We start from the raw sequence: 115,030 nt of genomic DNA, 5'->3' as shown, positions 1-115,030 counted from the left end.
CATCAGTCGATCCCCCCATCATAGAATGTGACGATATTCATGGGTATGCTCCTATTGGTCTCTTGGTCTTTTCTACTGAGATAATGATCTTGCCCCGGTTTTTCTATACCACTATCAATCCTATAGATCCACTGACCTGTTTCTGCAGACTTTACTCCTAATGTCGCAGTGTGGGAAAGCAGGTCATTGATTTCGAAGTGTACCTCTAAAGATTTCATAGGGGTTACAGAAAAACCTGTAAATTCTATTTTTTCGATGTTGAAATATTGCCTAGCATTTTTTAAACTCTCTAAGTATTCGTCATCTGTTATTGTTCCATTACCACCATTGTATTTCTTATCTGCTTCATCGATTTTGTCCTTATCTTTTGTATAAATCTCATAATGATTATACAAATAATTTGCCAGATCGGTTTGGATGGTACGCAGTTCTTCGTTGTCTTTTTCTCTTCTATCCATCAATATTTTCCCTCCTATACTCAGTGCAATGACAACTATGAGTCCTCTGAAAATGATTTTTTTCATACTTGCTCCTTCTTACTTCTCTTCGTGAAGAAAACGCTTTAAACGGATTTTACCATAGGCTTATCAGTGAAAAAAGAAGCCTTGTTCTTACTTTTCCTTGTTTGATAACGAAATGAATATTTTTTCATTTTTTCTGTTATGTAATTCGAAACATATATACAAAAGAATGAGCGGGACGCAAGCAATCGTCGTTTTTTAGAGATTGTTAACTGTTATGTTTTTAGATTTGTTTAAATTTTTATTCTGATTTGACTGATGGAAAAACCAAACAGACACCTGCAAAAAAATGATTTTTCGCAGGTGTCTGTTTATATTGCATCATGAGAGCAGTGGATTCGATGATGTGCCATCTATTTAGTACGCAACGCAAATCAGCTTTTTCATAACTTCTTTTTTATCGCGTGATACAATGGCGCTAGTTCTTTGAGTGCCTTAGCAGCTTTCTCTTCGATGTTTGTGTATTCATTTGGAGAAAAAAACAGTTTGCCAAGTTGGAAGGTTCGATCGCCCATTGTTTCTCGCAGCTCTTCTTGCTTGCTCTTATCTGATAAATAAACGGATAAAGGCAAATGATCTTCCAGCTCATTTTCAGGCTGGGGCCAGATATAATAATCTTCAATCGCTACCTGGGTACTCCATTCCTGCAGTAAAGATAGCAATTGATTGTGTCCTTCAACGCTTCCTTCTCTCGTGTCACTTTTATAGTGCTGATACATCAAATAGATTTGGTATTGTTTTTGATTCAACAAAACTGCTAGACAGGCATTCTCGTTTTGCCGATCTTCACTTCGATAAGCACTCCAAAAATGACTGCGTAAATTCCAGCCATTCGTCCAGCTTTCGATTTTAGGTTTGCTCATGCCATACGTATCAGGCAAAAGTGCAGCTGTCTGGAGCTGGATCTCTTTCCATTTTTGCCAGTGTGCTTTGTATTCTTGTTTGATTAGTTCGACTTCATCTGGTGTATGTATTTCTTTGAGTTGTTTGAATGCATAATTGTCTCTGTCAAATAACTGATAGTCTTCTTTCATTAAATCCATTTTGTTCCCTCTTTTCTTTTTTATTTTAACTATGTTATTTAAAAGAAACAACTGTAAAAAAGCTGAATCGAAAAAGCAACTGCTTGCTTTTCGAGTTCAGCCTCTGTTTCCATTTACAGGAATGGTCATGAAGTTTTGATCACATCGAGTAGTGACGTAAATAAAATGGCACTGGAAGCAGCTCCCGGGTCGATATGTCCGATTGCACGCTCTCCTAGATAGGAAGCTCGTCCTTTTTTAGCTACCAAGTCTTTGGTGTGTTCTTTTGCCTGGTCAATAATTTCTTTTGTTAGATTCCCTGCTTTCAACGCCTCTGTAACTGGTAGCCAAACATCTAACATCGTTTTATCGTCAGCTTCTGCCTTTCCTCGGCTTTGAATACCCGCTGTTCCCTGCTCGATCACTTCTCCTAATTTTTCTTGAGAATCAATAGAATCGACCCCTTTTGTCGCTTTCATCATGTTCATGAATGCAGATCCGTATAACGGACCAGAAGCCCCACCAACTTTCGATATCATCGCCATAGAGAATACTTTGAATGTATCACTAATTGTTCCAGGATGATCGGTTTGAAAAGCTTCTTCATAAGCTGAAACCCCTCTTCCCATATTATTTCCGTGGTCTCCATCGCCAATCGGGGTATCTAGATCACTGAGATATTGTTTGTTCTGATTGATTGCCTCTGCAAATTGTGAGAGCCATTCTTGGATTTCTTGAACGGTTAGTTTCATATTATCACCCTTTTATCTTGAGATTGTCTTACCATGAAATCGTCTGTACATTGCTTTCTAAAGAATCTTTCCATTGTGTCTCCGTCAAGTCGATCAGCGTAAGAGAAAGGCCTTGCATATCTAGTGAGGTCATAAAATTACCGACTTTTCGGAAAACTACATTGACGCCTCTTTCTTCCAGCAGAGCTAAAACATCATTCATGAATACGAACTGTTCCATCAAAGGCGTCCCGCCCATTCCGTTGACGAATACACCTGCTTCTTTTGGCAAATTCGAGTAATCATCTAAAATCTTAGTAACAAGTTCCTTTGCCAGTACTTTAGAAGGCTGCATCTTTTCTCGACGATAGCCTGGCTCACCGTGGATACCAACACCGTACTCGATTTCATCTTCTCCTAGTTCGAATCCTGGTTTCCCTACTTCTGGTACAGTTGCTGCTCGAAGCGCTACACCGATTGTTTTAGTTGCCTGTACGACCTTTTCTCCCAATTCTTTCAACTCTGCTAGGGAAGCACCGTTTCTTGCTGCATCGCCCACGATTTTGTGTACAAGGACAGTACCTGCGACTCCGCGTTTTCCAGCAGTATACGTACTATTTTCAACGGCGATATCATCATCTACGATTACACTTTCTACTTCAATATCGTCCATAGCAGCTAGTTCCTTTGCCATATCGAAGTTCAATGCATCCCCTGTATAATTCTTAACGATTAGTAAAACTCCTTTGCCACTATCCGCTTCCTTGATAGCCGTTTGAATCTGATCTGGAGTTGGAGAAGTAAATACATCACCGAGCACCGCTGCACTTAACATTCCTTCCCCTACAAACCCGGCATGGGATGGTTCATGTCCGCTTCCTCCACCAGAAACCAAACCAACTTGTTCCGATTTCTGATTCTTGGCTACAACACGGGAAGATTCTACACGATGAACAAGTTCTGGATAGCTTTTTACTAATCCTTCCAGCATTTCTTCGACAATATTGCTTGGATCATTCATGATTTTTTTCAATTTATTCCCATCCTTTCTTTCCGGCATTTTGTGCTTCTGTTAAGATTTGCTGAGTATCATCCGTTATACCGGCAGTGATGGCTGCTGCAAAAGCTCCTTCCACTAAAGGCGCATCCACCAGATGATAACGTTGCTGCTGTTCTTCTTCCAACATGTCTTTTGCCAGTTCCGAATTCAATACCGCGCTGCCGATATCCGCAAAAACAAAATAACTAGCTGCATCACTTGATTCATTGACAGCTTCTACGATTTTCATCGGGTCTGATCCGATCTCGCCATTTATTCCGCCGAGAGAAAAGATCTGCACCTCTTGGGATTTTTGCATCTGCTCAATCATTTCTTTAATACCATCTGTTACTTTTTGACTATGAGAAATAAGCAAAATACTCTTTTTCACAAGAATCTTCCTTTCTTTTACATAGTTGCTAACGATTGGTTTCGCTTTCATTAATGAACAATTCAAGTATATAATAAATTCCTAATTTTGGGAAAATATGTGTTGCGCATCTTGAACTTTGTTATACTTTCGTTAAAGAGAGGAGTGATCGAATGATTACAACAACCACGAATAGTGTGGAAGGAAAAACCGTAGTAGCTTATAAAGGAATCGTTTTTGGTGAAGTTATTACTGGGATCAATGTATTGAAAGATTTTGGGGCTGGTTTGCGAAACGTCTTTGGCGGCCGTTCAAAAAGTTATGAAAATGAACTAATGGGCGCAAGAGAAGAAGCACTTGCGGAAATGGCCGAACGTGCAAAAGCATTAGGAGCTGATGCAATCATTGGCGTAAAAATGGACTACGAAGTATTAGGTAGCGACAATGGTATGCTGATGGTCACATGTAGTGGAACAGCTGTCTCCACAAGATAAGTAGGAATAGCTGTCTTAATAAATAAAAAGAGATGGGACATGTAGTGGGACCCAAGAGTTAGATTTTTCAGTCTAACTTCGAGGTTCACTACCTTCCCATTCTCTCTTTTTTATTTCTTTTTGCGAATGATTCCGTAAGCTGCTGCAACTAGCACACCTGTGCCTACGAAGGAGTAATTGACAGAAGCTGTTTTTTCATTTGTTTTTGGTAAAGTCTGACTTGTTGATTCGGATGGCTCTGTCGTTTGATGAACTGTTTCTGTCGTGGTTCCAGAGGCCACTGATTTTTCTCCTGCCGAATGCAAAATATCTTTTATTCGTTGGAAACTAGCTGCTAAGTCTGCTTTTTTTGCTTCAAAATCATTAGCAACTGTTTGTGCTTCGCTGATCTTTCCATGGATCGCTTGACTGGCCGCTGTGATATCCGCTTGAGTTTGACTTAGCTTTCCAGAAGCTGTTTGAGCAACCTGATCTAATTGTTGATTGAATTCTTTTGCTTGTTGGATCTTCCCGTCAAGATCTGTTTGGACAGCTTCCGCTTTTGCTTTCGCTTCAGCAAGCTTTTTCTCAAGTTGTGTACGGTCATTTCCCGCTTTATTTTTAAGATCAGCTAAATCTTGATCGATTGCTGCTTGGTCTTCTTTCAATTTGTTTTTTGCAGCTTCTAATGCTTCTTCGAGTTCTTTTCTTTTATTTTCCAAGTCTTGCAAATGATCGATTTGGTCAGAAGAGGTAGAACTATTCGTTGATGTATCTTCTGAAGACGAAATCGTTTCTCCTGAGTTATCTGTCGGTACATTGGAAGTCATTTCTGTTTCTGAGGTTCCTTTTTCAGCATCAGAAGAGCTTATAGTTGTTGAAGGCTCTGTTTGAGCAGGTTCAGAAGTTTCTGCAAAAGCTGTTTGTCCGAAGAAGAAAATACCGAAAACAGCAATCGGCCAGATCAACGGCTTCATTCTTTTTTTCATCACTTTCCCATCCTTACTACTTTTTAACTAATTTCTTATTATAAGCAAAAATGTCTGGAAGAACCATAAACACAACAGGCTGTTTGTCTAAAAAACGGTGCATCTTTTATTTTTTTGTACGTTCCGGACTTTTCCATGTCCCGCTTCCATAACCTAAAATCGTTTTGACCGCTGGAATGAAAGTCGTCACGATCGTTATCGCGTTCACTATCCAGAACAAAAGCATATATAGGGGTGCGAAAAGAAGGTATTTCAATTTTCTTCGTCGATCATCTACAATCAGCGAAGCTAACAACTGGAAAAATCCTGCGACCATTTCAAAGCAGATGAACACAAAACTGAATGTAAAAGTGACATAGATCTGTTCATAGTTTCCTTGGTACACATAATGCCCAATCAATCCAATAAAAAGAATCACGGAAATACAAAAGAATATTGACCAGACAATGCTCAATGTTTGATCAATGAAGATGATCGTTCTTCCGATATGTTCAAAAGGATGGAGCATCACTTTTTTGAAATTCGTCAGCCAGACTTCTGTTCCACCTTTTGCCCAACGTTTTCTTTGTCGATATAGCATCTTCAACGTCACAGGTACTTCCATGAAAAAGATGATCCCAGGAGCAAAAACAGATACCCAATCATTCAACTGATGATCCCAAGCAATACTGATGTCTTCTGTCGCTCGATCTTGTCTGAATCCGCCCACATCGATCAAGGCTTCTTTTCGATACATCGTATTTGCCCCACTGTACGCATAAAGGCCACCGAAAACAGCTGACTGTGTTCGTTTGATAATACCAACGATACTTGAGAATTCAACCGTTTGCGATTTTGCAATCAACTTTGTACGATTTTGGACATCCATATTTGCAGTGACCGCAGCAATATGTCTTGCACCAGGGCGAATAAAATAATTCACATACCTCTTCAGTGCATCTGGCTCCGGTACCGTATCTGCATCATTGCTTAAAATCAATTTCCCTTTTGCAAAGGCAAGTCCGATATTAAACGCATGGGCTTTTCCTTTATTTTTTTCGATCCGAACCACACGAAGATTAGCGTATTTTTTCATCAGTCTGGCTAATATTTCTGGTGTTTGGTCCGTTGAACCATCATCTGTCACTAATACTTCATAGTTGTGATAATTCAATTTCGTCATCAAATACTCGATCGTATCTTCGATCACAATCTCTTCATTATGGGCTGGTACCATGATCGTAATGAACGGTTCGACACCTGATGGAACATCTACCCATTCTTTTTGTTTGTGTTTGTATAAAAAAACATAACACCAGACACCAATAAACCATGCAAATCCGCCTAAAATCGGGTAAGAAACGAGAAAAAAATACATGATAGACAAACAAGTATCTAGGAATTGATTACCTGTATGAGTGATTGAGGTCATTTCAGTTCCACCCCATTTTCTTTATACAAATCTGCAATGAGTGTCGTATCTAGATTTTTCTCTTCGGAGACAGAATAAAAACGGACCGTTTCTCTCTCTTCCTTTGTTCCAAAACGTTCCGTATACATTTCTTCAAGTAATTCTTGTCTTTTTTTCAATTCTTCATCTTCATATTCAAAAGACTTATTTACTTTTCTATACAAATTTCGATTGTTCCATCTAGTCAACACAAATGAGATAATCAGGAAGCTGAAAAAGATCAATGCAAAAAAGCCGATGAAGAAATACAGCATTTTCTTTTCCAATAAAAAAGCGTACAAGTAAAAATCTTTGGCTCTTTCTGGTCTCGTCAATGGAAAAAACACCCATATAAAAGGAAGAACAACGATCATCCAACCGAAAAGAGCCACTAGCGTTTGCCAAATTTTCAACCAATAATTACCTTTCGAAAAATACTTATCTTTCACCAAAATCGATGCAACTTCTTCTCTTGTTACTTTTTTCATATCCTCACCTCACATTTTTTGTTACGACGTAGGAGTTTACCATACTTTTCATTTCTTTTCACATAAAGCGTTCCTAAATTTTTCCTAAGAAAAAGAACAAAACATTTCTCATCGGCAAATGAAAAATATTTTGTTCTTTTTATCAGTTGTTCTTTTTATTTTTTTATCTCTTAATTATGTTTCTCTTTCCAATACGACAATGCTTTTCATTCCTCTAGATATCGCCGTGTACATTTGTCTGCGTCTTCTTTGCTCATCTCTATTGTTTTCAAATGGATACAAGATTACATGATCAAATTCTAGTCCTTTTGCTAGACTCAAAGGAATGATCTGGCAGTTTTCTAATCCATATGAACTTTTTTTAATCGATTCTTGTAGCGTTTGGGTCTCCTCTTCTGTTTGGGTGATAATTGCCGCTTTTTCTCCTTTTAGAGAAGCCAAAATCTCAGCTAGTATTTCCAACAATTCTTCAGAGGATTGAAAAGAGCGGTATTCGGGTTCTTTTCCTTGCGGTCGGATCGATACGATGTCGATCTTCTCTTGATCCACAGCATAGGTTTTGAAAAGCTCTGTGATTGCTCCGCTAGAACGGTAACTATTTCTAAGATCATATCGATGGATCGGCAGATGGAAGTCATCGAAACAACGCATAATATCAGCAAAAGTAGTGGAAGAATTAAAGATTGCTTGATTCTCGTCACCTACTAAAGTAAAGTGAGTTTTTGGAAATAATTCAATCAATAGACCTAATTGTGCCAGGGTATAATCTTGTACTTCATCAATCAATAAATAGCGAAACACTGGTACATTTACCTTTTCAACAAGCAAATGATGAATAGCTAATAAAATGACTGCTTCATCAACAGTACGTGTGTGTTGCCAAACATAAGCTGAGCCATATCGTTTTTCATAAATTCTTTCAAACAATCGATGCTCATCCACCCACGCCATTTCTTCGATTTGTCTGGTTATTTTTCGATAGTTTTTTTGTAAAAGTTTCCTTGCATAAGTTGCGATACTTTGTTCCGAATCATCAGAAATCAATTCACCGAATAATTTCAACTGCCTATCTTCTGTCAACGAGAGTACCTGATTCTGCACTGCAGGACTTTTTGCTTGTTTCAAAAGATGGTTCTTCCATTCGCTCATCAGTGCCTTTTTCGTTGCTTGAAGCCTATCGATCAATTTAGGATGAGCAGGAACTTTCTCATATATTTTTTCGATCGTTTTTTTAGAAAGAACTGTTTTTCCATTTTTAGTAAGTCCACGGATAAAATCAGGATGATCTAGAAACAAAGGATCTGATCGTTTTAGATCATCGATATACTCTTTACTACGCAAATGTTCTGCTTGCTCTGATACATTTTCTTTCGTGATACGTTTGAAATAAGCTTCTTCACCTTCTATTTCCTCTGCTGAAAGCTGTGAAACCAGCTGCAAGATGGTTAGATTCAGTGGATTTCTTTCGCCTAATGATGGTAGGACATTCGAGATATAGTCGATGAACCGATGATTAGGCGATAGAATCAGCAAGTCATCAGATGTCATCGTATCTCGATATAAATAGAGCAGATACGCAATACGCTGCATGATAGCAGAGGTTTTACCACTTCCTGCTACGCCATTTACCAAGATATTTTGACTTTTCACATCCCGAATGATTGTGTTTTGTTCCGATTGGATCGTAGCAGTGATAGCCTTCATTTTATTGGTTTCATCTTGACCTAACACTTCTAATAACACATCGTCTTGGATAGCTACAGACGTATCAAAAAACTTGACCAAACGATCTCTTTCCAAAATAAATTGTCGTCTTTCTTTGATAACCGTATCGATTTTATTTTGACGAACCGTATAAGAAGACGGACCAATCACGTTATTGTAAAAAAGTTCGGCAATTGGTGAACGCCAATCATAAACAAGATTTTCATCTACATCATCTGTGAAATTTGCTGTACCGATATAAAAGGATTCTTTTGGCTCATTATCCAGAAAGTCTACAATGACTTTTCCAAAATAGGGACTTTTCAATAAACGTTCGATCTTTGCCAGCTGATTTTCTGCGTTTTTCTGTTTGATATTCATCTGATCGATTTCTCTATTTTTCATTTCAATCATCGAAAAAGTATCCAGGTTATCTAAGTAACTGTCAAAATTCAATCGAAGCTCGCCAGCCATTTCTTTCAGCGACTGGTTTCCTTCTATTTTTGCCGTATCCATCGATTCACGCAGTTCGTTTCTTTTATCGATTAGCTTTTGATACAGATTCTTCAGATATGCTTCTTCTAACTGCTTTTGTGTGTTGACCATACACATTCTCCTCTTTTTTTAAAGTGGTGGAACCGATTAGTTTACCTCTTTTAAGAGTCGAATGCAAGCTTTTTAACGAGTATCATTTGTTAGGATATATCAGTTCTTCAGGTCGGACAGTTTGATATAAAGAAAATGCTCCATCAAGGTTTTTTACGTGGTAGCCAGACTGCTTCAAGATTCTTTCTGCTAGATAGCTACGTAAGCCGCTATGACAGCTGACGATATATTCTTGTTGACTGTCTAATTCATTTAATCGGTCCCGAAGTTCATTCAAAGGGATATGTTTGGCTTCCTTGAATTTGCCTTTTTCCAATTCTTCTGCTGTTCGCACATCTAATAAAATTTTTCCTTTGGCTAATTCTGTTGGCAATTCATGCCATTGTACGGTTTCACTAAGCCCTTCTGCAATGTTCATTGCTGCATATCCTAGCATGTTTACTGGATCTTTGGCTGAGCCAAATGGCGGTGCATACGTCAATTCTAACTCCGGCAAATCGAAGATCGTCAAATGCCCTTTGATTGCTGTTGCTAAAATATCGATCCGTTTATCCACACCTTTTGCCCCAACACCTTGTGCACCATAAATCTCGCCAGTCTCTGGATGGAAGATCAACTTCAGTAAAATATCTGTTGCTTCTGGATAATAGCTTGCATGATCTTTTCCTGACACATGAACGACTTCAAAAGACAGCTCGTTTTCTTTGGCTGTTCTTTCACTTAATCCGGTGGATGCGGCGGTCATTCCAAATGTTCGTATAATTGCTGTTCCAATACTGCCTTGATTTCTTCGAGAAATTCCGGAAATCGTGTCTGCAACTTGTCTACCTTGACGATTGGCTGGTGAAGCAAGAGAAATAAGTGCATCTTTTCCAGTGATTAGCTGTTTTACAACGATAGCATCCCCCACCGCATAAATATCAGGAATATTCGTTTGATATCGTTCGTCTACTAGGATACCCCCGCGTATACCTAATTCGATTCCAGCGGTCACTGCTAACTGGTTATCAGGACGAACACCAATGGATAAAATAACTAAATCAGCAGGGATGGTACGCCCGTCATCCAGTCGCAATCGTTTCCCGTGGTCTTCAAATCTAGCGACAGCATGAGAAGTAATCACTTCTACTCCTTGATGAGACAATTCTTTTTCTATAAAAGCTGCCATTTCTTCATCCAGTGTCGGAAGAATATGCGGCGCTTGTTCGATCACCATGACTTCTAAACCTCTTTTTTTTAGGTTTTCTGCCATTTCCAATCCGATGAATCCTGCACCAACGATCACGGCACGGTTTGGCTGTTTTTCTAACGCATGCATCACTTTATCGATGTCTGGTACATTTCTAATAGAAAAAACATTGTCGGCTTCTGTTATCCCTGGAATTGACGGAACAACTGGTTTTGCGCCAGGAGATAAAACCAATACATCGTACTGTTCCAGGTGTTTTTGACCTCCATGTACGACTTCTACTGTTTTGTTTTCAGGAAAGATAGCTGTCACTTCATGATTTGGACGTACATCTAAACAAAAACGAGCAGCTAATGATTCTGGCGTTTGGACCAGAAGATTTTCCCGGTCACTGATTTCACCCGAAAGATAATAAGGCAAGCCGCAATTTGCAAAAGAAACATACGGTCCTTTTTCAAAAACAACGATTTCTGCATCTTCCATTAAACGGCGAAGCCGTGTAGCAGCAGACATCCCACCCGCTACACCTCCGACAATAACGATTTTCATCTTATTTCCCTCCTACTGTTCGATCAAACCATTGATTCATACCGCCACGTACATTCACCACATCATAACCAGATTTCTTTAATTCTTTTGCTGCTTGTTTACTCCTCATCCCTGATTGACAAATCACATAAACGGTCTTTTCTTTGTCTCCATCATATCTGTTTATGCCTTGTAATGGAATATTTTTAGCTCCTTTTATATGCCCACCCCGGTATTCTACAGGTGTTCTAACATCAAGTAATACTGGCTTTTCTAAAAGCTTTTCCTTTAATTCTGGGACTGTTATCGATTTTATTGGTTGAAATAACAAACTCATTTTCTGCACCTCATTTATATTTTATAAATACCTTATGGGGTATATTAAACAAGAGCTTTCTTATTCTGTCAACCAGAATGACTCTTCATTTTTTTATTGCTTTTTATATTTGCATAAAATACCGATTAGGGGTATTATCGAGTTATAAAAATGGAGGAGAATGTGCTATGGAGATTGAGAATAAAAATATCCTGAACCGTTTGAAACGTACAGAGGGACAAATTCGTGGTATCCAAAAAATGATCGAAGATGAAAAAGAATGTATGGATGTCATCACTCAATTAAGCGCTGTTCGTTCTAGCATTGATCGCGTAATGGGAATGATCGTTGCAGATAATCTGAAAAATTGCTTTGAAAATCCTGATAGTAATCCAGAAGAACAAGCAGCTAAATTAGAGCAAGCAATCAAGATGATTATTAAAAAGTAAAGGAATGATTTCAATGAAAGTCGTTTTCCATATTGATGAATTAGAAAAATGGTCAGAAACAGGGAAAAACGTAAAAAACCTGATAAAAGCTTCTCCTGAAACGACGATCGTCGTTTCCGTCAACGGCATCGCGATTATCGGTTATCTAGACTCTGCCAATGCAGAATTTTTAAATTTGAAAGAAGTCGTTTTTCACGCTTGTGCGAATGCTATGCGTGCTAATCATGTTTCAGAAAGTTCTTTACCTGAACAAGTAATCGTTGTACCAGCAGGTGTACTTGATTTAGTTGAACTGCAATCCCAAGGTTATGCTTATATCAAGCCCTAGTCAGTAGAGGTTGTGAGCCTACCATTTAACTCCGAGTTACAAGAAATAATATTAAAAACAACTTTTCATGTTTTTGGTTTGGTTGGCTTATTATCGAGAAGTAGCTATTGGAAGTCTATTTATCAAAAAAAGGAGTGCGACATAGGTCACACCCCTTCTTTATTTTCTTTGAAACATCTTTCGGTACTCGACAGCATACAAGATAAAAGATTGTAAAAGACCGTAAGTGATGACGGCAAAAATGACTCTCACCCACAGCGTTGGTAATTCTGGGAAAAGCAACAAAAGGATCATGCCAACATAGATGACAGCAGTCGCTACTTTGCCATACCACTTCGCACCACTTAATTTGATATTTTTAGATAGACCGATTAATCCAGCTACAAACATAAAGCCTTCTTTTATCAAGAATAGACCAAACAATAGCCAAAGCCACGGTCGATACCATGCCATAGACAAAATCAGGAAAAGTTGTGTCAATTTATCTGCAAACGGATCAAGTACCTTCCCTAAGTCTGTTACCTGATTATATCTCCGAGCAATGACCCCATCTAAATAATCAGACAATCCTGAGACAACAATTATCGTGCCTGCTACATAAAACGACTGTCTCAGCACAAAATAAAGATAAATCGGCAGCAAGAGAATACGGAATATCGATAAAAGATTCGGAATCGTTTGGATTTCTTTACGCCAGTTTGTGCTTATTTTCATTTGACCGACCCACCTCCTCAGCACTCTTTTTTATTTTAGCTTACATAGAGAATAAAACCAATGATTTTACTGCTGTTATTTTTTTGCAATCACTGATCATATGAGTTGGTCTGAAATAATCACTTGCTTTTTTCATCTTTTGCTCTTCTTTCTTCCTGTCGTTTACGCATTTCTTTTACTAACGCTTTATGGGCTTTTTTTGATCCTCGCTCTAGGTCACGCTGCTGTTTCCGTGTTTTAAAATCGATAAACAGACTGTCTAAATCGTAACCTGTCGGGTACAGATTTTCTGCTGAACGCACCAGACGAACACGCTGACGAGGCACACGGATCATTTCTTTTTCTAAATATACGGCAATCGTATCTTCACCTATATCCTCATAAACTAATGCTTCTTTTTGGTATTCATTCACAAATATTCGATCGCCTTTTGCAAAGAGCTGGCGTTCTTTTTTATTGTCCTTCCTAGTTATAACTGCTGTCTTAGGAGGAAATTCTTTTTTCTGTGTCCGGTAGGCTTTTTCCTCCAGGTAACGCTCTGCTTGCTGGATCAATTTCATAGACATAGCCATTTTATGTGCAATCCATAAAGCTTGGCTTTCTCCTGTTTCTCCAACACGCAATTGATATTTAGGACGAAGTGCTTCCCGATCGAAAGCCATAGCAGCCGGCACAAAATCTTCATGATCCCTGGCAAATTTCTTAATTTCTCCATAATGGGTCGTGGCAATGATCAATGCCCCCTGCTCATACATAGATTCCATGATTGCAATCGCTAATGCAGCCCCTTCATTTGGCTCTGTTCCACTGCCAATCTCATCCAGAAGTACCAATGTATTCCTTTTTATCTTTTTCAAAATAGCAGCGATGTTTTGCATATGACCAGAAAATGTGCTCAACGCATTTTCTAAATTTTGGTGGTCACCGACATCGACGAAAACCTCATCAAAGACAGCAAGCTCTGTCCCTTCTTTTGCCGGAACTTGCATGCCGAACATCGCCATCAAAGTCAATAAACCGACCGTCTTCAACACGACTGTTTTACCGCCGGCATTTGCTCCAGTGATAATCAAGCCTCGATAGTCTTTACCGATTTCAATATCCAATGGTACCGCATGATCAGGTAAAAATGGATGTCTGCCTTGTTTGATGACGATATGTTCTGATTTATTGATTTTAGGCGTGATCCCATTGATTTCTCGACTGAGTTTTGCCCGAGCAAAAATGATATCTAATACCGTCATCGTTTCGATCAATAAATCGATTGCTTCTTCATTTTCTGCAATAGCACCAGTCAATGCAGCCAGAACTTGATATTCTTCACTGATTTCTTCAGCTTTTAACAATTGATAGTGTTCATTCAGTTTAGAAACCACAGTCGGTTCAATAAAAACCGTCGTTCCTTTGTTCGATTCATCGATGATTGTCCCATCTACTTTATTTTTATAGCTGACTTTGATAGGAATCGTATAATATTCACCTTTTTGAACGATCATTGCTTCTTGGATCATTTCTTTGTTTTTCGGATGACGTAAGAATTTCAGCAATTTTGACTGGATTTCTTTTTCGATTATTTGTAATTGTTTGCGTACTTTACGCAGATTACGTGAAGCATCGTCACTGACTTTATTATTTTTTATTTTTTGGTCAATCAACTCTTCTACATTTATCAAATCAGGAAGATGCTTGCTATAAGCAAACAACAAAGGTGCCTGGTATTGATTCTTATCAAAAAACTTTGTGATCATCCGACTGCTTCTTAGAAAATCCGCATATTCGATCAAATCAGCGGGCGACAGAACCAACCCTTTTTTGACTTGTTCTGTCAGTGTATCGATCCTCGGCAATCCCATAAATGGAACATGCTGACTACTTTCTAAGATCAAGCGTGCTTCTCTTGTTTCTTCTTGACGATCTAAGACGGTTTGTAGGTTTGTCGAGGCCGTCATATTGCTGATTCGTTTTTTGCTATAGTTTCCGATTGCTCTTGCTTGGATTTCCTTTTTGATCCGATCAAATTGTAATTGACTAATCATTTCGTTGTTCATACTCTCTCCTTTTCTTGAAGAGATACCTGTCCCAAAATAAATAAGGGCCTAGAGATAAATAAAAGGATAGAACACAGCTTAAAAAAGTCATGTCCTATCCTCATTAGAATACAAAGATATTGTTTTCCTGACAGGTACCGTTTCATAAGCACACCAAATAAACCTTGTTTATTGGCTATTCGACTTACTGATTAGATACCAGCTACACTCACAAAACATTCCCCATTCTTCTAGGTCTTATTTATTTTCCACTTAACTATAGCAAGACGCCTTTTGATTGTCAAACCTTAGTATGTTTTATAGACTTACACCATTAACGAATAGACACCTACCGCGATAATTGCTCCAATCATTGGGCCTGCAATTGGTACCCATGAATATGCCCAATCTGAAGTTCCTTTATTAGCTATTGGCAATACCGCATGTGCTAATCGAGGACCAAAGTCCCGAGCAGGGTTGATTGCGTATCCTGTTGGTCCTCCTAATGAAAGACCGATAGCTAAGATCAATCCACCTACAGCGAATACGTTCGTTCCAGGTGCAAATTCGTTTTGTCCAAAAGCTAGCAACCCAAGAACTAATACAAATGTACCAATTAATTCTGTGATTACATTTGCTGGATAATTCCGTATAGCAGGACCTGTTGCAAACGTACCTAAAATCGCACTCTCATCTTTCGTTGCATTCCAATGTGGCAAATAAGAAAGCCAAACAAGAATGGCCCCTGCAAAAGCTCCTAAAACTTGCGCAATGATGAAAGGAACGACAAGATTCCAACTAATTGCCCCTGTCATCGCCATAGCTAGAGAGACTGCAGGATTCAAATGAGCTGGGCCCATGAATCCAGAAATATAGACAGCCATTGTTACAGCGAGTCCCCAACCAAATGCGATGACAATCCAGCCAGAAGCTTGTGCTTTACTTTTGTTTAGATTCACAGCTGCACACACACCATCTCCAAGCAAGACTAGGATCAATGTCCCAATAAACTCCCCCATGATTTGAGTCATATCACTGTTCATTTATTTCTCCCCCTTTAGTTCCCGCAGATCTGATTCTGCGATCAATGCTTCTAAACGTTTAGTCTGTTGCGCTTTCTCTTCTTCTGTCCACCCAAAATACCCAGCAATTGCATCGATCACAGGTTGCTTGATCTCATCCAGCTGATCTCGTTCAAACAACAGATGATTCGTCCGACGAATGAGATAATCACCTGGGGCTAAAACCATTTCTTCTTCTAAGCCATAACGTAACCGAGCTGACTCAGCGAGACTCAAACCAGGATAAGGTGCCATTTCTTTTGCTAATTCAAAGATACGTCGAGCATTAGTCCCGTAAAAATCAGCGATATAAGTAGCATCTTCTTCCTCTAAACCGGCTGCTACTCCTTCTTTTGCTAATTCCTTCACTGTTTCTTCTAATTTCGTTGGATCGAAATTTCCACCTGAAATCTGATATTTTTTAGAGTCGATTTCTTTCGTCTCTATTCCGTATTCTTCTTTTAACAGCTGACGAATCAATCGTAAAGCTCCTTCTGCCATCTTACGGTAATCGGTGATTTTCCCACCTGATAAAGTCAGCAATCCATCTGGTTCTCTTTCTAAAGAACTACCTCTGGAAATCGTAGAAGGTGCTTTTTCATCACGGCTGTTTTCCAAATGGTTTAACACATCTTCTACTTCAGCACGTGAAACTTTATTTTCCTTATATTCACTCACTGTATCAACTACTTTATTGAAGCTCTTATCTGAAATCGATCCATTATCTCCACCATTATAATCAGAACCAGAATTACCAATCAATAGTGGACGAAGTCCTGCCCAGCTTGCTTCGATATCTGCCAATGTGATATTTGCTTCTGGATAGCGATGGTTGATTACATCCAATAGATAATCCACATCTTCTTGTGTGACTTTCGGATCCGTAAAGTCTCCTTGGTAATCCGTATCTGTTGTGCCAAAGTAAGTCTTGTTTTCTCTTGGGATAGCAAAGACCATCCGCCCATCTTGTTTTCCTGTATCGAAGTATGTGGGTTGTGGTACAGGCAGTTTTTTCGCATCTACGACTAAATGGATCCCTTTGGTTGGACGCATTTTAGGAGAGACTGGACGCGTAAAATTCAAGTTCCGTACTTTATCTACCCAAGGACCACTCGTATTGATCACTAATTTTGCTTTGATCTCGATCACTTCATCTGTCAGCAGATCACGAGCTTTGACGCCAACGATTTGATCGCCCTCATATAAGAAGCCAACCGCTTTCATTTTACTTACTAGATAAGCCCCATCTTCTGCAGCTTTTTTGATATTATCGATCACTAAACGGGCATCATTGTTGCGGAAATCAAGGTAAACACCTGCACCTTTTAGTCCTTCTTTTTTCAAAAATGGTTCTCTTTCCAATACTTCTTCTGGTGTCAGGGTATAGTTCTCATATTTAGTTCCTGTCACATTTGCCAGTTTGTCGTAAAGGTCCATTGCTACTTTGACGGAGAACATATTGAAGGTTGTTGCTCCTTCATCTTCATAGATTGGTAAAAGCATTGGATCTGGTTTTGGGATGTGTGGGGCAATACCTTGTACGACTGCACGTTCACCAACTGTGTCAGCTACTACTTCCACATCAAATGTTTTCAGATAACGAATACCGCCATGCACAAGTTTGGTCGAGCGAGAGGACGTCCCTTCTGCAAAATCTTGCATTTCGATCAATCCTGTTTTGATTCCTGATGCTGCTGCTTGGACTGCCACACCGGCACCAGTGATTCCGCCACCGATGATCAACAGATCCAATTCTTCTTGCTTCATTTTTTGAATGCTATCTTGTCTTGTCTTGTTTGAAAACATATGGATTTCCTCCTTATTCAAATGCTTGGGTAGCTTTTACTGCTTTTTTCCAGCCATTGTAAAGTTTTTCTCGGCGCTCTTCCTCCATTTGAACTTCAAATAACTTACCAGCTTCATAAAATTCGCGGATCTCATCTGTATCTTTCCAATAACCGACAGCTAATCCTGCTAAAAATGCTGCCCCTAGTGCTGTTGTTTCCAAATTTTCTGCTCGTTGGATCGGTACATTCAAGATATCTGTTTGGAATTGCATCAGATATTCATTATTTGCTGCACCGCCATCCACTTTCAATACAGGAATATTGATTCCAGTGTCATCTTGCATCGTATCGATGATATCTCTCACTTGATAGGCAATCGACTGCAAAGTAGCTTTAATGATATCTTCTTTTGTCGTTCCACGTGTCAAACCAAACATAGCCCCTCGCGCTGACTGATCCCAATAAGGAGCCCCCAGTCCAACAAATGCAGGAACAACATAGACCTCATCTTCGTTTGTGGAGCGTTTTGCCGCGTCTTCCGAATCACTAGCTTTTTGCAACATTTGAAGTCCATCTCTCAGCCATTGAATCGAAGAACCAGCCACAAAAATACTTCCTTCTAAAGCATAGTACACCTTTCCATTTATGCCGTAACCAATTGTCGTCAATAAATTATTTTTGGATAATTGCGGTTTTTCACCGGTATTCATGACAATAAATGAACCTGTACCATAAGTATTCTTGACCATCCCTGGTTCGAATGCCATTTGTCCGAATAATGCAGCTTGCTGGTCTCCTGCCATCCCTGAAATTGGTGCTTCGCTTCCATAAAAATGATAACCTTGCGTATAACCATAAACTTCTGAGTTAGAAGTAACTTTTGGTAACATCACTCGAGGAATATTCAATAAATCCAAAATTTCCTGATCCCAATCTAGCTGATGGATATTGAACAACATCGTCCGACTAGCATTCGAGTAATCAGTAACATGTGCTTGTCCATCGGTCAGTTTCCATACTAACCACGAATCAATCGTTCCAAACATTAACTCGCCTTTTTCAGCGCGTTCTTGCGCACCTTCTACATGATCAAGAATCCAGCGTATCTTCGTTGCTGAGAAATAGGCATCGATCACTAACCCTGTTTTTTCGTGGAAAAATTCTTGATAGCCTTCATTTTTTAAGTTATCTGCAATTCCAGCTGATTGTCTGGATTGCCAAACAACTGCATGATAGATTGGACGTCCTGTATCTTTTTCCCAGATTACTGTTGTTTCACGCTGGTTCGTTATGCCAATCCCAGCAATCTGATTTGGTTTGACCCCTGATTCGATGAAAGCTCCGGCAATAACTGACTGTACAGAATTCCAGATTTCATTTGCATCATGTTCAACCCAGCTTTCTTGCGGGAAATATTGCGTGAACTCTTTTTGAGAACTGCCGATATGTCTTCCTTTCTTGTCAAAGATAATTGCTCGTGAGCTAGTTGTACCTTGGTCAATCGCCATGATATACGTTGGTTCTGTCATTGTGATTCCCTCCATTATCTGCAAACGCTTTCTTTAACTACTTTTATCATACTACTCATTTAAAAAAAGAAACTGTCAAAATTTTATTCGTTTTTTCTTTTTTTGACAGTTTTTCATTATGATGCTAGTTTTTGATTAATTCTTTTCTTTTTTCAACATTTCTATTCTTCTTTTCAATCGGATAATGTCATAAGGCGACGCAAATTCTGATAGATAATATTCACTCTGTTGCTTGTTTCTCTGACAAAACGTTATGACCAAATCATAGTTTTTTCCTTCTTCATAACTTTCAATCTCAATACCGCTGACTCCTCTCAGTTCTCTGATCAGATACTGTTGGAAAGCAATACGATAAATAGGCAAACTTTCTAAATCGATCCCTATCACTACTGGTTTCGCAATATAAAAATCGATCATCAAAAGAACATTGGCATACTGGATCATCAGATAACTAAGTGCACTGTCTTCGGCGCTTTTCCTTGGCAATTGCTGCATCGCTGTTTCCTGCAGTTTCTCCAATAACTGTGTTAAGGAATGCCCAAGCATTTTTTGCTGCTGCTCCAAAAGCCGATCACGCTCGTAGACTTCGATCTTTCCAACAAAGAAAAACCATTCATTGTTGATTTGTGAAATTTGGTAGCCTACTGCTTTTTCCTCTTTGATTTTCAAACGACGAGGACGATAATGCCATAGCATCGTTTCCCGAATATAAGTATCCAAAACAGCTGTGGGTAACTTTTTGCTCCGTGTCAAATCATATTGATAAAATATTTCTTCGTCTACTATCGAAAAAGAAACAAAAAAGCTGTAAAACATCATTGTTTCGTATACATTCAGTTCTGCTGCTGTTCGACTAAGATGCATCACGATGATTGGATCGATTGCTTGATAAAGCCGATCCGACTGATAGAGTAATTTCTTTTCTTCCAAAGTTGCGTACGTACTTTTTTCATTCAATAGTCTTTTTTTCGTGATCCCGAGCCAGCAAGCAATCTGTGCTTCTGCTGATGCCGTAAACGTCGTTTCTAATACGCGACCCAATCCTAGAATGAATGGTCTTTTTTCTGGTGTATTTTGCAAAAAAAACGGTCGTTGGTCTTCCGGGATATATTGGAATAATTCATAATAAAAATATCGGATCTGTAGCTCTTCTCCGTATAATTGACCGTTTTTGATTTGTAATCCAAATTCCTCTAAGAGCTGGTTCAATTCTTTGATTTTTCGAAAAACAGAAGACTCACTGATATTAAACGCTGTCGCTAATCGAACGATGGATACTTGCTGGTGTTCTAATAAATAGACAAGCATTTTAAACTTCAAGCTTTCCTGTAATAAAAACAAAAGAATTTTTTCCAAACTGACATCTTCGTCCAACACAAGCAGCGCCTGATACTCGTTTCGCTGTACTTCTACTTTTTTTCCCATCATCCGGCCAATCAATTCAATATCTTCCAAATATTGATCAAAAGAAGTTTTTGACAGTTGGACATGCTCTCTCAATCCATTGATAGAGGCTGTTCCCCCTTGCAGAACAAGGTTTCGCAAAATCAGGATCTGTAATTGCTCTTTTCTTTCTAATAATGCTTCAATCTTCATAGGCAGTATTCGCCACCTTTGACCACACCATATCAGGCACACGATATTCTGGCTGGAAAAACAGCTCATGTTCTTCTAACTGTTCGAACGTCCAGCCTTCTTCTACTGCGATTGTCAGTTGGTCAAGAAGATGGAACATTTCTTTTCTGCTTTGGAGCTGTGCTCCAAGAATCTTTTTTTCAGAATCAAATAGGAATTTGATTTTGACTTTGCTTTGGTTTATTGCTGCAAGCTTGTATTCCGCGTACCCTGTTTCAATTTTTTGGGGATAAAAAATGCTTTCTTCTTCTGTCATACCTACGCTTCCTAAGAAATAGCCAAACCACTGATTGCCGACTGGTCGGTAGGTTCCCTGATCCTTTGTCGCGGAGCCGCTAATTGTCTTGCTGACATTTCGCGCTGTACGGACAGCGTTGTTTACTAGAGAAACGTACATTTTTTCATTTGTTGGGCGAAAAGTGACTTGGATTGCATCGCCAATTGCATAGACGTCTTTTTGAGACGTTTGCAAATAGTCATCTACCCAGATCGTTCCATCATCATTCAATGTTAATTGTTCTTCCCACATCTGATTGTCGGGGCGAGAATGGTTAGCCAGCAAAACAAGATCATAGTTTTCCCTTCTTCTTTCCGTCTCTACTACAGCGGTTTCATTTTCGGATAAAGATACGACTTGCTCTTCTAAGAAAAGCGATATCCCTTGATTTTTCATTTCCTTTACTAACGGTTCCGTCATTTCAGGGTCTAGGTAACGAAAAAGAATCGACTTTCGACTTTCATAAAGATGGATTTGTGTTTTTCCTGATGCTAACCCTTCAGCTATTTCGATCCCTGCTTGACCTGCTCCAATGATGGCAATTTTTTTTGCATCCATGATCTTTTGCTGAAGAGAAGCTATGTTTTGTATCTTTTTAACTGAGTGAATGAATCTTGCTTCTGCAGGAACATTTCGAAAATTTTGATTTGAGCCAGTCGCCAAAATCAAACGGTCAAAATCCAGTTTGTCTCCTCCTGCTAAAATGACTTTCTTTTCTTCCAATCCTATTACCGTCTTTTCTGTGTAAACATGGATACGATAGCGGTCAATCAGCTCTTCTTTGGTGATCCAAGAAAGTTGTTTTTCACTGGTGACCTTTCCTTTTACTATCAGATTGAATCCGCTGGGAATCCACCCTAACTTCGATTGCTTTTCAATCAAATATATTTCACTTGTTGGTATCAATTGGCGAAGATAAATAGCCGCATGAATCCCTGCAAACGACCCGCCGACAATTACAATGTTCATCTACATTCCTCTTTCTTATTAAGTGTGCGACTGCCAACATGGGCTGAAATCACAATGTTCTTAAACCATGTTTACTCATTCCTATGATCCATAGCAGCGTAGCAGAACACACTCTCTCCATCCTACCGTGTGACTAGGTCTGCTTCTCAGTAATAAATTAGTTGACCTAATTGAAGAGTATCATTTCTGAAGAGATGTTTCAAAAAATGTACTCTTAGAAAGGCAAAAAACTCGCCTTTTGCGTACCTCTGTCCAAATAGGAAACAGAAAAGAACGAAAAGACGAGTTTTAGCGTGTGTAATGTAATAGTTAGAATAGACCTATCATTTTTATGTTGACAATTTTTAATGCTTTAATGCTTCAACCACTACTTCGCCCAATTGATGAGCAGATTGAGGGTTTTGCCCTGTAAGAAGACGTCCATCGATTTGAACGACTTCTGAAAAAGCTGGACCTGACTGATAGTCAGCTCCTTTTTCTTTCAAAGCATCTTCTGCTAAGAATGGTACTTCATTCGTTGTACCATTGGCTTCCTCTTCTTCATTACTGAATCCAGTCACTGTGCGTCCAGCTAAAATAGACTTTCCAGATTCATCTGTAACTGGCAACAATCCGACAACACCGTGACAAACAGCTGAGACCAGTCCTTCATTTCGATAGATTTGTGAAGCAACTTTCCCAAGATCTGTTGCTTCTGGAAAATCCCACATTGTTCCGTGGCCACCAGCATAATAAACTGCTGCATAATCTTTTGCATCCACATCATCAGGACGTAAGGTATTTCCCAAGGCCCGATTTCTGAAATCTTCATCTTTATAATAGGCCCAATCGATTTCATCCATATTCAAAACGCTTTGCGGTTCTAAAGGTACATATCCACCTTTAGGACTGACAAAATCTGCATCGATTCCATTTTTTACTAATACATCATAAAAATGAGTTAGTTCACTTAACCACAAACCTGTAGGACGCTCGATCTTTTCGTACTTTTCTACATTTGTTAATACGATCAATACTTTCATTTTTCCATCCTCTTTCTATAAAAATTGAGTTATTGATAACGTGCTTTCAAGAAATTATATAATGGACTTGGCAAATAAAGCTCTTTATATGCTTCTTCAAAAGGTTTCGTTACAAATTCATCCTCACGGTTTTCCAATAACTTCTCTGCCCAGTCAGGATCGACGATCATTTGCTGTCCAATTGCTGCAAGTTCTGCATATTTCAGTACTTGCTCTACATCTTTGCGAGTACGGATGCCTCCGACACCAATTAAAGGGATCTTTCCTTGGATCGTGTCGTGGACAGCTTCAAGAATCGACTGATCGCTGTATTTATCAGAACGGGCTCTTCGATCATACGCATTTAATGAAACATGCAGATAATCTAGTTTTGTCTCACGTAATCGTTCAAGAAGCCAGATCGTGTCTTCAAAACGAATACCTGGTGTTTCATATTCTTCTGGTGAGAAACGATACCCTACGATGAATGGTTTTTTTGCATATTTTTCAACCGTTGAGAAAACCGTTGTTAATAATTCGTCAATAAAACGATAGCGATTTTCTAAGCTACCGCCCCATTGATCCTCTCGTCTATTCGAATGTGGAGAGAAAAATTGTTGAATCAAATACGTATTTGCTCCATGCAACTCGATACCATCAAATCCTGATTCAATCGCTCTGCGTGTGGCTTCGCCAAATGCTTGGATTGTTTCTTTGATTTCATTTTCACTTAATGCTCGCGGTGTTTCTGCATCAGGTCGTTCCGCTGCAACTGCACTTGCAGATACAGGCTGTTCTCCGGATAGAGTAGCTCGACTAGTCATTCGTCCACCGTGGAAAATCTGAACAATCGCTTTTGCACCGTCTCCTTGGATTGCTTTAGCTAGTTCACTTAACCGAGGAATCATTTCATCATGAGCGATGCTCAGTTCACCTGGCCAACCTTTCCCGATATCTTGGACATTTGCAGCACCAGTAATAACAGCACCAAGTCCTTTAGAACGTTGTTTATAATAAGTAATCTCATCTTCGGTGATCACACCATTGAAGAAGCTGAGTTGTGTCGTCATAGGCGACAGCATCAATCGATTCTTCAATTGAACTCCTGAAGGTAAAGTAATTGATTGATCAAATTGTGACATTGTTATTCCTCCCATGAATTGCTCTAATTAACCTATCGAGAATCATCTATCATTAAACCACTCGATTAGTTGTACATGCAACTATTTTGCTTAAAAAAATTTTTATTTTTTTTGTAACTTATCTGTTGCTTCATTCATTATCTCGGCTAATTCTTTACTTGCTTCATTTCCCAAGACTGCTTTGTACGACTGATGGAGTTCTTCCCAGCTACCATCGACTTCCTTAGTAAATTGGCGTCCTTGTTCTGTAAGATAAACCAATGACAAGCGTCCTTCGCTAACTGTTTTGACGTATCCTTTATATTCTAATTTTTCAACAAAACGAGCGATTGTTGAAGGCGCAGAATAGAGCATTTGCGCAATATCTTTTTGCGGTATACCATCTTTTTCTTTTAATATCAATAAAATAAATCCATATGTTGGTGCCAGGCCTGTTTTTCTAAATGCTTCATCAGCTAATTTATTCAACATGCGATCAAGCTTTTTCACACTAAAGAAAAGACATTCATCCAACGCTTTTTCAATTGGCTTTTCCATTTCATCCCCTCCATTGGCGTACATATCATAGTATGATTTTTATTTTTTGTCAAAAAACACGGAGTAATGACCGCCTCCTCTGTTTAGTTTTGAGAAAAAGAAGTTGTGACAAAAAATATGTCACAACCTCTCGGTAATACGTTTCAATCAAATAAGCTTTTCTTTATTTTACTTCCACCACAAATGCTTCATATGGTCGTAACTCAACTTTGCCGTCTGGTAACTGTTTCAGAGGATAATTTGATACAATAACCCTTAAAGCTTCACGTGGAACAGTGAACACCTGTTTTTCACTGGATATATTGCAAACAACGAGCCATCGATGGTCTTCATATGTGCGAGAATAGGCAAAGATATGCTCTGGCGTCTCTTCTACTAATTCATAGTCACCCCAGACGATGATGTCGTGTTTTCTACGCAAATCGATCAATTTTTTGTACATATAAAAAACAGATTTTTGATCTGCTAACGCTTCTTCTGCATTGATTTCTTTATAATTTGGGTTGACTCGAAGCCATGGAATTCCCATAGTAAACCCAGCATGTTCACTGGCGTTCCATTGCATAGGCGTCCTAGCATTGTCTCTTCCTTTCGCATTGATTGATTCCAAGATTTCCTCTTTTGTAAATCCAGAAGAAATCCTTTCGTTATACATATTGATTGTCTCAATATCTTTTGCTTCCGCGATATCATCAATTGGGCAATTCGTCATGCCTAATTCTTCTCCTTGATAGATATAAGGAGTGCCTTTCATCATATGAAGCAAGATAGCAAACATCTTGGCACTTTCTTTTCGATACATATCGTCATTTCCCCAACGAGAAACAATTCGCGGGAGATCATGATTATTCCAAAATAAACTATTCCATCCTTCATCCCCCAAAGAAGTTTGCCATTTCGATAATACTTTTTTCAGTTCAGAGATACTTAAAGGTTTCAAATCCCATTTGTCTTTGCCTTCTTGCTGATCTAATCCTATGTGTTCGAATTGGAAGATCATGGATAATTCCTTTCTTTTAGGATTGGAATAAAGTTTAGCAATCTCGGTAGTTGCTCCCCATGTTTCGCCAACGGTCATCAGATTTTTGTCGCCAAAAGTTGCTTGATTCATTTCCTGAAGATACTCATGCAGTTTAGGTCCATTACTTGTGATTTCTTTATCCGGTTCTTTGCCAATCATATCGATCACGTCCATACGAAAGCCACCAATACCTTTATCGATCCAGAAATTCATCATTTGATAAATCGCTTGGCGAACCTGTTTATTTTTCCAATTCAAATCAGGTTGACGCTTGCTATACAAGTGCAGAAAATATTGCCCTGTTTGCTCATCCAACTGCCAAGCAGGTCCACTGAATATCGAGCGCAATCCATTAGGTTCCTCTCCATTGACTGGATCACGCCAAATATAGTAGTCACGATAAGGATTTTCTTTATTTTTACGTGCCTCAATGAACCACGGGTGTTCATCCGAAGTATGATTCACCACCAGATCCATAACGATACGGATACTTCTTTTCTTTGCTTCTTCAATCAGTTCCTCCAATTCTTCCATCGTACCGAATTCTGCCATGATTGCTTGATAATCACTGATATCATAGCCATTGTCATCATTTGGAGATTCGTACACTGGCGAAAGCCAAATCACATCAATGCCCAAATATGCCAGATAATCCAATCTAGAAATAATCCCTTGCAAGTCTCCAATCCCATCTTGATTTGAATCTTGAAAACTTCTTGGATAGATTTGATAAACAACTGAATGGTGCCACCATTTTCGTTCCATGATTTCCCTCCTATAAATGGATGTTTCTATTTTTCACTTAATCATCTAGTTTAGTTTCTTCCACCAAAAATTGTAACGCTTTCAAACAGTCATTGCACCTTGTTATCGGTAACAGAATAAAACAAAAAAACAGCTGAGGAAATTTCCTCAACTGTTTTTTGAAAGGATTGATTGATGTAGGGAAGAACGCTGATTTCACAACCTCTTTATTTCACATTCAATATCCACATGAATCCCACGAATACAAAGAACAGACCATACATGATTGGAGATACTTCTTTTCCTCTTTTAGCCGCTAACATCGTAATTGGATAGAAAATAAAACCTAATGCAATCCCATCTGAAATACTATAAGTTAAAGGCATGCCGATCAAGATCAAGAAGGAAGGGATCGCAATCTCTAATTTTCCCCATTCGATTTGACGTAATGATTGAGCCATCAAAACACCTACCATGATCAATGCTGGTGCAGTTACTTGTGAAGTAACAACTGATAGTAATGGAGAAAAGAACAAACCTAACAAGAAAAAGATTCCTGTAGTAATTGCTGTGATTCCTGAGCGTCCTCCAACAGCGATTCCAGCTGACGATTCTACGAATGCACCAACAGGAGAAGTACCTAATAAGGAGCCCGCAAGCATAGCTGTTGAATCAGAAGCTAAAGCTTTCCCTACACGAGGCATCTTGTTGTCTTTCATAAAGCCTGCTTGATTTGCTAGTCCAACTAAAGTTCCTGCTGTATCAAAGAAAGTCACAAGCAAGAATGTTAGTACTACGACCCACATTTGAAGAGAATTGATGTCCCCTACATGTTTTAACGCAACTAAAAATGTTGGTTTCAAACTTGGTGCTGCGGCAACAATTTCAGAAGGCATTGGAATCAAACCTGTGACCAGACCTAAAATCGTTGTAGCTGCCATCCCGATGAAAATGCCACCTGGTACACGTCGAACAAGCAAGATAGCCGTGACGACTAATCCAAAAATCGTCAACCAAGTAGAACCAACGTTGAGTGATCCTAATCCTACTAATGTAGATTCATTCGAAACGATGATGCCACCTTCGCTCAGACCAAGGAAAGCAATAAATAGACCGATACCACCAGAAATCGCATATTTCAAATCTGCTGGGATCGCATCAATGATCATTTCCCGCAGTTTGAAGATTGTAATCAAGATAAAGATCAAAGAAGCAACGAATACGCCGGACAATGCTGTTTCCCATGGGATCCCCATCCCTAAACAAACAGAATAAGCAAAGAAAGCATTGATCCCAAGAGCAGGTGCCGTTCCAATTGGATAACGGGCTAATACCCCCATCAAAATACAGCCAATCGCACTGGCTAATGCAGTCGCAGTGAACACCGCTCCTTCATCCATTCCAGAAGCGCCTAATACAGTTGGATTTACAAATAAGATATAGGCCATTGAAATAAATGTCGTAAATCCTGCCAGTACCTCACGTTTTACCGTGGTGTTCAATTTTTCTATTTCGAAGTAGGAAAGTATTTTTTCCTTCATCTTCCATCCCCCTAAATCCGAACATTATAAATAAAGTCCGTTAAAATTTCGATTTATTAATAAAACAACGTGTTTTATCATATACTAAAACAAAACATAAGTAAACAAAAAATTCGGATTTCAAGCAAAATCCGAACGTTCTATTTGATTAAAAAATCCATATTTCCACTATTTGAGATTCTTCTTTATAGAGAGAAACATTTCTTTATTGTAAATAAAGAAGACAAATCTAACTTATTTATTAGACTTGTCTTCTTTTATCTACATTACATCATTTAGTGAATGACTACAAACTAAGAGATTCTTTTTGTCTTCTCTTTTTCAATCAACAGTCCTATCATTATTATCGCAGGTACAAAAATCCCCATAGCGTATCTAGGACTAGATTCCCAGATCAATAAGAATGCAAAATAACCAGAAATATATATGTTACTCAAAAAAACTAGTGGATTTATATTCTTGAAAAATTTTATACTGGTAAAAATAATTCCAAGATAAACCAAGTATTGAATCACCATCATTACAGCGTATAAAATTAATCCACTTGTTTTACTTCTGAATACCCACATATTCTTTTCATTTTTTCCTGTACCCAAAAATATTTCAAATGATGATTTTAGATCACCTGAGCTCCAAGTAACTGCAACCTTATTATTGATTGCAGCTAAGAATTGCTTAAAATCCATCGCATTCAATCGTTCTTTTATGATAGATAGGTGCTTTTCTTCCACTTCTTTTTTAGGCATTTTTTTATCCAAGAACATATCCCATGTAAATCTTTGATCGGCGCTAGAATAAGCACCCACTACCCAACGATACTTGTCATCCCCAGATAAATTATCAGGAATAGGCGTATTATTCAATCCCATCATCAAATAATGTGTATTGGGCTGTCCATAGTGACTATTCGGATAGAGTTTTTGTGCATCGATAAATTGTTTCCACCCAAAATTTCCTAAAACTAAAAAAACTAAAGGAAGGAATGCTAGCAACCGCCATTTCCCAGTATGATAAAAAGCAAAGAATAAGATCATCGCTAAGATCAAGATAAGACCCGTCCCTTTACTTATAAAACCAATCGTGCTAGTTGCTGTTGCAAGCAGTACATAAATAATGTTTCTATTCACATACTGTTTCTTCTTATTTACATATTTAGTTATAAAAAAGAATGTGGCTGAGCCAAAAAACAATGAAAGTATATCAGTATAGGCTACAGGAACATGTAATGTTATCTGGAAGGCAAATAACATGATTTGAATAGTAATCAATGTTGCAAAATTACTAACTTTTAAATTTCTCAGAGAAAGAAAAAGAAAGATGATCGTTATTAGATGAATGCCACAAAATACTGCAATGATCGGATAGTAATTCGTACCAAAGAAAAATTGTATTCCCCTAAAAATATACATCAGCAATAGGTTTTGAGGATTGGAATACATATAATTATATCCCCAATTTTCTCCAGCCTTCAATTGCTCTAAAAATTTTAATGTAATAGCAGTATCATCGACTGGTTGATGAAAACCAATAAATCTAATAAAAAGAAATAAGCTGACTGCGTAAATAACTAACTCTAACCCAAATATATAAAAGAGCAGTTTGTCACTTAAATCCCAATCTATTTTTATTTTCTTTAATAAATTTTTCAAAATAAAAAATAGAAGAAATGCAAAAAACAGACAAAATATATTAACAACTATAGTAACTTTTGGTGAATAACTATCTCTGAATAAAGAGAATATCGCGCCTATCCTTGGCGAAAAAATAGTTGATGCCATCGCCCAAATCATAAAAAAAATAACTAGTACTGCAAATAATCTATATATCCCTTTGATACCCTTTTCCATCTGCTACTCCTTTCATAACTACAATAACCATATAGTTATTTTATAAAAAATAAAACTTACTAACAAGTAGCAGTACTTTATTGTTGTTTATTTTATTTATCCGGTTGATAGAAATGAAGCTTCTATCCAAAAATTTCCGTTCATTTTTTTGCGTACCCTTTATTCATCCGTTTCTGCTCTTCTTTGATGAATTCTTTTGTATCAACAGGATTTAGGTTATTTAGTCCGCCAAAACCTGTATCGACCATTTTTCCCCAACCTTTTGTCTTCTTTTTACCTGATTTGAGATTCCTTGCTCGAAGCTTCTCACTATGTTTTGCTCGCCGATACTTCAAATAACCTTCTAGCCTTCCCATTAGATCCACTGTTTTTCCTCCTTTTTATTCAAACAGACGACTCAGCTTTTCCTATAACAAAATAATTGCCTTCAGGGTCCGAAAAATTGAAAGTCAAGACGCCATTGTTGTCTGTGATTTCTCCAGGTTCGTCCATGTTCTCGTAGATAGTTTCAAATTCATCCGTAAAAAAGACTAAAGAAGGTGGCGGTCCCAATACTTCTGGTGAAAACTTCTGCACAAATACTTTTGGAAATACACCTAATTCTAATTCTTTTGAGATACTCAGTACAATACTCTTAAATTCTTCTGGCAATTCGATCGTTTCTGAAATTTCTGCACCAATTTTTTCTACAAAGAATCGGCAAATCATCTCTACGTCATTGACATAAAGCATCACACGTGTTTTTTGTATCATCGTTTGACCCTTCTTTCTAGTTGATTTTCTTACCTGTCTATAAACTGATTCCATTATATCACGAAAGCGCGAACACCTTGTGTTTGATCCTATTCAAGAAAAATAAAGCAATAGTTTCTAGACTTGATGTACTCCATTAATTTTTTTACAAAAAAAGAACGGCAATAAATGCCGCTCTTCTTTTTTCGATTTTTTTATAATTCTGCTTCTGATTCAGCTTTGGTTAGTGTGTGTCTGACACTAGACACGCCAAATGTTTGATCGATTTTTTCCTTCAACGCTTCGATTGCCTGTGCGCCACGTGCTGCTTGTTCAGCATTGATGGATTCAATGACCAGCACCGCTGCTTGCGTTTCTTCCGTCAGCATCGTTCTTTGGGCTTCACGCCAGTTGAGACAGCGACAGATTGCTCCTTGTTCATCATAGTAGATGATTTCTTCCGGAAGTGCCGGAGCATCGGAATCTGCACCTAAAGGCAGGAATGATTCGCCACCTTGGGCTTTTCCTAGATGCAGATTTCCTGAAATCTTTTCGATATCTTCTCCGCCACAAGGTACGCCAAAAGACAAGGAAATACTATTATAAATATCTACAAGCGGGTTGATTGGGAAAAATTCCCGTTCTTGATTTGCACGTTTCAGTAAAGCTTCAATAGAAGAACGTGCACCTTTTTTAGTCTTGAATGTGGTAAAAGCCTGACGCCACTGAGCAATGACTTCGTTTTGGCTGAATGTTTCTTCTGTAAGGTAATTTCTTGCTTCTTTTGCCGCGCTATTCAATAATTGATGATACGTTTCTTCAGTTTCTTCTGTTACGTGATTATCGATACCACTCGCGGATAAGATTTCGATGGTTGCTTCAGGAAATACTTCCCAAAAATTGGCATCCACTATTACTTTTTTCATATGTTTACACCTCTTGATTAGAATAATTCCTTGATGAATAGATCGTCTGTTTGGGGATCATCTCCCATATAAAAAATATGTTCACTGTACTTGGTAAATCCTCTTTTGCGATAGAAAGCGAGCGCAACATCGTTGTGTTCCCACACACCGAGCCAAATGGCTGTTTTTTGCTTTTCTTTTGCTTTTTTGATAGCTGTATCTAGTAAAAATGTACCAATACCTTGATGTTTAAATTTTTTTCGTACATAGATTCGCTCGATTTCTAAAAAATGATCATCCATTTCCTCAGATTGACTCGTTCCTATATTTAGTTTCAGGTAACCCGCAGGCTCTTGGTCGATACTTACTAGTAAAAAATCAGTTTCTTTCTCTTTTAGCTCTTCTGTAAGTTTTTCTGGCGCATAAGCTTGTCTCAAGTAAGCAGCTAGATGCTCCGGCGAATTATCTTTTCCAAATGTATCTGTAAATGTTTCGATACTGATTTGTTGTAGTAAGTCTACATCTGAAGGCGTCATTTTTCGAATTTCGTATTTATTCACGGCTTCTTCCTTTCAATAGATCCTTTTATTACCTTTTTTGACAAAATTCCAATCTTCGCTAATATTCTTGCATACTTTCTTTAAAAGATATTCCAATTGTTTCGCTTCCTCGTCAGACAGACCATTTAATGCGACTGCATTAGAGTAGTTGTTTTCTCGGATGATGAAAGGATAGATTTCTGCTCCTTTTTTAGTCGGATAGAGTTTCTTGATTTTTTTATTTTCTTTATCTTCCAAACGTTCGATCATCCCATTGGATTCTAATTTCTTGATTGCTCGTGCAGTCGTTGTACGATCTACTTTGATCATTTCTGCTAGTTTTTCTTGGATGATTCCTGGATTTTCGCAAATACGTACTAAATAAAGATACTGCCCTCTTGTTAAATCAACTTCTTTGAATTCGATATTGCTGATAGAATCCAGCGCTCGGGCAATCATTCCGATGTCTCGAAGAATTTCAGCCATTTCACCCCACCTTTATTTTGTTTGTAAGACTAGTTTACCTCTTTTTGTTGCAAATGCAACTATTTTTTAATAAAAGAACGAGTTCTTTTTAGAGAACTCGCAGAGTAAATAGCTTTCTTCTTTTACGAAAAAACTCAATCGCAATAAAGCTGGTTTTTGTTTTCTAAAATGAGCAACTGCTTCTTTGTTGTTCGTTTTTCTGATAGCTTTGGCAACTCTTCTATGCTAAAAAAACCCATGTCGGAAGTTTCGTTGTTCTCAATAAATTTTGCATCTTCATCGTGGATCGTACAAGCAAAAACAAGCTTATAATACTGAAAAAGCTGCGGAATATCTTTTTGTTTATTCGTATCAAAAACCGCTCGCAGCTGTGTAGATTCTACTGTTAAACCCGTTTCTTCATAGACTTCTTTCCGCACGTTTTCTTCAGGAGATAAACCTATTTCGGCAAATCCGCCTGGCAGTGACCATTCTTTCGTCCGTTTATCTTCGATTAGTAGGATCTTGCCGTCTTTTTTGATATAGGCACGAACATCAACTTTTGGTGTGGGATGACCTTCTTCAATAACTGTAAGTGCTTTTATTTCTTGGAAAGTTTCTTTTCCTATTTCACTGATCAATTCCAATGAGATCGTCCGAATCTCCTCAAATCGTTCTTTATCGAATACATCTTTTCCATAATACAGACCAGCTTGAGAAAGTGCGAGTAGTCTTTTGTATTGAGCCAACTTGTTATTCATTCTCTTCCCTTCTTTTCATCGAATGTATGACTATGTAATCAAGTATAGAAGACTGACCTAATTACGGCAAATAAACACAAGGAAATCGGCAATAAATAAAAGAATATTAAAAAAACATTTTAGAACAAAAAGACATTCGACTCCTCTGTGCTGTGAATAACCGATGTTCAAAAGCTTGCATCTGCGGTAATAAGCCCTACCAAACGAAAAATAGGAGGAACTATTTTTGTTTGGCTGTTCTTATTACTTGATGCAGGACAGCTTTTTCACAACCTCAAGAGAAGAGCCGCCTGTCTTTATTACCTGTCACTATCAAACCATTTCTTCGTTACTTATTGTCATTGATTTCTTTTTCTAATTTATCCAATAATGGAGTGTAATCCACTTGAGTATAGTCTGTTACATCAAATTCATATAGTGTTCCTAACTGGAATTCATCATATTTTCGGTCAGTGATGATCTTTTTGAATGCTTCTTTCGTAATATGGTTCGTCCCTTTCGATCGATCTTCCAATATGTCGCCATAGTGATAATGATCCATGATATAGCTCAAATGACGATCTGGTTCACGATCACGTTTGTACCGACGTTGCCATAACACTTCAAAATCTGCTGTCAGGCGAATCGTGATCACCTGATATCCGTATCTTTCTGCTAATTCTTGGAGTCGAGTTTTTTGCTTATCACTAAAAGGATACTCGGACACAATCACTTTCTTTCCTGCTTCCATATACAGATCAAGTGCTTTGTAATAGAAAGGATAAACTTTCGTCCTTTCTTGTTCCGCCCGTTCTTCCAAGTTGTTAAAACCGATGGATTCTGCATAATATTCCTTGATTTCATCGAGCGTGATGGCATACATATCTGGAAATCGTTCCCGTAGTTTATTCATAAGATATGTTTTTCCTGTACCAGGACTACCAGCTAGAAGAATGAAATACTTTTTCATCTCATTTGTTTCCTAAGTTAATTGGACTTTCCAAGTTCATAAACAGTCCAATCTTATGCTTGACAATTTCTTTTACTGCTTCATTTGCTGGAATCACATTATGGCGAAGAGACTTGTTGATTTCTGTTTCACTAAAGGTTCCTTTAGCCACTTTTGTCCAGTTGACTAAAAGCTCCGTTCCAACATTGAATTTGCGGATCCCGTTATTGATCAATTCAGGATAATCTTCTTCTTTCACACCTGTTCCGCCATGGATAACGAGGGGGACATCGACTACTGCATCGATTTCTTTCAGCAAGGGAATGTTCACTTCTGTTTTTGATTTGAATTGTCCATGATTCGTACCAATAGCAATAGCTAATGCATCCACACCTGTAGCTTCTACAAATTTCACTGCATCTTCCGGTCTTGTATATACCTTGTCATTTTCAGCGACATGGATCCCTTCTTCTGTACCGCCGATCGTTCCAAGTTCTCCTTCTACGGAAACACCGTGTGCATGGGCATATTCTACCACTGCTTTCGTTTTCAAGATATTTTCTTTGAAAGGCAGATGGGACCCGTCATACATGACAGAAGTATATCCGCTATCGATTGCTTCTTTGATATCATCAAAGTCTCGGGCGTGGTCTAAGTGCAAGACTGCATCAACCATTTCTTCTTCTGCAATAGCTGTCATTACATTGACTAACACATGCATGCCGATATATTTTGCGGTGTCGACACTTGTTTGAATAATGATCGGCGAGCCCATTTCTTTTGCTGCGCCTAGCATGGCAGGAAGCATTTCTAGGTTATGTGTATTAAAAGCTCCAACTGTAAAATTCAATTCTTCTGCTGTTTTTGTTACTTCTTTCAATGTTGTATACATCTTTTATTGCCACCTTATCTTTTTATTTATTTCCTTTGATCGTTACTTGTTTTGCAATTTGTCGCATCTCATCCATTTTGCCCATGTAGTAATCGATTCCTTGATCATCCCCAGCACGAGCAGCATCTGCACGCTTCTGGTTATAGAGGCTCATCAGTTTTTTATACCCATCTCCGATCGTCTGTTTATTTTCCAAGCTCTTTTCTAAATATTGGATGGCTTGATCGTTCTCATACAATTCAGAAAATTTAAGTCCAATTTGTTCATAAAGTTCCGCTAATTCGTGCTTCTCTTGGGTCGTTGAAATCTCTTGATTTAATTGTGTAATCTCTGATTGAATCTTTTCGATCGCTTCTGGCGAGAGGATTTTTTCCTCTTTTATCGATCTTTTTTTTGGTTCATTTTCTTTTTTCTTAAAAAATCCGAACATCATTTTCCCTACTTTCAATTAAAATGCTTTCAAAATTGGGCTTAAAATCCAGGCATATAAGAGTGCGGCGGCTACTGTATCTACATCGGTTGCTGTAGCATTGATGAACCCCATCGAATTAAAGATCGTTACTAGCAAAGCAGGCAATAATGTAATAAAGAAGCCATGAGCAATACCGCCAATGATCGCTCCTCGACGTCCGCCAACTGCGTTACCAAATATCCCCGCTGTTCCTCCGGCAAAGAAATTCGTTAGCATACCTGGTAAAATCATCGCTAAGCCGAACATCGGCAAAGTGAACATGGCAATAATCGTACCGATCGTTGTCGTAATGAAACCTAAAATAACAGCATTTGGGCTGTAGGGAAAGAAAACTGGACAATCTAAGGCAGGAATCGCATCAGGAACTAATTTCATAGCTATCCCTCGAAATGCCGGCACGATTTCACCTAACAGTAGACGTACACCAGCTAGCAATACATACACACCCACTACGAATTGGATGGCTTGTAAAAAGGCAAACATGATATAGTTTTGATCTCCTGATAATTCAGAAGCGAATGGTTCACCTGCAAATAAAACAGTGATGATATATAGTGGAACCATCACGACCATGACAGACAGATAAGTATCTTGCAAAAACTCGAAATGTGTAGGCAGCTTGATATCTTCGATCGATTTTTTATTTTCGCCTTTCTCACCAAAAAGTTTAGCCACACCGGCTTCAAATAAGTACCCAATCGTACAAAAATGCCCTAAAGCAATATCATTTGATCCTGTGATTTTACGAATGATTGGTTGTGCTACTGCCGGCATAGCAATGGCGAAACAAGCTCCGATAAAACCACCGACTAAGATCAATACGATTCCTCGCAGACCGGCGAAATAACCAAAGACTGTCGTCATCGTCGCCATCCATAAAATGGCTTGACCAGTTAGAAAAATGTACTTCCATTTTGTGAACCGAGCTAAAAGAATATTGAATACAAAAATGGCTAAGAACGTCAGCGCAATATCTCTGCCTAAACCTAAATCATTCATTGCTTGACCATTGATAGATTCAATCGAAGGGATGATCCCTTGCATATGGAATCCTTCAGTAAAAATTTTCCCGAAATAAGTTAAACTCCCAACGATGATACTCGAACCAGCACTCAACACTTGGAATCCTAGGAGTGTCTTTAACGTGCCAGAAATGACTTGTCCTGCTGATTTCTTCTGCAGCAGTAGCCCCAACATAGCAATCAATGCAATGGTGATCGATGCCTGAGTCAAAATATTTTCGATGATAAAATTGATAACGCCCATGTTTTTATCCTCTTTTCTTTTTTATTTAGATAACTCCCTTATCTTGTAAAACTGGGGTGATTTTTTCTTCAATTTCATTTTTCGAGACAATATTTTTCAAATAGATCATCGCTGTTTTAGGATCGACTGAGAATTTTTCGAACTGCGAGCGAAAATTTTCTGCTGTGATGATCACATCTGGTTTCATGGACACTGCAGAAGAAATATCACAATGGTCCAGTTTGGCTTCTACTCCTAATTTGTTCAAAACATCCTCAGCAGACATCTGTGCTGCAAAACTACTTCCTAAACCTGCGCCGCATACGAATAAAATGTTCAATTTGTTCATCTTTGTTCTCCCCCGTATCATTTATTATTTCTCAACTACTGAAAAAGCAGTTGTTTGAAATCTTCCACATTGGTGCATTCGATCAATCGATCCAACTTCTCTTCGTTGTTGATCAGTTCGATCAGTTCTTTCATGATGTTCAGATGCGAGTAGGAATCTACTGCTGCTAAACAAAAAATGATCTTTACTGGATCCATTTCAGGATTACCGAAATCGATTGGTTGCTCAATCGTAGCTACGCTGACTCCTAACTTATTGACCCCATCTTCTGGTCGAGCATGGGCTAGCGCCATGTGTTTACCAATCACGATATATGGCCCGTATTCATTCACTGCACGAATCATCGCTTCGACATAGCGTTCTTCAACAATGTTTTCTTTGACCAATGGTTTAGCAGCTCGTTCAATCGATTCCTCCCAAGTAACGGCTTTTTCTTTAATTATGATATTGCTGTCCGTCAAAATATCTTTTAACATAGGCTGGACCTCCCTTTTGTTGATTTCTAAATTGTTTGTTTCGAATAATTTTTCCAACTTGCCATAGATGATGCGGTCCACTCGGCCACCACTTTCTTCCATGACACCGATTATTTGAGTGAATAACTGCGTCGATTCATGACTGTTAGGTTTTAACCGCTGCAGTTCTTCATTTCTTTTCAAAAAATCTTCTATAACTAAAATATTCGTCTCAGTCAGAATTGGATCGACAACTAAAAGCGGCTTGTTTCGATAATTCAATTGAAAGGTGCTGAAAACCAAATCGACATCCAGTTTATCCACTAATTCGATTTCTTTTGAACTTAAAACTGCAGTAATCTCGATCTGAGGAAATTTTTCTTTCAGATTTTCTGCTAACAGATTCCCGGTAGCCATGCCGTGATTACAGACAACAACTGATTGATAAACATAATTCAGGTCTCGCTTGATCACACTGGCAATCGTCGAAAAGTGGATGACAAGAAAAGCTATCTCGTCCTCCAGTATCTTGCCGCCAATTACTTCTTCGATCGTAGGAACAAAATGAGTGACTGCGCGGTGGATTGGAAAATAATTTGTTCGGATGTTTTCTTTCAATGGATTCATGACTTGGATAGCATGCTTGATTCTTATGATCAGTGCAGCCATGTGTTTATAGAGATTTTCGAATAAAGCTTCTTCTTTTAGATGAAAAGGTATGTGTGTCTCGTTCTCTACAAATTGGATCAATTGGATCGTTAGTAGTTGAGCTTGTACCCACTCAATCGAATTGGAGATATCTCTAGCATTGAACGTCTCGATAGTGAAACGAAGATAATTTCTTTCTACTTGCGGGACATTGTTCAACTGAAATTCCGTGATCATGTAGTCGATAAATGCAGAGAAGCTGCTGTCTTTTATTTCTGTATTTTTCCAATTAATGGCGGAGATGAATTCATGTTTCCTGATTCGCTGGATCCAGATCAATGTAAAAAGCAGAATTTGCTTTTTATAAATATCATCCTCTTGTTTTAACAACTTATTGGAATAGATCTCCTCTATTTTTTTGATTTCCACCAAAGGAAAATAATGGAAAAAGATTTTTTGAGCCGGTGTTAGTTGCGCGTCTTGATTCATAAAGAAGTCGGTCATCCCCAGATTCTGATTGATAAAATCATAGATCATCGTACGGATAGATCGTTCTGAACCTTTATAAACCAGTCCCTGCTTTCCATAACTGACGATCTCGATTCCATAACTGACCAGTGTTGCTCGTAATCGTCGCATATCTTCATCTAACGTACTTTTAGAGATTTGAAATTCTTCTTCTTTTTTGTTTAGATGGATCGGGTTTCGGCTGTAAGCAATGGCTAAAACTAAATCAAAAATACGTTCCCGCCGATTCAAAAAGCCGTCTTTCACCTCTTTTATTTCAGTTTCTAATCGAACTTGCTTGTCATTCTCCAGTTTCAACAAAAAACCTTTGTTGCGAATTGTTCTGATTTCCGGAAGCTTTTTACTGCTCAACCAGATATTCGCTTCAAGAACTTCCTGTCGGATCGTCCGCTGACTGACATGGAAATCAGCTGCTAGATGTTCCGCTTTTACTGGATATTGGGCTGTCATGATTCTGTGAAGTATTTCAATTGTTCTTGTTTTCATAGAAATGATCTCCTTCTGATTCCAAGTATATGATTCCGCTTACATAATAAAAAGTAGATATTTCTGCCACTTGAAGTGGAAAGAAAGTAAGCATAGCAAACAAAAAATAAGCCGTATGCTTTTTCAACTTCTCAACGAAAAAGACATACGCCTATTATACAAAAATTTTGCCCATCTATACAAAAAAGAGGTCATGAAAAAGCTGTCCTGCATCAAGTAATGAGAACAGCCAAACAAAAATAGTACTTCCTATTTTTCATTTGGTTGGGCTTATTATCGTAGATGCAAGCTTTTGAACACCATTTAGTGGAGAGGTTGTGACAGAGATGTTCAGCCTTGAGCGACAAGAAGCGATTTTGAAAAATAGCTTCCCATATTTTACAAAATCGTGCCTTATTGCCGATAGGCTATCTCTGGAACACCGTTTATTCAGAAAAAGGAGCTACGACAAAATTTTTGTCACAGTTCCGTTCATAAGTATTTTCTGTCAATCCAGCATAATCGGCTGGATAAAATCTGCTTGCCATCTTTTTTCTTTCTCAGAAAAATCAAAATACCATATCTGAGAAAAATACTGTCGTTGTGTCTTACTTCCTGAGATCACTCGCCCATCTTTTCGATCGACTGAATAATCACAGCATCTGAAATCAATTCGGATGGCAAAACTATTTTCGTGGATCTGTCGATAATTCCCTACTTCCTGAATAGTTATTTTTTTAGTATGATTTCTTACACCGTCTGCTTTGTTTTTTTGCAGAACTTTCTGATGTTCGGCAAACAGCTTGTCTGTATAACAGCTTCTGGCTTTTTCAGGAGTTTCTTCTTCCCAAGCAGATTGGATCTTCATGAATATCTTTTGGATTTCCAGAAACTGTGCTTTCTTTTCTTTAGCCGTTCCTGACATGCGAGACAATATCTCCGCTTTCAGCCTTTTCTTTTGTCTTTTATTCTTGACGATAGAAAAAGCAGAAACCCCTCCTACTGACAAAACAGCTAATGCAAGAAATCCCGTTTGCTCATAACTAGAAGGACCTGTACTTGGACCATAATACCCATAAGAATCTCTGCCGTAAGAACGACTGCCAAAATAACTGCCCCCATATGAACGACCGCCAAATGAACCTCTGCCCGAACTTCGACCGCTAGATGTACCTCCACCATGACCACCCGCGATAGCGAATCCTTGGGTCGGCAGAGCAAACAAACATAGGCCCACTAACAAAATGATTGCTAAATAATTGATTTTTTTCATTGCCTTCCTCGTTATCTTTTATTACAAAAAACTATTGTTATCATAGCCTTGCTAAAAGGAAGAGTCAATAACCAGATGCATAAACTGTTTTTTTAGCAGCTTTGTCTTAATTTAATCATTAAGTGACATCGGACAGACATAGGTGTTGGCAGTCCATATTTCCTCTATCTTCAGCATGAACAAGCTGGCAGACAAAAGATCTGCGCTTCCTCCAGGAGAGATTTGGTTTTCCTGACAAAAGTGCAACAGTGCTATAAATGGACGATTTGGTAAAGCACTTTGACTAGCAGCATGAGCAAGTTTCTGCATTTCCACTAACGTTTTCTGATCACTGCGATGCAAGACACAGGTGTCATCTAAGGAACTCATCAAAACTAACAACATATGCATTTGTTTCTGTACATCAGAATCATTATCTAGCTCCTTAGCAGCTTGGATTGCAAGCCTGATATGCGGATAACCCAACACTGCTTCTTCATATGCACCATTTATGCCGTATTTTTGCTTCACCGTATGCCCATGAGTGTTTTTTTTATGACGATATTTTGTATCAGGAAAAGCAGCAAGTTTACTGACATCATCAAGTATTTTGGATAAAGAAAAAGGCTGTTCCGTACTGATTTTTTGCGCAGTGACACTGATCAATAGCCCCATTGCCCAAATCGATCCTTTATGGGTATTGATGCCATCTGTAGCAATCAACATTGCCTTTTCCGCTTTCCGTCCAATCTCAGCAATCTTTTCTCTTAACTCCTGATCGATAGCATGTTGCCATGCTATTTGAGCCATTTCTTCAAAAAAAGGAGTCAGCGTCTTCGCAGACTTAAGAAATAAAGCATAGTCCATATCGGAATGTGCACCCGCATCCAGTGCATCCACTAATCCAGGTTTTGGGCTTAATGTTACTTCTGCGATCAATGCTTCCTCTACCAACGCAGCGAGTTGCTGAGTCACTGCTTTTTTTCGTTCGTCATTTATCATGACACTCACTCCTTCTTTCTATTACTTGTTGAACCCTTTTTTGATGGCTACCCAAATGATGTGAAGCAACCAGCTTAAAGCAAATGCACAACTTGCCGTCATTAGATACGCTACAAGAATCATGAATCCTGAAGGTAACTGCAGCCAACTATCTTTAAATAATAACAACAGTACTTGGAAAACAAAGACATTTGCTAAATACGTACGGTAAGCATAAACAGACAACCATTTGAACAATGGTAATTTTGGCGAATCGTTTACAATCATTTTTGAAGCGCCCATGAAGACAGCAAAGATGATGACTAAACTGTACAAACTTTGGATCGTATTCAAGTAAGGCGCATTCGCAAAGCTCAAGTCTCCTGGATGTGCGAGCAATGAACGGACAGAAAAGAACGCGATAACTAAGCCAACAGGTAAGAAAAGATAACGTACTCTGTCCAAATATTGATAGACTTTTTCGTGATAAACAAATGCGGCTACCCCATAAATCCCGTAAATCATAAAACTAGCAACAAACCGATCTAACAAGTACCAGCTGTCATGATAAGGACCAGTCAATACTTGTGTTTGATAGAACAGATACCATGCAACATATAAAATCGTTGAGCCAATCAATACTGGCCATACATAATTTTTATTAGCAAATACTTTGTAACCGAGCCAAACAAAAAACGGCATGAACAATTGGATCTGCAGCATCATCACGGTATACCATAAATGAGGTGCTCCATCACCTGTGACATATTTCAGTAAAAAGCTTGCAGTATCCGTATACGGAGTTTGTTGTTGGACTGCTGGGAATAGCCAAAGATAAGCCGTCGTCCATAGAAGATACGGAACGACTAGTTCAAAAAACTTTTCTTTCAAAAATTCCCAATAAGACAAATGCTGACTTGTTTTTACCATATTATAGACAATTGCAAAAATAAACATTGGTGCTGTGTATTTAACGATGACGTAAAAGGTACCAAGAAAAGCTGTATTTGTTGCGCTGTGGCTGTTTGCCAAAGCAAAGCTCAATATCGTTTGCATCATAACAGCCGTTACAGCTGATACTTTCTGGAAGTCACTTACGTTGATTTTGTTTTTTTTGTTTTCAAACATCTCTTTCTCTCACTTTTAGTTTATTACCAAATCTCTTTGGTTAGTTTTGGCCCTGTTGTTGTTTTCAACAGGAGTTTTTTCTCTGGTGTCCGCAAGTATTCTTTTAGCGAAAATCCGCCTTTTGATGTAATGACTTGGGTATCGAATTGCTCAAAAAAAGCAGGATGCGATTGAATTGCCTGAATTGGCAATTCAATCGGTGAATCTGCGTACAGCAGCAAATCAAAATCGCTGGTTTCTTTTACTGCCGGAATCCCAGTTGATAATTCAAATCCTAAGCTGCCGCCGATCCCCCATTTGCACCCTGATAATATGTTTCTAGCCGCATGAAATTGCTGATAAACAGGAAAGGGGGCAACTTCCTTTTCTCGAAAAGATTCTCGATCAATGATTGTCCATGGATAGATCACTTTTTGAACAGAGTCACTTGGAATCTCAAGAGCCAAGCGCTGATTTCGTGCCGTACCTCGCAGACCAATCGGCAAAAACCCCCGATCAGCAGGTTCAGCACGCCGAACGACACCATACACTTGTTGAGAAAGCTTCAACCATTCTGGCAACTCTTTCTTGATTTCCTTTTTATCAAAAACAACAATATCATGTGCTTGAATCATTTTTTATGCATCCCATTCTTCGTCCATTTTGGCACGGACTTTATTTGTTTCGACACGTCCGAATGTTTTGGCTGTTTCATTCGTGTATCGATTTGTCAGCATCGTATCATTTGTATTGCGGACATCTTGAATGGCTTCATTGATTGCTTCGATGACTTTGCTGACATTTTGTTCTGAAGCAGCTTGGTCGGTGATATCTTCTAGGAAATGATAGATTGCTCCTAGTTTTGTATAATTATTGATATCGTAAGCGATAGCTGGAACTTTTTCAGCAGCTGCTTCGATTTCAGCAACCGAACGTTTTGTCACACGTGCAGCACTTTCTTTAGACATCGCTTGGACAGTGATTTCTTTATTATTTAAAGCAATCAAGCGGCTTGATTGTAATCCATGTGCTAAAAACGCACCTGAAATAGCATTTCCTGCAATCAATCCAATAACTGGATGTCCAGCTTGACGGAGTTTTGCATAAGCAGCAGCACTATTAGCCAAAGCCACATGGATACCGATCAATTCTTCGTTATAACCGTATGCTTGGCTTGGTACATCGATCACAACGACGATTGGCCGTTTCACTTTTTTATCTTTATCTTCTTCGTAAACATGAGTTAAAATTTGTCCCATGCGGAAACCTTCAACTAAACCAACTTCACCGTTTCGTACACGGTACATCGGGTTTTTAGGATCAGGTACGATCGATGTCACGATGGCTTCTTCTACGAATTTACTTGATTTGCCATAATACACAGTACTAATAGAAGAAGCTGGATTTTTCATGCCAGTTAGTGCCGCAAACCAATCGTAACCAACACTTGTTGCAGCTGGTTCATTTCCTTCTGCTACTTCTGGTAAGTCCATTGATTTTGCTTGATGGTTAGCAATTGCTTCATTGTAATCGTCAATGCTCATTGGTTTTGAAAGATCCAAAGAATCAAGTAATGATAAATAAAATGCTGAGCTTTCACTGCGATGCGTGTCTTTTCGTTCGTCCATTGCTGCGATGACAGCAGCTTTGATTGCTTCTACACTATCAGTCACTAGTTCATCAATGATTTTTGATTCTACCCGTTGACGAGATCCTAATGTATTCCAAATCAAGTCTTTGTCACTAGAATCAAATTCTCGAACACCTGCTTCTTGCTCAATAACTTCTGGACCATTCAAACCGACTCTCGCTTTTTTTGTTGCGATCAAATAACTCATCAATGCTGAAGTAATCGACATACCGCCAAATGATCCTACACGTCCTGGAATCAAACCGATGACTGGTACATATTGTTTCAAAGCAATGATTACATTTCCGATTTCTGAAATAGATAACAGTCCGTAGTTCGCTTCTTGCAGACGAACACCGCCTGTATCTAGTACGATGACTGGAAAAATTTCATTTCCTTTTTTGTTTTCTTCTAATACATGTTCGAGTGCAGCAACGATTTTTGCACCGGAAACTTCACCGATACCGCCACCTTGGAATTTTCCTTCCATAGCGATTACTACTGCTTGTTTGCCATTGATCGTGCCACGGCTGACAACAATCCCGTCATCACTTTCAGGGACGATTCCTTGTGCCGGCAAACTTGGCGCGATGATTTGATCGAATGGATCAATCAATTCACGTCCATTGTCAAGTAGAGCGTTCACTCGTTCTCTGGCGTTTAATTCTACAAAACTATTTTTCATCTGAAAGTTCCTCCATTGCTTGCGTCAATCGTAGGTACACAACTCCTGGTGTAGCACCGAAGTCATTGATCACGATATCTGCTGAAATTGGATAACGATCAAAAAATCTCGTTAATACGTTGTTCCATACTTCGCCGAAGCCATCGCTTCCTGTACAGATTTTTACAGTAGATTCTTTTTTTTCTGTTGGAAACATCAAGATTTCCAAATCACCTGAACCGACCACTCCTACATGGATTTTCTTATTGATCGGCTGTTTCGTTGGATATTTATAAGCTAATTGTTCCATGGATCTCTCCCCTTTTTGTAAAACAGAGCATACACGTTCTGCTTATTCGTCTTTCTTCTTCCACCTGGGTAAATGGCGACAAAAGGTTTTTCTCGCCAATTTTATGACCAAGTTCTGAATTTCATTGGCGGCTCATACAGGCCATCTGACCATTCGATCAAATCATCGATGGTTTGTGCAGCTAATAATGAACGTTTCGCTTCACTACGTTTGATGCCTAGATCTTCTGGCAATTTCACGATGCCGGCATCGCGCAAACGGTCTAGTGATTCTTTCGTACTTGTCATTCCAAGAGGTGTAACACCGCCGATTGCTGCAATTGCTGCTTGGCGTTCTTCTTTTGTTTTTGCTTTGTACAAATAAGCAATTCCTTCTTCTGTCACGATATGTGTGGTGTCTTCGCTATAGATCATCACTGGTGCATTGGCTAAGCCTGCTTGTTTTTGAACAGCTAGTGCATCTAATTCTTCGACAAAGACTGGTTTTTTATTTGAACCATATGTTTCCACCATTTGAACAACTAATTTTTGTCCTTTCCCTAATGGATCATCATTGTTGCGAAGTGATTGCCATGCTGGTGTAGAATGACGACGACCGCCAGGATTATGTCCCATGTTAGGCGCACCGCCAAAGCCAGATAGACGTCCTTTTGTTACGGTCGAAGAATTTCCTTCATAGTCTAGTTGCAAGGTTGAACCGATAAACATATCGATGGCATATTGTCCTGCAGCTTGTGATAATGTTCGGTTACTACGCATCGTGCCGTCTTTTCCGACAAAGAATACATCTGGACGAGCAGCAATATATTTTTCCATACCGACTTCGCCACCGAAACTATGGATGCTTTCAACCCAACCTGATTCGATAGCTGGAATCATCGTTGGATGTGGGTTCAATACCCAGTTCTTCGCGATTTTCCCTTTCAACCCTAGTGATTCGCCATAAGTTGGCAATAACAATTCGATAGCTGCTGTATTGAATCCAATACCATGATTCAAAGATTGTACGCCGTGTTCTGCGTAGATTCCTTTGATTGCCATCATCGCCATTAGGATTTGCAATTCTGTGATGTTTTGAGGATCGCGCGTAAATAGTGCTTCTAATTGATAAGGTTGATCTGCTTTTACAACAACATCTACCCAGTCTCCAGGAATATCGACACGAGGAAGTTTATCAACGACTTCATTGACTTGAACGATCACGATACCATCTTTGAAAGCTGCGGCTTCGACGATTGTTGGTGTTTCTTCTGTATTGAAACCTGTATACAAGTTGCCGTCTTTGTCTGCTTTATCTGCAGCTACTAAAACGACATTTGGAATCAAATCGATGAATAAGCGTCCATAAAGTTCCAAATAAGTATGGATATCACCTAATTTCATTGTGCCGTCTTCAATCATTTGGGCGACACGCAAGCTTTGTGCACCTGCATAAGAAAAATCGATTTTACTTGCGATTCCTTTTTCAAAAATATTCAAATGTTCTGGTCGTGAGATACTAGACATAATCAAATGCAGATCATTCACTTTTTCTGCATCTACTTTTTCAAGACTTTCTGAAAGAAAACTTGCTTGTTTTTGATTGTCGCCTTCTAATACAACTTTGTCGCCGGGAGCAATCAGTTTTTCCATCACTTCTACGATTTTTTCAGTTTCTACATACTTGCCATTGAGCAAGTTGCTGATTTTTTCCAATCGCTGCGCTTTTTTTTCGCGTTTAGAAGCCCAGTTGCGGTTTGGTTTTTCCATAATTAGTCATCTCCATTTTTGATATAGAAACGTGGCGTCATCAATACCATGTTGGTCTAGATTGATCGTACGGATCCCTTTATCTACACCAAATTTTGTATGAATCAGCTTTGTCAAAGTATTGCCGGGGGGAAATTCAATCGTCAGATCCATTCCTAATTCTTTTGCCAAGTCCATCATTTGGTTCCATTGCACAGGGAAAGCTAGGTTTTCCAACAAATCTTTACGAATCTCTTCTGCGTCCTGAGTGGCTCTTCCATCCGTATTTTTTATATACAAACATCTAGCATCAGATAGATGGACAGACTGCATATACGGCTTGAATTTCTTGACCGTATCATTCATCAAGAGACAGTGAGATGGCACAGGAACTTTCAGCAGCTTCGCTGTTTGCGCTTGGTGCCGTTTGGCTTCTGCCAACGTAACGGATAAACCTTCGATACTCCCAGATAACGTATGTTGCATGGGACAATTTTCATTTGACAAATAAACTGGGTGGTCAGGATCAAATGTTTTTGCTACAATTTCCTCTGCTTCGCTTCTCGTCACACCTACTACTACGCCCATTGCATAACCGCTTGGATAAGCTTCTTTCATTAAGACTGCGCGGTGATAGACTAGTTCCGCTGCATTTTCAAATGTCAAAGATCGACAAGCAACAGCTGCACAAAAAGCACCGATCGAATGTCCTGCTACAATATCAGGCTGAATACCGTTTTTTTCCATTTCATCTAAATAAAATACTGCTTTTGTCAGTAATGCTAGCTGGATAAAAACCGTATCTTGATAGTTTTCTTCTTTATCAACTAACCGATACCCCGTCACATTTTCTAAACGTTCCATGTACATTTCAGGGATATCCGCTAACATCCCTAACTTCTGACTGCCTTGCCCAGGAAATAAGAAACCTGTACTCATGAGCCTCGCCTCCTTAGCACTTACTTTTTCCACTGCTATCTTAGTCAATTTCTGCTATAATAAAAAATGCCAAAAAAAGAAAAAACCATAACAAAAAGGTATGGATGGGATGGATAATTATGAAATTGCTTCATCTACAGTATTTTAAAAAAGTGTTCGAAACAAAAAATGTCACCCAAGCAGCCAAAGAATTATTTATTTCTCAACCTGCCTTGAGCCGTGCGATCAAACATTTGGAAAACGAATTAGGAGTCCCTTTGTTTTACCATAGCGGTAGAAACATTGAGACAACTGTTTATGCAGAAGAATTCTATCCATATGCAGTCAAAACATTAGACACATTAGAAGAAGGAATCAAATTATTGTCTTCGGTCAATGAGAAGATCGTTACTTCCGTCATTTTGTATTTAGAGGTAGCCTCTGTTTCTATTCCGAACTTGGTCCGAATTTTTATGGAAAAGCATCCTGATATCCAATTAACGATCATGCAACATCATTTACCAGATGATATTACCGACCCTGTACTGTACATCACTTCGGAGATGAAGCCTGGCATGACCAATATTCCTATCATGAAAGAACCTGTTTATGTAGCCATTCCTAAGAAACATCCTCTTGCGAAAAAAGAACATCTGCAATTAGAAGATATCCAACGCACCCCCATCTTGATGCTGTCAAAGAGCAATGCCTTCCGTCATACACTGGATGCAGCACTTGAAGCGAAAAGTATCGAATTGACGATCAGTTCGACGACAGATGATCCTGCGACATTACGTTCTATTGTCAAGCAAGGCTTAGCTGTTAGCTTTTTCCCAAAAGTTTCTTGGTCTTACGATAAAAATGATCCTTTCGTCTTGCGGGAAATCAAAGATTTGCCCTTGACACGAACAATTTATTTATCTTCTAGCTTCACAGAAGATCATCCTTTGATCAAAATGATTGCAAAAACGATGCGAGAATTTTATTTAGGAAAATAAAAAGAAAAGAGCTGTGACAAAATTCTTGTCGCAGCTCTTTTTTTCGAACAAACGGTGTTCCAGAAGTAACTTCTTCAGAAATAAGCCCAAATTTCCCAAAAATTTGAGAAGCTATTTTCGTAAATTCCTTCTTATTTCTTGAAGCTAAACACTTCTGTCACAACCTCTTCTCTATTGTCCTATACATTCATTGCGTTGATTTGAAACTTTCATCAATCAAACCTGCTAGTTCATCTAGTTTTTCTATTTTACGTAGATCAACAGAGATCCAATGTTCTTTATTCATGTGATAGGCTGGAAAATACCCCTCTTTTCCTCGCAAAATACCGCCAAGTTCAGGATCGACCTTCAAATCAAGGATATCGATGATCCTATGGTCACTTGCATCATCATAGATTTTTTCTTCTGGAACAGACATCAGGACCCCAAACCATTTTTTGCTTTTTTGATGTCTGAATACGCAATAATCAGGGAATTTTTTAAAAATATATTCTGGAGACAAATTGTATGTTTCATCGATGTGATCGATTAGTTCTTTTTCCGTTAGCATCTGCTTCCATCTCTTTCTTATTGATTCTCTTTATTCAAACATACCACGTAAGAATAGAAAAATGAATACTGGTTGAAAGATCAGATGAAACTTGACCACCGTTTATTTTCTCCGTATTCTTAGAATAGAAGGGAGCCTGGTTTATGTATTCACTAATGAAAAAAATCATTACCGAAAAAGATATTCGACGTCATGTTTCTTTAGTCGAACAATTGCTGAATCATACAAAGATAACCGTAAATGAATTAGCTGAAATCATAGGGACAACCGAACGAACGATTTTTTCTGACCTTCAATCTATTCGCTCTCATCTGCCCGAAGGCTGGGACATCTTCAGCGATCAAGCAGGAATCAGTTTGCAAAACCAGCAAAATTTATTAACAAATGACCTTTGGGAGATTTTTTTCAAACAATCAGTCAGTGTCGAACTGCTGAAAAATCTGCTTTTTACAAAAAAAGTTGCTGTCCCTGATTTTCTAGCGGATCATGGGCTTTCTTATGGGACATTGAAAAGACATGTGACTAAAATCAATCAGCGTTTAGCAAGTTACGACTTGCAGATCGATTTGACGAAATATACAGCTTGTATTCTTGGAAAAGAGCGTGCGATTCGTACTTTCTATCATCGATTGCTGATTCCTTTCACTCATAACAACTATTTTTTCGAGGATTATTCAATCCATGAATCCCATTATTTTCAATTTTTAAGAAACCTCAGTCAAACTGAACTAGCTGTTGAAACAGAAGAGATTTTCGGAACATGTTGGTTCTTTATCAATACGATCCGTATAAAAGCGAATTGCCGGTTAGATTCTTCTATCCATATCAACAGCACACTCTCCTCCCTGTATGACTCTGCATTGAAAAAATTGTATTTAAAGGAAGGTATTTACCTTAAAGACACTGAGCTTTCTTTTGCTTCTTTCTGCTTTCTGGAAAGTTGGAATTACAACAATAACTATGGACAAGAAATCGCTCGCTGCCTGCATCATTCTCCATTTTTAGAGGTCCTCGAAACGTTTGTAGAGGAACTAGCTTCAGAGCTGTCTCTTGATCAACTAAAAAAAACATCTCTGACTGATAACTTGGCTCTCCTCGTATTAAAATATCATGAATCGCCAATACTGATCGAACCTTTGGAACGCCAATACCATCGTTTTTTAGAGACGTATGATCAGCAATATGCACACTTGTATCAGCAGAAAGAGAATTTACTGAACGATCTAAAAAAAGAAATGGAAATCAATGAACCAAATTACTTTCTTCAACTCTTGTCTTTACTGATCCAACAAACGATTTTTTCTATCAAACCGAATTTGTTCAATGTCTATTTTATTTTCCAAGGAGAACCTTCATGGAAGGCGTTCTTGCAGCAGGAATTAAAAGATTACTTGGGAAAACGTGTCTGCTTCTTACCTATCGAACTAACCGATCTTTCCACTATTTCTTTTGAAAAAACAGATATCTTGATTTCCAATTTCCCGTTGGATTCTCTAGATATCCCTATTGTATACATTTCTTCTATTCCAACGAAAAATGAGCTCAATCGTTTGACTGAACTCACTTTCAAAACTTTTTTATAGTAACGGCTAGCGACTGAATTCTCTAGCTGTTTTTTCTTTTTTGCGAAACAGTTTATTCATGATCCCTTTTTCTATTTCTACAACTAAGAATAGAAGAATCACATTTGCCCCAATCAATAACTGTTGTGTCATCGTTAAACTTACTGTACCGATCAGCTGCTGACCGATTGGCAGAAAAATAACCATCCCCTGCAATAAAGCAAGGATACCTAATGAAAGAAAAAGCGATTTGTTTTGCAAAAGACCTTGGTTCAGTGACGGCTTGGACAACTCTCTGCAATTGATCATGTAAACAGCTTGAGCTAAGACGATATTTTGCAGAAGAATGGTTTGCTGTAAGCTTTGCCCTTCAAATTGCATAGCCAATAAATAGGCAGGAACCATGATCAGTAGTGCGACATAGATGATCCGAAACAAATGATAACCAGATAGGATTCCTTGCTTTGGATCTCTCGGTGGACGCTTCATGATTTCTGGATCTGGCGACTCGAACCCTAATGCATAAGATAAAGTGATTGTCGTTACCATATTGACCCATAAAATCTGTACTGGGGACAAAGGTAGCGGGCGATTCAGTATCAGCGCCCAAATCAAAATCAATCCTTGAGCTAATGCAGTTGGTAAGAAGAAATTGATGGTCTTTTGCAAGTTATCCAAAATGCGCCGACCTTCTTTTACGGCTTTTGCAATCGTATGGAAATTATCATCTCCTAAAACCATATCAGCTGCCTGTTTGCTTACTTCACTACCTTTGATTCCCATAGCGATTCCTATATCGGCTCTTTTCAAAGCAGGTGCATCATTTACGCCGTCTCCGGTCATTCCGACGATTTCTCCATTTTTCTGCAAAGCTTTCACGATTCGCAGTTTGTGTTCTGGTGTCGTTCGAGCAAAGACATCGACTTTTGGTACTTGTCGAGTCAACTCTTCTTCAGACATAAGATCCAAATCGATTCCTTCTAAAACTTTAGCAGTATGTTTTAAGCCAATTTGTTCCGCGATTGCTTTTGCTGTATCTTTGTGATCCCCTGTAATCATTTTCACTGAGATCCCTGCTTGTTGGCATTCCTTTACAGCTTTGACTGCACTTTCTTTTGGCGGATCAATCAACCCGGCAATCCCTGCAAAAGTTAATTGGGTTAAAGACTCATGCGTGAGTTCCTGTTTCGAATCTACTTTTTTGTAAGCAAATCCTAAAACACGCTGACCTTTTTTCGCAAACGCTGTGGCTGTTTGACCCCATGCTTCTTGTTCTGAATAAGAAAGAGTTGATTTAGCCAATAATACTTCTGGCGCACCTTTGACGTAAATCACCGTTCCTTTTTCCTCCGTATGCATCGTTGCCATATATTTGTATTCAGAGCTGAACGGAATCTTTGCTTCTATTTTTTTCAAAGGCAGATTGGCTGTTTCTGTGTGTCGAATCAGTGCAAGTTCTGTCGGATTGCCACTTAAATTTTCTATTTTCTGTTCTTCTTTCGTCTTTAATTCCTGACAATTTTTCATAATAGACAGTACGCGAGTTTCTTCTTTTGCTGCTACATCCACAACTGTCATTTCATTTTTTGTCAATGTCCCTGTCTTATCTGAACAGATCACTGTCATAGAACCTAATGTTTCTACCGAAGGAAGTCCTTTGATGATCGCCTTTTCTTTTGCCATTTCATGTACTCCAACGGATAGGATCATGGTCAAAACAGCTGGTAATCCTTCGGGTACCATTGACACCACCAAAGCGATCATAGCTGAAAGAAGGATATGCCAATCCATGCCATAGCGGAATGTTGTAAAAACAACTAAGAACAAGATTAAACAAAGAATGCCTTGAAAAATTTGTTTGTTCAATCGGTTGATCTTTTTGATCAGAGGCGTCGTTTGTTGTTCGACCGATTGCAGTGCTTGATTGATTTTACCGATTTCTGTCGTGTTTCCTGTTTCTACAACGACACCGACTGCAGAACCAAATTGTACAAGTGTTCCTGAAAAAGCCATATTTTTCTGGTCACCGATTGATTCTTCTGCTGCCAAAACGGAATGATTTTTTTCAGATGCTTCTGATTCTCCCGTCAAAATCGATTCTTCTACTAGTAGATCATGTACTTCGATCAACCGAACATCTGCTGGAACGACATATCCGGCACGTAAGACAATGACATCTCCTTTTACTAGTTCTTTCGCAGGGATTTTTACTTGCATCCCGTTCGATAGTACTATCGCTTCTTGTCCCATCAGCTGCTTCAAACCATTCAACGATTCTTCTGCTTTTCTTTCTTGCCAATAACTAACGAGTCCGTTGACGATCACTACGAATAAAATAATACTTCCTTCGATGTATTCGCTCGAAGCAAATTTCAAAAAAGAGGCAATGATCAACACGATCATCAGCAGATCAGTAAAGTGTTTTGCTATTTTTTTCCATCGTTTTGTCTGCTGTCTTGCTTCTATCTCATTATATCCTTGATCAGTCAGGCGTTTCTGCCGTTCTTCTTGCGACAACCCTTCTGTTGATGTTTGATGGTTTTTCAATGTATCTTCTACCGTCAATTTGTACCAGTTCATCCTATCTCCTCCTACTTAATTGATACTTTTATTATACGTAGGAAGATTTTTCAGGCGTATCGATTATTTCAGGGAAGTCTGAAATAATTCGTTTTGCCGAGCAAAAAACATAAATATTAGATTGTCGCTTGTTGCCTCTTATAGGATAACGGCACTTATCTCGTGGGAAAAATAGATGGAAAACAGGGGGAATACAACTAATTTGCCAGAATAACCAGTTGTCTATTTTCCATTATGTTTCTTCCCTCCATATTTCGTTGGTCAATGTCTCGCAGATACATGTACTTATCTGTAACACCACTTCACTATAGCGCCAAAAATGAGAAAATTTTTTTTATAACATCAGATTCACGTAGAATATTTCAAACAAAAATAAATAAAGTCGGATTTTTCTGATAATTAAACGTGGAAAAACGAACAATTTTTTAATAAATCAGACTTCTAAAATGGATAGTCTAAAAAAAACGAACAAATAACTTAAATGACTATCATTCATTCATCAACTGTATTTGCATTCCGTTTAATTGTTAAAAATTCACAATCTATTTTCTAATGAAAATATTTATTTTTCAATTTTTATAACATAAAAATCTTTTATTAACGGAATTTACAGGCTTTTTCAGAAATTAACTGATGATTTCAAAAAGAAAACATGTCATAATATTTTCCATATTGTGCAAAAAAATACAAGATGGAGGCTTTACTATGATTGAAGAATATATTGAGAAGAATATTTTGAGACAGCTGTTTTTATGTGGGCAATTCTATGTAAATAAAGAAGTCAATCTAGAAAAGCTCTCCTATCTTCTACATGTTTGCAAAACCACTTTACTCAATGATATCAATAACATAAAAAAAGAATTTGAAGAACAAATTGTTTATACGCATCGAGAAAAAGATTGTTACACTTTATATTTTTCAGAACATATACCTCGATGTAAGATCATGCAGCAATTGACCCAAAATTCGTTGTTTTTAAAAACTTGCCTGCTTTATTTGGAAGAAAATGAACCTGATTATCTCCAACTAACTGAGTGTGAATTCATCTCTGTCAGCAAAGCTTACTCCTTAAAAAAACAAGTATTGGCTTATTTTCATGATTGTGGGATCGAAATCGACCGCTACTCCCCTCGATTCACTGAAATGGAAAGACGTCTGTTGCTTCTTAATGTGGCTTATCGTTTAGGCAGCTTTAAGTCCTGGGAGCTACCTGAATCATTTTTTGAACGTGCGGATCGTTTCATTGAATCTGTAACGGAGAATAGCGGTAGATTTTATGATAAAGAAAATAAAGAAATCTTATCGATTGGTTTTGCTATTAGTTTCTTACGCCAACAGTTATGTACTGTGACAATAGATCCAACATTTATCGAAGAAATCAAAAAACGTCCTATTTACAATTATGTCGAGTCAGCATGGGAAACCACTGATTTCCAAACCTATTATAAAAAAGAAGAATTTGCCTTTATTTTGACACTGTTCAATCTTTGTAATTATGGTTGCCATTCTTATCAGTTGATTGCGGAAGATTTTCAACAGCTACACCAAGTGTTTATTGACAATACTCCCGAAATAAAAGAACTAGTTGCTACTTTTGAAACTCATTTCCATCAAGAATTATTCGGGAATCAGCCATTTGAACGTGCGCTGATTCATCTGATGCGTTCGGCTTGGGATAACTATCAATTATTCATGCCAGAAAAATTTTATCTTCTAAATGAGGAACAGACAAATTTGTATAAAGAAGTCCAAACTCTTTTTTCCAGTTGGGCCAAACGACTACCTTATGATCTACGGTTTAATCCTAATTGCATGCGAGCTTTTGTCATCGAATTAAGTGGAATTCTCCGTCTGACAAAAGAACGTCTGACTATCTATATCGTCACAAATTCGGATGTTCATTATCTGATTTATCGGGAAGCCTTGGAAGCTGTAACTACTTTTGATTTTCAAGTTGCACCAACAATTTATGCAAGTATATCTGATATAAAGAAGTATGCACAGCAATCCTCGAACCGAGTGTTATGTGAACGTACATTATATACACCGGATGCAGTCCAATATGAGAATATTATTCCTATTTCAATCAATACGATCGAACGAGCAATCGTTTCAGCTGTGCAAAATAAATAAGAGGCTGTGACAAACATTGTGTCACAGCCTCTTATTCTGAGTAAACAATATTCCAAAAGTAACTTCTTCGGAAATAAGCCGAAATTTTCGTAAATTTCTTCTCATTCCTTGAATCTGCCCACTTCTTAACAACCTCTCGATAAACGGCGGGCTCATAACCTCACTTATTTGGAACGTCTACTGGCCCGATTTCTTTATTTAAAAAATAAGAAATGATCGTTCGGATAACTACCAATGCAGCTAGTTGGAAAATATCCTGCAAAGTAGGCTTGATAATCGATTCGATGATTCCAGCTGAAACAAGAATTTCCAAACTTAGAAGTATATAGCCTCCTAACATCTTTTTAATAGCATTGTTCTCGCTGACTCGGTCGTTTTTCGCTTCTGTATGGACAAATAAGTATTTCAAGAAATCCTTAATCGACAGACAAACTCCCCAAATCAATAAACAGATAGCAAAAATATCAAGTCCCAGTACAAGTTTTTCAAAATATGGAAGAAGAAACTGCATCAACTCTGTCGTCATCCTACCTCTCCTCTTCTTTGTTTCTCTTTGTCTTCTATTTCCTGATTCAAGAAATAAGAAATGACTGTTCGAATGATAATAATAAGTGCAAGCTTCAAAATATCTGTCCAAGTCGGCTTGATAACTGACTCGATGATATCAGCAACGACTAGTACTTCCAAGCTTAACAAAATATAACTTGCTAACAGTTTTCTTGTATCTGCATTACGAGCATTACGTTCTGCATAGTTTTTCTTGACATGAGACCAATCAAAAAGTTTGAATAGAACAAGAACGATCCCAGCAATTAAGATACCGATAGAACAAATATTTAAAATAGCAATGATCCATTCTAAATAACCGATCAATTGTGTGTTAAACATTGCGTCGCCACCTATCTTTTTTCCATTTAAGAGCCGATACTTTTATATCAGCTACTGACTATACAGCAAAGTATCTATTATCAATTGTAAAAGAAAACAGATAATTCCGTCCACTCATATGAAAAACACCCTTGACACTAATCCTCTTTCGATAAGTGCAAGGCTGTTTTTCTAGAGTAGTATTCAAATCAGCATAGCTCTAAAACCGCGCCGTTTCCTTTTTCAATTGCTCCTTTGTTTTGGAAGCATTCAAATCAGCATAGCTCTAAAACACACCATGAAATTGATTTCCGCTATTGAATGTTTTGGAAGCATTCAAATCAGCATAGCTCTAAAACACAACATATTGACAAGCAAAAAGCATGGCAGTTTTGGAAGCATTCAAATCAGCATAGCTCTAAAACAAGAAAGAGTTTGAACAACTATTTGTTATTGTTTTGGAAGCATTCAAATCAGCATAGCTCTAAAACTCTGTAGTTGGCGCTACGTCAGTTGGTATTGTTTTGGAAGCATTCAAATCAGCATAGCTCTAAAACCTCGCAGAAAAAATTTTTCCGTCAATGTTTCATAATCACGCTACTCGTTCATAACAAAACTTCAGCTTTGAACGCTTCTCTTTTTTACCATTATACCATGTTTTCCAAGTTCAAGAAATAGTCTTTATCCAAGACAAATTGTTTTATCCCTTTGATCGAACGCGGCTCTACAAATAGCACTTCCATATGATATAACGAAATATAATCTTGCACTTCGCTTATTTCTTCTTCCGTGAGATAGGAACACACATTGATCAAAACCAATAATTTTTTCTTAGACAAGTATTTATAAACCTGAAGCAACTCAAGTAATTTCTCAAAAATAGTATCACTTCTTGTCTCGATCTTGATACCCAATGCTTTGAATAATTCCAAGACCGTGATCTCGTCTCCTTCTAAATCGAGTTCGTGATCCAACAACTCGTACCCGATCAGCTCACTGATTGTCGCTGTCAGTTTATCAATCATTGATTTCACTTCTACTTTTTCATTGAGCTGGCGCTCCAAATCTGCGTAGATCAATTTTAAAGTCGATGCCGAATTGATGTCAAAACCTAAAACATCTGTGATAATCAGTAAATCTGACTCTTTTAATTCTTTGTATTTATCGTTGAACAGCTTTAGTTCATGGGATTCACTGTACTGATAGAACCATTTCACGATTTTTGCAAACACAGTGACATCTTCTACGATTAAAAATGTAGCTTTTTCCAGTGACAGAGGCTGTTCCAATAATGGAAAATTAAGATTCAGCATCTTCGTCCTCCCCTAGATAAATGACTCGCTTATCCGAATTAGCCACACTTGTATCTCTTTCCCCGCTCAAATAAACCATACGCGCGAATTGTTTTTCCGTTACCGTGAGTAGTGTGACAAATCCTTTTTTAGGGTTATTGCTTTTTAATCGTTTCAGCATCGCTTGGCTAGCTGTAGGATTCAGCAACAATTTACTGTACACGGAAAACTGATGCATGATGAATCCTTCGCTCAATAAAAATTTTCTGAATTTCCTGTATGCTTTTCGTTCATCGGCTGTTTCAGTAGGCATATCAAACATTAAAATCATTCTCATATAACGATAACTCATATCCGAAATTGAGGGACTCCTTCCGTCTCGTTATTCAATACTTTGATTACTTTACTCGTATAATCCGATACGATGTTGGTAAGAAACATTTCTTTTTTTCCATAACTGTATTTATTGGTAAATAAATCAAACAAACGCCGCTTGATCACAGGAAATTCGCAGTTGCGGTAGCGATAAACAATCTCGTCTATGACCGGTCGGAATGGTTCCATGAAATCACTAGCCAAATTAAAATCATTGAATTGATTCGCATGTTTCAATCCAAATTGTGTCATGCAACCATTTTTGACGATTTCTCGGGCAAACATGCTCAACAACAGTGTATATCCGTAATCTAATCCTGCATTGATCTCATTGTTTTCTTCACGAGTAAACTTCGTGCCGAACAATGTTTGAAAATAGATTCTTGCAGCATGGCCTTCGCGATTCGTTGGGTCAAATTCAAGTAAACCTTCGTGCAATTCTTGTATTGACTCTGCTTTTTCAGTAAATAATTGCTTTTGCAAGAAATTGCTTTGGTTCTGGATTTTCTGGGAAATAATTGCTGTCCATACCTGCCCCTTTTTTTCAGGAGACCACGCCAATTGTCGCGTTAACTGCAAACTGCTGTCATGTCTACTGTAGAACGGCAACAGCTTAGCAACAGGAAGTCGCTTGTCATCACAAAACAACACGAGTATTTTCTCATCGACTAATCGTTTCAAGAGCATCGTTGTGATAGTGATATCTGTGGTTTCCAATAACAGCACATCAATTTCTGACAGATGGAGACGTTCGGTTTTTTCAGCATTTTTGAAAATCAAATGATTATTTACGTATGCTAATTTTGAATGTGTGTTGACCACTACTGTGCGCCATCCCATTTATTTCCCCATCCTGATACGAGTTTCATATAATCCGGTGATTGATTGATGAATAATCGTTGACTGCCAGATTTCAGTCAAGCTAGTGTACCTTTTTCGCGGGATCGTCACATCAAAAAATTTGAAATCAGCCGGTGCGCCCATCGCATTGAACTGCATGAGATTGACAAAAGAACTTGCTAGTTTAGCTAGATCATCCGTTTGGTTTTCTTTGTAAATTTTTTCCAGTTTCTCAATATTTTTCTCTGCCAAGGTATATTTCCCTGCAAATTCGAGGACACGGGCAAACACTTCTGAAAACTCCTTGTGGTGTTCATTCACATAATCAAAACTTTCTTTATGAGAAATCTCATCGTACTGTTTTGCATGATAAAGAAGTGTGACTAGATGCTCCGGCAAGAGAAATGAATTGGCTTTTTGTGCTTCCTTATTGCTTGCGACCATTCGTTTACGCCCGTTTTCTAGTTCAAATAGCGCGTACTTAGGCAATTTCATCTCAATTTCTGCCTGTTCGTACCCTTTGTTTTTCAAAAATAAAACGGGGGATTGTTCAAATGCTTCTCTCTCCATGATTGTGATGCCTTCTAGCGCATTTGTCCGTTTGCGCGCTTTTCCTTTTTCATAAGTGAAAGCGACTGTGTAAGCAACGTTTGGGCTACCTAACCCGCCGTATTTAGCTGGATCCCAGTTGTTTTTCCGAGGTAACAGCTTAGAAGAATCTTTTTTAGGCTCAACTGTTTCCTTTGAGAAGCCTCCTTTTTGAATTTCTGTTTTTTTCACGATATTCATATGGTGGTGATTGATGACTTTTTTTACCTGTGCGATACTTTTTGATTTGTCCCAGAAAATCTCGCCATTTTCATCGCAAACCGGTGTGTCACTTTCGAAAAATTTCATGATGTTCGAATAAAATTCTTTTTTTACCGTCGCTTTGTTTGCTTTATGCGCATTGAACTTCAGATATTCGCCATAAACGAATTCCGGTGCTAGTTGCGGATATTTCTTCAAAAGAGCAAGAGCGATCACACCGTTCAGATATGCATCATGTGCGTGATGATATTCATTAATCTCACGTACTTTATAGATCCCGAAACGGTTTCTGAATTGACTGACTAGTGCAGATTTGAGCGTGATGATCCGAACTTTACGTATCGGTTCATTTGTGTCTTCTGCTTTATTGAACCGATGATGTAAAATACCGGCTACGTGTTTGGTAATCTGACGCGTTTCCACCAACTGCCGTTTGATGAATCCTGCCTTGTCTTCTTCCGTCAATTTGATTTTTGTCAGATTATCAAGTTTTCTTTTACTGATCAGCTTAGACGAATAAAGGTCGTACCAGAAACTGCGCATTTTTTTCACGACTTTCTCACTTGGTACATCGTCTTTTTTCAGACGATTTTCTTTTGAGGAAACTAAAACTTTGTTATCGATTGAGTTATCGGTCGTAAAGCTTCTTGGGATAATATGGTCGATATCGTAATCTGATAATCGATGGATATCTAAAGGCGCACCTGTATACATATCTCGACCATTCTGCAAATAATAGAGATATAATCGGTCTTTTTGCAGGGAGCTGTTATCGGTCGGATACTCTTTCAGCAATTGACTGCCGAAATCTTTAAGTGATTCTTCCAAAGCTTTCAACCGCGGCCGTGAACTTTTGAGTCCTCTGCCCGTCGTTTGATTTTCTCTGGCCATCTCGACCACGATGTTTGCTGGTTCATAGCCCATGATGCCAACGATTTCATCTACAATCTTCAAACTTTGGAGGATACCTTTTTTGATAGCCGGACTGCCTGTTAATTCTTTGACGATTTCTTCCAGATTTTCTGTGTCTGTGATCATTTGTGCTTTTTTGATTTCTTTTTTGAACGATAAACTATCATCATTGATCAGCTGCATGAAGTTACGATTTCGATGATGAGGAAAATCGTCATCATTGATCAAATAGTCTAAGATTGTTTTGTTCGATTGTTTGTCTCGGATTCCTTGAATCAGTTCTTTCGATAATCTACCCCAACCAGTGTAATGTTTTTTTGTAAGTTTCTTGATTATGTGTTTACCTAAAGTCGCTTCATGATGACTCAGCCTTGTTTTAATCATTTCCCGATCCTCAAAAACAGTCAGCGTTTTGATGATTTCTTCAAACATTGATGCCAATTCAGGATCTTCCAGCCATTGTTCCATTTCTCTTTTATTTTCACTCATGGTCAAAAAATCGTGGTACGTTGTATAGGAAGCGTTGAATGCTTTTTCGATGCCGGACAGTTCCGCGTGTTTGATATCGTATTTCAAATACAAGAATTCTTGTAAATCTTTTTTGGTTACCTTTCGATTCTTTTCGAACAATTCATGAAAGATTTCTTTCTTCTCTATGCTGGAAAAATAGTTCATCTGACCACGTTCGTCTTGATATCTTACTTTAGTCAACTCATTATAGATCGAAAATTTCTGATACAACAGGCTGTTTTTTGGCAATACCTTGTTGTGTGGCATGTACATATCTGTGTTGATCATTCGTTCGATAAACCGGACAGCAGAGCCCTCCATATCCACTATTTCAGGTAAGTTCCAAGGTTTGATCTTTTCCTCTGATTTTCTGATAAGCCACGCAAATGGACTATTTTCCTGTTTTTTTGCTAACGGACCAACATAATACGGTATCTTGAAGGTCAATAAACTTTCCAGCTTTTCTTGTTCTTCTTTTAAAAAAGGATAATGCTTTTTCTGGTTTGCAATAATTGCTCTCAGCTCGGTCAAATGGATCTGATGCGGGATCACACCGTTATCAAATGTGCGCTGTTTTCTCAAAAAATTCTCTTGTTCGATCTTTGTCAGGAACACCTCGCTGCCTCGGATACCTGTCAGTTCTTTTTTGACAAATTTATAGAAATCTTCTTGTGTCGCATGCCCTTCGATATACCCTGCATATCCGTTGACTGAATTATCCCCAAAAAAGGCGCGATATTTCTTCGGCAGATTCTCTTTCACAAATCGTTTCAGAAGGACCAAGTCTTCTTTATGTGCGTCATAGCGTCTGATCATCCCTGCTGAAAGCTTCGCTCGTGTATTTTTCGTGCTGTCAGAAAGAATCTCAGATAACAAGACAGCATCATAAACATTTTTCGCTTGGACAAAAAGATCGATGTAATCATCTCCGATTTTCTCTAACAATTCTTCAAGGTCTTCTTCATATGTTTCTTTTGAAAATTGCAGTTTTGCTTCTTCTTCTAATCCAAATACATTTTTGAAATTCCCCTGATTCCCTACCATTAATTTTATAAATTGACTGAGATAACCATTGGATTTTTCATGAGGAAAATATTTCAGGAGCGTTTCTGCTTTTTTTGTTTTCGACATCTTTTCTGTAAAAACGAAAGAACAATCGACCGCTTCGTCTAATTTTTCTGTTTGTTTGTCGCCTGCTTCGCTGAATTGCTGGTTATATGTGCTCAGAAATTGACGAAAAGTCTCTGTCACTGAAGAATTCTCCGTATTTAATTCACCCTCAATCAAAAAATGTCCCCGATATTTCAAGAGATGAGCCATCGCTAAATAAACGAGACGGATGTCCGCTTTCTCTGAAGAGTCAGCTAGCGCTTGTCTCAAATGATAGATCGTCGGGTAAGTCTGATGGTAGCTTTTTTCTTGCTTGATCGTAGCAAAGACCGGATGTCTCGACTGTTTCTTTTCATCTGGGACTAAAAAACTTTCATTCAGTCGAGCAAAAAAGTGTTCGTCTATTTTTAAAATCTCTGGTGCGAATATTTTTTGCAGTTCAAGGATTCGTTGTCTGCGTCTCGCTAACCTCCTGCGCGCAGTCCGCTTGCTTCTTCTTGCTTCGGCAGTCTGGCCTTCGTCAAAAAGTCGAACACCCCAAAAGTTTTTCTTCGTGCTACTCTTTTCTGTATTTCCTGCTACTTTCATCTTTTTGGAAACCAGTCGATAGTCATCTGTCAATACGGACCACCCGACGGAATTGGTCCCGATATCTAATCCGATCGTATACTCTTTCTTCATGCGCTAAATCATCCTTTCATCCAACAGCTCATCATAATTGAAAAAACGAAAACACCTATTGTAAAAGCTGTGATTTTTGCTATAATAAATATATTGGTAGCATTCAAATCAATATAGCAAGTTAAAATAAGGCTTTGTCCGTCATCAGCTTTTTTAAAGCAGCGCTGTTCTCGGCGCTTTTTTTGTGCTTTGCTTTTCAAAATCATCCCTTCATCTTCTTGCCAGACAGGAAACCATTTTCACTAAAATTATATCATATAATTTTTTTAATATGATTCACTTTTTTCTGCTATTCAGACTTTTTGTACGTTGTTTTATCATTCATCAAAAATATTTATTGTTATTTTTTGTACGTCTTTTTCTACTTTTTTCCTTCTTCCATTTTCTTGTTTTCTTACACGGCATTCAGACACTTCTTCTTTTTTGTCAAAATTTCCTTTTTCTTCTCACCCTATCATTTGGCATTCTCATAAAAACGAACTATCCTTGGATATAGAAAGAGAAAACAAGGAGGCGTTTTTCATGAGTAAAAAATTAATCAAAGTCGGCATCGGTTTAGGTTTGCTTGCCCTTGGCGCTGCATATCTAGGAAAAAAAACAGGGCTATTCGAAGATGACAGTCATTTATATGATGAATTTGAATCCATCTAGCATCCTATTTCGTTGAATCACTACGGACATACTTGGAAGACATTGGAGGAATCACAATGAGAAAAAGTAAAGCAATAATGATTGGTGCCGGTATTGCCAATATGGCAGCGGCTGTTTATTTGATTCAAGAAGGCAAATGGAAAGGGGATCAGATTACCTTTTATTCATTGGATGATCACGGTTCAAATGATGGTGCACCGACCGACACTGTAGTGGATGAATATTGGAATAAAAATCATCCATTAGAAAACCAAAAAGGCTATATTGCTCGAGGCGGTCGTATGCTTAATTACCGTACCTATGTAGATTTGATGGATCTATTAAGTCGAATACCTTCTGTTACTGAGCCAGGAATGACTGCTGAAGAAGATACAAGAGATTTTGATGCAAAACACCGTACCTTTGACAAAGCACGTTTGATGGAAGGTGGTAAAGGGATCATTGACGGCGGAAAACTGGGCTTCAACAACAAGGACCGTATTCTTCTGACTAAACTGATTGCCATGCCTGATTCAGAAGAAGAAAAACTAGACAATATCACTATCGAAGAATATTTCAAAGATGATCCACACTTTTTTGAAACAAACTTCTGGTTTATGTGGGAAACAACATTTGCTTTCAGAACACGTAGTTCTGCTCAAGAATTGCGTCGCTATATGCATCAAATGATTTATGAATTCACTCAAATCGAACATTTAGTGGGCGTCAATCGAACACGTTACAATCAGTACGAAAGTATCATGCTTCCTTTGATCGAGTACTTGAAAGAACAAGGATGCAAAATCATTTTGAACCGCCGTGTCACTGACTGGGAATTCAAAGAAACACCGATGCAAGATGAAATCACTGTGACTGGTTTGAAAATGACCAATACATTGACTCAGGAAGAGGAACATGTCACGGTAGATGAAGATACAGCGGTCATTTTCACGAATGGTTCCATTACAGATTCAGCTACTTTGGGAGATTACGAAACACCAGCTGTAGAAAATATGGATTATGGTGCAGCTTCTAGTCTCTGGAAAAAAGCCAGCGAACGTTTCTATAACTTAGGAAATCCCGATAAATTTTTCGCGGATCGAGATGCGAGCGAATGGGTCAGCTTTACCCTGACGACGAAAAACCATTTGTTGTTGAATGAAATCACCCGTATCACGACTCAAGAACCAGGAAATGCCTTGAATTCATTTATTTCAACCACACCGATCACGTCGTTAGGCCAAAAAGATGTCAATATGTCTATCGTCGTGCATCATCAACCGCATTTTACGTCTCAAAAACCAAATGAAACAGTTATTTGGGGTTATTTCCTTTATCCAAGACGACGTGGCGAATTTGTGGATAAACAGTATATTAAGATGAACGGAAAAGAAATGTTGGAAGAACTGATTGGACAACTTTCAAAAGTAGATCCTGGACCAGTGAATATTCGTGAAAAAGAAACAGAGATTTTCGACAGCGTAATAAATAATATCCCTGTCTATATGCCTTATGCTTCCGCATTATTTAATAACCGTGCAAAAAGTGATCGACCAAAAGTCATTCCTAAACATTCAACCAATCTGGCCTTTACAGGAGAATTTGTTGAGCAGCCTTATCAGATGATCTTTACTGAACAAAGTGCTGTACGTTCTGGAGAAATCGCTGCTTTCCATTTTGCGGGCATCCCTATGTCCCGTCTTGTCAAAACACCGCGTTACGACAAAGACATCCCTACTCTAGCTCGTGCCGCAAAAAAAATGTTTGAATAATCAGGAGGTTGTGAAAAAGTCGTTTAGTTTCGAGTATTAAGAAAAATTTTTGGGAAATGGCTTTCTACATTTTTGCATAAATTTGGCTTAATACCGAGAAACTGGCTTTTGAACACCGTTTACCAAGAGGTTGTGAGCCTACCGTTCAGCTCCGAGTCACAAGGAACAATTTCAAAAAATAGCTTCCTATGTTTTATGAATATTGTGACTTGTGACCGAGGAGTTGGTAGGGGAACACCGTTTATTCATAACAAGAGGTTGTGACAGATTTCATGTCACAACCTCTTGTTATTTATATTCGTTTCTTTTTGAAAAAACCATTTTTTCAGTATTCACTCTCTTGCCAATCCACCATAATCCAGCTGCTATCACTACTTCAACGATTGCCACTACACTAAAAAATTGGATGAATGACAAAATATATGTGTCTAACAAATGTTGCAGTGCTTGGGTTCGAATATCTAACTGACTGGTCATATCGTACAAATAGAGACTGACTGACAGACTTAATAATTGGAAGCCTGCTCCTCCAATCACCACTGCAAATGACCAAAGAACTTTTTTCCAAGACATTCTGTATAAATAAAACACTCCGCTCAGCAATACAAGTAAGATACTACTAATCACTGGAAGAAAAGAAACCATTCGCTCTCGTATCGTCAATATCTGATCGATGAACGACATCAAATAAATTGATTGTATTCCTCGTCGAAAAATCCCAGAAGTCATATAGATGAGTAAATTGTTTTCTTCACTAGCAAATGGATCATCCTCTGCTTCTTCTTGTTTGTATGTATTGATTATCTCTTGGAGCTTTTCTTCTACTTCCTTTTCTCCGATCAGTTCTACTGGTTCTTTTTCATATCTGTTGCGGATGAAAAGCTCGATATTTTTTTGTACTAGTTCTTCAGAAACAATCTTTTCCAATGCTTCAGCCGGAGCTCCAATCTCATAATGATAGCTTTGGATCTCTTGATTGATCTCAGCAGCTACTTTTTTCGCATAGTCCGATTGCATGTTTTGCTCTAACATAAAATGTTGATTTGCCAAGGTGCTTATTAAACAAAGCATAACAGTCAGGCAAAACAGGCAGACAGAACTAATCATAACAATGATCCGTTTATTCCATTTATTTTGAATTTGTTTCATTACGCCTCCTCGTATTTGTTTTTTCACTGAAACGAATGATGATTGGTTATTGTTTAAATAGTTAAAATGATTCAATAGTTCAACTATACTTTACTGTACGTAAGGATACAATGAAGGCACACACCTTCTTTTTCTAATAAAAAAAAAATTTGGAACTCTTGCTTTTTTGAGGATTTTTATTTTGAGAAAAAAGCGTTTCATTATCAAAAAGATAAGAACTCCTTTAGAATGAAACTATCTGTAGTACCAATAATGCAGACAATTTTGTGAATCTGAAAGGAGCATCTCCAATGAAAGCAGTCACTTGGCAAGGAAAACAAAAAATGGAAATCAGAAACGTAGATGATCCAAGAATATTAGAACCAACAGACGCAATCATCCGTATCACAGCAACCGCCATTTGCGGATCCGATCTGCATCTTTACCATCATGGTGAAGCAGTTTTGGAAAAAGGGTATGTTGTAGGTCACGAACCTATGGGAATCGTTGAAGAAGTAGGATCACAAGTTCAAACATTGAAAAAAGGGCAACGAGTGGTTATCCCTTTTAATATCAGTTGTGGTCATTGTCATTTCTGCCTGAATCACATGGAAAGCCAATGTGATGAATCAAATCCAGATCAGTTATATGGTGGGCTTTTCGGATTTGGCAAGTTGAATGGCAATCATTGGGGTGGGCAAGCAGAATACCTAAGAGTACCTTATGCAGACTCTACTTCGTTTGTCGTTCCAGATAATAATCTTCCTGATGAAAAAGTTTTGTTTCTATCAGATATTTTGCCTACAGCTTATTGGAGCGTTGAAAATGCAGGCGTAAAAAAAGGCGATACAGTTGTGATTCTAGGATCTGGTCCAGTCGGTCTATTTGCTCAAAAATTCGCTGTAATGGCTGGAGCAGAGCGCGTGATTGCAGTGGATCCAGTACAACATCGTTTAGATAAAGCGGCTAATTACAACGGCGTGGAAACTTATTTCTTAGAAGACACAGCACAAGCTGGAACGGAATTATATGAGTTGGCTAAAGGTGGTGCCGATGTCATCATCGATTGTGTAGGAATGGACGGGTTAGAGCCTGTAAAAGAAAAAGCAAAAAATTTGGTGAGCCTACAAAGCGGCACGATTTCGCCTTTACAGATGGCTTCGCAAGCTGTCAAAAAATTCGGAACCGTCCAAGTAACTGGTGTGTATATGACGCCAGCTTCTTCTTACCCGCTTCAAGAGTTTTTCATGCGAGATATTGCGGTCAAACATGGACAGGCACCCATTATCCATCTGATGCCGAAAATCTACGAAATGATTGCAGAAGGACTATTTGATCCTACACAGATCATTACTCATTCGCTACCACTAGAAGAAGCAGCACAAGCATATGAGATCTTTGACAAAAAAGAAGATAAAAATATAAAAGTTGTTTTGAAACCTTGAAATCAGTAAAAAATACAGGTGATTTTCTTTATGCCCAAAATCAAACGAAATACCCATGAGATTGAAATAGGAAAAGAAGAAGATATCGAAATACGAGGGCGTCGCTTCCGCTTCTATTTCCAAAACCGTTACACATTGATCTCACTAGCTGTCGATTTATTAACCGGGATTTTCTATATTTTTGGAAGCCTTGCTTCCTTAACTAAAATCCCCGATCGATATGGCACCTATTTTTATTTGGCTGGTGCTATTTTCTTGACGATTCGTCCTATTCTCAGAATCGTTAGGAACATTTTTATTTACGACGAGAAAAGAACAAGGAAAAAGCATGGGAAGGCCGTTTAGCCTTCTCCATGCTTTTTTGTTATTCTTGTGTTGTGCATATTTCGCATACTGCGATTCGAAAAAATTTCTAAGTATAGAACAATTTTTCCGTTTCCTTCTCTATATGCTGTTTCATGTACCTACTCTTACAGCGGCATTTGGTACACTCGCACAGGAATTCCTTCATTATCCTGAGCCATCCCGATAAATTGCCAATTGTATTTTTCATAAAAATCCGTATGGTCCGTCACAAGATAAAGCATCTTTACGCCCATTTCTGCAAAGTCTTGCTTGATCGTTTCTAAAATCATTTTGGCAATCCGTTGGTTTCGGTAGTCTTTTTCAACAAACAGCGCACAGACATTTGGAGTCAAATCTACTCGATCATGAAAATCATTGTCAACAACACCTGCACCTGCAATAATCTCTCCCCACTCATCCAACACCACATACCATTGCGGAACCGATGCATTTTTTCTCGTGCTTGCTTGGATACTTTCTTCATAAACAGCAACTGGCAGATGCCATTTTGAAGCAAACCATTCGGCTGTTTCTTTTATCAACGTCGGTCGATCCCGCAATTTTATGACTGTTCTTCTCTCCATTTGTACTCTCTCCCATTCATATTTGGTCTATTATAGCACCTTGTATTTCAAATAGCTTTTCAATCGCTCGATTTTTTTGAATGAATGGGATTTTTTATTTATACACAAATTCCAAGACAAATATACCTCGATTTTCTCATTCATTATTCGATCCTAAGTTTTAAATTACTTGTTTTCATAAAAAAAGCAGAACCAGATAACCGGTTCTGCTTTCTTTATTCATTAAGCATCCAAAGCTTCTTTTCTTCTTTCTTGGATCGTAGCTACCTTGACGAACGGCAGATAGATCAAAATAGAAAGGATCAGATTGACAGCGGCCAGTACACCACCTGCAATACTCTTCGTTGCCAATACACCGCCAATAATTGGTGGCGTTACCCATGGTGGCATAACGGTAGCTGCTGGCACTAAACCTGTAGAAGTCGCAAAGTACGCAACACTAACTAAAACCATTGGTGTCAAAATAAATGGAATGAACATAATTGGATTCAATACGATTGGTAAACCAAACATCGTTGGTTCATTGATATTGAAAACACCTGGCGCAATCGACAAGTTTGTTACAACCATATATGGTTTGTTTTTACGTCCTACTAAATAAATAGCTAACAGTAAACCTAATGTTGCACCTGTTCCTCCTAAATTGACAAAGCTGTCGAAGAAAGGTTTGTTCACGATAAATGGCGCGCTATGTCCAGCTGCGATCGCATTGACATTTGCTTCGATTGCTGGCGCATTGATCGTTTGCATCAAAGGATCGACCATATTCGCCCCGTGTAAACCAAAAAACCATAAGAATGGGGTGATAAATGCAAGCAATAATGCAGATGGATAAGAGTTCGCAAGTCCCATAAATGGTTCTTGGACCACTGTATAGAATGAACCCACGATATCATCAACCCCAAATGCAGCAAAAATTGCAGCAACTAAAGCAAAGGCAGAGATAGTGATCATTGCTGGCAGTAATGAAGCAAATGCTTTCGCAACTGCTGGTGGCACACCATCAGGCATTTTGATGATCAATTTTTCATTTCCGCTTAAACGTACAAAGATTTCTGTTGAAATAATCCCAACAATAATAGCAATAAACAAACCGTTTGAGCTCATACCTAATGCTCCGCCTAAAGCAAAGAAAGAGCCTAAAGAAATCACACCTGCGGAAACACCGTCTTTTCGGTAGCCGTTAGCTAAATGATACGCAAGTAAGAAAGCAATCAAGACAGAAAGAATGGCAAATGTGCCGTTCCAAGCTGCAGCCCCGAATCCTTTCCATGATTCACCGCCAAAAATTGAATTCATCAATTCTTGGAAACCGGGAATCGGTAAGTTATTGATCATTACTGCTAATGCTCCTAAAATCATTAACGGCATACTCACCATAAATGAATCTCGAATCGCAACTAAATGCCGTTGTGCACCAATTTTTGATGCGACAGGTATAAAATGTTTCTCCATAAATGCAACAAATTTATCCATAAATCTTCCCTCTTTTCTTTACTGTGGATTACGCGTCCAACCGACGATACAGATCAATGATCTCTTTTGCTAAATCTGTAAAAGCAATAGATGTCATCAGGTGATCTTGACTGTGAACTGTCAAAAGTGTTACTTCAACGTGGTTTCCTTGTGCTTCTTGCGTCAGCATCTCTGTTTGAGAGTGATGTGCTTGGACTAAAGATTCCTCTGCATCTTTGATTTTTTCCTCTGCTAAAGTAAAATCTCCTTTTTTCGCCGCAGCAATCGCTTCCATTGCATCGCTTTTTGCATTTCCGCCAAACATAATCAGACCCATGATGGCTTCTAGATTTTTTTGATCTTCCATTTCTTGTTTCCTCCGATATTTTTATTATTTGTTTATTAGTTTTTCTGCTTGGTCAAGTACTTTTTCACCATTCATCATGCCATAGTCAGCCATATTGATCACATCTAAAGGAATGCCTTTAGGTGCTAGCTTTTCAGCAAATTGATTTTGCATAAAACGTACTTGCGGACCTAAAAGTAAAACGTCTACATTTTTAGATTCTAGTTGATTATCTGCATCTGAGGCAGAGACAGCAAAGATATCTGCTTCCATTCCTTTTGCTTCTGCTGCCTTTTGCATTTTTGTGACTAGGAGGCTTGTACTCATTCCAGCTGAACATACAAGCATGATTGTTCTCTTTTCCATTTTAAACACGTTCCTTTCTATTCTTACACTTGTATATAAAGCAAGTAGTGTGCCAACTTTAAAAGCGCTTTAAAAAGTTGATATTATCACGTTTATGGTCTATACCAAGTTGCATACACACTAAAAAAGAAAGCGCACACTAAACACACAAATTCTTTTTTATTGTGTTTATTTCTTTTAACGTGCACAAAAAAAGTTATGACAAATCTTTTGTCACAACTTTTTTGAATAAGAGGTTAAAATGCTTCTTTCACAACCTCTTTTATTTCAAATAACCAGCAAATAGAATCAATATCTTCGAAAAAATTCTAGTTATTTATAGGCTTCATCAGGTAAGCTTAATTCTCTCTTATCAATCAGAGACTGATACCATGAAGCAGACTTTTTCAGTGTTCTGCTTCGTTCATCGTTCAATTCGATTCGAACTAATCCATATCGATTCTTAAATGCATTCATTGGTGAAACACAGTCAGTGAATGCCCATAGCATATAACCTTCGCAATTGGCACCTTCTTCTGCTGCTTTGATCAAATAACGCAAATGCTGTCCGATAAATTCGATACGATAGTCATCTTGCACGATCCCTTTCTCATCCATATACTGTTCTTCATGTTCTCTTCCCATACCGTTTTCTGTTATCAGCCAAGGAATATTACGATAATTTTCTTTTAGATACATAGCTATATCATACATGATTTTTGGATAGATCTCCCACCCTCTGGAATTGTTCATTTTCTTTCCAGGTAAATCAAAGACTTCATAATATCGTTCTGGATGAAACGGTGTCTCTTCATTCCATTGATAACGAGGAGCACGAACGCGTTTAGGGTAATATTGATTGATTCCAAGGAAATCTACTGTATGATGTTGGATCGTTTCTAAATCCTCTGTTGCAGGATCAAAATAAATCGATTGTTTTCGACACAACTCCAGGAACTCTTCTGTGTAGTATCCTTTTACCATCGGATCAAAAAATACTCGATTATAAAACAGATCATACATATAAGCAGCTTTTTGATCTTCTGGAGAACTGGAACGAGCATAGACCATCTCAGGATTTAAAATACAGCCAATCCTTCCGCCATAATTGCCACTATGGTAAATTTCTACAGCTTTAGCCGTTGCTAAAACTTTGTGATAATTCCACATCATCCATTTTTTTGTGTTTTGTTCATGCGGCCAGCGAACAGCATCCAAATAGCAACGCGTTTGGGGAACGATTGGTTCGTTGAATGTAAACCAGTTTTTTACCCTGTCACCGTAACGATCAAAAGCAATCTTTGCGTACTTAGCATAAAAATCAACCACTTTTCTTGAAGACCAACCATCATATTTTTCCAAAAGAAAAGCAGGGACTTCGTAGTGTTCTAAACAAATCATCGGTTCTACGTCTGCTTCGATCAAAGAGTCGATCATTTCACTTATATGCTGAGCATATTCTTCATCTACTATACAATTCTCGTAATCAGTGAAAAAACGAGCCCAATTGATAGAAGTCCGATAATGTGTCAGATGGATGGATTTCATCAAATCTATATCCTGTTGGTACTGCTCCATAAAATTAGTTGCTACGGCTGGACCATACCCATCATGCCAAACAAAATGTTCATTTTTATACCAGCTATCTATAAACGAATCCTGTCCTTCTTTTTTTCCTTTCCAACCTTCCGTTTGCCAAGCAGAAGATGCTGCACCAAGAATAAAATTTTCTGGAATAGTAATTTTCATGATTTCCTCCTGTTTTTTTAGATCCCATCATTTTCCACACGATTTGCTACTTTTACGAATGGCAGATAAATCAAAATAGAAACAACAATACAAACAAGTTGCGTAATAACTGCACCGATATTTCCTGCTGTGGCCAGATAAGCATTGACAATCGGCGGCATCGGCCAAGGAACCATTACAACTGCTTTTGCCGCAAATCCTAAAGCGGTTGCAAAATAACCGATCGTTCCTGTAACAAGCGGCGTTAAGATAAACGGGATAGCTAAAATAGGATTCAGCATGATCGGCATACCAAAAATAACTGGTTCATTGATGTTGAAGATCCCAGGAGCAAGAGATAACTTGGTGATTTGTTTCATATCTTCTCGTTTTCCCACTAGCAATACTGCTATCAGTAGACCTATCGTGACCCCAGACCCGCCCATACTCATATACATATCCCAAAATGGCATAGTGATAATGTTTGGTACTTCTTTTCCAGCTTCAAAAGCTTCCGTATTTACAGCAATTGCCGCTAAAAGCAACGGTTCTCGAATTGGTTTCACCATTTGATTCCCATGGATACCAATCACCCAAAAGACTTGTGCAATAAACATCAGTAACAAGATACCAGGTAGCCCTTGAACGACACCTTCTAATGGGCGTTGTACGATATTGTAAATGATATCATAAAGGTACATCCCTGTAAGTTCTTTGATGATAAATCCCGCAGCCGCGATACCTGATACTGTCAGAATCGTGGGAAATAACGCAGAAAAACTGGCAGAAACATTCGTTGGCACGGTATCAGGCATTCTCAGCTGTAGTTTCTTCTGTTTCCTCAACCAGCAATAAAGTTCAATGGAAAGGATGGAGACCAACATTCCCAAAAATAACCCTTTCGTATCTGTATATTGTTTAGCCAATACGTTTTCTACTATAACAGTCTGATTTTCATTCACTAATTCATAAACAGTTGGATTAACAGATAAATAAGACATCACTGCGATGATACCAGGGAATACACCATTCACTTTATTCAGCTTTGCTAATTCGATCCCTATCAGAAAAACAGCATAGATGGTCAAGAAACTTAGTGTGACATAGCTGATGGCAGATGCGATAGGTTTTAATTCTTCTAAAAAACGCAAAAAACTTATCTGTGCTAACCCATTTTCCGAATCAAAGACCATTGCTGAAAACAACGTGCCAAAAGCACCCGTAATAATTACCGGAATCAATGCAGCAAATGCGTTTTTTATCACCATGATATACCTTAAATTATTGATTCTCGTTGCCACATTCCCTAAAACATTGGCTAATTTATCCATAAAACTCATTCCAGATCCCCTCATTCCTACTTCTTCTCCTTGCCGTCATCTCTTTTTGCCTGTTAGTCAGCGCTTACATTTCGGTGAATAAAAACTATTTGCTTGTCCGTTTTACCAAATATAAAACAAAAATTCATCTGATGTATTTATCATAAAATACATCAGATGAACTGTCAATTAGTTTCTTTCTTCCCAATTATTTTCTGTAATTCTCTCCGATTTATTGCCATATGGACAGTCATCGCATCAAATGCCGCAAGTACATTCCGCCTCTCGATAGCCTGAACGATTTCTGTATGGATATCGATCGTCTCGATTTTCAAATGCTGGATATCATAATTTTTATTAAATAAAGCAATCGATTCATTAATGATCGGAATGATATGCAGTAACGCTACGTTTCCGCTAGCTTCTGCAATCGTCGTATGAAAATCGATGTCTAATTGAACATGATCTTGTGTACCTTCTCGAAAAGACGTTTCAATCTTTTGCGTTAAGCTTTTCATTCGGCTGATTTGATTTTTCGTTGCATATTCCGCCGCTAACCCTGCCATCTTTGGCTCCAATAAATATCTCAGCTCAAACAAGTCTCGTATCATCCGGTCCTGATCTTCAATCAAAGAAAAACCGAGCGGATCATTAGCAATCCCTCGCTTATCACTGACGAATGTCCCCGCCCCTTGCCGAACTTCAAGAATATTCCTAGAAGCAAGCGCTCGGACAGCTTCTCGCACCGTGCTGCGTCCCACCTCTAAATAATCGGACAACTCATATTCATTCGGCAACTTATCTCCTACTTGCAACTGCTTTTCCTTTAAATATCTAAGGATCTTGTCCGTGGTTACTTCTACTAGGGTTTTATTTTCTTCCAAACCACATACCTCCTTTTCATCTGATGTATTTTTTCGTAATTATTATAACACGTTTGAATCGTCTGATGATTTTTTGTATAAAAAATCGATTCATCCGTTCATGGATATACAAACGAAGCTATTTACCATAAAAAAAGACTAGGATAAAATTCACTCCTAGCCTTCGATCCTTTTTATTTTGAACGACAAAACGTATGATGTTCAATAATAGATGTTCTTCATTCGATTCTTGATGACATTTTTTGTTCATTTTTTGATAGATGGATAAAAAATTTGATTACATCTTTTCTATTCTAGAATTTGGTCGATTTTCAATTCTTCTTCTGGTGAGAAATCTAAATTATCCATCATTCGAACACTTTCTTGTAACTGACTTAACCGACTTGCTCCAACCAGTACACTCGTAACAGATTTTTGTCGCAAATTCCATGCAAGGGCCATTTGCGCTAATGATTGCCCTCGTGATACGGCGATTGTCTGCAGTGCTTTGATTTTTTCCAGAGTTGATCCAACTTGTTCTTCTGAAAGGAATGGTATTTCCTTACGATGTGCTCTAGAATCTTCAGGAATCCCATGCAGATAACGATTTGTCAGCAAACCTTGGGCAAGCGGGCTGAACGTGATTGCTCCTAGCCCTTCTTCTTCTAATACTGGAGATAAGTCGTCTTCTAGTAGTTCGCGAGAAAACATATTGTAGCGCATCTGATGAATAATGAACGGTGCTTCTTTTCTTTTTAAAATTTCAGTCATTTTTTTGGTGTCTTCTCCATTATAGTTGGATATACCAATATATAATGCTTTTCCTTGTCTTACAAGTTGCATCAATGCTTCTGCTGTTTCTTCCAAAGGTGTATCAGGGTCTGGACGATGATGATAGAAGATGTCAACATAATCTAGCCCCATTCTTTGGAGACTCTGATCACAACTTGAAATGATAGATTTACGCGAGCCCCATTCTCCGTATGGACCTTCCCACATATGATAACCTGCTTTGCTAGAAATAATCAGTTCATCACGGTAGGCTTGAAAGTCTTCTCTAAAAATACGCCCGAAGTTTTTCTCTGCAGCTCCAGCAGGGCCTCCGTAATTATTCGCAAGGTCGAAATGGGTAATTCCCATATCGAAAGCACCTCTTAAAATCTCTCTTTGGTTATGGATAGGATCATAATCTCCAAAATTTTGCCATAATCCGAGAGATAAAATTGGTAATTTTAAACCTGAATGACCGGATTTACGATATTCCATTTTTTCATAACGTGCACTATCTGCAATATACAAATTTTCTCCTCCTTACCACTTTTAAAACGCTTTCTTTTATTCTGCTTTTAGTTTACTACATTTTAAAGAAAAGGAGTTAGTCAAAATGATTTTTTCTTGTATTTTTTTACCATTTGTTTTTTATTCGTTGATAAATCAGAAATTGCTTACGTGCTTGCTGAATTTTTTTATAGCGTTTCGGTTGTTTTTTGTAAAATTGCTGATGATAATTTTCTGCTGGCCAAAACGTACTAGCTGGTTCAATTTTTGTGACGATTGGTTGGTGGAACGTTCCTGAACTGACTAGTTCCTGTTTCGATTGCTCCGCTAATTCTTTCTGACGTTCGTCTTGATAAAAAATCACCGGACGGTATTGCTTCCCTCTATCTTGAAATTGTCCAAAGGCATCTGTGGGATCAGTTATTTGCCAATAGATTGTCAATAAATCGCTATAACTTATCTCTCTCGTATCATAAATGATCTCCACAGCTTCCATGTGACCTGTGTAGCCACCGCTCACTTGATCATAATTTGGTTTTTCAACATGTCCGCCCGTGTATCCTGACAAAACAGATAAGATCCCTTTTTTCGATTCAAACGGCTCGACCATGCACCAGAAACATCCCCCTGCAAATACTGCACGTTCTTGATAGTCAGCATCTTGCATAGCATGCTTGGAAAAGTCATATTTTTGCTGCGTGTCAAATCCTTCTGTAAGCAATAAATAAAAATCCATTACATCAGGCGTTAGGTTCATCCGGATAGCTAATGGACGTAGTGTTGCTTCTAGTTTCGATAACTGTTCTTTAACGGATGTATTTTCTCTTATGTCATTCTTTGTCTGGATCAATACTTTTCGTTCCCAATCTCGTGTATTCGGATTTAAAATCAGATTATAAAGTGTTTGAATGAATACTTGTTCCTTATCCATAGACTCTCCTCCTTTCCGAAGAAGACAAGCTAGTGACTTTAGCTGTAATTTATCATAAAGTGAGGAAATAAGCGATTGAATCGTATTTATTCAAAGAAGATAAGCGGCTTCAGATGATATAAGATGATCTTTATCTTAAAAAGCATACTCTATGGTCTATGGTTTGATTTAACTAAAAAACGACCTCTGAAAAAAGGGATGTTTTCCAGTTCTCAGAAGTCGAGTAAAGATGATTCTTTTTTTATGAACGATAATAAACTTCATCCAAAAACAGACCTTGTGCGGGGACGGTTTCTCCTGCATGTTGCCGCACTTTGCTTTCGAATATTTCATCGATTGTTTCTATCGGCATGGCACCTGTACCGATTTCTAGTAATGTTCCCATGATGATTCGCACCATTTTATATAGAAATCCGTCTCCGACAAAAGTAAAATGAAGCATTTCTCCCTTACGTTCGATAGATAATTCATCAATCGTACGTACCGTAGATTTTTTTGATTTTTTCAATGCAGAAAAACCAATGAAATCATGTGTACCCATCAATTTTTCGCAAGCTGCATTCAGCTTATCCATATCCAACTCTTGAGGAAAATAAAAGCTGTGGTTTCGTTCAAATGCTGAAGGAATCACGTTGTTCCAAACATAATAGCTGTATTTTTTGCCCACCGCATTATATCTTGCATGGAAGCGCTCAGGCATCTCTTCGATTCTTTTGATGACAATATCTCGCGGAAGGTAACGATTCATAAAGTCGATCATTTCTGACAGCTCAATTTCTGTGTTTGTTTTGAAATTTGCCACTTGTCCTCGCGCATGCGTGCCGGCGTCTGTTCTTCCTGATCCAATAATTTCTATCTCTTCATTTGTCATCTGATGCAACACTTTTTCGATTTTCCCTTGGATGGTTTTATCGTCATCTCCAAGTCTTTGCCAGCCTGAATATCTTTTTCCGTCATATTCGATTGTCAACTTGATGTTTCTCATATTTATTTAACTCCTTTATGATCAGTTACAATTTATTTGCTTCATGAGTATAACATAATCTAAATAGCGTAGCTTGCAAACTATTGATGTCCCCTTGATTTTCAGATACTCATTTTAAAATAATGCTAGTTTTCCTAATTCTCATTGTCTATACTTGATATATATTCTTTAATCTATTATCGGAGGAACTTGTTTTGAAAAAACTGTTAAAAAAAGATGCTTTCACTTACTATTCTATTTTAAGCATCTGCTTATGGGTCGTTATCGTTAGTCTTTATATGTGGTGGCCTATTGCTGGAAAAGCCCCTGTTGAGCTATGGGATGGTCAATCCCAACACTTTGTTTCATTTGTTTATTTTGGCGAATATATTCGGGAAATAATCAAAAATATTTTGATTGATCATAACTTTTCTATCTCAACTTATGATTTTAGTATTGGTTATGGTCAAGATATTTTAGGAACATTACATTACTATATCATTGGTGATCCGTTTTCACTATTAGCAGTATTTGCTAAACCAAAGTATGCAGAATTTGCCTTTTCATTAGCAATCATGTTACGCATTTTCTTTTCCGGAATCTCTATATCGATCTTTCTTCGATATAAGAAAATGGCCAACTATCAAACTTTTATCGCCACATTCATTTATGTATTCTCTGGTTTCGTACTAAGTTCTGCTTGGAAACACCCTTACTTCATCAATCCGATGATTTATCTACCATTGCTATGTTTGGGGCTTGAGTATATCTTCGAGAAAAGAGGATATAAACTCTTTACGTTTATGATTTTCATTTCTGTTATCAGCAACTTTTATTTCTTTTATATGCTTTCTATCTTAATCTTTTTATACGCTGTTTACAGATATTTTGAACTTTATACTTTAAAGGACTATAAAGTGTTGTTTTCTCTTTTATTCAAATCTATTGGTAGTTACGTATTAGGAATAATGATGGGCTCCGTTATTTTCATTCCCGTAATTAATCAATTTTTCAATGCTGGACGCGGGGAGATTCATTCAACGCTCTTACCTTTTTACACGAAATCATTTTATTTGAATTTTGTGAAAAACTTTATTTCACCAGTTTACGGAGGAGAAGCCTCAACTGTCACAGCCTTTTTCCCAATCATCATTTTTGTATTATCCGTTATTTTATATCGTTCTAAGCAAAAAAATAATTTTGCAAGACTTGATCTTTTAGCCATTAGCTTGTTGACTATTTTTTTATTCTTTCCATTTTTTGGTAGTCTTTTCAACGGATTCTCTTATAGCACGAATCGTTGGATGTTTGGTTATGCATTCTTTTGGGCTTTTCTAACAGCAAAATACTTACCTGTTTTAGTTGAATCCGCAACTGATTTATCAAAAAGAAAACGGTTTGTGCATATTTCTTTTATTGTTTTCTTTTTCTTTATCCTTTTCACTTTTGCAAACTATAAGCGAGATGTACCGCCTTATATCGGTTTGATCTTCCTGTTGCTCTATTCAACTATCTTTTTATTGTTTGCTAATTCGAAAAAAACAAAAATCGCGTTGAGTATACTGGTATTTTTGAATGCTCTAGTTTATGGAGCCTTTCAAACAAATATCAAAATCAATCCCCTTATCATTAACAGTTATACTGATAAAAATATCGTAGAAAATGATTATTGGGCACCAAAAAGTTCAGCTATCTCAGATATTATCAATAAAGATACTGACTGGTCTCGGTATGAATTGTCTAAAACTGGAAATCCTCGTTCCGAAGAAAACAATGCTTTGTTAAGGGGAATAAATAGTACGAATTTTTATTTTAGTTTAGCAAATAAAAATATTTTTTCCTTCAATCAGTCTATTGAGAACAATATCAACAGTGACTATGAATATTATGGGCTAGATAGTCGTGCAGAATTAGGCACTTTAGCAAATAGCAAATATTACGCAAAACTAAAAACTGACACTAATCAAGATATTCCTTTTGGTTATACTTATTTACAAACAATCAATAAAAATGGTCAAGATGTAGAAATCTATCAGAATACAAATGTCCTACCTTTTGGCTATACGTACGATTCCTATATCAAACAAAATGATACTCAAACTAGTTCATTAGCTATTATGGATAGTATGACAAAAAGTGTTATTATAAATAAAGATATCTCTGGTCTAAAGAAAAATCAGATGACCGATAAAGGAATCAAAAAACTGAACGATCATATTCAGCAAACGGATGGAGTAGAGATAAAAGGAAATCAGTATATCGTTTCTAAGAACAATGCAACTGTTACATTCTCTGTAGACGCTCCATCTGAATTGACAAATAATTATTTGTTTCTACGGTTTAAGGGAATAAATTATCCTAATACACAACCAGGATTATTTCTTCCAACTGAGACTGCCACGTATTTAAAAGTAACTTATGGACAACTGTCAAAAGAGTTTAATTTTCGAAATCAATATCAAGGATGGTACGTAGGGATCAAAAATTCCTTACTTAATTTAGGGGCAGTGCAACCTAATCAAACTATTCAAGTCAGCTTTAGAAATCAAGGAGTCTATACATTTGATTCTATTGAGTTATATACGCGTGACTATAGTCAATTAAGTACGGAAATAGCTAAATTAAGGGAAAACACACTTCAGAATGTCCATTTTTCGGCAAATGAAGTATCTGGTGAACTAAATCTGGAAAAAGAAAAATTGCTTTTATTAACCATCCCTTATGAAAAAGGATGGACTGCTTATGATAACGGAAAGAAAATACCAATTATCCAATCGAATTATATGTATACAGGATTACTCCTCAATCCAGGTAATCATCAAATCAAACTGATCTATCATACACCTGGTTTAACGACAGGTTGGATGCTCACTATCGTTGGATGGATCATCTTCTTATTCACTATTATCTTGAAAAAACGATTTTCTTTTAAATAATTCAAGAAATTTGGGTTTATTTCCGAAAGATACTTCTGGAACACCCTTTGTTCGAAATAAGGGACTGTGACAATACTTTTGTCGCAGCCCTTTTATTTCACTTATATTCTAAAAGATAAATTGCCATTATGAATTACATGAATTCATAATGAATCACTTCTTTATATTCCTCATATAATTCCGCGTTTCGCAGATCGCCCCCATCTAAATTCGCCGAATAAAATATAGGAGGATGTTTTATCCCATTTGCAATAAGCTGTTCGCAAACTTCCACGATGATCGTATTGAGGATGGCTGCACCGATTACAGTAGAGGAAGGACCGGCTTTTTGTACGATACCTGTCAGCTCACAGCAAGCATCTCCTATATCCCCATGGTTATCGATAACTATATCAGAAACCTCAAACAATCGTTTCCCTGATGAATGACGACTAGTCACCGATCGTGAATATTGGACATTCGTCAAACTAATGATTTTTACGCCCTTCGCTTTTGCAGTTAACGCTAAATCAATAATGATTGGGTTTCTTCCCGATACCGAGTGAAGGATCAATACATCTTGATTTTTAAATGAAATTGTTTTTGCTAAATTCGTTCCATATCCTTCTAAACGTTCCATTTGACTGGTAAAGGTGATAGGGGAACGATCTAGCATCACTTCTCGTCCAAAGATAGCATTGATGGTCATCATCCCACCTGCCCGATAATACATCTCTTCCGCTAAGATACCAGCATGACTAGCACCAAAAATATAGACCGAACGTTTTTGCAGATTCGCTTGGGTCAATACATCGATTGCTTCTTTGATTGACTTTTTTTCTTCCTTTTCAACCAAATCTAATAACTGTTTGATTTTATCCATATATTTGAACATCTAGAACCCTCCAAACAAACCGCTGAATCCTCTACCGATCATTCCCCATAACGACAAATCGTTTCCGCCGAAAATCAATATCCAGCTTTGGATCGTCGTACTAAAAACAATAGCTGAAAAACCAGCTAATATGACCATGACAAATGAAGCTGTGATTGTTCCGACAACCGCTCCACGAAAGCCACCTTGACCTTCACCGATGACTGCTGCACCACCACATTCAAAGAAACTTGTGATTACTAATGGCACAAGCAACACGCCGAATAGATGGAATGAATTCGCCAAAACAACTAAAATCGTAGAAGTGATCATTGCCACGATAAAACCGATAATTACTGCATTTGGTCGATAATTGAATAAAATAGGCACATCAAATGCTGGTTTCGCTCCCGGTACGACTTTTTCTGCAATCCCTTGAAACGCTGGGATGATTTGATTGATCAGTAGTCGGACACCATATAGCATAATGAGTAGTCCTGCACCAAAATTCAACCCTGCTTCAATCGAAAACATCAGGAGATTATCCCCTTCTGGTATCAAAACAGGTGCGATGATCCCAACTACGGTATTCATCAAGAACATGACTAGTGCACCTGTAATTGAGATTTCTCGGAAAAATGAAAGATTCTCAGGTACTTTGATATCTTCTGTCGATTTTTCTTTATTTCCTACTCGTTTTGCTACAAATCCTGAAACTAAAGACAAAACACCCGTTGGATGACCAATCAGGAAAGAATCATCTCCCGTAGCATCCCAGACATATTTGCGCATGATCCACGGCATGAAAGACCAATAACAAGCCGATAAAATCCCGCTGATTCCAATCAATGCTCCCCCTGACAGTCCTGCTTCCACACCAGCTGCTACAAATACGAAAGGAAACCACCAAAGCATATGACCTGTTAAAAAGATCGTCTTCACAGGTGTAAACCGAGCAATCAATAAATGGATAACTAATCCTAAAAACATAGCTAATCCGACCGTTCCGCCATATTCTGCAGTAAACGTCACATCAGATAGTCCTTCTGTCACTTCTACACCCAACTGTGTTTGGACAGCTACATTGATTGGAGAAATCGTTCCGACCAGCATATTGACTCCGGCGGTCAAAGCAACCATACCAAATGCAGCGGTCAAAGCTCCCTTAATCGTTTCTGAAAATGATTTTCGCTGGATGATCAGCCCGAGCATCGCAATCAAACCTAACAAGACGGGCGGATTCTTCAAGATGTGTTCACTAATGAAATTCATTCTTTTATTCCCCCTTATCAGCTAGATATTGTTCCAATTGCGCCTTTATTTCTGAAGTATCCATATACTTTTTAATAGGATAAACAGGCGCTTTTACAGAAGCTTTTAGTTCTGGAAGTAATTCATGACTTGTAAAATAAACATCTGCCATCGTTGCTTTGGCAGTGGATAAATCTGTATTTTCCACTGTCGCCTTTAAACCAAGCTCCTTAATTACTTTATCAAGAGACATTTTCAAAACCATAGAACTCCCCACACCAAATCCACATACTGCTAAAATTTTCATTTTTCTTCCTCCTTATGCAAATAACTGAATGATCGTTTCTTTATTTCCTGATAAAATCGTTTGATATTTTTCATTGTCCATAAATATTTCCATGATATCTTTCAATCTCTCCAGATGGCTTTCGTGGTTTTTGGCAGCTAAAACCAAAAAAATATGGACTGGTTTCCCTTTCATATCTACGGCATCTTTTACGACTAAAAGACTCATACTTTGCTCGTTTACTCCAAGACCTGGTTTTGCGTGCATCAGCGCAAAATAATCAGCCAACACCATATATGGTCCATTTTCCTCTACACTTCTGATCATGTTTTCTAAATACGTATGCGTTATCATTTTGTTTTTTAATAATGGATTGCTAGCGATTTCGACTGCTTTCATCCAATTTTCAGCCGTTTCTATTACTTGGATTTGATTTTTCGGCAGCAATTTATTGATAGTACTCATTCTCTGACCTCCAACATTTTTGAAATAAACCAATTTTTATCCTCTATTCCTTGCATGACCATTTTCATCACAGGTTCGACTTCTTTCACATCTTCTTCTCGGATCATTAGCAGAACAACGATATCTGCCTTTTGATATCCCCATGAAAATGGCTTGTCTGCTATCAATACAGCAACCGAAGTTTGTTTAACGACATTAGGATTGCCATGAGGAATAGCAAAACCATTCTCCAAGTATGTTGATTGGATTTTCTCACGCTCAAAAATAGAGTGGAGAAATCGTTGTTTCAAATCTTCATTCTCAAACTGTTGCTGATCAACCAAAAAACGGATAGCAGCTTCTTTTGAATCCAAGTGATCAAAATAGACATTAGAGGAAATAAGATGTTTCACTTTTTCAGATATCGAGCCTTCGATGTTTATTTGTTCGTTATCTATGACCAGATCGATATAATGATTCATGATACGTTTCATATCTCTAGCAGTAACCATTGGAGAAATTCTTACTACTGGTCTAATTTGCTTAGGTATATCGACAGTGGAGATAATCAAATCTACGTCAAACAAATCTAGTCTGTTCAATTTATCGACAGATGCTGTTTCGATACTATCGATATCAGGTAAGATTCTTCTGATTTTTGCAGAAACAAATGAACTGGTTCCCATGCCATTGGGACATACGAATAAGAGTCTATTTAATCGTTTGACACGCTCGATTGCTGCTTGAAAATGGATAGCTACAAAACCTACTTCATCTTCGGACAAGCTTACTTGATAAGGCCAGCGAAAATCATTTAACGCAAACCAGACAACACCATACAAAGAAGGATAATTTTGTTTTATCTCATCTATCAAAGGATTTACGATGGTCGTTTGAGCCTCAATACGTAAAAGCAGCTGATACAGATGTACAAGCAGATCTTCTTCTAAACGACTATCTTGGGTAAGATCTATCTGAATGCCTCTACTCACTTTTTGGATCAATTGCCGGATTTTTTCTCGAAATACCAAAGGGATCGTTTCATTTTTCATGAAAAAGCGTAAACCACTTCCCACAATAACATAAGTCAAATACTGTACTTCTTCTTGCGAAAATTGGTAAATACGCTGTTCCTCTAACTGATGCAGCAATTCACAAACGAGGGGATATTTATTGAATTCTAAAAAATACTTTCCATATTGATTTTTACCTTTTAAGCTGATTTTCTTCCCTTCTCTTGAACGCTGAATCATCAATAAGATCGAAACGATGATACTTGAAAAGTAGCTTTCTGGTATCTCAATTTGCTTGTCTGCAATGCTCTCGCGAAAAGATCGTTCGACTGTTTCTAGAAGCTTTCGATCCACTATTTCTCTTACGATCTCCAATTCATCAAAATGATTCAGGATCATACGCTTCAGTACCTTCTGAACCTGTATTTCATTTCCTTCAAAATATGTCCCGAAACGATCAAAACTGAGATTCACCCCTTCTTTCGCAAATACATATTTGATGTAAGAAATATCATTTGCGATACTGCTTCTGGAAACATAATATTCTTCAGAAAGTTGCTGGTAGCTTACATGCTCGAAATTGGACAGTCTGTTCAGGATCGCTACTCTTCGAAGTTTGCTTTCTTGATATTGTATTACACTCATTTCCATCACCTTCTATATTCACTATAATTTTTTCTTATAAGGAGAACTAGACCAAATAAAAGATTAAAATAACCTGAGAAATCATACACTGCTCTTTCTCAGTTAATATACGCTAAAACAGAAGCTATACAAGAAAATTATGGAACTATATTTCAGAAAAACAAAAAAACAGCCAACGGACGAAATGTCCGCTGACTGTTCAATTTGACGACTCAAGTTTTACTGTTTGAGATGCAAGATACTCAACCAGGCAATGGGCACATAATTAAAGAAAAAACTGATTCTTTGGCAAAATCCTATTTTATTCAGTAATGGCCAAGAATTTATAGAAGGGATTCTTGCCAGACCATAAATCGCCGCAAAAAGCAAACTGATCACAGACAGTCCAAGGTATAAGTGGCTTACGTCCAGTTGCTCATTTTTTCGATAGATCAAGAAAAGAAGAACTGGAAACAATAAAAAACCACTATAACCTAAACCTGATCCGATATTATGAACCCATGTCGAGACATTCCACGAAGATTCATGAGTATTGATACTGAACAAACCTGTAAAAATACAATCACCTATACCATAGAAACCGATAGATGCTGTAACTAAGGTAGCTAACACACGAGATATACTTGCAAATGCAGCATACAACGCAGGCAATGACAGGATGAAAAAAATCCCTGAAACCACTGACCAAATAAGAAACGCCTTTCTTACAGGACTGGAAACCTCTCCAAATACACTGATCACACTCTTCATTTGATCTAATTCAGGATAATACAATCCTAATACGTACGGAGTCAAAAAATCACTCAACACGCCTAATAGTAAAAAGAAAAAACCAAATTTACGTAAAAAATCCATGATGCGCCTCCAATAACAATTACCTATGCTTTTAATTGTTATTATAAACGACTTTATCTCGATTTAACAGGAACCTCTATTCTACAGGAACATCTATATAACTCATTAAAAATTTGAATCGTCTTAAGGTTCATCCCTAAATATCTAATGTTCAATGTTCATTTAATCCGTCTAATCGATCTTTCAATTTGATTTTTTCTCCACTTCTTTTACGCGCGCCTAATTCTCCTATTGCAGTAAACAACAGATCACTTGACGAATTTAAGGCAGTTTCCATTGAATCTTGGATAACACCGATAATAAATCCGATACCGACGATTTGCATCGCAACATCATTAGAGATACCAAACAAACTACATGCTAGTGGAATCAATAACAGTGAACCGCCCGCAACACCTGAAGCCCCACAAGCAGCTAAAGCAGACAAAATACATAAAAGGACTTTCAAAACAAACGATGCTTCAATCCCTAAGGAATGTACAGCCGTCAATGACATCACGGAAATGGTAATCGCAGCACCGCCCATATTGATCGTAGCACCTAATGGGATCGATATGGAATAAGACTCTTTCGTCAATTTCAATTTTTCAGCCAGCATCATGTTTATCGGAATATTTGCGGCAGAACTTCGGGTAAAGAAAGCTGGAAGCGCGCTTTCTTTCAAACAAAAGAGAATCAATGGATAGGGGTTTTCTTTAATAAACAAAAACGTGAGGAACGGGTAGACAACTAATGCGACAAACAGCATCGTGCCGATCAACACAAGTAAAAGCTGCAGATACTCTGCCAATCCAGCGATTCCAGTCGTGGCAATCGATTGATAAACCAATCCTAAAATCCCTATCGGAGCGAATGCAATAATCACTTGTACGACTTGTGATAATGCTACAGATATTTGATCCACCAATTCTTTTGTCGATTCTGAACGTGATCGAAAAGCTAGACCTAACAACACAGCCCAGAATAAGACACCAAGATAATTCGCATCAATAAGCGATTGAACAGGATTTTGTGTGACATTTGTCAACATCGTAGATAAAACACTTTCCAAATTTTGCGGTGCTTGTTCAGATACTGTTTCTTGTAAAGTAATAGGAACAGTAAAAATTGAACTTATAATCACTGCTACAAGTGCCGAAAGCAATGTTCCTACTAAATATAAGACTAAAATAGGCTTCACAAATGTCTTATTTCCTATTTTATGTTTGGCAATTGAAGCCATCGTCAAGAAAAAAACTAAAAGAGGCGCAATTGCTTTCAAGCAACTGACAAACAACGTCCCCAATATTGAAATAAATGTCCATGTGGGGAAAAAGATACCCAACAATATTCCGACTAAAATACCAACAACAATACGTTGAACTAACGACATATCCAAAAACTTCTCTAACAAATGACCACCCTTTCACAATTTTAACAATCATTGTATCATTTTATCTAAAGAAACTAAAGGTGTAATTTTCTAAAAATTCTAACAATACAATTGGCAATTCATGCTCTTGCAACATTCAGTTTTAGTATTGGAGGGTTTATTCAATCTCTAAAGAAGTCGAGAGAAAACTATTTATCGTTATTATTAAAGTTATCCAAGTAAAACGTAATTAAGATGAAGGATGAAACTGGAAGTTTCATCCTTCATCTTAATTCTTAGACATAGCAATCAATTAATATTTTCCACTGAGTCTCTTCTTTCTCTCACTAATTTACTTACCCATAAACGATTTGATTAAAGCCATTTTTCAATTCATTATTCGCTGTCTCGTTGAAGTAAAGATAATTATCGGGATTCCCCTGATTTTGTTGTGTCACCAATACTTTTGGCTGATTTTGCTGAAATCCAAATAGATAGACGTGCTTTTTCAGATATGGTTCTGTCTCTGCATCGGAATAGACGGCTGTAATTTGATAATCTGCTTGACCTGTCCCACTTTCTGACCATTCTGCAGAAGCAGGCACTCCACCAATAGCCATCTTCCACTCCCCATTCAAAATAGCTTGAGGGACTTTAAGACCATATAAGTCCACACTCATTTGATTCGTATAACTTTTGTATTGTTGCCCCATTGTTTGGCCCCATGTGGTCATAAATGCCTCTAATTGTGCGGCTTTGTCTGCATTCCACAGTGTTTGTTCAACTTGTTCGCTGCTTTCTGAAGAGGAAGATGAAGCCTCTAAAGAAGAACTTGAAGTAGATGTTTGAGTCGTTTCAGTCGTTTTGGAAGACTCTGACGAAGTAGAGGTATCTGCTGTTTCTGTACTTGTTGCAGTTGACTTGCTCTCTGTGCTAGTTGTTGTAATAGTTGCAATTGTTTCTTTTGTTGATTCTTTTCTTGGTTCATTCCCGTTGGTACAACCAGCTAACAAAAAAGCTAGGCCCATTGTTAATAAAATCCTCTTTTTCAATTAAAAAAACTCCTTTCGATTACTCCCCCACTTCTTTATTCTATTAAATAAGCAATGTGATTTTATTGATTTTTTGTATTTTCTCATCCATCTTTTAAACCATTTAAAAACTAAGAAGCACCCGCTGATGTCTTATAGACAACATCAGCGGGTGCTTCTTTTTATTTTATTTTTAAGACAAAACGTTGTGTTTTTTTCCTGTTTTTCTCACACTTTATATTTGTATTTGAAGAAACATAGACTTTTAGTCATCATCGTCTTCTTCATCCAAATCTTGTCGGAGAGTTTTTCCTTGGAGTCTTTGTACTTGGTAGATGATTTCTTTATTGAAACTTAAAAGTTCAACAAGCAATTGTTGCAAGCCATACTTTTCTTCTTTTTCAGCTAACTTGATTGCCCGTGTGATAAAGACATTTTGGAAATCGAAATCTTTTGCAAAGTTTTCTAACATTGTTGAGGCTGGTAAATATTTGTTTTGACCATGTTCGTAAATTTTTCCATAACGCATGACTTCTTCTAAAGTAGACGGAACGATTTCATTCTCAATCACTAACTCATGAGAGATTTTATTGAACCATCTCGCTTCTTGATCAGCATATTCCGAAAAAAGGGTACTTAATTCTTGCGAAGATGTACCCAAAACATACAATTGTGCTTGGATCAATTTCATTTCTTCTAATTTAAAATTTGCTAATACATGTCCCACCATGGCGCCAGCAGTTGGTTTATGATGGTCGATATCTGCTTGTTTTGTTTCTTGAGCAAATTTTTCTTCCACTATATTCATTGATTTACGCCTCTTTTACTTTTGTTGATTGGACTTCATAACCTAATTTTTCCACAACTGCAGCTAATTGTTCAGGGTGGACTTCATCTGGATCAAAGTTTGCTTTGATTTTGCTCGCATTAAACAAAACTTTCGTATTGCTTACCCCAGGCTGTTGAGAAACCGCATGTTCGATTTTTTGCATACAGCTTGGACAAGTTAGTGTATCTAATTGCATAATCATTTTTTTCATCGTAGTTCTTCCTTCCTTTTTCTTGATAGTCTTATTCTAGATTACAGCTTCCATAAAAAAATTGATTCTTATCAAGTTTTACGATTTTTTTCTTTGCTTTCGTGTCCAAAATACAATAAACGCATTGCGTTAAAGATAACGATCAAGATACTAGCTTCGTGAACGAACATCCCACTAGCCATGTAAATAAATCCGGCAAATAAGCCGATGAGTAAAAATGAGACGACACCAATGGCAATCACTACATTTTCACGGGTATTCAAAACAGTTTTCTTAGCCAAACGGTAGGCATGAACCAACGATCCAAAACTAGATTGCATCAAGACAACGTCACTCGTTTCGATAGCGACATCCGTTCCTGATCCCATAGCAATCCCGATATCAGCCGCAGCCAAAGATGGAGAATCATTGATTCCATCTCCAATGAAAGCAACGCGCAATCCTTCTTCTTGGTATTTTTTCACAAATTGAACCTTTTCGTCTGGTAATAATTCAGCATGGACTTCATCAATGCCTAACATATCAGCAACATAATCAGCAGTCATCTGATTATCACCTGTCAGCATCACTAAATGTTTTGCTCCTGCTTGTTTCAACTTAGCTAATTGTTCAGCGACTTCTGGTCGAATCACATCTGACACACCAATGATTTGAGTGATTTTTTTGTCGATTGCTACAATAATGACTGAGCTGCCTGTTTGTTGTAATTGATGTAAATCTTGTACTTGCTTTGGTGTAAGAGAAAGTTTGTGAGCGGCAATCAATTTGGTGTTGCCCGCACAAACTGCATGACCATCAATCTCAGCTGTGATTCCTTGTCCCTTGATCGTCTGATTATCTTTGACTGCTAATTGTTGAAAATCAAGGACTTTCTCCTGAGCATAATGGATCACGGCGCGCCCCAGAGGATGATCGGATAACGTTTCTAATCGAGCCACTAAAGCTAAGCTGTCCCCTTCATCCTCTGTATAGTTCTTGATAGTGGATACAGCAGTAGTTCCTTTGGTCAATGTACCGGTTTTATCAAAGACAAAAGTATCGATTTTGGAAAAAGTATCCATTGCTTCACCGCCTTTGACTAAGATGCCCCGTTTCGCTCCATTACCGATTCCTGCTACATTCGAAACAGGCGCACCAATGACTAAAGCGCCAGGACAACCAAGAACCAAAACAGTGATGGCTAAACGAAAATCACGACTGATCAGACCAACAAGCAATGCAATAAGTAAAACGGTTGGAGTATAATACTGAGAAAATCGATCAATGAATTTTTCCGCATGTGATTTGGTATCTTGTGCTTCTTCTACTAATTCGATAATTTTGGCAAAGGTCGTATCATCTCCGACCTTAGTTGCTTTAATCGTCACGTAGCCATCTGCTAAAATCGTTCCAGAAAATACGTCATCTCCACTGATTTTGACGACTTGTCGTGATTCACCCGTCACTGCGGCTTCATCCGCATACCCTTTCCCGTCAATGACTCGGCCGTCCACAGGAATAGCTCCACCAGTTTTTACTAAGACGATATCGCCTTCTTCCACGTCATCGATTTCCACTTCTTCAGTCGTTCCATCTTCTTGGACAACGCTGGCAGTCGATGGGGCCATCTCGGTCAAATCCTTGATTGATTCCCGCGTTTTGGTCAATGTTTTTTGTTCCAGATAACTACCAAACAAAAACAAGAATGTAACGATAGCTGACTCCTTGTATTCTCCGATCATAAAGGCACCAAGCACAGCAATAGTAACGAGTAAATCAATTGAGATAACTTTGACTTTTACTGCCTGATACGCATAGATCATAATAGGTATGACCGCAATAATAGAAGCTATGGCTAGAGCAATGTTATAGAACAAGACAAATCCAGTAAATTTTCCGATAAAACCAAAAATAATCAACACAGCTGATAAGGCGGTGATATGATTTCGATGCTCTTGGATCCACTTTTGAAATTTCATCTTTCTCCCTCTTTTCCTTTTCGTTCTTACGAGACTAAGTATAGATACTTATCCATCATAAAAAATTGACCACTATCAAGTTTAGTCAAAAAGGTGGTTTTCTTTTGGTATACTGAATTCCTACAGTCATTAAACGATCATATAGAAAAAGGAAGCGCCGAGACGCTTCCTTAGGTAGTTCTATTTTTTTATTCAAAGATAAGATGCTTTGTCATCTTACGACTGAAGAACAACAATCAAAAAAGGGCAGCAGCCACTCATTCACAAGAAATATCGTTTTTGATATGGGAATTGAAGCAGTGGACAAATATCTCTACTTATTAGCTGGGAATAAGATCCAAAAAAGCTTAATGGATTTCATCCAAGAATTGGAATGTACTTTCCACAAAAAATTCACTCATTCCATTCTTTTAAAACTTTTGATTCATACAGCGTGTTTAATTGAGCGTACATTGATAAACGGTCATGAACTTAAAATTATATCAGAAGATGACACAAGACATTCTCATGAAACAATTTTTCATGTAAAAAAGGCCTTCAAAAATATTGAAACAGAATTTGGGATCACTGTTTCTTATGATGAATGTTTCTTTATCTATGATATTATCGCATCTAAATAATCTTTTTTTATGTAAATGAGTATTTTTTTAACTTATTGTTTAAGAGTGATAATATTCCATCCTAACAATTAAAGGGAGACAATTAAAAGTTTGTCCCCCTTTTTGCTGACTAAATTGTTTTCTATAAACAAATCGAATAACTGTTTCATTGAACTATCTACCTCATAACAAAGATTCATCTATAGAAAAAAACACTTAATAGATCGGCGCGCTAAAAGCTTCATATGGGAGTAAATTGTTAGTAATTTTCTTTTTGTAATTTTGAATCAAGACTTGTTTGACACGATACTTACCGATTGGAAAAGTAGTCTTTTGATTAGAAAAATTAACTACAACTAGTATTTTTTGTTTTTTAAAACTGCGTAGATATGCTAAAACATTCGGTTTCTCTGTCTTAATGACTTGATATTTTCCATAGACAATCACAAGTAATTCTTTGCGCAATTCGATCAGTTTTTGATACGTATAAAACAAGGAATTTTGAGCAGCTAATGCTGCTTCTACATTGATCTCTTCTGTATTCCCCACTGGCAACCAAGGAGTTCCTTCTGTAAATCCACCATTTTTGTTATTGTTCCATTGCATCGGATGGCGAGCATTATCTCGCCCCTTCGAGTTGATTGATTGGATCAACTCTTCCTTCGAATAGCCTTTTTTTTATACGTTCTGCATACATTCTTTGACTTTCAATATCATCTACCTCATCAATACTCTTTACTGGATAATTGATCATGCCGATCTCTTCTCCTTGATAGATATAAGGTGTACCTTGCATAAAACGGAGGTATATCGCTAGCATTTTTCCACTGATTGTTCGATATTCTTGATCGTCCCCCAGCGAGAAATGATTCGTGGAAGATCATGATTATTCCAAAATAAAGAATTCCAATCACAACCATCTAATTCAATCTGCCATTTAGAAAAAGTCCGATGTAATTCCTGTGGATCTAAATCCTTTAGATCCCATTTTCGTTTGCCATTCTGTTTGTCTAGATTAATATGCTCGAATTGAAAGACCATTGATAATTCTTTGCGTTCTTCTTTTGAATACAGCTGCGCAATCTTGGGCGTTGCCCCCCAAGTCTCTCCCACTGTCACTACATCATAATGACCAAATGTTTTTTGGTACATTTCTTGCAATAAATCATGTAAAAGAGGACCATTTTTAGTAATAGATTGTTCCGGCTGCTTTTTCGAATGCAAGTGCAGATAATATTGATTCACTTCGGGCACATAGGTCCATGCTGAACCGCCGAAGTTCGACTCTAATCCATTCGGTTCTTTACGCCAAACATAATAGTCGTGATAGGGACTGGTAACACTTTTTTTGCCGATTGAAACCATGGATGTCTGTCTGACGTATGATTGATAACAAGATCCATGATGACTCTTATTCCCCTTTGTCGTGCTTCTTTTATCAGTAAATCCATATCTGCCATCGTTCCATATTCTGCGCCTATTTTTCTGTAGTCACTGATATCATAGCCATTATCATCATTAGGTGATTCATAAACCGGGCTTAACCATATCGCATTGATTCCCAGTTTTTATAGATAATCTAACCTTGAAAGAATACCAGGAATATCTCCAATGCCATCTCCATTTGTATCTTGAAAACTTCGAGGATAGATTTGATAGATTACTGCATTTTTCCACCATTTATTTTTCATCTGTTTCACTCACTATCAGAATATCTTCACCACTTTTGACCGTGTTTTTTTCAAGAATTTTTACATTAGCATATGCAGAGGAATTAGTGACAATTTCCATAATTGTATCGTCGTACCCTTCTTCTTTAAGCAATTTACGATCAAATGTACCGAGAATATCCCCTTTTTTCACTAATTCACCATATTGTCGCTGTGTCGTGAATCCGGCCCCTTTTAGATTCACTGTATCAATACCGATATGGATCAGTACTTCCGCTCCTTTCTCTGTTTTCAAGCCATATGCATGTTTAGATTCGTGGACAACTGTCAATATACCATCTGCTGGCGCATGGACTACCCCGTCATCTGGTTTGACTGCTATACCTCTTCCCATCATTTCAGTGGAAAAAACTGGATCTTTTACCTTCGTTAAAGGGAGAATCTTCCCGCTGACTGATGCAGCTAAAACTTCATCTTGCGGTTTCCTAGTCGCTTTAGGAGCTGAACTGATTGACTCAGCTGCTTCTGTTCCTTTTGATTCACCATCTGCTAGAAGTTCCATATGTTTTTTTCCATAGAAGTAAGTGCTTAAAAAACCGATCATTATACTGATAACAATTCCGATCATGAATGAAGGAATCGAACGAGGTGCAATGGAAATAAAGCCAATGATGCTTGCCGGTCCCATCGCAACTGCTAATACGTGGAACAAGCCGATAAAGAATGAAGCAATTCCTGCAGCAATCATTCCACAAATAAACGGAAATTTCAGTTTCAAATTCACACCGAATATCGCTGGCTCAGTAATCCCCAACATAGCGGAAACACCTGCAGTGGTAGCTAGACTCTTTTGCTTTTTATTTTTTGTCAGCAGCATAATCGCCAAAGCAGCCGCTCCTTGCGCTACATTTGCCATTGAGGCAACTGGAAAGATAAAAGAGCCACCCGTTCTGGCAACATCTGCTAGTAAAGTAGTCTCGATTGCTGGAAAGCTTTGATGTAATCCGGTAATGACTATCGGCGAATAGAAGAGACCAAAGACACCTAAGCCGAAAGCTCCAGTAGTACTGTATAACCAGCTTAATCCATCAGCTAAGCCGTCTCCGACAGTACGCATCACCGGCCCTACTACTGTAAAAGTTAAAAAACCAGTAATAATAATAGCTAGCATTGGAGTAAATGTGTAGTCGAAAGCATTAGCCAACCGTTTATGGAAGAATTTTTCTAAAGTAGCTAAAATCCAAGAAACTGCAAGGACTGGAAGAACAGATCCTTGATAACCGGCTTGTGCCACATTCATTCCAAAAATATTCCAATAAGGCATCGATCCTTCTGCAATAGCATTCGTCACACTGTATCCATTCACTAAATCCGGCATGACCATCGCCATCCCCATTGCTGCTCCAAGATACGGATTGCCTCCAAAACGTCGAGTTGCTGAAAAACCTACCGAAATCGGCAAAAAAGCAAACGGCGCTGAAGCAAGTAAATTAATGATGCCAGCAAAATCTTTCACTGATGGATACAACTCAACCACTGACTGAGGACCAAACAAATCCTGTGCCGTCAAAACATTATTCAGAGCCATCAACAGTCCACCCGCAACCAATGCAGGGACAATCGGAACGAAGATATCTGACAACACCTTGATAAAGGACATGACAGGATTATTCTTCTTATTCGATGCTACCGCTTTCAAAACGTCAGTTGAAGCTTCCTTTACGCCGGTGATCTTAACGAATTCATCATATACGTTATTCACATCACCTGCTCCGATAATGATCTGAAATTGATCATTTGCTTCAAAAGTTCCTTTCACACTTTCATTATCATCCAGAGCCTTCTGGTCTACTTTGTCTGAATCTTTTAAGACAAGCCGTAAACGTGTTGCACAATGAGCAGCTGCTTGTACATTGTCTTCTCCAAGCGCTTTGCTGATTTCTTCAGCTACTTTTTTGTAATCCATTTCATTTCCTCCTAATCCAAAATTATTGAAGCAGTAACTATAAATTTTTCTTAAGCACAATATGCCATGATTTAAAACAATTGTCACTCGATTATCAAATCTTAAATAAAATAATTTTTTATATATAAAAAATAGCATTTATAAGCTACTTTATTTTGATATTCGTTTGACATTTCATCAGGAAAAATATATTATAACGTCAAGAATACGTTTACAAGGAGTTTGTCATGAAACTTAAAGAAAATTGGTCACGAACGGATCGTTATCGTCCATATAAAGAATGGTCTGAAGAACATTTGCATTCCTTAGAGAAAAAAATCAATTCTTCCCATTGGCGCTTAGGCTACCATATACAACCAGTTACTGGTTTATTGAACGATCCGAATGGTTTTTCCTATTTCGACGGGAAATGGCAGCTATTTTATCAAGCATATCCGATGGGGTCTGTTCATGGTCTGAAATCTTGGTACCATCTCTCCTCAGTTAATCTGATAGATTGGAAAAACGATGGCCTCAAACTGATTCCGGATAATTCATTTGACAGTCACGGTGTGTACTCAGGTTCAGCTTTGCCGATTGATAATCAACTGTTCCTTGCATATACCGGAAATGTGCGTGATTCGAATTGGGGACGTCATTCCTTCCAGTTAGGGGCATGGATGGACAAAAATGGTAATATCACTAAGATACCGACTCCTTTGATCAGCTCCCCACCTCCGGGATATACACAAGAAATCCGTGATCCTCAGCTGATTGCTTATGATGACGGTTACTTGCTCATTGTCGGAGCACAAACTGAACAAAAACAAGGAAGTATCCTAACTTATTACAGTAAAGATCTTCAAAATTGGCAGTTTTTAGGAACTTTGGGTTTTACAGAGGAAGAAATGGGTTTTATGATCGAGTGTCCAAATCTATTATTTGTGAACGGCAAAGCACTACTGGTCTTCTGCCCACAAGGTTTATCTCACGAGATCCACTCATACAGTAATATTTACCCGAATACTTACGTGATCGGTCAAACATTTGATTTTGAAAAAAATGAGCTTTCCGACCCTACTCACATAAAAAATATAGATGAAGGATTTGACATTTACGCGACGCATTGTTTCAGTGATGGAAATGGACGAACCTTGGCAATCAGTTGGATTGGGTTGCCTGAAATCAGCTATCCAACTGACGAAGAAGGATGGGCACACTGCTTGAGCATCGTAAAAGAACTTACTATTGAAAAAGAGCAGCTCTATCAACGACCGGTGAAAGAAACAGCGCAGTTGCGAAAAGGAAAACCTTATCACTTTAGCGGTTTGGAAACCACTATTGACGCGGAAATAAATCAATATGAACTCCAGTTAGAATTCGATTACTCACAGAAAGGTACTATTTTATTGTTTGCAGATGAACAACAAAAACACGGTTTAACACTATCCTTTGATACGATACATGGTAAAATGAGTATGGATCGCAGCCATGCCGGCAAATCTTTCGCTGAAAATTTTGGAACTGTACGTGAATTCTCAATTGAAAAGAAACCGCTGAAATTACAAATATTTGTTGATTGTTCCGTTGTAGAGGTGTTTGTAAATGATGGACAGCAAACAGCGACTGCCCGTGTCTTTCCGACAGATGATCAAACGGGCTTGTATATAAAAAGTGACAGGGAATTTAAAGGGAAATTATGGCATCTGCGGAATATGAACAAATAAAGGATGAAGAAAATGGCTGTTAAATTGACAGATGTGGCAAAAAAAGCAGGAGTCTCTCCTACTACTGTCTCGAGAGTGATAAATAATTATGGTTCTTTAAGTCAAAAAACAATCGATAAAGTGAATCAAGCAATGAAAGAACTCAATTATCAGCCGAATTCGTTAGCCCGTTCACTTCAAGGAAAAAACACTCAATTGATCGGCTTGATTTTCCCAACAGTTGCTAATCCGTTTTTTGGCGAATTAGTCGAACAGTTGGAAAGTAAATTATTTGATTTAGGCTATCGTTCGATCTTATGTGACAGTGCTAATAATAAAGAAAAAGAACGAAATTATCTCAACATGTTAGCAGCAAATAAAGTGGACGGCATCATCGCCGGCGCTCATAATCTCGGGATACAGGAGTACGAAAATATTGAGTTGCCAATCGTCTCTTTTGACCGCTATCTGGCAGACGGAACACCAATCGTCAGCAGTGATAATTTCCGAGGCGGTTATCTCGCGACAGAAAATCTCTATCTAAAAGGAGCTCGTAAAATCGCTATTTTGACGGGCTCGCAAGAATCCAACTCCCCCACAAATGACCGAATGAACGGCTATTTGAAATTTATGGATGAGCAGCAGCTAGAACCACAGATTTTTCAATTCCATTCAACTGCTCGTTCCACTGCTTTAAAAAATTTAGAAATTAAACGGATTTTGCAAAATGAAGAGATTGACAGTATTTTTTGCACAGATGATCTTACAGCTGTATTGGCATACAATCTGTGTCAAGAGCTCGATATCCGCATCCCTGAGCAATTGAAAATCATTGGATATGACGGAACAAAATTTATCCAGAATTATTTTCCGCATCTGTCTACTATCGCTCAACCAATAACGGATATTGCCGACATCCTTGTAGACTTGCTACTGCAAAGAATCCAAGATGCTGAAAAACCACTGGAATCACATTACGTTTTACCAGTAAAGCTGATTCAAGGTAAAACGACTTAACTGCAAAGGAGCAAATGTTTTATGTTATATGGAGCAATTGAAGCTGGCGGAACAAAATTTGTCTGCGCAGTAGGTACGAAAGATTTAGAAGTAATTGAAAGAATACAAATCCCTACAACCACGCCGATAGAAACGATGAATAACGTTATTGATTTCTTCAAAAAACACCAAGAACAACTGGCAGCGATTGGAATAGGTTCTTTTGGACCGATTGATATTCATCCCAATTCAGCAACATACGGATATATCACCTCTACGCCAAAAAAAGCTTGGCAGAATTTTGATTTTATCGGTTATTTAAATAAAAATTTAAAAGAACTACCGATTGTCTTTACCACCGATGTCAATGCAGCTGCTTACGGAGAATATGTCGCGGGGAATGGAAAAGGGCGTTCCACTATTGTTTACTACACGATTGGAACAGGTATTGGTGGCGGTGCCTTGCAAAATGGCACTTTTGTAGAAGGTTTCAGCCACCCTGAAATGGGACATATGCTTGTGCGCCGACACCCTGTGGATACCTTTAAAGGTGTTTGTCCTTATCATAGCGATTGCCTGGAAGGAATGGCTTCTGGACCTGCAATCGAACAAAGAACAGGCATGAAAGGTCAAGAGTTGTCTGCCGCTGATCCTTCTTGGGAATTAGAAGCTTATTACATCGCTCAATGTGTCTATAACACAACTCTTCTATTTTCACCTGATGTCATCATCTTTGGCGGAGGTGTAATGAAACAAGCACATCTGAGAGAACGAGTCCAAGAAGCTTTGGTTGGTTTGATGAATCACTATGTAGACTACCCAGCATTCGAAAACTATGTATTACCTCCAAAATTAGGAGATGATGCTGGAATCATTGGGTGTTTAGCTTTAGCATTAGAAAAATCAGAAAAAGATATCTTCTAATAAAATAAGCACGTTGTCACAACAATCTCATCAATAAAAAGACGAAGAATCCACTTGACGCGATTTCTTCGTCTTTTTATTTACTATTAACTTATGTTCTCCAATCGGCCTTTCAACCCGGTATCCTCGCCTATTTTTCTTGCCCTTAACTCTCTGTTTCCTGTACTTAACAGAGTAGAGGTGTCGTGGAATTCTTTTGTTAACTTCAAATTATGATCTTCTACAAGTTCCTACAATCTAATCTTGGTTGTTTTTTTATTCAACTTGCAACGCTAGCAAGTTCCAGTTGTTTATCTTTTCCAATTAATTTTTGTGATATTTAAACTTCGCCCTGACAGCTTTTCAAAATATAGAAAAGAACACATCCTTATGTCTATTATGCAACAGCTCAATTTATTTAATGTATGTTAATGATTTTGTGGAATGTCTCCTTGGACATGCTATTTCTACTATTTAATGATCAATCACTTGACCTACTAGTAAGTAGAGAGCATGCCCGAACACATTACAAAAATATCATCACTTATGATACGGAGCTGCGTATCATGAGTGAATGATATTAGGAAAACTTCATAAAATAAATCTTTTATACATTTCCACTTCTAGATGGTCATTCATGTTAGAAGAATCAAACTATTTTTTTACTGTCGTAATAATATTAAAACACTAGAACAAATCAATTAAATTCCATAAAATATAAATAATAGACCTAGCATCATCTGGTATAAAATGGATGCTAGGTCCGTTATATTTACTCAAAATTGATTCTACGAATAGATCTTCTTATCATTTCTATTTTAGTAGTCATGCGTTGTTGTTCTTCTAAAGGTGGTAATGGTATAAGTAGTTTAGATAAATTTGTACCATTTACATTTGGTTGCCCAGTTCCGTAAGAAATTTTTTCTAATAACTTCCAATATAATGGCGAGTCTAAGAAGCAGTCTACGTATTCTGATAATAATTTCTCAACTAACCTAATTCGAATCAAGTAAGAAGCAAAAACAGATTCCTCACTTATTTCCTTAACCAAGAAACTTTTTCCCATAGTTCCTCCTGTCCTTGCTATCAAAATGTCATTTTCTTCCAATCTTAAATCAACTAGTTTAGAATTACTAATATCACAGTAAGGCACACTGGACCAATTTACACGTCCCTCTTGTATATCTGTGATTCTCAAAAACTTAACATTGCCTTGTTTTTTCGCCGAATCTGTATAGCCATATTGAATCTTAGTAGAAATACTTCCTAAATAAACCCATAGTCGAACATCGCTAGATGATTTTTCTTGTCGTTCTTTATGAACAACAGTGATCATCTTGAGTTGTCCGACTATTTTTTAGTTGCAGCAATCTTTTTGGGACGCTTATTTGCATGAAGCAACGTTGCTAAGTCTAGTAATAAAACATTGGCTAACACAGGATTGGCTTTCTCGCGATACGCTGCGGCGCCACTTTCAAACAATACTGCTAGACGATCTTCTACAACAACGATTTGTTCCAAATACGGTGGAAATTTGATTCGTTTTAGGATCCGGCTAGGAGAGTCCCGCTCGGACACTAAGAGTTCCGAGGTATAAGGACCATAAGAACGACTGGCTAAGAGATAATGGCCATAAAAAGCCACACCTTGAATCTTATCAGATGTTTTTCTGCTCATTGTCACGGTTGGTTGGATTTTGTCTTTGCGGCGAATTGCTGTTTTCATTTCAGCTATCGTCGGCAATAGATAGAAAGTCAACTGTCCTTCACCTTTTAGTGTGAAGTTGCCAGATACCAGTTGATCATTGTTTTGAGTCAAATACGATGCTTGTGGAATCTCTGAGAGATCAGTTGTCAGCCAATAAGCGATTGGCTGTCCCGTCTCTTCAGATGTATCTGCTAAGATATCGATCAAACGTAAAGCGGCTACTCGTCCAGTAGCAGATCCTGTGATTGTCAACCATAAAAGTTCCCGTTTTGTATCATATACTAAGCCCCCTACATGTGGCCGTTTAGGTAAAATCAGCAGTTTGATCGGCTGTCCTGTTTCTCTATCCAGTACATGAATAATAGAATGATGCTGATGGTCATAGCAGTAGGCAGAAATAAACACAAAATCTTGAGAAAAAGCCAACCCTTGCGGCGTCATCCATTGACAAACCTCATTTTCGCCGGTTTCCGGCACCACCATTCTTGTTTCTGTTAATCCAGGAATGTTATATTGTTTTGCTTCAGCCTTTTCCCAAGCTGCTTGAACAATAGGATACCGTTTTAACTTTTTTTCAATATCCTGATGTATCCGTTGCTGCTTCCAATGCTTAAACTTTAGGACATAGTAAACAAGGAGGCCAATGACCAGCAACACTAAAATCATTATTGCTACCCGCTGTGTCATTTTTTTGCCTCCTTGTTCTATTCGATCAATCGTACATATACCGCTATTAATTACCGTAACTACATGTTTCTTTTACTAGCGTTTCTTTTACTAGCGTTTCTTTATAGGATCTTTCATAATCTCATTTATAGTAACATTAAGAATCCCTTATTCTACTATAGTCACTTCCACATCAATATTGCCTCTTGTTGCTTTAGAGTATGGGCAAAATGCGTGGGCTTCTTCTGCGATTTTCTCTGCTTGGTCCTTCTCAAGTCCTGGCAAAGAAACTTCTAAAACAACCCCGATTTGGTAGCCCCCATCTTCTAATTGAAATAAAGATACCCGTGCTTTGACTTCAGAATCAGACTCAAGATTATTTTCTTCCAGCATGTGTTGAACCGCGCCGTTGAAGCAAGATGCGTATCCAGCCGCAAAAAGTTGTTCCGGATTTGTCCCTTCACTATGGATTCCTGGGCGGTCGATCTTCATGTGCATACTTCCGTTTGGTGCCTCAACCTCGCCATCACGGCCTCCACGATTGATCATTGCTGTTTCGTACATTTTTTTCATTGAGATCATCCTTTCTTTCGTCGTTCTATATTAAGTGTAACGAGTATTTTTTAATCTGACAAAGGTAATGCTTGCATTCGGCGACATCAGTTAGACAACATCGATGATCAGTGATAGAAGCAGTTTATCTATACAAAAAAAGAAGGGTTCTATGATATTTGGTGTTGTTACTCAAGGCGAGTAAGGACACCAAATATCATAGAACCCAAATAGTTAAAGAAAAAACTTAATCGTTGAAAGAAGCCCAATTGCTTAAAGAAGGCAAACTGACTAATCGACGGAATCCGTGCTAATCCGTAAAGACCTGCAATTAGTAAACTAATAACTGTTAAAACAAGATAAAAATGGCTAAGCGTACCTTGACCACTTTGACGATAAAGCAGAACAAGTAACAATGGGAAAAGTAGAAAGCCTGCATAGCCTAGCCCAGAACCTATATTATGGATCCAAGTCGATAGATTCCAAGAACTTTCATTCGTATTGATACTGAATAACCCAGTAAAAATACAATCACCTATCCCATATAAACCAACTGTTGCAACAGCAAGTATTGCAAGTGTTTTTGATGTTCCAACAAATAGGTGATACAACGCAGGCAACGAAAGAACAAAAAAAAGTCCAGATACAACTGACCAGACCAAGAAAGCACGTCTGACTGGACTATCTACGTCACCAAACACACTAATTACGGTAGTCATTTGATTCAGTTTGGGATAAAAAAGGCCAAGGATATACGGTGTCGATAAATCACTAATCACACCTAATAATAAAAAATAAAAACCATATTTTTGCAAAAAAATCATTTTCTTCCCCTACTTTTTAGTGATTATTCGATACATCCAACAATCAAATTTTTTCACATTTTAACACATATTTTTATTCTAGTTGCCTTTTGAACAATCAATAACATAAAGGTGAGTTTCTTCTACATTTTAAAAAATCGAATGGCACTGAAGAGTTCAGTTGTCAGCATCAATCTCCTACTCAAAAAGGCAAAAAAACGTAAGTCAGATGTTGTTGACATCTCACTTACGCATCCATTGATTGAAAATTTCTTAGTAAAATCTACTAGCCTAAAAATTTGAAGACTTCTTCTCGATCATACAGTTTAAATACTTTCTCGCATAAAAATTGAGTAATTAATGCCGCAAAAACAGGGATGACTAACCAACAAAGAACAACAAGAAAGCCATTTAGCCCTGCATCTAAAGAAGCCAACGGACCAACAAGTCCGACCACGCCGAAACCAGCAGAAGCAGGCGTACCTGAAATAGAAAATAGAGCGACAGGAATAGCTGTAATCACTGCACTAACTAAACAAGGAATAAGAATCACAGGTTTTCTAAATAGATTAGGCATCATCATCTTCATAGCGCCTAAAGCAATCGCAATTGTCACACCTGACTTATTAACCTTCCAAGAGTTCACTACTAAAACAAAAGTGGTTGCAGCTACGCCCATCGCAGCCGCACCAGCAGAAACACCATCTAGTTGGATTGCCATTCCGATTGCTACTGTTGAAATAGGAGAGATAATCAAAAAGGCAAAGGAACAACCAATCAAGATAGACATTAACAGCGGTTGTAAGGTAGTGAAGTTATTAATCAATGATCCAATTGCAGAAGTAATTGCTGTTACAAAAGGGAATAAATAAAAACCAAGTAAACCTGCACCTACACCTACAACAATCGGTGTTAACACAATCGACACTGACCCAAAACTATTTCCAATCAGTAAAATCAGCCCGACAGCAATCGATGCTGTCAGCATCGTATTAATAATATCGCCTGTACCAGCACCAACGTAAACACCCGTTTCACCCAAATCAGGTGTGAATTTGACTACACCAGAACCAACAAAAGAAGCTCCGGCTACAACCATCATTCTCATCGGATCAAATCCAAATTGTAAGGCAATCAAACCACCAATGATCAAAGGTGTTGCTAGTTGAAAAATAACTGCTAACTGTGCGATCGTTACCGCAAAGGGATACGCACTAAAATATTTTAAAATGGCACCTAATACTGCATTAGGAATCAATCCAATAATGATTCCTGTTGCTGTACCAGCGAGGACTTTATTCAGAAAAATTTTCGGTGATATTTTTTGTGAAGTTTCCATTCAATCTCTCCTTTATTTTACGTTCAAACTATCTTCTTTTGCATGGACAAGCTCAGTCAAGAAATCACAATAAGGCGTCGCAACACCATATTTCTTCCCTTTTCTAGAAATTGCGCCATTGATATAATCGATTTCTGTTAATCGATGGTTCTTAATCAAGTCTTGATACATTGAAGGATAATGTAACCCAATTGTTTCCGGGTCAAAACAAGATTCACAATGTGCAATGACTTCTGGGACATCTAGTTCAATCTTCTCTACTGCTGCTACTTTGGCAAACTCATTGACAATCGTCGCCACCATTTTATGAGCAGTCGATGTTTTTCCTAGCTCAGCCATATTAACGTCTAAGATTGTGCATAGTCCGTTCATTGTTCCGTTCACACATGCTTTGCGATAAATAGAATAGTGAATATTGTCAGAAAAATGAGCATTTAATCCTGATTCAGACAATTTGTCTGCTAATTTTTTTGCAGCTGCTTCTTTTCCATCACCTAAATTTTGTAATTCTACTGAACCACTTCCAAATAATTTGACCTGACCAGGACCTTCAAGACCTGCCGTCCACATGGTATTTCCAATATAGATATTTTCCATTGGTACAAATTTCTCAATAATATCTTCATGCCCGATACCATTTAATAGACATAAGACCTCTGTATCTTTTTTGATTAATGATTGGATATCCTGCAGCATTTTTTCCAGCTGCATCGCTTTGGTAAATAGAATAATCAGATCAACTTGATCTTCTTTTTCTACTTCGGATTGAAGAACGATTGGTAGTTTTGCTTCTACCTCTTTACCATTAAAATTTGCTTGTAATCCATGTTCTTTGATTTGTTGGACATGTTCTGCCCAGCCATCGATTAATAATACTTCGTTCCCACTTTGGTGAAGCATCAACCCAAAGCGACTTCCCATTGCGCCAGCGCCTGCAATTGCTATTTTCATTGATTCTTCCTCCTTTTTCTTTCTATTATATTCATTTGAGAATCTTTTCACAACCTCGTTTTGTTATTCTTCTCTTATTTATCATGTTTATATCCACCATTCAAGTTATTTTATCAGCAAATCAATAAAAACTGGAATAGAATCCCAATTTTATCGTAAGAGAAACTAGACTAGCAATAAGAAAATAGAAACATTCATAAAAAAAACCTCACTCCTCTGATTATAAAAGAGGGGGCATTAACCTCGTGTATACTAAAACCTTCCATTCATTCGATGGATGATTTTCTTTTTGTGAAAAAATATTCATTGTAGTACGATGTTGCGCAACACAGACGGATGGTATTGCTTATTATTTATTAAAATCGAACAATACACTTATTTAAAAACTTCTTTCCCAGATTTTCTTCCATTTTTACAGTTATAACTAGTATTATCATGAAAAATAGCCTTTTATTGTCTATGGGAATAATAATTTAAAATTGGTACTTTTTTATTAATTAGTTCATCGCCCAATAATCTCTCCAGTTTCTTAGCATCTCCTGACTCAACCGGAATTATCCAAGCCCAGTCCAAATAATTTTTTAAAATCTCATCATATTTTGCAAATATTTCATTGCCATATTCCGTCCTTAAAATTATATTTTCAGTGCCAGACAAGTGATTTGTATTGAGTTGATAAAAAAGATCTCCATCTAAAAAAATATCATTAGAAGAAGATTTCCCCACAGTAATGACCATTCCATCAGCTCTATGTGTTACATACAAATAATTGTATGACCTCATTTCACCTAATGAATCAATTATTTCTTGCCCTTTAGCTCTAATATATTGATCTCTATTACCTATCTCACTCTTATTTAACAAAAGTTTGGATAGGCTACAATTAACTAGACAGAAAAATTAAGGTGTGTAGACTAGAAGAAAATATACCAGGAGGAATTTTTATGTCTAAGAGAACACGAAGAACTTTTTCACAAGAATTCAAGCAACAAATCGTCAATCTTTACTTAGCTGGAAAGCCACGTGTAGAAATCATTCGAGAATATGAACTAACGGCTTCAGCATTTGACAAATGGGTAAAGCAATCTAAAACGAGTGGTTCATTCAAAGAAAAAGATAATCTTACGCCTGAACAAAAAGAATTGTTAGAACTACGTAAAAGAAACCAGCAATTAGAAATGGAAAATGATATTTTAAAGCAAGCAGCGCTGATATTCGGACGAAGAAACAAGTAATCGATGCGAATAAGCATCTTTACCCTATATCAGCGATGTGCAGAATATTAGGTCTATCACGTCAGTCCTATTATTATCAATCAAAACCAAAGAAAGACGAATCAGAACTTGAAGAAGTAGTCACTGAAGAATTTATCCGCAGCCGAAAGGCCTACGGCTCAAGAAAAATAAAAAAAGCCTTATCAAAACGAGACATTCAGATCAGCCGACGAAAAATTAGTAGAATCATGAAAAATAGAGGATTAAAATCGAGCTATACTGTTGCTTATTTTAAAGTACATCATTCTACTTGCAATGAAGCCAAAACGACAAACGTATTGAATCGTAAATTCTTAAGAGACAACCCATTAGAAGCGATCGTAACAGACTTGACTTATGTACGAGTCGGGAAAAAATGGAATTATGTCTGTTTCATTTTGGATCTGTTCAATCGAGAAATTCTCGGCTATTCTTGTGGAGAACATAAAGATGCCGTTCTAGTAAAAAAAGCATTTAGCCGTATCAAACAACCTCTGACAGAGGTTGAGATTTTTCATACTGATCGTGGAAAAGAGTTTGATAACCAAGCTATTGATGAATTATTAACAACTTTTGACATCAATCGATCATTGAGTCATAAAGGCTGTCCTTTTGATAATGCCGTAGCTGAATCAACTTATAAGTCGTTGAAAGTAGAATTTGTCTATCAATACACATTTGAAACCTTAAAACAATTGGATTTGGAGTTATTTGACTATGTCAATTGGTGGAACCACCTTCGGTTGCACGGTACACTTGGCTACGAGACACCGGTTGGTTACCGTAACCAGAGATTGGCGCAGCGAATCCTTGATAATGAGCTCGGATGTGCTAACGCTAGCGAGGCAGTCTAACTTTAACTGTTAGCTCCTGCCGAAGATCGTCACATCCGAGGAGGCTCATTGTCAAGGACAATCGGAATAGCATACGGAAAGAAGTTATGCACCTTATAAAATTTGTCAAAAAACTGTTGCCATTCCATATTTTCTAATTTATATTTTTGATTCAATATATTACAGGACTATTCCGATTGGTAGAGTTATAATAGTTATGTATAAAATGACTAGGAGGAGTACTATGTTGGAAACCTATCTGGAGAAAAGTATTTTTCGTCAAGTTTACATTTGTGAGCAATTACACGAAAAAGGGACCATTAAGATTCGCGAAATAGCAGATCAATTGAACGTTTGCCCACTCACTGTCACTAACGACTTGGAATGCATTACCGACATACTCCATCAGCAAATTATTTCAGTGGAGAAAGCTAGAAGTAGCTTTACAGTCGCATTCGACTCTTCGTTTTCGAGGTTGGCACTCACTCAACTCATCTATCAGCGCTCTGACTTTTTCAATGTATTAGGACATTATTTATCAGGGGAACACAATTGGAGTAATATAGCTGATACTACCTTCATTTCGTTAAGCAAAGTTTACAACTTACGAAATGAGTTGATTGATTTTTTTAAACAAATGCAGTACTTAAATGCTGATGGCCATTTTGAAATTCCTGAAAAGGATTATCGAAGTTTGTTACTAACGATAATCTATGAGACAAATCGGACGGAGTTGATCCAGCTAAATAAATCAATTATTCAAAGCGGTCAACAATTGATTGATTATGTAGAAAAACATTTTTTTTCAAGAAGTTACCCTACAGTTGAAAAACAATTTATTTTATTAGGTATCGCTATCGGTTTGCAGAGATCTAAGACTAACCCAATATATTTTAGTCAGGAAGAAAAAAGAGTTACCCGACATACTCTCTTGTTTCAGCTAATACAGAAAGGATTAGAGCAACTTTCTTTCTCTTTATGTCATGACGAAGATGAATGCTTTTATATCTACTTTCTATTCAACTCTAGAAATTATCTATGCGATAACTTTGAATTGTTACAAAAAGACTTGAACGTTGTTTATCAAAACCATGTAGCAGATAACCCTTTGGTGATTGAGCTCCGTCAAAAACTTATCTTATCTCTGAATATATCTGAAGAAAATCAGATACTTTTTGATAAAGCACTTCTCCCGTTTATCCGCTCACTTTGGGCTGATATTCAGATATTTCAACCTGATAAGACTTACTTGTTAAATGAAGAGCAACGCGCTTTGTACTTAGAAGTTCATGAAATTCTTGAACAATGGCGAAAACAAAACAATTTATTTCTGCGTTGGAATGAGAATTCTATTCGTAAACTAACCATTAGTTTAAGTCTTTTAAATGAGCATAAACGGAAATCTCCAATTGAAGTATTCATAGTAGCTCCGTCAGACTTTAGGTATTTATACTATCGACAACAGTTAGAAGACATTTTGGGAGAACACTTTTCTATTAGTAATATCATTTGTAAACAACTTAGAGAAATAGTAGACGACACTTTCTTTTGTACTCAGCGGATTATACTTTGCGATAGTTCTTTATACCAAGAAGGCTTAGGTAGTGAGAAAACAATTATATATCCGATTACTTTTCAAACAATTCATACTGTTATCGATCAATTGAAAAAGCAAATTTGACTGAACTACTTACAATAAGAGTAATGATGAATAGAACAACAGCTAAGATTGAGAGTGTAACAAATGAATATCATATATTTATTCAAATAGATTTAAGGAGCTGTGTGGTAATCACAACTCCTTTTATTAGTTAATTAACTTCTTTTATATTTCTCTGAAGAATTTTAGTGAGTAAAGCCGTACGTTTTCACATCCTGTTTTTTATGATAAACAATATGAGCTTTATTCAACTCTTCAATTGCTTGGTTCATATCTTGTACATAATCACCAGCCATGTTCATTCCAAAGTCTGCTCGAACAACTAAGCGTTGAATAATTAATTGATCCAAGTCTTTAGGTAATGGGTAGGCTGGAACTTGCCATCCCTTCATTAACAGACGATCAGATAAATCATATAGTGTCCATTCGCGATTGGGATCTTCTTTCAGCTTATAGCACACAAGTGGCAATTCTGATCCATCATTAATGATTTCAAAAATACCAGTTTTTTCGATCTCTTTGGCTAAATAAACAGCAACATCATGAGTTCTTTGGTGAATATCACGATAACCATCAAAGCCATAGCGTACAAAGTTGTAGTATTGACCAATTAGTTGTGCTGCACTATGAGAGAAGTTGATAGCCATAGTTGGCATTTCTCCACCTAAGTAACTAACTTTAAATACTAATTCTTCTGGTAAGTATTGTTGGTCACGCCATAAGACCCAACCCACACCTGGATATACCAAACCATATTTGTGACCTGAAGAATTAATTGAGATAACATTTTTCAATTGAAAATCCCAAACTAGATCAGGTTCAGTAAATGGTGCATAAAAGCCACCCGATGCAGCGTCAACATGAATGTATACTTTATAGTCAGTTTGTTTATTGTGAGCTTCAACTAAATCATTCAGACCCTTGATATCATCATAACGACCAGTGTAAGTAATACCCATAATACCTACAATACCAATTGTGTACTCATCCACATAATCCATGACAGTATCTAGATTAATTGACATATGTTTTTCATCCATTGGGACTTCTCTCAGTTCCACATCCCAATATACACAGAATTTTTCCCAACAAACTTGGTAACCAGAAGAGATCACCAGGTTAGGTTTTTTTGCTTGAATATCAAGACCTAATTTTTCAGCACGTTTACGCCAAGCAAATTTCATGGCCATACCACCCAGCATGCAGGCTTCTGAAGAGCCGATCGTTGAAGTTCCCATGAATTTTTCATTATTTGGAGCATGCCATAAATCAGCAATCATATTTACACAGCGGTTTTCAATTTCCGTTGTTCGTGGGTATTCTGATTTATCAATTGCATTTTTTTCTAACGTTTGGGTCATCAATTTCACTGCTTCAGGTTCCATATACGTTTGACAAAAAGTAGCTAAGTTTAATCGCGCATTTCCTTCATCCAACATCTCGTCTTGTACTAATTGATAAGCAATTCGTGGTTCAATGGATTCTTTGTTCAACTTATATTTAGGCAAGACAACATCCTCACTTGCAGAGCCAAAAATTGGTTCCAAATAGCTTTTTTCTTCTTGATTATCTTTTCCGTATAACATAATGAATTCCTCCTAATGTTTTAAAATATGTTCATCATTTTTTGTAACGTGGTGCTCTCCTCTAGCAGCTGGATAAACAGCGGGATTAACGTCTTCAGCTTTCACGTGAGTAGGTTCCTCAATAGTTGTGTGAGCACTTTTATCATGTACTTCATAAATGATAAAAGGTAAAAGAACAGTCACTACAAAGCTAATAAGTAGTATGATTTGGTATGTTCGGTGCTCACTAGCTGCAATTGAAGCTGGTGGTACAAAAGAGATAAGCAATGCGAACACTGATAAAATAAAACCAATTCCACCGATAATCGTTTTGCCAACAGTTTTTCCTGGTACATTGTAAGTTCGTTTTAAGTCTTTTTTCTTAAAAACTAATACAAAGTAACCTAGGAAAAATAGTAAATATCCTACGAGATAAATAACAACAGTTAAGGAGATTGCTACTAAGAATGATAAATTGTTGCCTCCTCCACCAAAAGTTAAGACTGCTGCCCAAATAGTAACGATAATTCCTTGTATCATAATCAACGGAACTGGAACGCCTTGTTTATTAGTTTTCCGGAAGAAAACTGGTAACAGACCTCGCTGAGCAGCTGCAAACATCCCTCGTGATGGACCAACTACCCAAGAACTAACTTCACCCATAACGCCAAAGGCAATCATGAGAGCAATCACTTTTACCAACCAATGCAAATGACTGTTAAAATGTAAAATAAGCATTTCAAATGTTTGGATTACACCAGCACTGAGAGACAAGTCATGTTGTGGAATAACCGCTGCTACTGAGAAACCGCCGATTGCATCTAAGGCGATGGCCAAAATCACTAGTAAAAACATTGCCAATGGGTAGTTTCTTTGGGGATTTTCCAGCTCATTAATATGTGATGCTGAAGCTTCTACGCCCATATAAGCCAATATAAAAGATACAAATACTACTAAAGTTGAAAGCTGAGAAAAGTCAGGAATAAAAGCTTTCGCATTAATAGCCATTTGAATCGGATTACCGCCGATAAAGTAGGCTGCTGCTAAACCAAAGAGAATGATCGAAGGAATAACAATTCCAATGACAAATCCTGCTTTAGCAATTTTAGCGGTACGATTGGTCCCGCCCAACTGTGAAAAAGTCAGTACCCAGAAAATGACTAATACACCAATAAACTTGATAAATGGATCTGTATTAAGCTCTGGAAAATTAATTACATACGACAGCGCTCCTAGTATGAAGTAGATCATTGTAATAAAACCTACTGTAATTTGAAACCATTGGAAAAAAATAGCTGCAAAACCAAAACGTTCTCCTAAAGTTTGACTAACCCAACTGAAAATCCCACCATCTTTCCATCCTTCAACTGTTGCCATTTCTGCAGCACATAAAGCAACTGGTAGAAACCATAAAATACCTCCCAAAAGAAGAAAGAAAACCAAATGTAATTGTGATGTTGCAAAGGTCGGATACTCATAAACAGTCAAAACCATGGAAGCTGTCAGGGCAAAAAAACCGAATAGAGATAACTTTTTTTTATCCATATTATTACTTCCCTTTCCTATTTAATTTGTCATTCCTACCAAGGTTATGGAAAATCGCTTATTTGAGCTTGCATTATTTTGTCCACCTCTTTTCTACAAGACAAAGTATAGCAAGCAAAATTCTTCTCCACTTCCAGAATTTTTTATTTTCATTTTTAGAAAAGTGAAAAAACTGACAACAAAAGCTTGTTTCTTTCACTCTATTAATATCTTTAGTGAAAAAGCTCGTTTTATATCGTATTCTTCCAGCGAATGTACTTCTCATAAGTCCAAAAAAAGCTGCGAAAAAGAAAGTACCTCGGTACCTACTTTTTCGTAGCTGCACATAACTTGAGCAAGTATTAATCGAAGATACTTTTGTTGAGAGTGTAAAATATTTTGTGTAAATAGAAAAAAGGAAGTCCCTTCTGTAGAATAGAGTTACCACAACACATTCACAGAAAAGAGGACTTCCATATGAACGATTTTACTACAGAAATTCTAAAGACTCTAGCGAACAAAGGCGATTTGAATGAATTATTCCGTGTCCATTTGGAAAAAGCTGTCAATACGCTTCTCAAAACGGAGTTAACGGCTTTCCTAGATTACGAAAAGTATGATCGCATTGGTTTTAACACGGGTAATTCTCGTAACGGCTCCTATGACCCTACGGTCAAGACCGAGTACGGGGAACTTCATCTCCAGATTCCGCGCGACCGCAACGGCGAGTTCAAGCAACAGACTGTTCCTGCTTATAGACGGACGAATGATACCTTAGAGGAGACCGTCATTCACCTCTTCCGAAAAGGTATTACCATGTCGGAAATCGCAGACTTGATTGAGAAAATGTATGGGCATCACTACACGCCCCAAACCATGTCCAATATAACAAAATCATTTACAGAAGAGGTAACGGCGTTTAAAGGGCGGGAGCTTCATGACCGTTATGCTGCTATTTATATGGACGCAACGTATATTCCGTTAAAGCGGAAAACCGTCGCCAAGGAAGCTATTCATATCGCAGTTGGCATTCGTCCGGACGGATCAAAGGAAGTATTGAGCTATGCGATTGCACCGACTGAATCCATCACGATTTGGGAGGAAATTTTATTGGACCTTCAAGAGCGCGGTTTGAAAAATGTCCTCCTGTTCATCACGGATGGCTTAAAGGGGGTGGTAGGAGCGATTAGTCGGTTCTATCCCAAAGCTCGTTTTCAACATTGTTGTGTACACGTTTCCCGTAATATCAGTCACAAAGTGCGTGTCAATAATCGTAAGGAAGTCTGTGATGATTTTAAAATGGTGTATCAAGCCTCATCTAAAGAGGTGGCGTTGGAAGCACGTGGTGCTTTTGCGAAAAAATGGAAAACCAGCTATCCAAAAGTGGTTGAATCGATTCTTTCGAACGATCACTTGCTCACTTTCTATGATTTCCCCTTGGCCATACGCAAGAGTATTTATTCTACGAACTTGATTGAATCCTTTAATAAGCAAATCAAGAAATACAGCCACCGCAAGGAGCAGTTCCAAAACGAAGAGTCGATGGAACGTTTCTTAGTCTCGTCTTTTGATACTTACAACCAAAAATTCCTAGGTCGCAGTCATAAAGGCTTTCATCAGGCCGAAGGCGAACTTGAACAAATGCTAAGCCAACTGATTGAGAATTAGAAACAATCTGCAGTAGGGAAGAATCATTTACACAAAATTATTGACGCTCCCCTTTAATAAAGGATAGGTACTTATTTTGATGAACCATATTCCTGTCTCTTATACACATCTAGATGTGTATAAGAGACTAAAGGATAGGTACTTATTTTGATGAACCATATTCTGATTGATAATACTACTTGCAAGCACATCACATGGATATTATTCATAATAAAAATAGTATAAAATTAATACTTGTAATTTTTTCCTCTAAACTCAAGAATAAACAATCTGATCGCTGTATCATTTTCTTTTTACTTTGGCTTCCCTTTGCTTTTTTCTTCGCGCACTTAATTCTTAGATAATGCTTAATCAAATGATATCCAATTTTATTCCCCAAATTTCAAGTGCAAGTTAGCCACTTATTGAAATTCATTGGTTATTTAGTTTTTGTTGGTTATCTAGCGGCTAAGGATAGCTCCGATAGCTCGTTCAATAAACACTCACGCGGAGTGGCGTAACCCAATATTCTTCTCGGCAAATTGTTCATCCAATCCTGTACACGACGAATGGTAGTCAACGCTACATCTTCCATACGTGTTCCTTTCGGTATAAAACGGCGAATCATCCCATTATGATTTTCGTTGGTCCCTCGTTCCCATGAAGAATAGGGATGGGTGAAATAAACTTCCGTAATATCTTTAAGAA

The 115,030-nt window shown here is 37.8% G+C and carries 103 protein-coding genes, 2 pseudogenes and 1 CRISPR repeat array; of the genes and pseudogenes, 18 read left to right on the top strand and 87 right to left on the bottom strand.

The features are described 5' to 3' along the window. Window positions 1–2: 2 nt before the first annotated feature. The 5 genes from A5849_RS03240 to dhaM form a co-directional block, all read right to left on the bottom strand. On the bottom strand, window positions 3–524 hold the full coding sequence (locus tag A5849_RS03240; protein ID WP_002314037.1) for a hypothetical protein: 522 nt from the start codon (window positions 522–524) through the stop codon (window positions 3–5). A gap of 380 nt (window positions 525–904) precedes the next feature. Next, the gene (locus A5849_RS03235) at window positions 905–1,564 is read right to left on the bottom strand and encodes an HI_0552 family protein (RefSeq protein WP_086309953.1); all 660 of its coding nucleotides are present in this window, start codon (window positions 1,562–1,564) and stop codon (window positions 905–907) included. Between the two features lie 125 nt (window positions 1,565–1,689). Then, window positions 1,690–2,295 (bottom strand): dihydroxyacetone kinase subunit DhaL, encoded by a 606-nt coding sequence (gene dhaL, locus A5849_RS03230; RefSeq protein ID WP_002312751.1) that lies wholly within the window; start codon window positions 2,293–2,295, stop codon window positions 1,690–1,692. A 28-nt stretch (window positions 2,296–2,323) separates the two neighbouring features. Then, on the bottom strand, window positions 2,324–3,334 hold the full coding sequence (gene dhaK / locus A5849_RS03225) for a dihydroxyacetone kinase subunit DhaK (protein WP_002316647.1): 1,011 nt from the start codon (window positions 3,332–3,334) through the stop codon (window positions 2,324–2,326). Next, complete coding sequence (gene dhaM, locus A5849_RS03220) at window positions 3,309–3,755, bottom strand: dihydroxyacetone kinase phosphoryl donor subunit DhaM (protein ID WP_002316646.1); 447 nt, start codon at window positions 3,753–3,755, stop codon at window positions 3,309–3,311. The genes dhaK and dhaM overlap by 26 nt, the downstream gene beginning before the upstream one ends. A 101-nt stretch (window positions 3,756–3,856) precedes the next feature. On the opposite strand from dhaM, the gene A5849_RS03215 reads away from it, so the two are divergent. Beyond that, window positions 3,857–4,177, top strand: a complete 321-nt coding sequence (locus tag A5849_RS03215) for a putative heavy metal-binding protein (RefSeq protein ID WP_002292575.1) — start codon at window positions 3,857–3,859, stop codon at window positions 4,175–4,177. A gap of 110 nt (window positions 4,178–4,287) precedes the next feature. Here the strand turns inward: A5849_RS03215 and A5849_RS03210 are convergent, their stop codons facing one another. The 6 genes from A5849_RS03210 to A5849_RS03185 form a co-directional block, all read right to left on the bottom strand. After that, window positions 4,288–5,145 carry an LPXTG cell wall anchor domain-containing protein gene (locus A5849_RS03210; protein WP_002345420.1) on the bottom strand — a complete coding sequence of 286 codons (858 nt, stop codon included), beginning with the start codon at window positions 5,143–5,145 and terminating at the stop codon, window positions 4,288–4,290. 106 nt (window positions 5,146–5,251) lie between these two features. Beyond that, window positions 5,252–6,556, bottom strand: coding sequence for a glycosyltransferase (locus A5849_RS03205; protein WP_002348305.1), 1,305 nt, complete (start codon window positions 6,554–6,556; stop codon window positions 5,252–5,254). Beyond that, window positions 6,553–7,062 (bottom strand): hypothetical protein, encoded by a 510-nt coding sequence (locus A5849_RS03200; protein ID WP_002292571.1) that lies wholly within the window; start codon window positions 7,060–7,062, stop codon window positions 6,553–6,555. The genes A5849_RS03205 and A5849_RS03200 overlap by 4 nt, the downstream gene beginning before the upstream one ends. Window positions 7,063–7,236: 174 nt before the next feature. Further along, window positions 7,237–9,372, bottom strand: a complete 2,136-nt coding sequence (locus tag A5849_RS03195) for a UvrD-helicase domain-containing protein (protein WP_086309952.1) — start codon at window positions 9,370–9,372, stop codon at window positions 7,237–7,239. Between the two features lie 82 nt (window positions 9,373–9,454). After that, the gene (locus tag A5849_RS03190; RefSeq protein ID WP_086309951.1) at window positions 9,455–11,110 is read right to left on the bottom strand and encodes an FAD-dependent oxidoreductase; all 1,656 of its coding nucleotides are present in this window, start codon (window positions 11,108–11,110) and stop codon (window positions 9,455–9,457) included. A gap of 1 nt (window position 11,111) precedes the next feature. Then, window positions 11,112–11,426, bottom strand: a complete 315-nt coding sequence (locus A5849_RS03185) for a rhodanese-like domain-containing protein (protein WP_002316644.1) — start codon at window positions 11,424–11,426, stop codon at window positions 11,112–11,114. A gap of 167 nt (window positions 11,427–11,593) precedes the next feature. Here A5849_RS03185 and A5849_RS03180 point away from each other — a divergent pair, with 167 nt between their 5' ends. Both A5849_RS03180 and A5849_RS03175 read left to right on the top strand, forming a co-directional pair. Beyond that, complete coding sequence (locus tag A5849_RS03180; RefSeq protein ID WP_002292566.1) at window positions 11,594–11,854, top strand: metal-sensitive transcriptional regulator; 261 nt, start codon at window positions 11,594–11,596, stop codon at window positions 11,852–11,854. A gap of 13 nt (window positions 11,855–11,867) precedes the next feature. Further along, the gene (locus A5849_RS03175) at window positions 11,868–12,182 is read left to right on the top strand and encodes a DsrE family protein (protein WP_086309950.1); all 315 of its coding nucleotides are present in this window, start codon (window positions 11,868–11,870) and stop codon (window positions 12,180–12,182) included. Window positions 12,183–12,341: 159 nt separating this feature from the next. Here A5849_RS03175 and A5849_RS03170 read toward each other — a convergent pair whose 3' ends face one another. From A5849_RS03170 to A5849_RS03005, 33 genes are all read right to left on the bottom strand, one after another. Continuing rightward, the gene (locus tag A5849_RS03170; RefSeq protein WP_002310692.1) at window positions 12,342–12,896 is read right to left on the bottom strand and encodes a CDP-alcohol phosphatidyltransferase family protein; all 555 of its coding nucleotides are present in this window, start codon (window positions 12,894–12,896) and stop codon (window positions 12,342–12,344) included. A 119-nt stretch (window positions 12,897–13,015) separates the two neighbouring features. Continuing rightward, a complete protein-coding gene (locus A5849_RS03165; RefSeq protein WP_002314033.1) occupies window positions 13,016–14,944 on the bottom strand; it encodes a mannonate oxidoreductase in 1,929 nt (642 codons plus the stop codon). A gap of 305 nt (window positions 14,945–15,249) precedes the next feature. Beyond that, complete coding sequence (locus A5849_RS03160) at window positions 15,250–15,966, bottom strand: MIP/aquaporin family protein (RefSeq protein ID WP_002292560.1); 717 nt, start codon at window positions 15,964–15,966, stop codon at window positions 15,250–15,252. After that, entirely contained in the window at window positions 15,967–17,790 is a 1,824-nt protein-coding gene (gene glpO / locus A5849_RS03155) for a type 1 glycerol-3-phosphate oxidase (RefSeq protein WP_002314032.1), read from the bottom strand. 13 nt (window positions 17,791–17,803) lie between these two features. Then, a complete protein-coding gene (glpK, locus tag A5849_RS03150) occupies window positions 17,804–19,300 on the bottom strand; it encodes a glycerol kinase GlpK (protein ID WP_002310688.1) in 1,497 nt (498 codons plus the stop codon). A 135-nt stretch (window positions 19,301–19,435) separates the two neighbouring features. Then, entirely contained in the window at window positions 19,436–20,896 is a 1,461-nt protein-coding gene (locus A5849_RS03145; protein ID WP_002316639.1) for a helix-turn-helix domain-containing protein, read from the bottom strand. Then, the gene (locus A5849_RS03140; protein ID WP_002335170.1) at window positions 20,886–22,181 is read right to left on the bottom strand and encodes an FAD/NAD(P)-binding oxidoreductase; all 1,296 of its coding nucleotides are present in this window, start codon (window positions 22,179–22,181) and stop codon (window positions 20,886–20,888) included. Before A5849_RS03140 ends, A5849_RS03145 begins: the two co-directional genes overlap by 11 nt. Before the next feature lie 344 nt (window positions 22,182–22,525). Continuing rightward, a complete protein-coding gene (locus A5849_RS03135) occupies window positions 22,526–23,203 on the bottom strand; it encodes a type 1 glutamine amidotransferase domain-containing protein (protein WP_002310684.1) in 678 nt (225 codons plus the stop codon). Window positions 23,204–23,232: 29 nt separating this feature from the next. Next, window positions 23,233–24,324, bottom strand: a complete 1,092-nt coding sequence (locus A5849_RS03130; protein ID WP_002320708.1) for an NADH-dependent flavin oxidoreductase — start codon at window positions 24,322–24,324, stop codon at window positions 23,233–23,235. A gap of 102 nt (window positions 24,325–24,426) precedes the next feature. Then, entirely contained in the window at window positions 24,427–24,861 is a 435-nt protein-coding gene (locus A5849_RS03125; RefSeq protein WP_002310682.1) for a MarR family winged helix-turn-helix transcriptional regulator, read from the bottom strand. Between the two features lie 163 nt (window positions 24,862–25,024). Beyond that, window positions 25,025–26,647: an alpha-glucosidase gene (locus tag A5849_RS03120; RefSeq protein ID WP_002310681.1), complete on the bottom strand. Its 1,623-nt coding sequence runs from the start codon at window positions 26,645–26,647 to the stop codon at window positions 25,025–25,027. Between the two features lie 206 nt (window positions 26,648–26,853). Next, on the bottom strand, window positions 26,854–28,167 hold the full coding sequence (locus tag A5849_RS03115; RefSeq protein ID WP_002292548.1) for an NCS2 family permease: 1,314 nt from the start codon (window positions 28,165–28,167) through the stop codon (window positions 26,854–26,856). 293 nt (window positions 28,168–28,460) lie between these two features. After that, window positions 28,461–30,014, bottom strand: a complete 1,554-nt coding sequence (locus tag A5849_RS03110; protein WP_002330732.1) for a hypothetical protein — start codon at window positions 30,012–30,014, stop codon at window positions 28,461–28,463. 140 nt (window positions 30,015–30,154) lie between these two features. Continuing rightward, complete coding sequence (locus A5849_RS03105; protein ID WP_002312725.1) at window positions 30,155–30,379, bottom strand: hypothetical protein; 225 nt, start codon at window positions 30,377–30,379, stop codon at window positions 30,155–30,157. 19 nt (window positions 30,380–30,398) lie between these two features. Next, complete coding sequence (locus tag A5849_RS03100) at window positions 30,399–30,821, bottom strand: hypothetical protein (RefSeq protein ID WP_002316637.1); 423 nt, start codon at window positions 30,819–30,821, stop codon at window positions 30,399–30,401. Between the two features lie 140 nt (window positions 30,822–30,961). Beyond that, window positions 30,962–31,672, bottom strand: a complete 711-nt coding sequence (locus A5849_RS03095; protein WP_002310678.1) for a B3/4 domain-containing protein — start codon at window positions 31,670–31,672, stop codon at window positions 30,962–30,964. Between the two features lie 17 nt (window positions 31,673–31,689). Continuing rightward, window positions 31,690–32,187 (bottom strand): N-acetyltransferase, encoded by a 498-nt coding sequence (locus A5849_RS03090; RefSeq protein ID WP_002316636.1) that lies wholly within the window; start codon window positions 32,185–32,187, stop codon window positions 31,690–31,692. 36 nt (window positions 32,188–32,223) lie between these two features. Further along, the gene (locus A5849_RS03085) at window positions 32,224–32,676 is read right to left on the bottom strand and encodes a MarR family winged helix-turn-helix transcriptional regulator (RefSeq protein WP_002310676.1); all 453 of its coding nucleotides are present in this window, start codon (window positions 32,674–32,676) and stop codon (window positions 32,224–32,226) included. A 134-nt stretch (window positions 32,677–32,810) separates the two neighbouring features. Continuing rightward, on the bottom strand, window positions 32,811–33,416 hold the full coding sequence (locus tag A5849_RS03080; RefSeq protein ID WP_086309949.1) for an NUDIX hydrolase N-terminal domain-containing protein: 606 nt from the start codon (window positions 33,414–33,416) through the stop codon (window positions 32,811–32,813). A 328-nt stretch (window positions 33,417–33,744) separates the two neighbouring features. Continuing rightward, window positions 33,745–34,365 (bottom strand): AAA family ATPase, encoded by a 621-nt coding sequence (locus A5849_RS03070; protein WP_002312719.1) that lies wholly within the window; start codon window positions 34,363–34,365, stop codon window positions 33,745–33,747. Between the two features lies 1 nt (window position 34,366). After that, window positions 34,367–35,236, bottom strand: a complete 870-nt coding sequence (locus tag A5849_RS03065; RefSeq protein WP_002310673.1) for a class II fructose-bisphosphate aldolase — start codon at window positions 35,234–35,236, stop codon at window positions 34,367–34,369. Between the two features lie 22 nt (window positions 35,237–35,258). After that, the gene (locus A5849_RS03060; RefSeq protein WP_002330731.1) at window positions 35,259–35,666 is read right to left on the bottom strand and encodes a hypothetical protein; all 408 of its coding nucleotides are present in this window, start codon (window positions 35,664–35,666) and stop codon (window positions 35,259–35,261) included. An 18-nt stretch (window positions 35,667–35,684) separates the two neighbouring features. Next, window positions 35,685–36,974, bottom strand: coding sequence for a PTS sugar transporter subunit IIC (locus A5849_RS03055; RefSeq protein WP_002312716.1), 1,290 nt, complete (start codon window positions 36,972–36,974; stop codon window positions 35,685–35,687). Between the two features lie 25 nt (window positions 36,975–36,999). After that, window positions 37,000–37,302 (bottom strand): PTS sugar transporter subunit IIB, encoded by a 303-nt coding sequence (locus A5849_RS03050; protein WP_002292534.1) that lies wholly within the window; start codon window positions 37,300–37,302, stop codon window positions 37,000–37,002. A 35-nt stretch (window positions 37,303–37,337) separates the two neighbouring features. After that, window positions 37,338–39,419 (bottom strand): PTS sugar transporter subunit IIA, encoded by a 2,082-nt coding sequence (locus A5849_RS03045; protein WP_002314025.1) that lies wholly within the window; start codon window positions 39,417–39,419, stop codon window positions 37,338–37,340. Between the two features lie 487 nt (window positions 39,420–39,906). Beyond that, complete coding sequence (locus A5849_RS03040) at window positions 39,907–40,671, bottom strand: TIM44-like domain-containing protein (protein WP_002312713.1); 765 nt, start codon at window positions 40,669–40,671, stop codon at window positions 39,907–39,909. A gap of 111 nt (window positions 40,672–40,782) precedes the next feature. Beyond that, on the bottom strand, window positions 40,783–41,652 hold the full coding sequence (mdcB, locus tag A5849_RS03035; RefSeq protein WP_002345431.1) for a triphosphoribosyl-dephospho-CoA synthase MdcB: 870 nt from the start codon (window positions 41,650–41,652) through the stop codon (window positions 40,783–40,785). Window positions 41,653–41,673: 21 nt separating this feature from the next. Then, window positions 41,674–42,759 (bottom strand): acyltransferase family protein, encoded by a 1,086-nt coding sequence (locus A5849_RS03030; RefSeq protein WP_002335166.1) that lies wholly within the window; start codon window positions 42,757–42,759, stop codon window positions 41,674–41,676. Window positions 42,760–42,782: 23 nt separating this feature from the next. After that, window positions 42,783–43,373, bottom strand: a complete 591-nt coding sequence (locus A5849_RS03025) for a malonate decarboxylase holo-ACP synthase (protein ID WP_002335165.1) — start codon at window positions 43,371–43,373, stop codon at window positions 42,783–42,785. Window positions 43,374–43,376: 3 nt separating this feature from the next. Continuing rightward, window positions 43,377–45,053, bottom strand: a complete 1,677-nt coding sequence (gene mdcD / locus A5849_RS03020; protein WP_047927897.1) for a biotin-independent malonate decarboxylase subunit beta — start codon at window positions 45,051–45,053, stop codon at window positions 43,377–43,379. Beyond that, a complete protein-coding gene (locus A5849_RS03015) occupies window positions 45,043–45,342 on the bottom strand; it encodes a malonate decarboxylase subunit delta (protein WP_002292523.1) in 300 nt (99 codons plus the stop codon). Before A5849_RS03015 ends, mdcD begins: the two co-directional genes overlap by 11 nt. A gap of 101 nt (window positions 45,343–45,443) precedes the next feature. Further along, window positions 45,444–47,090, bottom strand: a complete 1,647-nt coding sequence (mdcA, locus tag A5849_RS03010; RefSeq protein WP_002310660.1) for a malonate decarboxylase subunit alpha — start codon at window positions 47,088–47,090, stop codon at window positions 45,444–45,446. A 6-nt stretch (window positions 47,091–47,096) separates the two neighbouring features. Beyond that, a complete protein-coding gene (locus A5849_RS03005; RefSeq protein WP_002320713.1) occupies window positions 47,097–48,008 on the bottom strand; it encodes an ACP S-malonyltransferase in 912 nt (303 codons plus the stop codon). A gap of 119 nt (window positions 48,009–48,127) precedes the next feature. Here A5849_RS03005 and A5849_RS03000 point away from each other — a divergent pair, with 119 nt between their 5' ends. Beyond that, complete coding sequence (locus tag A5849_RS03000; protein ID WP_002287551.1) at window positions 48,128–48,985, top strand: LysR family transcriptional regulator; 858 nt, start codon at window positions 48,128–48,130, stop codon at window positions 48,983–48,985. A gap of 187 nt (window positions 48,986–49,172) precedes the next feature. Here A5849_RS03000 and A5849_RS02990 read toward each other — a convergent pair whose 3' ends face one another. Next, window positions 49,173–49,535, bottom strand: coding sequence for an MmcQ/YjbR family DNA-binding protein (locus tag A5849_RS02990; RefSeq protein ID WP_002310656.1), 363 nt, complete (start codon window positions 49,533–49,535; stop codon window positions 49,173–49,175). 143 nt (window positions 49,536–49,678) lie between these two features. On the opposite strand from A5849_RS02990, the gene A5849_RS02985 reads away from it, so the two are divergent. After that, entirely contained in the window at window positions 49,679–51,118 is a 1,440-nt protein-coding gene (locus tag A5849_RS02985; RefSeq protein WP_002310654.1) for a helix-turn-helix domain-containing protein, read from the top strand. A gap of 6 nt (window positions 51,119–51,124) precedes the next feature. On the opposite strand, the gene A5849_RS02980 is transcribed toward A5849_RS02985, so the two are convergent. Continuing rightward, window positions 51,125–53,677 carry an HAD-IC family P-type ATPase gene (locus tag A5849_RS02980; protein WP_002310653.1) on the bottom strand — a complete coding sequence of 851 codons (2,553 nt, stop codon included), beginning with the start codon at window positions 53,675–53,677 and terminating at the stop codon, window positions 51,125–51,127. Window positions 53,678–54,382: 705 nt separating this feature from the next. On the opposite strand from A5849_RS02980, the gene A5849_RS02975 reads away from it, so the two are divergent. Further along, window positions 54,383–55,810 carry a helix-turn-helix domain-containing protein gene (locus tag A5849_RS02975; protein ID WP_002310652.1) on the top strand — a complete coding sequence of 476 codons (1,428 nt, stop codon included), beginning with the start codon at window positions 54,383–54,385 and terminating at the stop codon, window positions 55,808–55,810. Window positions 55,811–55,970: 160 nt separating this feature from the next. Here the strand turns inward: A5849_RS02975 and A5849_RS02970 are convergent, their stop codons facing one another. The 7 genes from A5849_RS02970 to A5849_RS02940 all read right to left on the bottom strand — a co-directional run bounded on the left by A5849_RS02970 (window position 55,971) and on the right by A5849_RS02940 (window position 63,413). After that, complete coding sequence (locus tag A5849_RS02970; RefSeq protein ID WP_002292507.1) at window positions 55,971–56,336, bottom strand: DUF1622 domain-containing protein; 366 nt, start codon at window positions 56,334–56,336, stop codon at window positions 55,971–55,973. Then, a complete protein-coding gene (locus A5849_RS02965; RefSeq protein WP_002310651.1) occupies window positions 56,333–56,698 on the bottom strand; it encodes a DUF1622 domain-containing protein in 366 nt (121 codons plus the stop codon). The genes A5849_RS02970 and A5849_RS02965 overlap by 4 nt, the downstream gene beginning before the upstream one ends. Window positions 56,699–56,867: 169 nt before the next feature. Beyond that, window positions 56,868–57,234: a CRISPR direct-repeat array (repeat unit 37 nt; unit sequence TGTTTTGGAAGCATTCAAATCAGCATAGCTCTAAAAC). A gap of 90 nt (window positions 57,235–57,324) precedes the next feature. Beyond that, window positions 57,325–57,987 (bottom strand): type II-A CRISPR-associated protein Csn2, encoded by a 663-nt coding sequence (csn2, locus tag A5849_RS02960; RefSeq protein WP_025477066.1) that lies wholly within the window; start codon window positions 57,985–57,987, stop codon window positions 57,325–57,327. Next, window positions 57,977–58,321: a CRISPR-associated endonuclease Cas2 gene (cas2, locus tag A5849_RS02955; protein ID WP_002310648.1), complete on the bottom strand. Its 345-nt coding sequence runs from the start codon at window positions 58,319–58,321 to the stop codon at window positions 57,977–57,979. Before cas2 ends, csn2 begins: the two co-directional genes overlap by 11 nt. Then, complete coding sequence (gene cas1, locus A5849_RS02950) at window positions 58,318–59,184, bottom strand: type II CRISPR-associated endonuclease Cas1 (protein ID WP_002310645.1); 867 nt, start codon at window positions 59,182–59,184, stop codon at window positions 58,318–58,320. The genes cas2 and cas1 overlap by 4 nt, the downstream gene beginning before the upstream one ends. Then, window positions 59,185–63,207, bottom strand: coding sequence for a type II CRISPR RNA-guided endonuclease Cas9 (gene cas9 / locus A5849_RS02945; protein ID WP_086309948.1), 4,023 nt, complete (start codon window positions 63,205–63,207; stop codon window positions 59,185–59,187). Between the two features lie 8 nt (window positions 63,208–63,215). Beyond that, the gene (locus A5849_RS02940) at window positions 63,216–63,413 is read right to left on the bottom strand and encodes a hypothetical protein (RefSeq protein ID WP_002310643.1); all 198 of its coding nucleotides are present in this window, start codon (window positions 63,411–63,413) and stop codon (window positions 63,216–63,218) included. A gap of 316 nt (window positions 63,414–63,729) precedes the next feature. On the opposite strand from A5849_RS02940, the gene A5849_RS02935 reads away from it, so the two are divergent. Continuing rightward, window positions 63,730–63,858 carry a hypothetical protein gene (locus tag A5849_RS02935; protein ID WP_002287569.1) on the top strand — a complete coding sequence of 43 codons (129 nt, stop codon included), beginning with the start codon at window positions 63,730–63,732 and terminating at the stop codon, window positions 63,856–63,858. Window positions 63,859–63,914: 56 nt separating this feature from the next. Next, the gene (locus tag A5849_RS02930; RefSeq protein ID WP_002310641.1) at window positions 63,915–65,609 is read left to right on the top strand and encodes an oleate hydratase; all 1,695 of its coding nucleotides are present in this window, start codon (window positions 63,915–63,917) and stop codon (window positions 65,607–65,609) included. Window positions 65,610–65,897: 288 nt separating this feature from the next. Here the strand turns inward: A5849_RS02930 and A5849_RS02920 are convergent, their stop codons facing one another. Then, window positions 65,898–66,758 carry a hypothetical protein gene (locus A5849_RS02920; protein WP_002320718.1) on the bottom strand — a complete coding sequence of 287 codons (861 nt, stop codon included), beginning with the start codon at window positions 66,756–66,758 and terminating at the stop codon, window positions 65,898–65,900. Window positions 66,759–67,048: 290 nt separating this feature from the next. Between A5849_RS02920 and A5849_RS02915 the strand changes: the two genes are divergently transcribed. Beyond that, window positions 67,049–68,182 (top strand): alcohol dehydrogenase catalytic domain-containing protein, encoded by a 1,134-nt coding sequence (locus A5849_RS02915; protein ID WP_002292500.1) that lies wholly within the window; start codon window positions 67,049–67,051, stop codon window positions 68,180–68,182. Between the two features lie 30 nt (window positions 68,183–68,212). Continuing rightward, entirely contained in the window at window positions 68,213–68,527 is a 315-nt protein-coding gene (locus A5849_RS02910) for a YrhK family protein (protein ID WP_002316627.1), read from the top strand. Window positions 68,528–68,652: 125 nt separating this feature from the next. On the opposite strand, the gene A5849_RS02900 is transcribed toward A5849_RS02910, so the two are convergent. From A5849_RS02900 to truA, 10 genes are all read right to left on the bottom strand, one after another. Beyond that, entirely contained in the window at window positions 68,653–69,111 is a 459-nt protein-coding gene (locus tag A5849_RS02900; RefSeq protein WP_002310634.1) for a GNAT family N-acetyltransferase, read from the bottom strand. A 222-nt stretch (window positions 69,112–69,333) separates the two neighbouring features. Then, complete coding sequence (locus A5849_RS02895) at window positions 69,334–70,587, bottom strand: PTS sugar transporter subunit IIC (RefSeq protein WP_002310633.1); 1,254 nt, start codon at window positions 70,585–70,587, stop codon at window positions 69,334–69,336. Between the two features lie 28 nt (window positions 70,588–70,615). Further along, window positions 70,616–70,933: a PTS lactose/cellobiose transporter subunit IIA gene (locus A5849_RS02890; RefSeq protein WP_002310632.1), complete on the bottom strand. Its 318-nt coding sequence runs from the start codon at window positions 70,931–70,933 to the stop codon at window positions 70,616–70,618. 24 nt (window positions 70,934–70,957) lie between these two features. After that, the gene (locus tag A5849_RS02885; protein WP_002292494.1) at window positions 70,958–71,278 is read right to left on the bottom strand and encodes a PTS sugar transporter subunit IIB; all 321 of its coding nucleotides are present in this window, start codon (window positions 71,276–71,278) and stop codon (window positions 70,958–70,960) included. Between the two features lie 312 nt (window positions 71,279–71,590). Further along, on the bottom strand, window positions 71,591–73,006 hold the full coding sequence (locus A5849_RS02880; protein ID WP_002310630.1) for a glycoside hydrolase family 1 protein: 1,416 nt from the start codon (window positions 73,004–73,006) through the stop codon (window positions 71,591–71,593). 17 nt (window positions 73,007–73,023) lie between these two features. After that, window positions 73,024–74,340, bottom strand: a complete 1,317-nt coding sequence (locus tag A5849_RS02875) for a PTS sugar transporter subunit IIC (RefSeq protein ID WP_002312687.1) — start codon at window positions 74,338–74,340, stop codon at window positions 73,024–73,026. Window positions 74,341–74,489: 149 nt separating this feature from the next. After that, window positions 74,490–75,188 carry a FadR/GntR family transcriptional regulator gene (locus A5849_RS02870; protein ID WP_002310628.1) on the bottom strand — a complete coding sequence of 233 codons (699 nt, stop codon included), beginning with the start codon at window positions 75,186–75,188 and terminating at the stop codon, window positions 74,490–74,492. A gap of 288 nt (window positions 75,189–75,476) precedes the next feature. Beyond that, the gene (locus tag A5849_RS02865) at window positions 75,477–76,433 is read right to left on the bottom strand and encodes an aldo/keto reductase (RefSeq protein ID WP_002348342.1); all 957 of its coding nucleotides are present in this window, start codon (window positions 76,431–76,433) and stop codon (window positions 75,477–75,479) included. Window positions 76,434–76,572: 139 nt separating this feature from the next. Continuing rightward, window positions 76,573–77,376: a peptide-methionine (S)-S-oxide reductase MsrA gene (msrA, locus tag A5849_RS02860; protein WP_002310626.1), complete on the bottom strand. Its 804-nt coding sequence runs from the start codon at window positions 77,374–77,376 to the stop codon at window positions 76,573–76,575. Between the two features lie 241 nt (window positions 77,377–77,617). Continuing rightward, entirely contained in the window at window positions 77,618–78,361 is a 744-nt protein-coding gene (truA, locus tag A5849_RS02855) for a tRNA pseudouridine(38-40) synthase TruA (protein ID WP_002312684.1), read from the bottom strand. 194 nt (window positions 78,362–78,555) lie between these two features. Between truA and A5849_RS02850 the strand changes: the two genes are divergently transcribed. After that, a complete protein-coding gene (locus A5849_RS02850) occupies window positions 78,556–81,276 on the top strand; it encodes a YfhO family protein (protein ID WP_086309946.1) in 2,721 nt (906 codons plus the stop codon). A gap of 133 nt (window positions 81,277–81,409) precedes the next feature. Here the strand turns inward: A5849_RS02850 and A5849_RS02845 are convergent, their stop codons facing one another. The 11 genes from A5849_RS02845 to A5849_RS02795 form a co-directional block, all read right to left on the bottom strand. Next, window positions 81,410–82,150 (bottom strand): sugar isomerase domain-containing protein, encoded by a 741-nt coding sequence (locus A5849_RS02845; protein WP_002314009.1) that lies wholly within the window; start codon window positions 82,148–82,150, stop codon window positions 81,410–81,412. After that, on the bottom strand, window positions 82,151–83,401 hold the full coding sequence (locus tag A5849_RS02840) for a PTS ascorbate transporter subunit IIC (RefSeq protein WP_002330727.1): 1,251 nt from the start codon (window positions 83,399–83,401) through the stop codon (window positions 82,151–82,153). Window positions 83,402–83,405: 4 nt separating this feature from the next. Further along, a complete protein-coding gene (locus tag A5849_RS02835) occupies window positions 83,406–83,687 on the bottom strand; it encodes a PTS sugar transporter subunit IIB (RefSeq protein ID WP_002292323.1) in 282 nt (93 codons plus the stop codon). 12 nt (window positions 83,688–83,699) lie between these two features. Beyond that, window positions 83,700–84,131 carry a PTS sugar transporter subunit IIA gene (locus A5849_RS02830; RefSeq protein ID WP_002310620.1) on the bottom strand — a complete coding sequence of 144 codons (432 nt, stop codon included), beginning with the start codon at window positions 84,129–84,131 and terminating at the stop codon, window positions 83,700–83,702. After that, the gene (locus A5849_RS02825; RefSeq protein ID WP_086309945.1) at window positions 84,128–85,768 is read right to left on the bottom strand and encodes a PRD domain-containing protein; all 1,641 of its coding nucleotides are present in this window, start codon (window positions 85,766–85,768) and stop codon (window positions 84,128–84,130) included. Before A5849_RS02825 ends, A5849_RS02830 begins: the two co-directional genes overlap by 4 nt. 219 nt (window positions 85,769–85,987) lie before the next feature. Further along, window positions 85,988–86,623, bottom strand: a complete 636-nt coding sequence (locus tag A5849_RS02820) for a DUF998 domain-containing protein (RefSeq protein ID WP_047929418.1) — start codon at window positions 86,621–86,623, stop codon at window positions 85,988–85,990. A 151-nt stretch (window positions 86,624–86,774) separates the two neighbouring features. Then, on the bottom strand, window positions 86,775–87,995 hold the full coding sequence (gene sstT, locus A5849_RS02815; protein WP_241694608.1) for a serine/threonine transporter SstT: 1,221 nt from the start codon (window positions 87,993–87,995) through the stop codon (window positions 86,775–86,777). 335 nt (window positions 87,996–88,330) lie between these two features. After that, window positions 88,331–89,026: a DUF4767 domain-containing protein gene (locus tag A5849_RS02810; protein ID WP_002344641.1), complete on the bottom strand. Its 696-nt coding sequence runs from the start codon at window positions 89,024–89,026 to the stop codon at window positions 88,331–88,333. A 244-nt stretch (window positions 89,027–89,270) separates the two neighbouring features. Further along, complete coding sequence (locus A5849_RS02805; RefSeq protein WP_002310614.1) at window positions 89,271–89,813, bottom strand: ferritin-like domain-containing protein; 543 nt, start codon at window positions 89,811–89,813, stop codon at window positions 89,271–89,273. Window positions 89,814–89,817: 4 nt separating this feature from the next. Beyond that, window positions 89,818–90,045 carry a heavy-metal-associated domain-containing protein gene (locus A5849_RS02800; RefSeq protein WP_002310613.1) on the bottom strand — a complete coding sequence of 76 codons (228 nt, stop codon included), beginning with the start codon at window positions 90,043–90,045 and terminating at the stop codon, window positions 89,818–89,820. A gap of 71 nt (window positions 90,046–90,116) precedes the next feature. Next, window positions 90,117–92,003 (bottom strand): heavy metal translocating P-type ATPase, encoded by a 1,887-nt coding sequence (locus tag A5849_RS02795; protein WP_002310612.1) that lies wholly within the window; start codon window positions 92,001–92,003, stop codon window positions 90,117–90,119. A 203-nt stretch (window positions 92,004–92,206) separates the two neighbouring features. Here A5849_RS02795 and A5849_RS02790 point away from each other — a divergent pair, with 203 nt between their 5' ends. Beyond that, window positions 92,207–92,623 carry a PRD domain-containing protein gene (locus tag A5849_RS02790; RefSeq protein ID WP_256923947.1) on the top strand — a complete coding sequence of 139 codons (417 nt, stop codon included), beginning with the start codon at window positions 92,207–92,209 and terminating at the stop codon, window positions 92,621–92,623. Window positions 92,624–92,818: 195 nt separating this feature from the next. Here A5849_RS02790 and A5849_RS15110 read toward each other — a convergent pair. Together A5849_RS15110 and A5849_RS02780 are read right to left on the bottom strand one after the other, a co-directional pair. Next, window positions 92,819–94,293 (bottom strand): annotated as a pseudogene (locus tag A5849_RS15110) (alpha-glucosidase). After that, window positions 94,283–96,238, bottom strand: coding sequence for a sucrose-specific PTS transporter subunit IIBC (locus tag A5849_RS02780; RefSeq protein ID WP_086309943.1), 1,956 nt, complete (start codon window positions 96,236–96,238; stop codon window positions 94,283–94,285). Before A5849_RS02780 ends, A5849_RS15110 begins: the two are co-directional and overlap by 11 nt. Before the next feature lie 227 nt (window positions 96,239–96,465). On the opposite strand from A5849_RS02780, the gene A5849_RS02775 reads away from it, so the two are divergent. From A5849_RS02775 to A5849_RS02765, 3 genes are read left to right on the top strand one after another with little or no spacing between them, the layout of a single operon-like run. Then, a complete protein-coding gene (locus tag A5849_RS02775; protein ID WP_002310606.1) occupies window positions 96,466–97,944 on the top strand; it encodes a sucrose-6-phosphate hydrolase in 1,479 nt (492 codons plus the stop codon). A 12-nt stretch (window positions 97,945–97,956) separates the two neighbouring features. Then, window positions 97,957–98,940: a LacI family DNA-binding transcriptional regulator gene (locus A5849_RS02770; RefSeq protein ID WP_002310605.1), complete on the top strand. Its 984-nt coding sequence runs from the start codon at window positions 97,957–97,959 to the stop codon at window positions 98,938–98,940. Window positions 98,941–98,961: 21 nt separating this feature from the next. Further along, window positions 98,962–99,843, top strand: coding sequence for an ROK family protein (locus A5849_RS02765; protein WP_002310603.1), 882 nt, complete (start codon window positions 98,962–98,964; stop codon window positions 99,841–99,843). Between the two features lie 751 nt (window positions 99,844–100,594). Here the strand turns inward: A5849_RS02765 and A5849_RS02760 are convergent. The 7 genes and pseudogenes from A5849_RS02760 to A5849_RS02730 form a co-directional block, all read right to left on the bottom strand. Beyond that, a complete protein-coding gene (locus tag A5849_RS02760; RefSeq protein WP_002294754.1) occupies window positions 100,595–101,158 on the bottom strand; it encodes a restriction endonuclease subunit S in 564 nt (187 codons plus the stop codon). Between the two features lie 14 nt (window positions 101,159–101,172). Next, window positions 101,173–102,216 (bottom strand): hypothetical protein, encoded by a 1,044-nt coding sequence (locus tag A5849_RS02755; protein WP_002292292.1) that lies wholly within the window; start codon window positions 102,214–102,216, stop codon window positions 101,173–101,175. A gap of 147 nt (window positions 102,217–102,363) precedes the next feature. Further along, window positions 102,364–102,768, bottom strand: coding sequence for an organic hydroperoxide resistance protein (locus tag A5849_RS02750; protein ID WP_002292291.1), 405 nt, complete (start codon window positions 102,766–102,768; stop codon window positions 102,364–102,366). Between the two features lie 167 nt (window positions 102,769–102,935). Continuing rightward, complete coding sequence (locus A5849_RS02745; RefSeq protein ID WP_002294761.1) at window positions 102,936–103,571, bottom strand: DUF998 domain-containing protein; 636 nt, start codon at window positions 103,569–103,571, stop codon at window positions 102,936–102,938. A 265-nt stretch (window positions 103,572–103,836) separates the two neighbouring features. Beyond that, window positions 103,837–104,889 carry a PTS sugar transporter subunit IIC gene (locus tag A5849_RS02740; RefSeq protein WP_002291912.1) on the bottom strand — a complete coding sequence of 351 codons (1,053 nt, stop codon included), beginning with the start codon at window positions 104,887–104,889 and terminating at the stop codon, window positions 103,837–103,839. Between the two features lie 12 nt (window positions 104,890–104,901). Continuing rightward, window positions 104,902–105,840 carry a 2-dehydropantoate 2-reductase gene (locus A5849_RS02735; RefSeq protein WP_002291914.1) on the bottom strand — a complete coding sequence of 313 codons (939 nt, stop codon included), beginning with the start codon at window positions 105,838–105,840 and terminating at the stop codon, window positions 104,902–104,904. A 450-nt stretch (window positions 105,841–106,290) separates the two neighbouring features. Continuing rightward, window positions 106,291–106,713 (bottom strand): annotated as a pseudogene (locus A5849_RS02730) (hypothetical protein); the annotation flags it as partial. Window positions 106,714–106,784: 71 nt separating this feature from the next. Here A5849_RS02730 and A5849_RS02725 point away from each other — a divergent pair. Together A5849_RS02725 and A5849_RS02720 are read left to right on the top strand one after the other, a co-directional pair. Further along, window positions 106,785–107,947, top strand: a protein-coding gene (locus A5849_RS02725) for an IS3 family transposase (RefSeq protein ID WP_143353344.1) whose coding sequence is annotated in 2 segments (ribosomal slippage) — window positions 106,785–107,061 and window positions 107,061–107,947 — 1,164 coding nt in all. Because the reading frame shifts where the segments join, the coding sequence is not laid out codon by codon here. A 223-nt stretch (window positions 107,948–108,170) separates the two neighbouring features. Continuing rightward, complete coding sequence (locus A5849_RS02720) at window positions 108,171–109,607, top strand: helix-turn-helix domain-containing protein (protein ID WP_002335151.1); 1,437 nt, start codon at window positions 108,171–108,173, stop codon at window positions 109,605–109,607. 164 nt (window positions 109,608–109,771) lie between these two features. Here the strand turns inward: A5849_RS02720 and A5849_RS02715 are convergent, their stop codons facing one another. Continuing rightward, entirely contained in the window at window positions 109,772–111,172 is a 1,401-nt protein-coding gene (locus tag A5849_RS02715) for a glutamate decarboxylase (protein ID WP_002309699.1), read from the bottom strand. Between the two features lie 12 nt (window positions 111,173–111,184). After that, window positions 111,185–112,696, bottom strand: coding sequence for a glutamate:gamma-aminobutyrate antiporter (gene gadC / locus A5849_RS02710; RefSeq protein WP_002309701.1), 1,512 nt, complete (start codon window positions 112,694–112,696; stop codon window positions 111,185–111,187). 432 nt (window positions 112,697–113,128) lie between these two features. Between gadC and A5849_RS02700 the strand changes: the two genes are divergently transcribed. Next, the gene (locus A5849_RS02700; protein ID WP_256924053.1) at window positions 113,129–114,343 is read left to right on the top strand and encodes an IS256 family transposase; all 1,215 of its coding nucleotides are present in this window, start codon (window positions 113,129–113,131) and stop codon (window positions 114,341–114,343) included. 436 nt (window positions 114,344–114,779) lie between these two features. On the opposite strand, the gene A5849_RS14670 is transcribed toward A5849_RS02700, so the two are convergent. Beyond that, the coding region (locus A5849_RS14670) for an IS30 family transposase (protein WP_143353362.1) at window positions 114,780–115,030 on the bottom strand (251 nt) is incomplete at its 5' end.

The sequence above is a fragment of the Enterococcus sp. 10F3_DIV0382 genome (assembly GCF_002140245.1).
Lineage (GTDB): Bacteria > Bacillota > Bacilli > Lactobacillales > Enterococcaceae > Enterococcus_B > Enterococcus_B lactis.
The sequence above is the reverse complement of the archived record's forward strand: the minus strand, read 5'-3'. Positions and strand labels throughout refer to the sequence as shown.

What these genes read in the sequence shown, in the direction of transcription:
- glpK (WP_002310688.1), bottom strand. Translation starts at nt 19,300, where the DNA reads ATGACAGAACCAACGTATATCATGGCGATTGACCAAGGTACAACTAGC.
- A5849_RS03130 (WP_002320708.1), bottom strand. Translation starts at nt 24,324, where the DNA reads ATGTCACAATTTGATCAATCAATTACTTTACCTTCAGGAGTTCAATTG.
- cas1 (WP_002310645.1), bottom strand. Translation starts at nt 59,184, where the DNA reads ATGGGATGGCGCACAGTAGTGGTCAACACACATTCAAAATTAGCATAC.
- A5849_RS02890 (WP_002310632.1), bottom strand. Translation starts at nt 70,933, where the DNA reads ATGGAAGATCAAAAAAATCTAGAAGCCATCATGGGTCTGATTATGTTT.
- A5849_RS03000 (WP_002287551.1), top strand. Translation starts at nt 48,128, where the DNA reads ATGAAATTGCTTCATCTACAGTATTTTAAAAAAGTGTTCGAAACAAAA.
- A5849_RS03140 (WP_002335170.1), bottom strand. Translation starts at nt 22,181, where the DNA reads ATGAACATTGTAATTGTCGGCGGGTCGTTTGCAGGGATTCATGCGGCT.
- A5849_RS03085 (WP_002310676.1), bottom strand. Translation starts at nt 32,676, where the DNA reads ATGGCTGAAATTCTTCGAGACATCGGAATGATTGCCCGAGCGCTGGAT.
- A5849_RS02780 (WP_086309943.1), bottom strand. Translation starts at nt 96,238, where the DNA reads ATGGATTACAAAAAAGTAGCTGAAGAAATCAGCAAAGCGCTTGGAGAA.
- A5849_RS03135 (WP_002310684.1), bottom strand. Translation starts at nt 23,203, where the DNA reads ATGAAAGTATTGATCGTATTAACAAATGTAGAAAAGTACGAAAAGATC.
- A5849_RS03040 (WP_002312713.1), bottom strand. Translation starts at nt 40,671, where the DNA reads ATGAAAAAAATCAATTATTTAGCAATCATTTTGTTAGTGGGCCTATGT.
- A5849_RS03080 (WP_086309949.1), bottom strand. Translation starts at nt 33,416, where the DNA reads ATGAATAACAAGTTGGCTCAATACAAAAGACTACTCGCACTTTCTCAA.
- A5849_RS02765 (WP_002310603.1), top strand. Translation starts at nt 98,962, where the DNA reads ATGTTATATGGAGCAATTGAAGCTGGCGGAACAAAATTTGTCTGCGCA.
- truA (WP_002312684.1), bottom strand. Translation starts at nt 78,361, where the DNA reads ATGAGAAACATCAAGTTGACAATCGAATATGACGGAAAAAGATATTCA.
- A5849_RS02715 (WP_002309699.1), bottom strand. Translation starts at nt 111,172, where the DNA reads ATGTTATACGGAAAAGATAATCAAGAAGAAAAAAGCTATTTGGAACCA.
- sstT (WP_241694608.1), bottom strand. Translation starts at nt 87,995, where the DNA reads ATGTCGTTAGTTCAACGTATTGTTGTTGGTATTTTAGTCGGAATATTG.
- A5849_RS03015 (WP_002292523.1), bottom strand. Translation starts at nt 45,342, where the DNA reads ATGGAACAATTAGCTTATAAATATCCAACGAAACAGCCGATCAATAAG.
- A5849_RS03240 (WP_002314037.1), bottom strand. Translation starts at nt 524, where the DNA reads ATGAAAAAAATCATTTTCAGAGGACTCATAGTTGTCATTGCACTGAGT.
- A5849_RS03045 (WP_002314025.1), bottom strand. Translation starts at nt 39,419, where the DNA reads ATGAAAACAAGAACAATTGAAATACTTCACAGAATCATGACAGCCCAA.
- A5849_RS02975 (WP_002310652.1), top strand. Translation starts at nt 54,383, where the DNA reads ATGATTGAAGAATATATTGAGAAGAATATTTTGAGACAGCTGTTTTTA.
- A5849_RS03145 (WP_002316639.1), bottom strand. Translation starts at nt 20,896, where the DNA reads ATGAAGATTGAAGCATTATTAGAAAGAAAAGAGCAATTACAGATCCTG.
- mdcA (WP_002310660.1), bottom strand. Translation starts at nt 47,090, where the DNA reads ATGGAAAAACCAAACCGCAACTGGGCTTCTAAACGCGAAAAAAAAGCG.
- cas9 (WP_086309948.1), bottom strand. Translation starts at nt 63,207, where the DNA reads ATGAAGAAAGAGTATACGATCGGATTAGATATCGGGACCAATTCCGTC.
- A5849_RS03090 (WP_002316636.1), bottom strand. Translation starts at nt 32,187, where the DNA reads ATGACGCCTTCAGATGTAGACTTACTACAACAAATCAGTATCGAAACA.
- A5849_RS03030 (WP_002335166.1), bottom strand. Translation starts at nt 42,759, where the DNA reads ATGTTTGAAAACAAAAAAAACAAAATCAACGTAAGTGACTTCCAGAAA.
- A5849_RS02935 (WP_002287569.1), top strand. Translation starts at nt 63,730, where the DNA reads ATGAGTAAAAAATTAATCAAAGTCGGCATCGGTTTAGGTTTGCTTGCC.
- A5849_RS03205 (WP_002348305.1), bottom strand. Translation starts at nt 6,556, where the DNA reads ATGACCTCAATCACTCATACAGGTAATCAATTCCTAGATACTTGTTTG.
- A5849_RS02990 (WP_002310656.1), bottom strand. Translation starts at nt 49,535, where the DNA reads ATGCTAACGGAAAAAGAACTAATCGATCACATCGATGAAACATACAAT.
- A5849_RS02845 (WP_002314009.1), bottom strand. Translation starts at nt 82,150, where the DNA reads ATGTTCAAATATATGGATAAAATCAAACAGTTATTAGATTTGGTTGAA.
- A5849_RS02885 (WP_002292494.1), bottom strand. Translation starts at nt 71,278, where the DNA reads ATGGAAAAGAGAACAATCATGCTTGTATGTTCAGCTGGAATGAGTACA.
- msrA (WP_002310626.1), bottom strand. Translation starts at nt 77,376, where the DNA reads ATGGATAAGGAACAAGTATTCATTCAAACACTTTATAATCTGATTTTA.
- A5849_RS02800 (WP_002310613.1), bottom strand. Translation starts at nt 90,045, where the DNA reads ATGAAAAAAATGATTATGCAATTAGATACACTAACTTGTCCAAGCTGT.
- A5849_RS03125 (WP_002310682.1), bottom strand. Translation starts at nt 24,861, where the DNA reads ATGGAAAAGCCAATTGAAAAAGCGTTGGATGAATGTCTTTTCTTTAGT.
- A5849_RS03060 (WP_002330731.1), bottom strand. Translation starts at nt 35,666, where the DNA reads ATGTTCGGATTTTTTAAGAAAAAAGAAAATGAACCAAAAAAAAGATCG.
- mdcB (WP_002345431.1), bottom strand. Translation starts at nt 41,652, where the DNA reads ATGATAAATGACGAACGAAAAAAAGCAGTGACTCAGCAACTCGCTGCG.
- A5849_RS02835 (WP_002292323.1), bottom strand. Translation starts at nt 83,687, where the DNA reads ATGAAAATTTTAGCAGTATGTGGATTTGGTGTGGGGAGTTCTATGGTT.
- A5849_RS02965 (WP_002310651.1), bottom strand. Translation starts at nt 56,698, where the DNA reads ATGTTTAACACACAATTGATCGGTTATTTAGAATGGATCATTGCTATT.
- A5849_RS02820 (WP_047929418.1), bottom strand. Translation starts at nt 86,623, where the DNA reads ATGGATTTTTTACGTAAATTTGGTTTTTTCTTTTTACTATTAGGCGTG.
- A5849_RS03120 (WP_002310681.1), bottom strand. Translation starts at nt 26,647, where the DNA reads ATGGAACGAAAATGGTGGCACCATTCAGTTGTTTATCAAATCTATCCA.
- A5849_RS03050 (WP_002292534.1), bottom strand. Translation starts at nt 37,302, where the DNA reads ATGAACAAATTGAACATTTTATTCGTATGCGGCGCAGGTTTAGGAAGT.
- A5849_RS02910 (WP_002316627.1), top strand. Translation starts at nt 68,213, where the DNA reads ATGCCCAAAATCAAACGAAATACCCATGAGATTGAAATAGGAAAAGAA.
- A5849_RS03005 (WP_002320713.1), bottom strand. Translation starts at nt 48,008, where the DNA reads ATGAGTACAGGTTTCTTATTTCCTGGGCAAGGCAGTCAGAAGTTAGGG.
- A5849_RS02770 (WP_002310605.1), top strand. Translation starts at nt 97,957, where the DNA reads ATGGCTGTTAAATTGACAGATGTGGCAAAAAAAGCAGGAGTCTCTCCT.
- A5849_RS02775 (WP_002310606.1), top strand. Translation starts at nt 96,466, where the DNA reads ATGAAACTTAAAGAAAATTGGTCACGAACGGATCGTTATCGTCCATAT.
- A5849_RS03215 (WP_002292575.1), top strand. Translation starts at nt 3,857, where the DNA reads ATGATTACAACAACCACGAATAGTGTGGAAGGAAAAACCGTAGTAGCT.
- A5849_RS02790 (WP_256923947.1), top strand. Translation starts at nt 92,207, where the DNA reads ATGCTTTGTCATCTTACGACTGAAGAACAACAATCAAAAAAGGGCAGC.
- A5849_RS02895 (WP_002310633.1), bottom strand. Translation starts at nt 70,587, where the DNA reads ATGGATAAATTTGTTGCATTTATGGAGAAACATTTTATACCTGTCGCA.
- A5849_RS02880 (WP_002310630.1), bottom strand. Translation starts at nt 73,006, where the DNA reads ATGAAAATTACTATTCCAGAAAATTTTATTCTTGGTGCAGCATCTTCT.
- dhaK (WP_002316647.1), bottom strand. Translation starts at nt 3,334, where the DNA reads ATGCCGGAAAGAAAGGATGGGAATAAATTGAAAAAAATCATGAATGAT.
- dhaL (WP_002312751.1), bottom strand. Translation starts at nt 2,295, where the DNA reads ATGAAACTAACCGTTCAAGAAATCCAAGAATGGCTCTCACAATTTGCA.
- A5849_RS02900 (WP_002310634.1), bottom strand. Translation starts at nt 69,111, where the DNA reads ATGGAGAGAAGAACAGTCATAAAATTGCGGGATCGACCGACGTTGATA.
- A5849_RS02825 (WP_086309945.1), bottom strand. Translation starts at nt 85,768, where the DNA reads ATGAGTGTAATACAATATCAAGAAAGCAAACTTCGAAGAGTAGCGATC.
- A5849_RS02920 (WP_002320718.1), bottom strand. Translation starts at nt 66,758, where the DNA reads ATGAAACAAATTCAAAATAAATGGAATAAACGGATCATTGTTATGATT.
- A5849_RS03180 (WP_002292566.1), top strand. Translation starts at nt 11,594, where the DNA reads ATGGAGATTGAGAATAAAAATATCCTGAACCGTTTGAAACGTACAGAG.
- A5849_RS02755 (WP_002292292.1), bottom strand. Translation starts at nt 102,216, where the DNA reads ATGACACAGCGGGTAGCAATAATGATTTTAGTGTTGCTGGTCATTGGC.
- A5849_RS03115 (WP_002292548.1), bottom strand. Translation starts at nt 28,167, where the DNA reads ATGAAGGAAAAAATACTTTCCTACTTCGAAATAGAAAAATTGAACACC.
- A5849_RS02745 (WP_002294761.1), bottom strand. Translation starts at nt 103,571, where the DNA reads ATGATTTTTTTGCAAAAATATGGTTTTTATTTTTTATTATTAGGTGTG.
- A5849_RS02740 (WP_002291912.1), bottom strand. Translation starts at nt 104,889, where the DNA reads ATGGAAACTTCACAAAAAATATCACCGAAAATTTTTCTGAATAAAGTC.
- A5849_RS03170 (WP_002310692.1), bottom strand. Translation starts at nt 12,896, where the DNA reads ATGAAAATAAGCACAAACTGGCGTAAAGAAATCCAAACGATTCCGAAT.
- A5849_RS03095 (WP_002310678.1), bottom strand. Translation starts at nt 31,672, where the DNA reads ATGAAAAAAGTAATAGTGGATGCCAATTTTTGGGAAGTATTTCCTGAA.
- mdcD (WP_047927897.1), bottom strand. Translation starts at nt 45,053, where the DNA reads ATGAAAAATAGTTTTGTAGAATTAAACGCCAGAGAACGAGTGAACGCT.
- A5849_RS02735 (WP_002291914.1), bottom strand. Translation starts at nt 105,840, where the DNA reads ATGAAAATAGCAATTGCAGGCGCTGGCGCAATGGGAAGTCGCTTTGGG.
- A5849_RS02795 (WP_002310612.1), bottom strand. Translation starts at nt 92,003, where the DNA reads ATGAAATTTCAAAAGTGGATCCAAGAGCATCGAAATCATATCACCGCC.
- A5849_RS03070 (WP_002312719.1), bottom strand. Translation starts at nt 34,365, where the DNA reads ATGAAAAAGTATTTCATTCTTCTAGCTGGTAGTCCTGGTACAGGAAAA.
- A5849_RS02840 (WP_002330727.1), bottom strand. Translation starts at nt 83,401, where the DNA reads ATGAATTTCATTAGTGAACACATCTTGAAGAATCCGCCCGTCTTGTTA.
- A5849_RS02720 (WP_002335151.1), top strand. Translation starts at nt 108,171, where the DNA reads ATGTTGGAAACCTATCTGGAGAAAAGTATTTTTCGTCAAGTTTACATT.
- A5849_RS03175 (WP_086309950.1), top strand. Translation starts at nt 11,868, where the DNA reads ATGAAAGTCGTTTTCCATATTGATGAATTAGAAAAATGGTCAGAAACA.
- A5849_RS02865 (WP_002348342.1), bottom strand. Translation starts at nt 76,433, where the DNA reads ATGGAATATCGTAAATCCGGTCATTCAGGTTTAAAATTACCAATTTTA.
- A5849_RS03210 (WP_002345420.1), bottom strand. Translation starts at nt 5,145, where the DNA reads ATGAAAAAAAGAATGAAGCCGTTGATCTGGCCGATTGCTGTTTTCGGT.
- A5849_RS03055 (WP_002312716.1), bottom strand. Translation starts at nt 36,974, where the DNA reads ATGGGCGTTATCAATTTTATCATCGAAAATATTTTGACTCAGGCATCG.
- A5849_RS03065 (WP_002310673.1), bottom strand. Translation starts at nt 35,236, where the DNA reads ATGTATACAACATTGAAAGAAGTAACAAAAACAGCAGAAGAATTGAAT.
- A5849_RS03160 (WP_002292560.1), bottom strand. Translation starts at nt 15,966, where the DNA reads ATGAACAGTGATATGACTCAAATCATGGGGGAGTTTATTGGGACATTG.
- dhaM (WP_002316646.1), bottom strand. Translation starts at nt 3,755, where the DNA reads ATGAAAGCGAAACCAATCGTTAGCAACTATGTAAAAGAAAGGAAGATT.
- A5849_RS02805 (WP_002310614.1), bottom strand. Translation starts at nt 89,813, where the DNA reads ATGAATATAGTGGAAGAAAAATTTGCTCAAGAAACAAAACAAGCAGAT.
- A5849_RS02750 (WP_002292291.1), bottom strand. Translation starts at nt 102,768, where the DNA reads ATGAAAAAAATGTACGAAACAGCAATGATCAATCGTGGAGGCCGTGAT.
- A5849_RS02980 (WP_002310653.1), bottom strand. Translation starts at nt 53,677, where the DNA reads ATGAACTGGTACAAATTGACGGTAGAAGATACATTGAAAAACCATCAA.
- A5849_RS03165 (WP_002314033.1), bottom strand. Translation starts at nt 14,944, where the DNA reads ATGAACAACGAAATGATTAGTCAATTACAATTTGATCGGATCAAAAAG.
- A5849_RS02875 (WP_002312687.1), bottom strand. Translation starts at nt 74,340, where the DNA reads ATGAGGGGATCTGGAATGAGTTTTATGGATAAATTAGCCAATGTTTTA.
- A5849_RS02940 (WP_002310643.1), bottom strand. Translation starts at nt 63,413, where the DNA reads ATGATTTTGAAAAGCAAAGCACAAAAAAAGCGCCGAGAACAGCGCTGC.
- A5849_RS03185 (WP_002316644.1), bottom strand. Translation starts at nt 11,426, where the DNA reads ATGAGTTTGTTATTTCAACCAATAAAATCGATAACAGTCCCAGAATTA.
- A5849_RS03100 (WP_002316637.1), bottom strand. Translation starts at nt 30,821, where the DNA reads ATGGAATCAGTTTATAGACAGGTAAGAAAATCAACTAGAAAGAAGGGT.
- A5849_RS03025 (WP_002335165.1), bottom strand. Translation starts at nt 43,373, where the DNA reads ATGATTCAAGCACATGATATTGTTGTTTTTGATAAAAAGGAAATCAAG.
- glpO (WP_002314032.1), bottom strand. Translation starts at nt 17,790, where the DNA reads ATGTTTTCAAACAAGACAAGACAAGATAGCATTCAAAAAATGAAGCAA.
- A5849_RS02930 (WP_002310641.1), top strand. Translation starts at nt 63,915, where the DNA reads ATGAGAAAAAGTAAAGCAATAATGATTGGTGCCGGTATTGCCAATATG.
- A5849_RS03195 (WP_086309952.1), bottom strand. Translation starts at nt 9,372, where the DNA reads ATGGTCAACACACAAAAGCAGTTAGAAGAAGCATATCTGAAGAATCTG.
- A5849_RS03235 (WP_086309953.1), bottom strand. Translation starts at nt 1,564, where the DNA reads ATGGATTTAATGAAAGAAGACTATCAGTTATTTGACAGAGACAATTAT.
- A5849_RS03110 (WP_002330732.1), bottom strand. Translation starts at nt 30,014, where the DNA reads ATGGAAAAGGGTATCAAAGGGATATATAGATTATTTGCAGTACTAGTT.
- A5849_RS03200 (WP_002292571.1), bottom strand. Translation starts at nt 7,062, where the DNA reads ATGAAAAAAGTAACAAGAGAAGAAGTTGCATCGATTTTGGTGAAAGAT.
- A5849_RS02970 (WP_002292507.1), bottom strand. Translation starts at nt 56,336, where the DNA reads ATGACGACAGAGTTGATGCAGTTTCTTCTTCCATATTTTGAAAAACTT.
- A5849_RS02985 (WP_002310654.1), top strand. Translation starts at nt 49,679, where the DNA reads ATGTATTCACTAATGAAAAAAATCATTACCGAAAAAGATATTCGACGT.
- A5849_RS02915 (WP_002292500.1), top strand. Translation starts at nt 67,049, where the DNA reads ATGAAAGCAGTCACTTGGCAAGGAAAACAAAAAATGGAAATCAGAAAC.
- cas2 (WP_002310648.1), bottom strand. Translation starts at nt 58,321, where the DNA reads ATGAGTTATCGTTATATGAGAATGATTTTAATGTTTGATATGCCTACT.
- A5849_RS02760 (WP_002294754.1), bottom strand. Translation starts at nt 101,158, where the DNA reads ATGATCACTGTTGTTCATAAAGAACGACAAGAAAAATCATCTAGCGAT.
- A5849_RS03190 (WP_086309951.1), bottom strand. Translation starts at nt 11,110, where the DNA reads ATGAAAATCGTTATTGTCGGAGGTGTAGCGGGTGGGATGTCTGCTGCT.
- gadC (WP_002309701.1), bottom strand. Translation starts at nt 112,696, where the DNA reads ATGGATAAAAAAAAGTTATCTCTATTCGGTTTTTTTGCCCTGACAGCT.
- A5849_RS02830 (WP_002310620.1), bottom strand. Translation starts at nt 84,131, where the DNA reads ATGAGTACTATCAATAAATTGCTGCCGAAAAATCAAATCCAAGTAATA.